This is a genomic window from Gayadomonas joobiniege G7, from assembly GCF_000300815.1.
Classification (GTDB): domain Bacteria; phylum Pseudomonadota; class Gammaproteobacteria; order Enterobacterales; family Alteromonadaceae; genus Catenovulum; species Catenovulum joobiniege.
Genome location: NZ_AMRX01000006.1, coordinates 922,742 through 1,038,084, shown reverse-complemented (window position 1 = coordinate 1,038,084; position 115,343 = coordinate 922,742). Strand labels below are relative to the sequence as shown.

Below are 115,343 nucleotides of genomic sequence, written 5' to 3'. Positions count from 1 at the left end.
ATTAGACGATTATTAATCGGGCAAACTTTCAAAAGTTAGATTATTAAACCACTGAGGCGTGACAATTACAGCAAAAACTAATTATTAAAGCCGAAACGTTTGCTGACCTTAAATTTATTTGTCCAAATATAGTTATAAAAATTATTGTAGATTTATCCTATGATAATTTAGTGACTAATGTATCAGTAAATAATGACAGGCTTTGTGGGTAATTGTACCGAATAAATAAGGTTAGGTTGCGCGAAGCCGCAACTTAACCCTATTGTTGGACAAGCTAGGAGCTTGAGTTGCGTATTAACATCATACCGATCACTCAATAACGCTATATAAACGCTTTGGGCGTTTGCTCTCAAACGGAGGATTTATGCAAGGCACAATTGCTCAATTACTTTCGATAGCTGCTCACGGAAATGAATACCTAAAAGGGCGTTTAAATTACGATTATTTTCCGAGCAGCTCGACTTTTAAATTCTGCAAATTCGTCAAGTTCGTCGATCTTCAAAGCTCAGGCACGAAGTGGCATGAAAGAGACTTTGCCAAAGACCCCAATGATTGGTTCAAAAAGCTTAAAGACACCGGGGTGGTTCAGTTTAGAGTACGATATATTTCTACTAATAATGAAGAAATTTCAGATCGAATGTCAGTTGGATTTGTAGGTGGCGGTGGTCGTTGGCTTATTGAGACAGTAAAGTCTGGAAAATCTGACTTTTGGGAAGCAGGCTGGGAAGTGGGGGACAGAGATGATCCAGAGCAGAATATTTGGCATGTAAAGTACGGGAGAATCTTAAAAAATAGAAATCAGCCGGAACAGGCTCTACCACCAGCTTCTGAGATTAAAGAACAATTGAAAGACATTCTTAAAAAAATTAGCGAGTTCGCATATAAAAACAACTGTGGTAACTTCGGACAATGTTTTGAGAGGGGGTTAAAAGCGCTCGAAGAGCCTCCTGCGTCAAGCGACAAGGAATACACAATATTTCCAAAAGGTTATGCTACACCAGAACATCACCAGCTCTTGAACGCAAGTCAGCGTGCATGGGTCTTTGGCGGAATGGGGTCATGGAATGACATGGGATTTAATGATTCGGCAATTCATAAAGAGTATGAAGAGCTATCAGACAAGCTATTTAATCTCATTAATTTGGCATTAATCGTCGCTTCTAATCCTTTTCCACGCCCCAAAGAACCGGTAGCGAACGAACACGTGGGTCGCAATAAAAAATGGTGGAAATTTTGGGCGAGGGGCTAACAATTAAATTCATGTAATTGGCATAACTTCGAACAAACTTTAGCAATAGAATCTTATCGCGATTTATTTGTTACTGACTTTAAAATACTAGAAACATCATTCGAAAATTGGGCTTAACTGTTTAAGTGCAACGTATGCGGCCAAACTGATGCTGAGCACGCTTTACCAATGGATAAAGCAAAACCGCTCGAAACGGCTCAATATATTAATGCCGAAGCTCAAACGAAAACTGGTTGGTATTCAAAATTATTTTGGCCTACCAGATAACAGTAAAAGCATCAGCAGGATATATAACTTTGTGCTGCACAGCTTATACAAATGGCTAAAAAGGCGCAGTCAAAGAGATAGTTTTAACTGGCGTGGGTTTAAAGATATGCTAGGATATTTTCAAATAAAACCACTACGGGTCAGCAAACGTTTGATAGCAGTAGACTGGTATTAGGGGCTTGTGATTTACACGGGCAATGATATTAACGAAGAGCCGGATGCGGTAATTCCGCACGTCCGGATCTGTATGGGGGCGGCTCAGCAATGGGGCGTTCTACCATGACTGCTTATTTGATCCAACTCTATCGAATTAATAGGGATTTTTATGAAAAAATTATCTGTGCTTTTAAGTTGTATTATGCTCATCTCAGGATGTACCACTTCTATGAAAAAAACTGATGTGATGCAAAGTAAAATTGAGGATGTAGATTATAAAAACTACTCAATTGGTGAAGTGCAAAAGGCATACGTTGGAGCACCAATAATTTCAAGAAAATCTTACAAAGCTATAATTAAGAAAAATATGTATCAAGCTCAAAATGACTTTTCATTGAAGGGAGGTATTGCAACTACGAGCATAAGTCTTAATGGAGCAACTGGCGATACTTTTAGAGTTGCTGGCATAAATGAAAATGATAACCCCGTTGTTAATATACCAGGGAGCATATTTATGTTCGGTATAGATAAAAGTGGTCAGTGGGATAGAACTGTAATGTCTCCTAGTTTTTGGACCTCGCCAATAGGTAGTGGAGAGCAGTACGAACTATTACCATCAGATACAAGTTTTGTAGCAGTGGAGTCAAAAATTCCTTTTTCTGAAGCTGGATATATCAATCATGAAATAATTTATACTGGCATTGGAGCTAATGGAATCAGTTTATTATATCGTGAGTACACTTTTGAGAATATGGCTCGTTCAGATTTTAAGCAAGAACTTGTATATCCAATCTCTTCTAAAGAGATTAGATTTAGAAACTATTTAATTAGCATTAATTCTGTTTCAGCATCGGAGATTGAATATACAGTTAAAGCCGAATAAACATAACAAGCAATTCAACAGGACAAATTAGAGTTGTCTATTTTCGTTCCTCAAATATTTTAGCCAACTCTAATTTGCGCGTTAATATGGGCGCATCTTACAGGGTGAAAGTCTTTGTCTGGTAAGGTCTAACCAACCACTAGTATCGAGTCTTGCGTGCCATGTTGATAAGATATGCTGATGACTTTGTCACGGCATTTCAATACCAACAGATGCTAAGCTGTTTGATTGGGTCTGAGTTCAGTTCTAATTTACTCGATAATTTGAGGTTTAGCCACCAATAAATCCTCCAATCAATATTGCTGTTTATTTATACAGTTGTAATAGAGGTATGCCAAAAACTCAAATTAGTTCTCGCTTTGTTTTTTAACAAGGTATCGGTTTTATGCAAATTAAATGTTTTAATAATATGATTTTTTTGTTTTTTTTATTACAATGAGTTTGAATAACGACCCTATATTTGGCTCGTTATGCAAGTTGGCTCGGTTTCTTTCCTAAAAGTTCTATACGATCTTCTAATGATTAAGATGTTGTGCTTTTGTAAGTTAATCTAGCTTTATTTATCAATAAAAAGGAAATAAAAAGAATGAAAAAGAAGTTTATACTGCTAGCGATAGTAAGTATGTTTATGACTGGTTGTGCTACGGTAAAGTATCAATCACCACCACCGATTGCCACAAACCATGTAACACATGAAGTAGCTAAATCTGATTTACTAGCACAAACTAATCATACACTAATGCACTTAAATCAAAGTGGAGATATTTTATACCAACAAAACTTTGGTGGCGGCGGAGCTGGAGTTGGAATTTTATTAGGTCCAATTGGTGTAATGGCAAATACTGCTGCGATAAAATCGAATACTGAAGATGATGTTGAAGTTTTAAAAGAAAAGTTGGTGTTTAATCCTAGTGAATTACTCAAACGATCAACTGATAAGCACCAATTTGAGCTTACAAGTGGCAATGCTGATTCAATAAAGTTAAGTCCTTATATATATGTATCTAAAACAGAAAATGAACAGCTGCTTTTTGCTTCTGCTCTTATTGTAGAAACCGAACCGGGTAAAAAAAGTAACTGGCTTGGAAAGTACATGTATCAAACCTCGTTAAAAATGGCGAAATCAGATATTGCCGACGGGGTAAGTCAGGAAGAATATGCTCTGTTGAAATCTGCATTAGAAAACGGCTTTGATGAGTTAATTCGCTTATATTCTGAAGATAGAAAAGGAAGTCTAAAAACAGAACAAGCATTAACGTTTATTAGTGATTTTGTTAGCCCAAGGTTCAACATTGAAATGGTAGGGGATCTAATACCTAGCGATGCAAACCGAGTTAATATCAGAACTGTTGGTGGTATTTATTCCCTTCCGAGAGATTCTGTTGAAGTAAAGTTTAAAAAATAAAAAACATAAAAAGGCGCTGTTGTCGCCGCTATCGCGGCTGGGGCGGCTTACGCTGCGCTTCAGCTGCCCCAAAGCTTTGCGTTAAACTTGTATTTCCGTATTAAAATTAAGTCGGCTATCTGGCTTTAGCCGACATTACATATCCTAGAGCCAAACTTCCGCTTTTGGCACATTCTTAACAGTCGATTTTTATAATATGTCCGTACATTTGTGATCCCACTAAAATGTAATAAACTTACGTAATTGCCATTCACAAAGTAGGCGTTGTCAAGGTATGGTTGTAATTTGTCAGGGTATGCTTGGGGCAACAATAATTGTTGATACAACCAAAAGCTGACAAATTGTAGATATAATATATCCATTATTTTCAATGAATTAAAAAATTACAATCATAAACTGACAAACGGAAATGCAAGCATAAGCTGACAATTTTTATGTAATAAAAAACCTTTTGTAATTTAATTACAAAAGGTTTAAAAGTGAAGCTACCTATGCGGCAGAATGTTTCTAGTTGTGGCTGATTACTTCCAGGCCTTTTATTAACTGTCTATTCGACAGGTTTGGTGATTATAGTCCTCTTTTTGTTCTGGGGCAATTGCCTTAGCTGATTGAGCAAGATAATATAAAACTAACTTGGCTGCTTTGAGCGAAAAGCAGATCTTAGTTAGCTTTTGGTTGAGCGTCGGCTCTCAGACTCAAAGTAGACACTTGGTTTTCTATCAGAATTTTGAAGACTTCAGTATGCCAGATCTAGCGGGCTGCGAGCATAGCCAAATTTAGAACCAATAACATGTGTGTAAATCTCAGTTGTTTTTACATCATTGTGACCAAGTAATTCTTGAACCGTTCTAATGTCAGTGCCAGAGCGCAGTAGCTAGTTGCAAAGGTATATCTAAAAGTATGAGCCGTCACTCGTTTATGTATGGCTGATTTTTTAACTGCTTGTCTGTGTTGCTTTCGAAATGCAGTTTCGTGAATATGATGGCGACAAATATAACCGTCTTGCGGATGTGCACAGCGAACACTGGATGGGAAAAGGTATTGCCAAGCAATATCTTTGGCCGCAGACTTGTATTTTTTGATCAAACTGATAGGCATTGAAGTAAGGCCAAAACCATCTTTTATGTCTTGTTGATGTAACTGTTTGGCTTTTTCAATTTGAGTCTGTAAAAAGACAATTAAATTTTCGGGCTACAATGTATAGCGATCTTTATTGCCTTTACCACGGAAGACAAAAATACTTTTATTATGAAAATCAATGTCTTTAATTCGCAATCTGAGTGCCTCATTTATTCTTAAGCCAGCACCAAACAATAGACTCGCTATGATTTGATATTTACCCGACAGATTAGAAATAATTAACATGGCTTCTTGAGTGCTTAAAACCGTTAAAGCGAATAAAGGCACGAACCCAATGCAAATAAGATTTTTCGGTTGCATAGCTATAATGCTTGGTTCTGAGTTCAGTTCTAATTGACTCGATAAATTGAGATTTAGCCACCAATAAATCCTCCAATCAATATTACTGTTTATTTATACAGTTATAATAGAGGTATGCCAAAAACTCAAATTAGTTCTCGCTTTGTTTTTTAACAAGGTATCGGTTTCATGCAAATGAAATGTTTTAACAATGTGATTTTTTTTGTTTTTTTATTACAATGAGTTTGCATAACGACCCTATATTTGGCTCGTTATGCAAGTTGGCTCGGTTTCTTTCCTGAAAGTTCTTATTGCTTTTTGACGAGTTAATGCTTAAGTTTATGAAATGATTAATTTAAACTGCATTAGAATGGCATTTATAGACTCAATGTTAAAAAGTTCTATACGCTCTTCTAATGATTAAGCTGTTGAACTAAGCCGCTGCGCGGAGTCGCAACCCCCCACCATTTGAGCCACACTTACCTATGGATTAATAACCAATCTGGAGGTAAGTGATCATGAATAATTTAATCCAACAAGTTAAAACGGAGATTGAATACAGAGGCTACTCTGAGCGTACCCGACTCAGTTATTGTGGACTACTAGAGCGAATAACACTTGCCATTGGTAAGCCCTTAAACGAAGCAAGTGATGAGGATTTGAATGCGTATTTTAGGCAGCCTTTTATCCGAAAGCTCTCAAAATCCAGTCTATTATTGCAAGTAAACAGTAACCGTCGGGTAAACCACACCTAGCTTTTGATATTCCAAGGTAGTAAATCATGGATTTGGCAATCCGGTTTGCAGATTTGGGTTAAACAGTAGCTAATATAATCGTAAGGTATTAATCCGTTGGCCTTTGCTGTTTCAATCATACTGTAGAGAATGGCGCTAGCGTTGGCACCACTTTTTGTTTGGCTAAACAGCCAATTTTTGCGACCAACCACAAAGGGTTTAATTGCCCGTTCAGCTCGATTATTATCAATGGATAAATGCCCATCATCAATATACCGAATTAATTTCTCCCATTGATTTAAACTGTAGTTTAGTGCTTCACCTAATTTGGATTTTGGTAAAGTATTGAGTAATGACTTTTCCAGCCAAGCTTTATATTGCTCGAGTAGTGGCACCGACTCTTTTTGCCTGATAGCCTGTTTTTCGTCTGCTGTTTTATCTTTGATTTTGGTTTCAACCCGATACAGCTTTTGGATATGGTTCAGTGCCCAATTCGCTTTACCGGTTTTGCCTTTGGGCTGAGCTTTTTCTGCTTCAATGAACTTACGTCTGGCATGCGCCCAGCAACCCGCTAATGTCGCTTTCGTTTGTTCGTAACCTTGATAGCCATCCACTTGTAAGTAACCAGTATAATCTTGCAAGAAATTAACCGGACAACTGCCACCGCGACTGGCTTGATATTCATATAAAACAATATTTCTCAATGGGTTATTTACAATAGGCGTATCTGTGCCTGTGCAATAAAGCCACATATAGGATTTTAGTTTGTCATCACTCACCACATTAACTGTGGTTTCGTCGGCCTGAATCACGCTTTGCTCAAGTAAGATTTGATGCAATTTGTCATACAGCGGTTTAAATAAACTGGCACATTTTATTATCCAATCAGACATGGTTTGCCGACTGATTTCTATACCATGTTGTTTAAACATGGTTTCTTGCCGGTAAAGTGGTAGTGCATATTGATATTTACTGGTAATGACTTGGCTTAATAGACTCGGTGTGGCAATGCCCTTAGGAATTGGGCTCGCTGGCATCGGGGCTTGTTTAATTTTGACTTGCGCAGCGTGATTTTCACAAGCTCGGCAGCTGTATTTTGGCCGAACATGTTCAATGACTTTGATTTGCGCTGGAATAAACTCGAGCTTTTCCGATTTATCTTCGCCCATTTTATGTAGTTTGCCACCGCAACAGTCACAGCTTTTATCTTCAATGTCGTGAACAATCACTTCGCGTGGTAAATCAGCAGGTAGTTGAGTTCGTTTGGCTTTTTTACGGGTATAAGTGACGGTTTGAGTTTCTGATTCTAAAGCGTTTTCTAACTCTGCAACCTCTTCTGCTTCGTTAAATAAGTCGCCTTGCGCAGGGTGGCCTTCAGCCGATTGGCCGAATTGTTTTTGTTGCGCTAATTTGAATTGTTCTTCTAAATACGTATTTCGAGCTTTTGCTTTTTCAAGCGCTTCTTGCTGCTCAAGTAACTTGCTTTCAAGCGCTTGGATACGTTTTTGTTGTTGAATTTCTAGCTCAGTCATAAGGTTATTTTACCTAGTAACTGTCTGTTTATCTGCATAATATTCAGATTAAAAGCTGATCAGGTATGATCTAAAGTTATAAGCTCAAGCTTGCTAAATTCAGAGTTTTATGACCGACAATATCAAAGCCATCGAGCAGCCAGTTTAGTTGCTGCTCAGATAAAACGAGTTGATTTTCATGCTCAGCATTGGGCCATTTGAACTTGTCTTTTTCTAATTTTTTGTACCAAAGTGCAAAGCCGGTGTTATCCCAGTAAAGGATTTTAAGTTTATCTTTACCTTTGTTGCAGAAGATAAATAAAGCACCACTCATAACATTCAGTGCCATTTCAGCAACGACTATATTGGCAAGGCCATTAATGGATTTTCGAAAATCAACGACTGGACGGTGCAGGTAAATTGCACCGGGTTCAACAAACATCTTCATGTGTTAACAGCCTGCATCAACTGACCGAGCCATTGTGCGTTAATATTTTCAGGCAGGTGCAATTGAGCTTCACCCATGGTTAGAATCAGCATATCTCCGGAAGGTCGCTGAACCTCTGTTGCCAGCGTGGTGACTTGAACAAAAGCAGATTCATGCTGATGATTTAATAAACCATCCCGCTTAAAATCACTGCGTCTGGCATAAAAGTTTTGAACATTAATCCGGTGCTGACGGGCAAATTCAGCAACGGATAAGTCACTATTTTGTTGTGCCTGAATCAGTTCAAACCATTGTTCACGAGTACGTCGTGGCATATCTAATCTCCAAAATAAATTGAGCGATTAGATTAGTTGGATTGTAAACTGATTAAAATGTGTAGTTTGCCGGACGCTTACAGTAAACAGTTTAAATTTTTTGTTTAAACACATACCGCACCGACCATTGAATTTAGAATTAGTCCTACCTAAACCCCGACAGGTTATCCCACAATACCTATCTCGCGCCGAAATTGCTTTACTTATAAAAAACTGTCATGAACTGCGTTTAAAAACCATGACAATGCTGTGCTATGGATGTGGATTGAGACTAAGAGAGCTGACACATGTCAAAGTCAGTAATATAGATGGCCAAAGAAAAACCATTTTTATTGAAAATGGTAAAGGCAATAAACAACGTTATGTGGTTGTACCCGAGACAGTGTTACATCAACTCAGAGTATACTGGCAAGCTTTTCATCCAACATACTGGATGTTTTATCCCCGCTGGCTTAACACGCAACCGATATCGCCTTCAGGTTACACCAAAGCCTTGCGAAAAGTGGCGAAGCGTATTGGACTAGAAGATAAGTGTAATATACATAAACTGCGTCATGCCTATGCAACCCACCAACTTGAAGCGGGTATGCCATTACATCAACTACAGCAACAACTTGGACACAGCAGTATAAAAACCACGCAATGCTATTTACACTGGTTACCCGAGTTAGGCCATGGCGGGATTGATTTGCTGGCGAACATGAGGTGAATTATGAAAACCATTCATCTAGCCGACATACTCAACCAAAGCTTAGAACACTATCAGCAAAACCACAAAATGAGTGTGCAACAAAAACGGGTATGTGGGCATATTCAATCGTGCCGAACAGGCGAACTTGGTTATCAAAACTGGCAATGTGAGCAATGCGGCCACCAAACACAAATTGGTTGTAGTTGTTGAGACAGACATTGCCCGAGGTGCCAAGGTCAAACCACGGAAATGTGGGTTGAAAAACAAAGTGACAATTTATTACCTTGCACCTACTTCCACTTGGTATTTACCTTGCCACATGAATTAAACCTGATAGCACAATATAACCCCAAAACCCTATATCAAAGTTTATTTAAAGCGGTGTGGCAAACCTTAACTAAATTTGCCAACAACCGACAACACGATCAATTGGGCATGACCTGTGTGTTACACACATGGGGACAAAACTTAAGCCAGCATATTCATTTGCATTGCTTAATCCCCGCAGGTCATTTAAATTCGAAGCAACAATGGCAAACGCTCAACAAAAACTACCTTTATCCGGTGAAAGCTTTATCTACTGTTTTTAAAGGTAAAATGTTAGCTGAGTTAAAGACCCAAGCCGTGAATTTAGAAGGTCTGAGTATTCCAAAAACATGGTGTGTGTACGCCAAACCTTGCTTAAGCCATAGCCAGAAATTATTGAATTATCTGGCGAGGTACACCCGAAAAGGCGTGATATCGGAGTCAAGATTAATTAATCACACACAAAGCTCGGTCAGCTTTAAATATAAAGATTACCGAGATAGCCACCAACAGAAGGTAATGACACTTAAAACAGACGAGTTTATCCGGCGGTATTTGCAACACATACTGCCTAAAGGCTTAATGCGAATACGCCACTATGGTTTTTTAGCCAATGCGTGTCGCAGGCGCAAAGTCAAGTGGATAAAAGCGCAGTGTAAAAGCCACAAGCTGAGTACAGAAAAGCCCAATGAAGAGAAAGCATCTCGTTGGTTATGCACTGAATGCAAATTAGGCGAACTTAAACTGATTAGTATTTTATTGCCAAGGCGAAAGTTAATAGAGCCAGCATTAACGGGCTGAAACTTTTAAGGCAATAACATTACTATATTTAATTAGCTCGTTGATTCGAGATAAGCCTTGCTGCGGCAAACAAAAATAAAGTTGCAATAGATAGACAAATTGGCTTAAATTAACGCTTATTAAGCGAACAAACACGCTAAAAATGGATTGATAAAATGCAAACAACAAGGAAATCACCAGCCATGCGAGCTCTGCTTGAAAAAGCAAATTCCTATAGCATAAATCAAACCAAACAAGAGTGGAGTTTGCCCGTTCAACAAGTGATTCATTCACACAAACTACGTGTGCATGAATACTAAAGCGTTACTGGTAAATACTCGTGAAAACAATATATGTGGTCTCTCATACAGAATCCGAACATCATTTAAGTGATCTTGTAGGCGGCTGGTATGACTCAGAGTTAACTATTCAAGGCATCTCAGATGCAAAAGTTATTGCTCAAGCACTAAGCTCTGAAGCGCAAATTGATTTGATTTATTCATCTGATTTAAAGAGGGCTAAATCCACTTCAGAATGTATTGCCGAAATGACTGGAGCGCCCATCACGACATCTTCCGCCTTAAGAGAAATGAGTTTCGGGGATGCTGAAGGAAAGGAGCAGTCTTGGCTCGACGAGAGAATAAGGCCTGAAGACGGTGCTAATCGTATGGACCACAGCATTGTTAATGGTGCAGAGACTAAAAGAGAATTTGTTGGGCGTATTTATCAATATCTGAATGGTATTGAATTAGCAGAAAACACAGTGATTTCAACTCACTCATTTGCAGCTACGTACGTTATTGCATGGTGGATCGGTATGCCACTTGAATCAGTGGGATACGTAAACTTCGGCATTAGACCAGGCAAAATTACAAAATTGGTAGAAGATGATTTTTTTAAGAATCGAGCAGTCGCCTACCTCAACCAGTAACAAAAACAGGCAATGGACGCGAAAAAGACCGCGCCAATGCTGTAAACGTTAGCTGTAAAACAGAATGAACGAATACTTCCTTGAGTTTAGTTTTGAAGACGGAATTATTATTCTAGAGAATGATGGTTACTCTGCTTGGGGGTATTTATTGAACCCTAATAGTAGAGAGTTGCAAAAAGATGTTTTCTTATACAGTCCGAGACCACCGGAACCTTTGATTGATAGGGAGTATATTAAAAACGGAAACCCTCCAAAGTTATGTGAGGAATACGCCGCGGAAGGATCATTTAAGAGTGATATCAAGGAGTCATCGCTCTCCGTAGTTTCTTCTGGGTTAGGCGATTATTGTATCCTCATTGATAACGAACCAATTGCAGCTATTTATAGTAATAAGAATCGGGGGTACTCCAAGTCACTTATTAAGAGTGGTGGCTATGGCATACCTTGGTGTAATAAAAAATATACGGCAGTGTTCACGTGACACAGCTAACAAAACAATCAACCGGACTCCGCTCGGTTATTGTGGCGTTAGGCTTTTTGTGAGTCATATTTAAAAAAACTACCATTTAGTAAAAGGAAAATGTTATGGGTATAAAAGAAAAAATTCTTGATTATCAAGTAACTCACGGGGTTTTCGATAATTCAACATTCGCAGGTACGGAAGGTATTGCTAAACGAGCCATAGCTGAAGGTTTTGATGCGTTGTCAGAAAAGCAAAAAGCAGTATTAGAACCATATTTATCTATTACGTGTTCAGGCATTACTGATCCGGGAGGGCATCACAATGATTGCGCTGCGGTATTAGAAGGTGAATCATTATTAGATGCGTATCATCGATGCGAAGATCCAGAGTATTTAATTTGTGATAGTTGCGATGATGAAGAGGGTTATTATGCGCATCAATGGGACAGAATATCTCAGGAATAAAGCCTAACAAACGCCTAACAGGCGCAAAAAGCTTGGCTTGCGTCACTTCGTTCCTAATTTTAGCCAAGCCTTTTGCGCCCATTAGTAAGGCGTTGAGACTGTAGAAAAACCTCAAAATATTGCTTTAACCACAGATCGGTTTGTGATCTAATAGGTGTATCAAATCTTCACAGGAGATTGATTTTGCCTAAGTTTATCCCCACCAACTACAACCAAACTAGCATGGTTGTTATTAATTACGAAGACCAACTGCAAGCCGGTACATTTGAACGTAACCGTCGGCTAAACCACACCTAGCTTTTGATATTCCAAGGTAGTAAATCATGGATTTGGCAATCCGGTTTGCAGATTTGGGTTAAACAGTAGCTAATATAATCGTAAGGTATTAATCCGTTGGCCTTTGCTGTTTCAATCATACTGTAGAGAATGGCGCTAGCGTTGGCACCACTTTTTGTTTGGCTAAACAGCCAATTTTTGCGACCAACCACAAAGGGTTTAATTGCCCGTTCAGCTCGATTATTATCAATGGATAAATGCCCATCATCAATATACCGAATTAATTTCTCCCATTGATTTAAACTGTAGTTTAGTGCTTCACCTAATTTGGATTTTGGTAAAGTATTGAGTAATGACTTTTCCAGCCAAGCTTTATATTGCTCGAGTAGTGGCACCGACTCTTTTTGCCTGATAGCCTGTTTTTCGTCTGCTGTTTTATCTTTGATTTTGGTTTCAACCCGATACAGCTTTTGGATATGGTTCAGTGCCCAATTCGCTTTACCGGTTTTGCCTTTGGGCTGAGCTTTTTCTGCTTCAATGAACTTACGTCTGGCATGCGCCCAGCAACCCGCTAATGTCGCTTTCGTTTGTTCGTAACCTTGATAGCCATCCACTTGTAAGTAACCAGTATAATCTTGCAAGAAATTAACCGGACAACTGCCACCGCGACTGGCTTGATATTCATATAAAACAATATTTCTCAATGGGTTATTTACAATAGGCGTATCTGTGCCTGTGCAATAAAGCCACATATAGGATTTTAGTTTGTCATCACTCACCACATTAACTGTGGTTTCGTCGGCCTGAATCACGCTTTGCTCAAGTAAGATTTGATGCAATTTGTCATACAGCGGTTTAAATAAACTGGCACATTTTATTATCCAATCAGACATGGTTTGCCGACTGATTTCTATACCATGTTGTTTAAACATGGTTTCTTGCCGGTAAAGTGGTAGTGCATATTGATATTTACTGGTAATGACTTGGCTTAATAGACTCGGTGTGGCAATGCCCTTAGGAATTGGGCTCGCTGGCATCGGGGCTTGTTTAATTTTGACTTGCGCAGCGTGATTTTCACAAGCTCGGCAGCTGTATTTTGGCCGAACATGTTCAATGACTTTGATTTGCGCTGGAATAAACTCGAGCTTTTCCGATTTATCTTCGCCCATTTTATGTAGTTTGCCACCGCAACAGTCACAGCTTTTATCTTCAATGTCGTGAACAATCACTTCGCGTGGTAAATCAGCAGGTAGTTGAGTTCGTTTGGCTTTTTTACGGGTATAAGTGACGGTTTGAGTTTCTGATTCTAAAGCGTTTTCTAACTCTGCAACCTCTTCTGCTTCGTTAAATAAGTCGCCTTGCGCAGGGTGGCCTTCAGCCGATTGGCCGAATTGTTTTTGTTGCGCTAATTTGAATTGTTCTTCTAAATACGTATTTCGAGCTTTTGCTTTTTCAAGCGCTTCTTGCTGCTCAAGTAACTTGCTTTCAAGCGCTTGGATACGTTTTTGTTGTTGAATTTCTAGCTCAGTCATAAGGTTATTTTACCTAGTAACTGTCTGTTTATCTGCATAATATTCAGATTAAAAGCTGATCAGGTATGATCTAAAGTTATAAGCTCAAGCTTGCTAAATTCAGAGTTTTATGACCGACAATATCAAAGCCATCGAGCAGCCAGTTTAGTTGCTGCTCAGATAAAACGAGTTGATTTTCATGCTCAGCATTGGGCCATTTGAACTTGTCTTTTTCTAATTTTTTGTACCAAAGTGCAAAGCCGGTGTTATCCCAGTAAAGGATTTTAAGTTTATCTTTACCTTTGTTGCAGAAGATAAATAAAGCACCACTCATAACATTCAGTGCCATTTCAGCAACGACTATATTGGCAAGGCCATTAATGGATTTTCGAAAATCAACGACTGGACGGTGCAGGTAAATTGCACCGGGTTCAACAAACATCTTCATGTGTTAACAGCCTGCATCAACTGACCGAGCCATTGTGCGTTAATATTTTCAGGCAGGTGCAATTGAGCTTCACCCATGGTTAGAATCAGCATATCTCCGGAAGGTCGCTGAACCTCTGTTGCCAGCGTGGTGACTTGAACAAAAGCAGATTCATGCTGATGATTTAATAAACCATCCCGCTTAAAATCACTGCGTCTGGCATAAAAGTTTTGAACATTAATCCGGTGCTGACGGGCAAATTCAGCAACGGATAAGTCACTATTTTGTTGTGCCTGAATCAGTTCAAACCATTGTTCACGAGTACGTCGTGGCATATCTAATCTCCAAAATAAATTGAGCGATTAGATTAGTTGGATTGTAAACTGATTAAAATGTGTAGTTTGCCGGACGCTTACATTTGAACATGCCATCCACTATTTAATTGAGCACAAACTCGATTTAAGCGTGTTTTATCCTAAATATAAAAATGATGAAAATGGCCGACCTGCCTACGACCCAGCTGTGTTGCTAAAAATCATTCTATTCGCTTATTCTAAAGGTATTACCTCAAGTCGCCAGATCCAATGGTGCTGCGAAACCAACATTATTTTTAAAGCGCTAAGCTGTGATAGCGTGCCGCATTATACAACGATAGCCGCATTTGTATCTGGGCGTTCGCAAGAAATAGAAAACCTGTTTGAACAGATTTTATTGATATGCCATCAACAAGGGTTACTAGGCAACGAACTGTTTGCCATTGATGGCTGCAAAATGTCATCAAACGCGGCCAAAGAATGGTCTGGTACGTTTAAAGAGCTTGAACAAAAACTCGATAAAATAAAACGGCAGCTCCGTCACTATTTAAACAAACACCAGGCAGAAGATAATAACGAACAAACAACAGAGGATGCTCAGCAAAAACGCCACGCGCAAATGATAGCCACGCTCAATCAAGCACACGATAAAATAGATAAATTTTTAAACACAAATAAGCCAAGACAAGGGCGAAGAAACAAAGAAGTAAAAAGCAATATAACAGATAATCAGTCGGCGAAAATGACCACAAGCAAAGGTACGATCCAAGGCTATAACGGACTGGCAACTGTGGATAAAAAACACCAAATTATAGTGGATGCACAAGCCTTTGGTGAAGGGCAAGAGCACTACAGTTTGCAACCTATCTTAAATGCAGTAAAAGCAAGATATAAACGCTTAAATATCAGCGACAATATTTATCAAACAGGCACAATCGTGACAGCAGATACCGGTTTTGCGAACGAAGCCAATATGAAATATTTACACGAAAACCAAATTAACGGTTATATACCGGATAACCAGTTCAGAAGCCGCGATCCCAAGTTTAGCGAGCAAAAAACAAAATATGGCAAACGCCATCAAGATGGTAAAAATAAAAAGCGTAAACAGACCATACCTGCGAGTGAATTTGACTTTGATCCAACCGCGCTTAGCTGTACTTGTCCGTCAGGCGAACGTTTAAGTTTTCGTGGTATTAAAGACAATGGCTCAGGTCTGACAACCATTTATTTTGAAGGTCGATTGTTGCAATGCAGGCATTGCCCAATTAAAAGCCACTGTATGCATAATCCAGACTCGGCTAATCATAGAAAAGGCAACGGTAGACAAGTATCATTTAGCTTTAAAAACGATAAAAAGCCGAATTATACAGACTGGATGAAACATAGGGTAGACAGCGAAAAAGGCAAACATATCTACAGCCACAGAATGTCGACGGTAGAGCCCGTGTTTGCCAATATAGGCACACAAAAACGGTTACACCAGTTTAGCTTGCGGGGGCAAACTAAAGTACAAGGCCAATGGCAGTTGTATTGTTTAGTGCATAATATAGAAAAACTGACGAATTATGGAACATTAAGCCATTAATGGGGGGATATGCCTAAAACTGCGCTTAACAAAGCTGAATACAAGGTTTAAACGCTGTTCAGTTTATTTATCGATTGGATATTATTTATCAAATGGTTGATCAATTAAAAAAAATAGGTAAAAGTGAGTTATAAATTAACAATTAAATAGATTGTGGTTGAACTCTAGTTTAAAAAAAGGGTTTTTCTACAGTCTCGTTAGTACTAAAAAGGAAAAGTCTTAATGAAAGGTATTTATCGAATTGTTATCGCTCTGGTTCTTCTAGTGGCAGCCATTGCGTCATACAGTATGGGAATTCAATCAGGTGTATTTTTATTCGTCATCTTGGGCTTTGTTTTAGAGGGCTTATTTTGGCTTGGTTTGTTTCCAATCAAAAGACGAAAAGAGACTTAGTTTCTTTGAATACGCAAAAGCTAGCCACTTTTTTAGACGTTCTGTGTTTATACTATTTTGGCTTTCTAAAGTTTATGGCCCGCAGCTTACGATTAAAACACAAACTTTCGTATCAATATTAAAAAGCGGGATGTAACTCCACCCAATTGAGGTAATTCCAATAATGCAAACCTTCGAGCTAATGGCGCAGTACAATCAATGGATGAATGAGCGAATTTTCGCGACTGCTGAAAAGCTCAGTGAGTTTGAATTGACGGAAGATAGAGGTGCATTTTTTGGCTCGGTTCTGGGCACTCTTAACCATATTCTTGTTGGTGATATTATTTGGTTGAAGCGATTCTCTGGTCACCCTAAAGATTTTTCATCACTGGTATACCTAAAAAACCGAGATGCACCTAAGTCCCTCACAGAAAAGATTCATGATGATTTATCAGATCTGCGTAGTGAAAGAAAAATCATTGATGAAATAATCGTCAATCTGTCAAAAGAAATAGAAGAAGCAGATGCTGACTTATCATTGGTATATTGCAATACAAAAGGTGAGAGTTTTAGTAAGAAATTCGGGTACCTTGTTCAGCATCTATTTAATCATCAAACGCATCACAGAGGTCAGGTTAGTACGATATTTACTCAGCTTGGGTATGATATAGGAGCCACCGATCTACTCTTGTGCATTCCGAGTGACCCTCGGTTATAACAATCAGCGGTAGCGCACTTTTCTTCGGACAGGTCTGGGGTTTATTTATACACAAAAAAAATGTCAACTCATGATTGTATTCTTCTTGGTCAGCCTATGTGTGAATTTTTAAGTATTTGCATTAAAACAAGAAAGGAGAGATAGATAAGTTGTCAGCTTATGCTTAAAACAGTAAAAAATTTGATTTGAGGTGGCGACCTCGCCAGCCACACCCCGGCACATGAGTCGCTCGCTGTGGCTGCTCCCTTCCGGGCCTGACCAGATTCACGAGGTATCATTGCGGGGGAACCAACAAGGTCACCATAATGCAACGCAGCGAATTATCCATATATCCTAGCCGATAGCAAGTTTATGCGCTTAAAAACTCTTTTTTATCGTCTGTTTGCTGGTTTTATCGCCAGTTAGTTGCTTTATTGGCGGCAAGATCGCAATAAAATATAAAGCACAGTATAATATGCTCAAAATTGAGCAATTAAAAAAACTTAACAAAGAGCACCCATTTTTATGCAAAGTATTACGGTAGCGCCAATTACTTCAGTGGCCGGTGAAGTAACTATTCCAGGTTCCAAAAGTCTTTCAAACCGAATTTTATTATTAGCGGCTTTGGCCAAAGGTAAAACCCACATTACTAACCTGTTAGATAGTGACGACATCCGTCATATGTTAACCGCGTTAGAAAAATTAGGCGTTCACTACGAACTTGCTAATAACAAAGCCGAATGTATTGTTACCGGTAACGAAGGGCCACTTAATTTTGATGGTGCGCTTGAACTATTTTTAGGTAATGCCGGCACCGCGATGCGTCCGTTGGCGGCGGCTTTATGTTTAGGCCAAGGTGAATTTGTGTTAACCGGTGAGCCGCGCATGTTTGAGCGTCCAATTGGTCATTTAGTGGATGCTTTGCAGCCGTTGGGAGCGCAAATTGAATATTTAAAAGACCCAGGTTTTCCACCATTAAAAATTAACGCAACTGGTTTAACGGGCGGAAAAGTACAGATAGATGGCAGCATCTCAAGTCAATTTTTAACTGCGTTATTAATGGCAGCACCATTAGCAAAAGATGATTTACATATAGAAGTAATCAATGAGCTTGTATCTAAGCCATATATCGAGATCACTTTGCACTTAATGCGTCAATTTGGTGTTGAAGTCAGCCACGACAATTATCAAAGTTTTTATGTAAAAGGCGGTCAAACCTATCAAGCACCAGGACGTATTTTAGTGGAGGGCGATGCCTCTTCTGCTTCGTACTTTTTAGCTGCGGCGGCGATTAAAGGCGGCACAGTCAAAGTGAATGGCGTAGGTCTTAAAAGCGTTCAAGGCGATGCCAAATTTGCAGAGGTCTTAGAGCTGATGGGCGCGAAAGTTGAATGGGCTGATGAGTATATTCAAGTTACAGGCCAAGGCCAGCTTACCGGCGTTGATGTGGATTTAAACCATATCCCAGATGCGGCAATGACCATTGCGACGACCGCTTTATTTGCAAAAGGGCCAACCGCTATCCGTAATATTTATAACTGGCGGGTAAAAGAAACCGATCGTTTGTATGCTATGGCAACTGAGTTACGCAAAGTTGGGGCCGAGGTTGAAGAAGGCGAAGACTACATTATTGTTAACCCACCTCAAGAGATCACAACGGCAGCAATAGATACCTATAACGACCACCGCATTGCAATGTGTTTTTCTTTAGCGGCAATGGGCGATAACCCTATTATTATCAATGATCCTAAATGTACCGCTAAAACTTTCCCTAATTATTTTGAGTTATTTGAGTCTGTTGTGCAGCATTAATTTGCTGCAATCCTCGTTAAATAAATCTAAATGGAATGTGGCGCGTATATTGTTAATGGACACAGTAGGGGAGACATTATGAACACGTATAAAAAACGCATTTTAGGCATTGCCATTTCGACATTTGTTTCAGCTCCGGTCATGGCGGACAGTGAATTAAGTGCAGGGGTTTGGTGGGTTTATCAAAATGGATCAGAAGGTGATGGGGCTGGCGAATTTGCCGATCCTGCATTTATCCTGTACGCAGATGACGATGGTTCACACGGACCATGGCACTTTAGCAGTGAATTGCGAGTGGGTAAGGGTTCTTTCACTAACCCTCAGTCAAATAATAGTGGCGACAACTTTGCGATTCATAAAGCTTGGCTAGCTTACGATTTTAATAAAAATACTCGATTAACCGTGGGTAAGTCGCAAGTTCCTTTTGGTTGGAAAACCAGTAATTTTTGGCCGGGCGATATGCTGATGGGTGGTTACGGTGACCAAATGGATATAGGTGCTAAATTATCGTCTAGCTGGCAAGATATTAGTTATCAGATTGCTTATTATCATCAGGACGACTGGGGCAAAACTAGTACCGACAGCACAGATGATAACGGTCACTGGGGTTCTAATGTTGAAGGAGCCGAAACCTACCGCAAGGGCAAAACCCTCGTTGCAAATGCTGACTGGCAACTTGCTGATGCTCATACGTTAGGGGTCTCTATACAATCGGGCCAATTAATGGATCTTGCGCGTTATGCAGCCACTGGAGAAGTTTCGCAGCAAGGTGAGCACAGCGCAATAGATTTACACTATATGTATAGCCAAGCCCCTTATACAGTTAAATACCGCAGCTTTTATACCGAGCGCGATTTTAGTGACTTTGATGTTTGTGGCAGTTGTCCAACCGACACGGTAGAAACCTTGCGTCATGCGGCGCACTTAGGTTTTAGCCAAGATGATTTTTATTACTTTTTTGAGCTAACTGCAGCGCAAAATGAACACAAGGACGCGGCAACCGATGATACTGTTTTTGCATTTGCACCCGGCTTGATTTATGACTATGGTCCAGGCTGGTTGTATTTTGAATATCTTTGGCAAGACGGATACATAGATCAGTTTGGTGGTGTAGGCGAGGGCGACTTTAAGTCTTTATATATATCATTTGACTACTACTTTAATTAATTTAAATGGGGCTTGTTTAAGCCCCTTTTTTAATTAATGGTTTGCACTATGGTAATGACATTTTTTGCGACGTCTTCAATGCGTTGAGACCTATCCATCGCCATTTTTCTAAGTACATTGTAGGCTTGCGACTCGCTCATTTTTTTCTCGTCCATTAATAAACCTTTTGCTCTTTCAACCCACTTTCGACCTTCGAGTTTTTCTTTTGCAGTTTGTAATTCAGACTCTAACTTTTGAATTTCGTTAAATCTTGAAATAGCCACTTCAAGTGTGGGGCCGACATGATGGGGTAACTTATCGCCAACGATATAGGCATTCAGTTTGGCATTTAGCAGGCGTTTGAGCATGCTTTCGTCCGAAAACTCAGTAAATACAACAATTGGTAACGGATTAATATCGCTTAAGATACGTAGTGACTGGATATTTTCCGACGTTAGGTGATCAACCTCTAAAACTAATAACGATGGTTCAATTTTTTGCATCGACTTTAAAAAGGGATCTGTAATCAGCATTACTGTCACTTGATAACCACAAGTGTTCAAAGCGTTTTTCAAGCCGCGGTCAAAATCTTCAGATTCAACCAGCAGTAACACGGATAAACCGTTAGTTTGAGTTGGAGGATACGTTCTTTGCATATTTTTAACAGCTCCTGTGCAGTTAAAAAATTCATCTGCAAAAAACAGACCGAACCATCATGTATTTATAAATAAAAATAAACACATGATTTTTATAGATTTATTTTATGACTCAGCGGGTGGGTAAAAAATCAGTAAACAAATGGCGGTGTAAACCTGCACACTTTGGGCGCAAACTGCGCCAAAGCGTTGCGCGTTATTAAAAATCGTATACCAGAGTTATCGTATTGCGCTTATTTTTATTGCTTGAGGTTTCGTTGGTATTGCGTTTATCTCTAATCGAGGCTTTTAATGAAAGCGAGCCGTTAATTTGCATGGTTAATGAGGTTTCAAATGTCGATTTGGTATTATAATCGCCGTCTTCAATTGAATAAGCTGCTCTAAAGTTAACCCCTTTCATCAGTTTGCGTTGATAAGTTGCTGCGCCCCTTAAAATAAATTGCGACCTAGGTTCTGCATCCCCCATGACCGGCATACCGTTTTCGTCATAAACCACATTATTACCGTTTAAGCGTTCGTTGTTTTCATTAACATTGTGGCGAATACTGTCAAAGGCATAACCAGGACCAATCGAAAAATCTAAAAAACCAGTCGCCGAGTCTAGCAGTCGAGTATTATAACCAGTCGCGAGAGACGCTTGATAATGAAACCCTGAAAATCTGTCGGTTTCGTAAGAACCAAAAGCTAATACAGCATCCCCTTTTTCGTTTAACTTATAGTTTGTTTGGGCTGATGCAAAGTACTTTTCTTTAGAGGTAACGTCTTTAGTGCGTTCATTGCCTTCGTCGTCAGTAAAAGAGATTTCGTCTTGTTTGAATAAAGAGTCAAATTCAAACTGATTCCGAAATGACTCGGTTTCAAAACCAACGTCTGTTTTAACAATAAAAGAGGTGGTTGACGTATTACCCGATGTCATTATGTACCCAAACTCGACCGATGCGGTAAACTCACCCAGTTTTTCTCTGTTTTCTGAAGCAAATAATGGAGCTGTTGCTAATAAACTGGTTATTACAACGCAGGATTTTAATTTTAGTACTGACATACAAATTAATTTTGCTAAATGTTTTAAGATTTAATCGCTATTGTAATGCTTTATTCATAATACTCAATAACGCTAAGAGGATCGGAGCTTAATTATACGGGGCTAATTGTAATTATATTAGTGTAAATGGGCAAGTTATCTAATCATACTTTATGGTATATAAACTCATTTTTTTGTATATAAAACATTATTTTTTATTTACAGCGTTTGTCAGCGGTTGCTAATTTCAAACATAGAACAAAAAAGGGCCGTAAAAGCCCTTTTCCACAAAAAACGCTTAGCCTTTGTACCCGTTAGGGTTGTTGCTCTGCCAACGCCAGCTGTCTTCACACATGCGCTCTAAACCAAACTCTGCTTGCCAATTTAGCTCGTTTTTAGCGGCAGAAGCATCAGCGTAACAAGCAGCTACGTCACCTGGGCGACGATCAACCAGCTTATAATTAATGGTTTTACCGGAGGCTTTTTCAAACGCTTTTACCATATCTAACACAGAATAACCTGTCCCTGTACCTAGGTTATAGGTAAATACGCCTTTGTCTTCTTTAATGCGATCAAGGGCTTTTAAATGACCAATTGCTAAATCAACCACATGAATATAATCTCGCACGCCTGTGCCGTCATGGGTATCATAATCATTACCAAATACACTAAGCTCGTCACGGCGACCTACTGCGACCTGAGTAATAAATGGCATCAGGTTGTTTGGTATACCGTTTGGATCTTCGCCAATACGGCCCGATTCGTGGGCACCAATTGGGTTAAAATATCGCAAGATGACAATTTTCCAATCCGGATCTGATTCTGACAAATCACGCAAAATTTCTTCAATCATTAATTTTGAGTGACCGTAAGCATTCGTTGGAATGCCTGTTGGCATGCTCTCAACTAATGGTAATGCCTGAGGGTCGCCATAAACTGTCGCAGATGAGCTAAAAACAATCGACTTTACATTATGTTTTGCCATCACCTGACACAGGTTAATAGTGCCGGTTACATTGTTATGGTAATAAGTTAGCGGAATTTGGGTGCTCTCACCAACGGCTTTTAAACCGGCAAAATGAATAACCGAATCAACTTTGTGCTGACTAAATATTTTATCCATGGCATCCGTATCTAAAATATCCGCCTGATAAAACGTTAGTTCTTTTCCAGTAATTTCTTTAACTCTGTTTAATGAAGTTTCTGAAGCATTGTGTAGGTTATCTACCACAATCACTTCGTCACCCTGATTAAGTAGTTCTAAAACCGTGTGGCTGCCGATATAACCAGCGCCACCAGTGACTAAAATGGTTGAACTCATTGATGCACCCTTTGCGTTTGTGAATTAGTTCTAAGTCTATCGAATATGCTTATATTAGCCAACATTTGATAATAAGTAAAACGTTTAACCCAATTAAAGGGTTTCGTACCCTATTATCAGAATTTAATGTTTATTCCGCATTTTGTTTACAAAGATTTTATATTATCACACATAATAATGTGTAATTTTTAATTTTTACGTATTTTACCTTAGCGTATAAGCGTTACAAATCAATGACTAACCCTCGGTTTGTTTTATTTTTTAACAATATTATTTTTTTTGTAAAATTTAATGTGTTTTTTGTTGACATTTTTATGCTGGGTGAGTCATAAATATAAGAGGTTTTGTTTATATATAAAATAAATAGAGGAAACAGGATGACGTTAAACAAAATAGCGCTAGCCATTATGCTAACGACTGGCCTAATCGGCTGTAATGATTCAGACGATGAGGCCGATTTAACACTTTCGGAAATCACAGCGAGTACTGACGAAGATACTCAATTGGTGATTAACCTAGGTGATAGCGAAGATGCTGATGGTGATATCTTAACCTACACAGTCGCAGGGCAAGCGCTGGCTGAAGGCGTGAACCAGTATACTTATGTGCCGGAGGCCAACGCCCACGGTCAATTTACCTTGGAATACTCGGTCACAGACGGTAAAACCAGCTCTAATACCAGTCAAATTATAGTGACAGTGAACCCAGTTGATGATCCCGCTATTGGAGATTTAACAATTACCGGTGTTAATAAAGTAGGCGAAACCCTAAGCATTCAAAATAGCTTAACTGATCCCGATGGCGAAATAAGCAACCTAAGTTATCAGTGGATGGCTGATGGCGAAGCAATTGCAGGTGCGACTGCAGAAACCTTTACCGTAACAGAGGCGCAAAAAGGTAAAAAAATCAGCGTACAAGTCAGTTATTCAACAGGTGCTTCAGTCACCGATGTGCCAGTGACCTCGAATGATGCCAACCCAGACACAGCAGCAACGGGAGATATCAGTATTGATGGCACTTTAAGCCAAAGCGAAACTATTACGGCCAATACCTCTGCATTGGCCGATGTTGACGGAGATATCGAATTATTGACTTATACTTGGTATGCAGGTGAAACAAAAATTGATGGCGCAACCAGTGATAGCCTTACATTAACTCAAGCGCATGTTGGTAAAAAAATTAAACTAGTTGCAGAATTTCAAGATTCAGTTTTTAAAACACCTTATACCACAGAAGTGGTTTCAGAAGCCGTTGCTGATAAAAATGATGCGCCAACTGGCAGTGTTTCTGTCAGCGGTGATCCCGAGGTGGGTTCCACACTAACCGCCAGCAATAACTTGGCAGATGCAGATGGTTTAGGAACGGTCAGTTATCAATGGTATACACAAGCTGAAGGAGAAGATGCTATTTCGGTTGGTAGCGGCGAAACTTATCAATTGCAAGAAGCAGATGCAGGATCAGACATTTATGTAGTTGCCAGTTACACTGATCAGGCGGGTACTGACGAGTCAGTCATGTCTGCTAAAATGATGGTTAAGGTTAAAGTGATCATGCCAACCAGTGTGGAATTGCGGTTTAACGGTTGGGATGCAGGGGATACGTTAACCATGGCAAGTTGTCAGAGTATTCCGTTAACTGCGTTTTCGCCTGATGGCAATGGTGCCCATACGGTTAAATGGACAAGCCAAGATGAGCAAACTTTAATGGTAACGGATGGGAAACTAACAGCAGCTAAAAATATTGCCAGTTATCCTGCGACCGTTACTGTTACAGCAGCGGTTGAAGGTGCCTCTCCAGTGCTTGAAGATTCGATTGATGTAACGATCCGCAAAAACCTGATTTGTGATGATGCTGCATTAAATGGTGGCACCGCAGATATAGACGATTCGGTGCCGTTAGCTGCAGGGCCACTTGTGGCACTAGAAAACAAAGCCGATGTTAGTTTGGCAGCAGGCAAGGGCAGGTTTGGTACCAACGCATGGAAAGTAGATACTAGTATATTAAACTCAGATATCAGCTTTACATTGCCAGATGAGATAAAAAATAACCCAGATAAAACCTATGTTGTGTCATTTTATCTTCAGGTGTTTGATACAACAGCGCCAGAAACAGACGGGCGCATTGATGCAACTTATCCAGCATCCGCTGATGGTTTTAAAGCCGGTCAACGACGGTTTTACATGAGAACATATGCGGATGGTGTGGTCCAATGGACGTCGCCGGATGCTAATTCACATATATATGGAGAAAACCCTGATAATAAATGGACGTTTAATGCAAGATTTGCCGCGCTGCCTTTGGCACAGCAATGGCACAAATATGATGTAGAAATTCAGGGCGGCGTAGATATATTTGCGGTATTACCGTACAACGCTGTATTTATTCCTAAATATTATATTGATGATATTTCAGTATACGAAAAACCTTAATATATTAATCGCTTAATTATAAAGCCCCTATAGAGCTTAGGGGCTTTTGCGCGTATACTATAAAAAATATCCCGACTTAAACAAAAACTTATGAGTTCAAACCCTATTCCCGAATGTCCGCAGTGCGGCTCTAAATATGCATACCCTGATCAAAATTTGTTAGTTTGCCCTGAATGTGGTCACGAGTGGGATCCCAAACAGGTCGAGCAAGACGATCAAATGACTGCTAGAGACTTTAACGGAACGCTTCTAGTGGATGGTGATAAAGTCACTGTGGCAAAAGACTTAAAAATTAAATCAAGTTCACAAGTAATAAAAATTGGCACGAAAGCAACCATAAGGCGTGTGCTGGATAAAAAAGATCATGAGCTGGATTGTAAAGTGGATGGAGTAGGTGAGATGATGATCACTGCTAAATTTGTGAAAAAGGCATAACAAGTTTTGCGTGCTGCTTTTTAAACGTTAGTGTAGCCGCGCGACTAAAAATTAAGGGCGCGGCAAAGTATAGCGCCCTGACATTTAGTATAGCGGGTAGATGAGTTTAGTGACTGTGGCAAGCGTCTTCGTTGCAATCGGTTTTTCTACACAATAAAAAATTACGCCAATGCGCACAGGCTAAAAATACACTGGCCAGAACAGTGGCTGTTTTTTCTCCACTTTCACCAAACAGATCATGTCCAAAAATGGCAGCGACCACTAAGATCATTAAACCCGCTATTATACCGCCAGCCACCCATTTATCTTTGTGTTTGCGACAGCCAGAAAATCCAGCTAACAAACTCATCGGCACTATCATAAAGACTAAGGCCTGATGAAAAAGGTGATCGTTTGAAGGTAAAAACGACAAGGACGGAAAGACGGCTAATAATATTGGAAGTACCGCACAATGGATCGCACATATAGTCGATGCACCAATAGATACTTTATCTAAAAATTGAAAATTCGAAATTCTCATAACACAGCCTCACTCTTTGCAATGTTATAATATATCATCCCCACTGGGTTGTTCGCAATTTGTTTGCTCGATATTTTAATTGTCATTAATGTCATTCTTGGTGCGTTAAATGGTGTTTTCAGTGCAATTAATTGGCTTGTATCGCACCGTATTGGTGTTTATTTTAATGACTAAATAGACTCTGTTTTTATTAACTTACTGATTTCTAAGGTTTATAAATTATTGGTATAAAGCTTGTATAACTAAAAGCGTCTTTACTTGTTTGTTGAAATTGCACTGGCAACGTTGCCCGCACAGTCTTCGGATTGTTGCGGGCTTTTTTGTTTTTGGGAGAAATAAATGAAATACCGCACTAAAACATCACACACAGGTGTCTTTAAAAAAATCCTTACAGCGGCCGCTATTTTGGGCGCTAGTTTAACTACTTCTGTGCAAGCAGAAGAATTTTATTGGCCAGAAAAAGAAGAGCTAAAATTTGGTTTTATTAAACTAACCGATATGGCGCCGTTGGCCATCGCCTACGAAAAGGGGTATTTTGAAGACGAAGGTTTGTACGTTACTTTAGAGGCGCAAGCAAACTGGAAAGTCTTGCTTGACCGAGTTATAGATGGGCAACTGGATGGCGCTCATATGTTAGCTGGCCAGCCGTTAGGCGCTACCATAGGTTTTGGGACTAAAGCCGATATCATTACCGCTTTTAGTATGGATCTCAATGGTAATGGTATTACTGTTTCTAATGCAGTCTGGGAAGAGATGAAAAAAGCCATTCCACATAAAAATGGCAAGCCAGTTCACCCAATCAAAGCCGACTACCTAAAACCTGTGGTTGATAAATACCGCCAGCAAGGCAAGCCTTTTAACATGGGCATGGTTTTTCCAGTATCCACACATAACTACGAGCTCAGATATTGGTTGGCTGCCGGTGGTATCCACCCTGGTTATTATGCCCCACATAAAGGTGATATTACTGGGCAATTGCAAGCGGATGCTTTGTTGTCGGTCACGCCACCACCACAAATGCCTGCGACTTTAGAAGCTGGAACTATTTACGGTTATTGTGTCGGTGAACCTTGGAATCAGCAAGCTGTATTTAAAGGCATTGGGGTGCCGGTTATTACCGATTACGAAATCTGGAAAAACAACCCAGAAAAAGTATTCGGCGTGTCAAAAGACTGGGCAGAAACGTATCCAAATACTCATATGCGTGTGGTTAAAGCTATGATACGCGCAGCTATGTGGTTAGACGAAAATAACAATGCTAATCGTCCTGAAGCCGTTAAGATTCTCTCAAAAAGCCAGTATGTAGGTGCCGATTATGATGTGATTGCAAACAGCATGACTGGGACTTTTGAATATGAAAAAGGTGATAAAAGAGATGTGCCAGATTTTAACGTGTTTTTTAGATATAACGCGACCTATCCGTATTATTCAGATGCCATTTGGTATTTAACCCAAATGCGTCGTTGGGGGCAAATTTCAGAAGCTAAACCCGATAGCTGGTATATGGATATCGCGAAAAAAGTCTACCGCCCTGATATTTATGCAAAAGCAGCCAAAGCTTTAATTAAAGAAGGCAAAGCCAAAGCCTCTGATTTTCCAAATTTTGCGAGCGAAACCGGCTTTAAACCACCACAAAAAGAGTTTATTGACGGCGTTGAATACGATGGTCGTGCACCCAATGCATATCTGAATAAATTTGCCATTGGCCTTAAACAAGAAAAGTTATAAGGAACTTATCTAATGTCTAAAGCAGCCACATTGGGAAAAGTGATTCCCGTAGAATTTAAAAAAAGCATGCAATCTGAATGGATGAAAACCTTCATTAATGCTGCCTTATTGCCTTTTATTGGGATCCTTGTTTTCCTGATTTTATGGAGTGCGGCGGCTAAAAACATAGAAACGTCACTCGGCCAGTTTCCTGGCCCCAGTGCCGTGTATCAGCAAACCAGCGTATTAATTGATGAACATTTTGCCGAGCGTAAAAAAGCTGAAGCTTTTTACGAGCGGCAAGAGGCGCGCAATCAAGCTCGTTTAAAAGTGGACCCAAATTATCAGGCTAAGGTGCGTGATTACACCGGAAAACCGACCTTTTTTGATCAAATTTGGACCAGCTTATACACAGTGATGATCGGCTTTTTAATCGCCTCTGTTATCGCTGTGCCTTTAGGTATTGCTTGTGGCTTGAGTGAGCAAACTTATGCTGCAATTAACCCTTTAATTCAGATATTTAAGCCGGTTTCGCCGCTCGCTTGGCTACCTTTGGTGACCATGGTCGTGAGCGCTGTTTATGTGACCGACGATCCGGCGTTTTCAAAATCCTTTTTAACTTCTGCTTTTACCGTGGCGTTATGCTGTTTATGGCCAACTTTAATTAATACTGCTGTGGGTGTGTCTAACATCAGCCAGGATCTAGTCAATGTTAGCCGTGTTTTAAGGTTAGGGCGATTAGCTCATGTAGTCAAAATTGTATTGCCTTCGTCGATCCCAATGATATTTACCGGTTTACGGTTATCGTTAGGCATTGGCTGGATGGTATTGATCGCTGCCGAAATGCTTGCGCAAAACCCAGGGTTAGGCAAGTTTGTTTGGGATGAATTTCAAAATGGTAGTTCAGAATCATTAGCGCGCATTATGGTGGCAGTACTTGTGATTGGTTTAATTGGTTTTATTTTAGATCGCCTCATGTTGCTGATTCAAAAATCAGTGAGCTGGGACAAAAATGCGATTTTACGTTAAGGAGTTGTCTGATGATAAACGAACAAAAACATTTAGAGTTAAGCCAAGTCGGTATTGAATTTCCAACGCCTAAAGGTCCATTTTGTGCACTAACTGATGTTAATCTTAAAATTGCTAAAGGTGAGTTTATTTCTTTAATAGGGCACTCAGGGTGCGGTAAATCAACCGTTTTAAACATTGTTGCCGGTTTATATCAGGCCACCGAAGGTGGTGTTTTATTAGACAACAAAGAAGTTAACGAACCAGGTCCTGAGCGAGCGGTTGTTTTTCAAAACCACTCGTTATTGCCTTGGCTCACTGCGTATCAAAACGTAGAGTTGGCAGTAAAACAGGTTTTTAAAAAACGTATGAGTAAAAGTGAGATGCATGATTGGGTTAACCATAATTTAGAGTTAGTCCATATGACCCATGCTGCGCATAAACGACCGGATGAGATTTCAGGCGGTATGAAACAAAGGGTTGGTATAGCCAGAGCACTCGCAATGCAGCCTAAAGTGTTACTCATGGATGAACCTTTTGGTGCGCTAGATGCGCTAACGCGTGCTCACCTGCAAGATTCGTTAATGGAAATTCATGCCGATTTAGGCAATACGGTAATTATGATCACTCATGATGTTGACGAAGCCGTTTTGTTATCAGATCGTATTGTAATGATGACAAATGGACCCAGCGCCACCGTTGGTGAAGTTCTGTCTGTCAACTTAGAGCGGCCAAGGGCACGATTAGCGCTGGCTGACAATCCTCAATATAATCATTACCGGCATCAGGTATTAACCTTTTTATACGAAAAACAAAAAAAGGTTGAAACTGTGGCGAGTAAAAAGCCGACATCTAACACACGAAAAAGCGCATAAGATTTTGTCTCGGATAAACGTTCAGGTTGGTTTTGCCAACCTGAACGCCCATTCATTCGTCATTAGAGCCAATCAATCCCTCTTTTCAGCAAATTAGTTTTTGTATTTACTGGGCAAACCAGTTAAGCAAAAGTATTACTAATTAAAATTCAATTTTCTGCACCAAAATATTCCGTAATTGCACCATCATTCATTATAAATAGACTTTAAAAATACCATTTTAAGATTCATTTTGGTGCTTTTGATGTTAAGTGTCTGATTTTTATATCTTTAAAATAGTTGGAACGGTGTTTGCTTTATTTGTATGTGTCCGAAGCCGGGCTGTTGTGAAGAACGCGGGGCCACGCCCCAGACTTGAGCGTTTATGTTGTTGCTTCCAACGGCGGAAAAACAACCAAATTTAGGTAAGAATTTGATGAACAAAGATGCAGTAAAATTAAAACAAACCACTTGTCCTTATTGTGGTGTTGGGTGTGGCATTGATGTAAAAATCAATGCACAGACGCTAACTCAAGTGACAGGTTCTTCAGAACATCCGGCTAATTTTGGGCGATTATGTGTAAAGGGCTCATCCGTTTTGCAAACCAATGATGTGTCAGGGCGACTACTGCAGCCTATGATAGGGGATTCACGGGTTTCTTGGGATGAAGCATTTACTAAAGTGGCAACTAAATTCAAACAAGTAATAGACGAACATGGGCCAGATTCAGTCGCTTTTTATGTCTCTGGCCAGTTGTTGACCGAAGATTATTATGTTGCCAATAAGCTTATGAAAGGTTTTATTGGCAGCGCCAACATAGATACCAACTCAAGGCTTTGCATGTCTTCTGCGGTATCTGGATATAAACGTGCATTTGGTGCAGATGCTGTACCTTGCAATTATCAAGATTTAGAAGATACCGAATTATTAGTTTTAATCGGCTCGAACGCTGCATGGACTCATCCTGTTTTATATCAGCGAATTGAACGAGCCAAACAGTTAAACCCAAATAAAAAGATCATTGTGATTGATCCCAGGCGTACAGCCAGCTGCGAATTGGCCGACTTGCACCTAGCGCTAAAACCAGGCACAGACGTTATCTTACTGAATGGTTTATTAAACTATTTATCAGCCAATAATGAATTAGACCAAGCTTACATAGAGCAAGCGACGCTTGGGTTTGAGCAAGCGCTAAATGAGGCGAGTGCGTATACACCTGAGCATGTTGCAATGTTATGCGAATTACCCTTGGCTGATGTACTGGCGTATTATCAATGGTTTGCTAAAGCGGCATCTGCAGTGACTTTTTATTGCATGGGCGTTAACCAAAGTATTCAAGGCACAGATAAATGTAACGCTATTATTAACTGCCATTTAGCCAGTGGAAAAATTGGCAAACCTGGCAGCGGTCCGTTTTCGATTACTGGCCAGCCAAATGCAATGGGTGGACGTGAAGTAGGCGGTTTAGCAACTATGCTCGCAGCTCATATGGAGCTTGATAATCCGACGCAGCGAGAATTATTACAAACCTTTTGGCGCTCACCACGAATGGCAGACAAAGCAGGTTATAAAGCGACAGATATTTTTAAAAATATTTCCGATGGCAAAATAAAAGCTGTCTGGATCATGGCAACTAATCCGGCCGTGAGTTTGCCGGATGGTCATTCAATCAGCCAAGCGTTAAAAAATTGCGAAATGGTGGTGGTTTCAGACTGTAATTTAAATACAGATACTAGCCATTGGGCAGATGTTCGTTTACCGGCAACCGGGTGGTCAGAAAAAAATGGCACAGTAACAAATTCTGAACGTCGTATCTCGCGCCAACGCGGACTTTTGCCACCGGCTGGTGAAAGCAAACATGACTGGCAGATTATTTGTGAAGTCGCTAAAGCAATGGGGTTTAACTCGGGTTTTAACTATGCCCATCCGTGTGAGATTTTTGATGAATTTGCTCGCCTATCCGGAATAGAGAATAAAGGTAGCCGTGCTTTTGATATTAGCGGTTTAGCGGGTTTAAGCGAGCAGGAATATGATGCATTGCGACCCATTCAATGGCCGGTCAATCACGCCACGCCGGAAGGCACAGCGCGCTTATTTACCGATCGAAAGTTTTACACACTCAGCGGTAAAGCGCATTTTGTCGCAACCCAAGCTAAACGACCCGCACAAATTAAAAGTGAGGAATATCCCTTTATTTGCAATACAGGACGGATCCGCGATCAATGGCATACAATGACAAGAACCGGTAAAGCTGCGAGTTTGAGCCAACACATCAGCGAACCTTATTTGGCGATTCACCCGCGAGACGCCGAACAGCTAATGTTAGAAGCGCATCAAGTTGCCCGTGTTAAATCGGCGCAAGGTGAATGCTTAGTTCGGGTTAAATTAGATGAAGGTCAGCGCCGCGGTGATCTATTTATGCCTATGCATTGGAATAAAATGTTTGCCTCGTCTGCCAATGTAAACCAGTTGCTAAATACGAATATAGATCCTGTATCTGGACAGCCCGAATTTAAACACACAGCCGTTCACGCCGAAAAATTTGCAGCTGATTATTATGGTGTCATTTATAGCCGTGAAGCCGTTACTGCCGATAGTGAGTACTGGGCCAAAGCACCGACCAGCGCCGGGCATCAATTAGTTTTTGCAGGCACTAAACCGGTTGAAGACTGGTTGAGCTGGTGTCAGCAGCACAGTTTAGTGCAAGGAGAATGGTTTAAATTTGAGAACAAAACAGAGCAGGCCAGTAAAATATTTTGTTACCGTGACAACCGTTTAGAATATGTTTGTTATGTTCAGCGCCAACCGATATCTCAGGACAATAGTTGGCTTAATGAAATGTTTTTATTAGATCAATTTAGCGGTGATGAGATTAATGCTGTGCTCTGTGGAGCCCCATCAGAAGGCATGGCAAAAGGGCGGCAGATTTGTAGCTGTTTTAAAGTTGGCGAAAAACAAATTATAGAAGCCATTCAGACCGAAGGCGACGAGACAGTTGAAGCCCTTGGCCAGCGGTTAAAATGTGGTACCAATTGTGGTTCCTGCAAACCTGACTTAGCGGCTTTAATTCGCGAGCACGGAGAAAATTCGGTTATAATGCAAACTCGGGTTTAACAGATTGCAGAGCATTTATGAGCAGCGAATTTAAAGAGTACATCAAACTTATCGGCAAAGGTCAAAATGCCGGTAAAACCCTGGATCAAGCACAAGCCGAAGACGCTATGCTGCAAGTATTTAATGATCAGGTGACCGCCGAGCAGCTGGGTGCATTTTTAATGCTGTTAAGGGTGCGTGAAGAAACCCCTGAAGAATTGGCTGGTTTTATCAAGGCGGCAAGAGCCTGCATTAGTGACGAATATAAAGATCTGCCTGTTGATTTAGATTTGGGCTGTTATGCAGGTAAAAGACGTCATTTACCTTGGTTATTGTTGGCCGTTAAAGCTTACGCTGATAGTGGTAAAAAAGTGTTTATTCATGGCACCGCTGAGCCTGAATCTAAGCGTTTATATATGCGTGAAGTTTTTGCGCATTTTGGTATACAACCAGCAACTAATAGAGTGCAAGCGCAAGGCCAATTAGATAAACATGGTGTTTGTTATGCTGAACTATCCAGTGTGCATCCCGCGTTGGATAAGCTGATTCAATTAAGGTCAGTGTTTGCACTAAGATCTTGTGCAAACACGCTCGCACGAATGCTTAATCCAAGCCGTGCTCGCTTGAGTTTACACGGGGTTCATCATAGACATTTTGATGAGCGACATGCTGAAGTTGCAAAGATTTGTGACGAAAATAACGTGATGTGTTTTCGCGGTGAAGGCGGTGAAATCGAAGTTAACCCAGAGCGAGCGGTGAAGCTGCATTTTTACGCAGCCGGAGTCCGTAAGAGTGTGCAATTGCCAGCTTTTTTAGACAACTGGCAAATTAAACCAAGAGCGTTAGAGTTAGATGAGTTGAAAGCACTTTGGTGTAAACAAATTGACAATGCGTATGGTGAAGCTGCCGTACAAGCAACACTGACTGTTTTTTTGATAATGGAGCAACTAGAAACCCTAGCAAAAGCGAAAACAGAGCAGCAAGAAGAAAAAATTATTCAGCAATGCCGTGAGCAGGCTAGCCAACTTTGGCAAAACAGAAATAGCCAATACTGGTTTTAATTAGCCTTTTTAACCTCCCGGGAAGCGTCTGCCTCCCGGTTTTAACTATTTGTTTTTTCGATAATTTTATTGATTATTTTTTATTAAAAAAAGCTTGCGATCACAGGTTTGGCGCAGTATGCTTTTATTGCGTCCACATTCAACATCACGACCAATTTAATAAACGATTTTATATTTAAATGGGAGTGATCATGAAAACTACACATCAAAATAAATTAACCTTATTGGCAACTTTAGTTGCAGCATCGGTTTATACACCAAATGCATTGGCAGCAGAAACCCTTGCCGAAGCGATTAAAGAAGGCTCAACCTCAGTTGCCGTGCGAACCCGATACGAAAACGTTGATCAAGATGGTTTTGGCAGCAGTGCAAATGCGCTCACTGTTAAAACGAGTCTGACGTATAAAACCGCAAGCTTATCTGGTTTTAGTGGTTTGCTGCAAATGGATGATGTGACTGCAATAACCGATAATTATAGTGTGCCAACGGATGCGGTTAAAATGCAACCAGTGGTGGCAGATCCTGAAGGGACTGAGGTTAATCAGGCCTTTATTCAATACACTGACGCGGATTTTACTGCAACTTATGGCCGGCAGATAATCACCCACTTAAATCACAGATTTTTAGGCCATGTGGGTTGGCGACAAAACATGCAAACCTATGACGGAATTCGCTTACAAGGAAAACTCGGTGCCATCTCAGTAGATTATTCGTACCTCAATAATGTAAATGGCATTTTAGGCACTAACTTAGATTTATCGGCGCATAATTTGTTGGCCAGTATGCAACTAGCCGACGGTCATACCTTAAGTGGGTTTGTTTATTTATACGAACCGGAAGCTGCAGCCGATAGTACAGATACCTATGGTTTTGACTACAGCGGCAGTTTAGCATCGATAAAACTGCATGCGTCTTATGCTGTTCAGTCGGTTGGAGACTTTGATGCAAGTTATTTAGCACTCGATGCAAGTTATAAAGTACAAGGGGTAACAGCGCAAATCGGTTATGAATTGCTTGGCAGCGATGACGGAGCTTATGGTTTTAATACCCCGCTAGCAACCAAACATGCATTTAATGGTTGGGCAGATTTATTTTTAGCGACGGGTGATAATGGCTTAGAAGATACTTATGGTAAGTTGGCTTATCAACATGGAGCTTACAGTTTTGTTGCTGTTTATCACAGTTATAGTGAAGACGAAGGCGGGGCCGATTTGGGCTCTGAAATTAATTTATCAGCGGCTTATAGTTTTAATAAAACTTATAGTCTGTTATTAAAGTTTGCCGACTTTTCATCTGATTCAGCTAAACCGGATGTGACTAAAACTTGGATACAATTAGCGGCTAAATTTTAACATCACTCGCTGTTAGTGGTGATCAATCAAAGATTAGTGAGTGGTAGCTTAATGGATGCCACTCATTTTTTTGTGCCACGCTGGTAATAGAGCGACAGTTAAATTGTTTTGATACCCAGGAACTCTTGCTTTGTTAATGCCCGTCAATACTCAGTGCCTTACTTAATCAACCGTCTCTATTTTTGTGCAATAAGTGGTAAAAAAAATACCCGTTATGTGTTTTTGTGGTGCATCTATTGTGTGCATCGATTTAATTTAGCTTTTTTGTTTTTATAAAAAATATTTTTTTAATATTTTAAATCAATAGCTTGTAGTGTTTTTAAACGGGTTTTTACATTCTGGCATTAGGCTTGCAAAGTTAAAACTATCTAAGTGAATAAAGGCTTATGCAAAGATGTTTAAGTTAGTCCAACCCGCTCCAAAACATGGCACAGTGACAATTGTTGGTGCTGGCCCTGGTGATGCTGATTTGCTCACTATTAAAGCGCTACGTTGTATTCAAAGTGCCGATATTATTCTGTATGACCGTTTAGTCAGTCAGGATATTCGTGATCTCTTTCCAACGGAAACGCCAGCGTTTTATGTAGGCAAAGCCGCTGGCAACCACTGTATCCCGCAAGCCCAGTTGAACCAATTGCTGATTGAAAAAGCGCAAAAAGGCTATTCAATTTGCCGTTTAAAAGGCGGAGATCCTTTTGTGTTTGGTCGTGGCGGTGAAGAAATGTTAGCGCTACATCAAGCTGGCATTCAGGTGGAAGTCGTGCCTGGTGTAACCGCCGGAGTGGGTGCAGCAGCGTATTCAGGGATCCCGGTCACGCACAGAGGGCTGGCGCAAGCCTGTACCTTTATTACCGGACATGGAGAAAAATCATTGGATGTTGATTGGTCAAGTTTGGCGAAAATGCAACACACTTTGGTTTTTTACATGGGGCTTGGCAACTTAGCAGACATCACAAAACAATTAACACACCACGGAATGTGCGCAGATATGCCTGCCGCGTTAATCGAAAATGGCTGCCGCAAAGATCAACGAACCTTTACCGGACAGCTTTCTAATCTGGAGCAGATTGCAAAACAGCATCAATTACGCTCGCCCACACTGATAGTGATCGGGCGTGTCGTTGAGCTGGCTGAATCTTTGCACTGGTTTGCATCATTAACCAGCACTAATGCTCAAATCGCGCAAATGACAGCTTAACAGGGGGAAAAACCAATGAGCAAACAAAAATTAATTGTTGTCGGTAACGGCATGGTCGGTCACAAATTTATCGAAAACATGATTGAAAACCCGGCCTATTCAGATTATCAAATCATTACCTTTTCTGAAGAGCCAAGATTGGCTTACGATAGGGTACAATTATCAGCTTATTTCGCTGGTAAAAGTGCTGACGATCTCATGTTAACCTCGCCGGATTATTATGATGAAAATCAGGTGCAATACATAGTTAACGACAAAGTTGTATCTATCGATAAAGCCGCTAAAACCATCACAACTGCGTCAGGTCGTCAAGAATCATACGACAAACTCATTTTAGCCACAGGGTCTTTCCCGTTTGTACCACCGATTCCGGGTAAAGATCAGCCGCATTGTTTAGTATATAGAACCATTGAAGATCTAGAAGCCATTACAGCCTCAGCTAATCAAAGTAAAGTGGGTGTAGTTGTTGGGGGTGGTTTATTGGGTTTAGAAGCGGCCAACGCTATCCAAAATTTGGGTTTAGAAGCCCACGTTGTTGAGTTTGCACCGCGGTTAATGGCGGTTCAGTTAGACGAAGGTGGTGGTCAATTATTACGTAGTAAAATCGAAAGCCTAGGGGTCGGTGTACATACTGAAAAAAATACTAAAGAAATTGTTGCGGGTGAAAAGTGCCGCTATCGCATGAATTTTGCTGATGGCAGCTACTTAGAAACTGACATGATAGTGTTTTCGGCCGGTATTCGTCCACAAGACGAACTCGCCAGACAATTTGAATTAGAAATTGGGCCTCGTGGTGGCATTGTTATTAACAATCAGTGTCAAACCTCAGACGAAAACATTTATGCGATTGGTGAGTGCGCTTTGTGGCAAAACCGAATCTTTGGTTTAGTTGCGCCTGGTTACCAAATGGCTAAAGTTGCCGCGGAACATATCACTGGGGGTGACTTAGCATTTATCGGTGCCGATATGAGTACCAAATTAAAATTGCTTGGAGTTGATGTTGCGAGTATTGGTGATGCGCAAGCTCGAACTGAAGGCTGCTTAAGTTACACCTATCTTGATGGTCATGCTGGCGTATATAAGCGTTTGGTAGTGTCGGCTGACAATAAAAAAGTAATAGGTGCAGTATTAGTTGGTGACGTTGAAGCGTATGGCAATTTGTTGCAAATGATGTTGTCAGATATCGAAATTCCCGGTGCGCCAGAGCAGTTAATTTTACCAGCAGGCGCGGGTGATGCTCCCGCACTTGGGGTTGATGCGCTGCCTGAAACTGCCCAAATTTGTTCATGTCATGATGTGAGTAAAGGCGACATTTACGAAGCGGTCAAAGGTGGCTGCACGGATATGGGTGGCATAAAAGCCTGCACTAAAGCAGCAACAGGCTGCGGCGGTTGTGCGGCCATGACAACACAAGTCATGAATGCCGCACTGACCGAGATGGGGGTTGAAGTTGATACCAGTTTATGTGAGCACTTTGCGTATACTCGTCAAGAACTGTTCGATATTGTTCGCACCAAAGGCATTAAGAGCTTTGCTGAGCTTATCGAAAGTCATGGGACAGGCCATGGCTGTGAAATTTGTAAACCCGCTGTTGGCTCTATGCTGGCCACCGCATGGAATGAATATGTTTTAGACGATAAACACATAGGTTTACAGGATACTAATGATGTGTTTTTGGCAAACATGCAAAAAGACGGGACCTACTCAGTGGTGCCGCGTGTAGCAGCAGGAGAGATCACGCCTGCACAGTTAATTGTTTTAGGTGAAGTGGGCCGCGACTTTAACTTATATACCAAAATCACCGGCGGCCAACGAATTGACTTTTTTGGCGCTCAGTTACACGAACTGCCTGCTATCTGGTCAAGGTTAGTCGATGCGGGATTTGAAACCGGCCATGCCTATGGCAAATCGTTACGAACCGTTAAGTCTTGTGTTGGCTCAACTTGGTGTCGGTATGGCATGTTAGATTCGGTTTCTATGGCGGTTAATTTAGAAATGCGTTACAAGGGCTTGCGCTCACCGCATAAATTAAAAATGGGCGTGTCTGGTTGTACCCGTGAATGTGCCGAAGCACAAGGTAAAGACGTTGGTGTTATCGCGACAGACAAAGGTTGGAATCTGTATTTATGTGGTAACGGCGGCATGAAACCCCGCCACGCAGATTTATTTGCCAGCGATTTAGATGACGAAACCCTCATTAAATATATTGACCGCTTTTTAATGTTTTATTGCCGAACAGCAGATAAATTGCAGCGTACCTCGGTCTGGATGGATAATTTAGAAGGCGGTTTAGATTATCTTCATGAAATCATTGTTGAAGACAAGTTAGGCCTATGTGAAACCCTTGAAGCAGATATGGCGAGAGTTATCGACAGTTATGAATGTGAATGGAAAAAAACGCTGCAAAGCCCAGAGCGCCTGAAACGTTTTGCCCACTTTATTAACTCGGATGCGACAGATGACAACTTAGCTTATGTAGAAATGCGCGGCCAACAAAAAGGACGCATAGCAACTGATGTTGAGCGCAAAAAACTGGCTAAAGGTGAAGAAATTGAAACAGTTGAACTGGTTTAAGGGGATTTAAGATGACTACTCAATGGGAAGAAATTTGTAAATTAAATGATTTGGTACCTGGCACTGGCGTTTGTGCGCTCCATAACGGTGAGCAGGTGGCTTTGTTTAGGCCAGCGAACGACAGTCAGGTTTATGCGATATCAAATTATGATCCAATAGGGAAAGCTAATGTGCTCTCAAGAGGTATTACCGGCGACATTAAAGGGAAATTAGTGGTCGCATCACCTCTTTATAAACAACACTTTGAGCTGACATCGGGCGAATGTTTAGAAGAGCCCGAGATAAAACTAGCGACTTATCAAGTCAAAGTTGAAGGTGATAAGGTACTGCTGGCCGTTTAGGCCGCAGCCGAAACTAAAAGGTTGTGATTGTGGAAAATAGTACAAAATTTAATTTATTTTCGTTTACCGGAAAAATGAAAATACTACATATGTCATGGATGGCTTTTTTTATCACCTTTTTTGTTTGGTATAACCATGCGCCGTTAATGGGCGCAATTGCCAACAGCTTAGGCTTAGATAAAGAACAGATTAAAACTTTACTTATTTTGAACGTGGCGCTGACCATACCTGCTCGTATAATTATTGGCATGTTAACGGATAAATTTGGTCCTAGACGGGTGTACTCAGCACTACTGTTTATTAGTGCTTTCCCTTGTTTTATGTTTGCGTTTGCACAAACTTTCGAAATCGCCGCATTGGCGCGATTTTTATTAGGTTTTATCGGTGCAGGTTTTGTTATTGGTATAAGAATCGTCAGTGAATGGTTTCCACATAACGAATTAGGCACAGCCGAAGGGATATATGGCGGCTGGGGTAACTTTGGCTCTGCTGCTGCTTCATTCACTTTACCTGTGTTGGCACTTTGGTTAGGCGGTGATGATGGTTGGCGCTATGCAGTGGCGATCACTGGGGTAATTTGTTTGTTATGGAGTTTTGTCTATTTTAAAAATGTGAGTGATACCCCGAAGGGATCGACCTATTTTAGACCAAAAAATGTTGGCGGTATGGAAGTTACCAGTAAAGGCGATTTTGTATTTTTAATTATTATGAAATTACCTATGTATTTTGCTTTGGCATTGTTAACGTGGAAGTTGTCACCAGAAGGCGTTAGTCTAATTTCACAAACTTTTGCCACCACTGCTTATGCGGGATTAATCGCTCTGTTTATTTTGGATGTTTATAAAGCATGGCAAATTAACCGGGAAATTTTTGTTAAACCTGTGCCTGAAATTCAGCAATATAAATTTAAACAGGTAGCCGTGTTAAATATTTTATACTTTGCAACTTTTGGTTCTGAACTGGCGGTTATTTCAATGTTGCCGTTGTTTTTTGCCGAAACTTTCGGTCTGTCACCTGTCATTGCGGGTATGGTTGCTTCAGCTTATGCCTTTATGAATTTAATGTCACGGCCCGCTGGAGGTTTGATTTCTGACAAGTTTGGTCGTAAAAAGACCTTATTAATTTTAACCGCGGGCTTGGCCGCTGGCTATTTTACTATGAGTTTAATTGATGCGACTTGGCCGGTTTGGTTGGCGATGGTTGCGGCAATGGCTTGTTCGTTTTTTGTTCAGTCAGGTGAAGGTGCAGTGTTTGCGGTAGTGCCACTGATCAAACGTCGTTTAACTGGACAGATAGCTGGGATGACAGGGGCTTATGGTAACGTTGGGGCCGTGACTTATTTAACCATATATGCCATGGTAGATGCGTCGACCTTTTTTATGGTCATTGGCGCGACGGCTGTTTTAGGTTTTGTTACTCTGTTGTTCATGCAAGAGCCTGCGGGTCATATGGCAGAAGTTCGTGAAGATGGTTCGCTCGAATTAATTAAAGTGTCCTAATGAGTAAAACTCAACTTCAGGTGAGAATAGGTGCGGCCAGTTCGGCCGGACCAAAATCCGTAAATCAAGATGCGGTGGCTGCCCAAGTTGGGCAGCACGCAGAATTAAAAAATAAAGGTATCGCGGCTGCCATTGCTGATGGGGTGAGTAGCAGCTTACGCTCGCAAGAAGCGGCTCAGCTTTGCACAACTCAGTTTATAAACGACTATTTTGCAACGCCAGAAACTTGGTCGGTTAATCAAGCCAGTGCTCGAGTGTTAACGGCGTTAAATGCTTGGCTGTATAATCAAAACCAGCAAGATCAACAAGATCCTTTGGTCACCACATTTTCAGCACTTGTGATTAAATCTTGCACAGCACACTTATTTCACTTAGGTGACAGTCGCATTTATCAGTATCGTGATGGACAATTAAGCTGTTTAACACGCGATCATTTACATATCAGCGCAAAAAATAGCTATTTAACTAGAGCTATGGGGATCGACAGTCATATCGAGGTTGACTATCAAACCATAGATCTGAATCAGAATGATATATTTTTATTAAGCACTGATGGCTTGCACGAGTTTGTTTCTGACAGCCAATTTTGTCAGCATCTTGCCGCAATGAAAGATCCCGATGACTGTGCACAACAATTATTAGAGCTGGCATTAGCGCAGGGATCAAATGATAACCTGTCTTGTTTGATTTTATCTGTTGATCAGTTACCGCACGAAAACCTTCAAGAAGCCCACCGCCGGGTCACCAGTTTAGTGATCCCGCCGGTTTTAAAAGTGGGTCAAAAAATAGATGACTTTATTGTTCGTCGAGTGTTATTTAGTGGTACTCGCAGTCATGTGTTTTTAGTGGAAGATACCCATCAGCGCCAATACGCGTTAAAAATGCCGTCGGCAAATTTTGCCGATTCACCCGAATACTTAGATGGTTTTTTACGTGAAGAGTGGATTGGTGGACGTATTGAACATGAAAACGTCATGCGTATTTTTCCACGCCCTAAAAATAGCCCTTTTATGTATCATCTGTGCGAATATCTTAAAGGCCTAAGTTTACGCAAATGGATGCAAGAAAATCCCAAACCTCAATTACATCAAGTGCGCGAGATCATGGCTCAAGTTATCCATGCATTGAGATATTTCCAACGCAATGGCATGGTACATCGAGATTTAAAACCTGAAAATATCATCATTGATCCCTATGGCGCTGTTAAAATTATCGACTTTGGAACTGTGTCGGTTGAAGGCTTGCAGGATATTCAAAATCCTTTGCAAGAGACCTGTCCGGTCGGCTCTGTGGATTATATTGCCCCTGAATTTGCGGTTAATCAGCAAAGTAATTTTCAAGCGGATTTGTACTCAGCCGGTGTGATATTTTACGAAGCATACACGGGTCACTTACCGTTTCAGTTAGATGGTTTGCAGCATAAAATACCCTCTAATTACAATTTTTGGCAGTACCAATCGGCACTAACGGTTAGGCCTGATACCCCAGTGTGGCTTGATTTAGCCCTACAAAAAGCTTGTGCGCCGCATCCAAAACACAGGTATCAGGCGTTTTCTGAGTTTCTACAGGATGTAACAACAGCCAATAGCCGTTTATTAAAACGGTATCAGCAAGCACCTTTATTAGAAAAACATCCACTAATTTTTTGGCAAACGGCGACTGCTTTAATGCTTTTATTAAATATCATATTGGCGTACTTTTTGCTTGTATAACATTTATTCTGATTGGCTGTCGTTTTATTGGCGGCTGAGGTATATGTTAGCGATCTTGCAAGAGACAACCGATATGAAACATCTGATAAAAATATTTAGGCGAGGGATTGTATTAGCGCTTTTATCTGTGCTGGCAGCTTGTGGTGGTGGCTCAGGTTCTGAGCCCGCAAAAAAATCGCTTACGGTCGATATTGGTAACGACTTTTCCGTCACTCAAGGCCTAGAATCGGTGACTGTGCGTAGTATCGCTTCAGGTGGTACGCCGCCGTATGCTTACCAGTGGTCAATTCAGCCAGCCGAGCAAGAAGCGAACGCGAATACACTGACCGAAGAAGATATTGAACTCACACTGCCAACAGATTTAACGCTGTCAGAAACATGGCTGCTGAGTTTGCAGGTAACTGACACTGTCGGTACTGCTGTTAAACAGCAAATACAGTTGACGATCTCAGTATTAAACACACCGCCTGTGGTTAGTTTTGAACTAGAAGATTCGGATGGGGTCAGTGCGTCGGGTGAAGCTTTTACATTAGTTTCGGATTGGCAAGATGCAGAAGATGGCCGTGCGGTTGCGTCCGCAGTCATCAAAGTTAAACAACTTTCGGGTACCGTTTTAAATGGCTTGCCAGACGACGGTATCTTATTTGATTTAACAGATTCAGCTGCCGTGCCAGTTACAAGCGAAGTGAGTGCTGGACAATTTGTAAACCTGGGTTCAACCATCGCCAGTATTCAGCTAAGTTTTGAAGTGGAAGATACCGGTGGGTTAACGACGAGCAAGACAAAAGTCCTGGAAATATTACCTGTCAGTCAAACAGCGCCTATTGTTAATGCAGGTAACAATCAGGTTTTATATGAAGGTGAGCGTATCTTTTTGTCTGCAAACGTGGATAACGCTGATAACCCAAGTTATGAATGGCGACAGTTAGCCGGACCAAAAACCTTAGAAATAAGTCGTTCGTCATCAACAGATGCATATACTCTTGCGCCAACAACCAATCAGATAGAAAATTATTCGTTTCAGTTTAAAGCCACTAACCGAAGCTCTCAGCTCAGTGATACCGACAGTGTAACTGTGACGGTTTTACCGATACCAGACTTTGACGGTATTAACGATACAGGCGTATCTGAATGCGCAGATAGTCGCAGTAATAGAGTGAGTTGTGGCTTAACTCAATTTCCGGGGCAAGACGGAGATTTTGGTCGGGATATTGCCGCAACTGACAGCGATTTCAAAAAACAAGGCGAAGGTGAAAATGCGTTTGATTTGTCACTCATAGACGCAAATGGTGAGCAACTGCCTTGGACCCAGCCGACCAGTGATGCGATTGCCGCTGCCGTGTGTATTCGGGATAATGTGACAGGGCTGATTTGGGAAATTAAAACTACGACAGGGCTACGTGCTCATACTCACACTTATACTTGGTATAACGATGTAGAAATGGCTGGCGGCGATCCTGGGGTGCAAAACTCCAGCAGTGCGGCCTGTGATGCAGCTTTGGCTTCTTGCGATACTCAAACGTATCAAGCTGCAGTGAACCAATTGCAATTATGCGGTGGAAGTGATTGGAGACTGCCGACTGTTCGTGAATTAGTTTCTATTTTAAACTACTCACGTACCAGCGATAAACTTGCACGCGCAGCAAACGCTGACATTATATGGCCTGAGCATGCAAAAACAAATACTGCGTATTGGACATCAACACCTGCTTTATTTGGTGTGCAGAATGAAGATAGTCCGTCCACCAACCGAGCTTGGGCGGTTAATTTAGCGTCAGGTGATGAAGCTTCATATGTTAAAGGCTCCCCGCTACATTTAATTTTAGTGAGATAAGTATGCGTAACTATCAAATATTTTTTGCATGTGTATTGATGATTAAGCCTTGGCATGCGTTTAGTTTTTGTTCAGCGGATATATCCCCAACGGTAATTGTTGAAGATTTTAATCTGGATAGCGAAAATGGTACTGTTACTGATAGTCGGACAGGGCTCATGTGGTCTGTCTGTAGTTATGGTGAAAGCTGGGATCAAGACAGTGCCAGTTGTTTAGAATCGCCGATGTTATTAAATTGGCAAAACTCACTCAAAGCCGCAGAGGGTTTAACGTTTGCTGGTTATGATGATTGGCGGCTGCCAAATATCAAAGAGTTGATGAGTATAATAGAGCGTAGTTGCGCGCAACCTGCTGTAAATATAAGCCTATTTCCATCAACCAAAAATGATGTATACTGGACTAGTACGCCAGTTTTTGGTGACTCAGGAAGTAGTGCAGACGACTTGGTATGGGCCGTGCAGTTTAAAGAAGGAAGTAATACCCAACACCTAAAAACTAGCAACGCACTGATTAGAGTTGTCAGAAAAATTCAATAACGGACTCATTCAGCTGTATCGAATGTAATTCACTTATTATATAAGGTGCAATTTATATGGTGCAGCTACCCGAGGACAAACGCGCAAAGCTTATCTCCAAATTCGTCATGATGTTGTCGGTTTCGGCTATCATGTTACCTATTTTGCTTGTGATTATTCTAAACACCTGTACCGATTTGTCCTTTCAGACTATTTTGTTAATTGTGGTTGTTTTATTGCTGGTGATCTTGTGTATCCAATTTATTTGGATACACAAATGGTTTCCGTATCGGCATTTTAGTTATCGCACGAAGCGAGACAAAAAATCGTCAAATGAATAACGCGAGTAAATCGTTTAAATATCTTTGACCACGTTCTGTGACTTGTAAATATTGGCTATTATTTTTTAAGCGCAGAGTTAATAAGTCGCGTGATAATGCGGTGTCTATCTGGCTTTCAACCTGTGTGAAAGGTAATCCTGTTAAGCGGGTAAACTCATCGACCGGGCAAGCCTCAAGTAAACGAAAGCGATTCATAAAATACTCAAAGGCTCTGTCTTCTATCGCCACAGAGTGGCTTTTATATACGAAGTTATCAGCTGCTAGATAGCCTTTAGGATGTTTGATTTTTTCGTAACGTAAAATGCGTTCTTGCTCGGGTTGAGTGATTTTGCCATGGGCACCACAACCAACCGCTAGATAATCACCAAAACGCCAATAATTTAGATTATGCTGGCTTTGATATCCTTTTTTACTGTACGCACTGACTTCGTACTGGTGGTAGCCGTTTGCAGCAAGCAGTGCCTGACCAGCTTGCTGGATATCAGCAAGCACCTCGTCTTGTGGTAATTTAGGCGGTTGTGAAGCAAATAGCGTGTTAGGCTCTATCGTTAATTGATACCAAGAAATATGCGGTGCCTGTAAATCGATCGCTTGTTGTAAATCTGCCAGCGCATCTTGCATGTTTTGCTCAGGTAAACCATGCATTAAATCTAAGTTAAAACTTTTAATTGTTAACTTAGCCGCAGTCTGCGCGGCTGCTATCGCTTGTTGAGGATTATGGATCCGGCCGAGTTTGTTTAATTTAGCCGCTTGAAAGCTCTGCACACCGATCGAAAAACGATTAATGCCAGCCTCTGCAAAAGCCGATAATTTTTGGTTGTCTAACGTCCCTGGGTTGGCTTCTAGCGTGATTTCGCAATCGTCAGTTAGGCTAAAATTATTTTTTACTTGTTTTAAAATGGCGGCAATGCTGGCCGCGCTAAATATACTGGGTGTACCACCACCAAAAAATATGCTTTGTAAGGGGCGTGAAGCCGCTAAATGCGCATCGGTTTGTAAATCGAGAGTCAAAGCTTGCACATATTCTTGTTCTGGGATCCCTTGTTTAACCGCGTGTGAATTAAAGTCACAATACGGACACTTTTGAGCACACCAGGGAATATGAATATATAAACTGAGCGGGGGGTGCTGCATTTAGCTGTGGCCCCCTAATGTGTTCAGAGCGGCTACCAACCTTTTCAATGCTTGGCCGCGATGGCTGACTTGGTTTTTAAACGACTTTTCTAGTTCGGCCGATGTGCATTGGTACTCTGGCAGATAAAATATTGGATCATACCCAAAGCCGTTTAAACCATTTTGCTGCTCGGCTATTAGCCCTGGCCAACTCGCATGGCAGACAATCGGAGTGGGATCTTCGGCATGGCGCAAATAGACTAAAACACATTGGAATCTTGCATGGCGTTGATCCGCCGGGGCTGAGCTTAACGCCGCCATTAGTTTGTCTATATTGTCCTGATCGCTGGCATTTTCACCAGCATAACGAGCAGAGTAGATGCCAGGCGCACCTTTTAAATAATCAACTTCTAAACCTGAATCATCAGCAATGGCTGGCAATCCCGTATGCAAGCACGCATTGCGGGCTTTTTTTATTGCGTTTTCGATAAAAGATAAACCATCTTCAATTGCATCCGGTACATTTAGACTTTTTTGCGAAACAATATCAAACGGGCTGTCACTTAACATCTGCTGTAGCTCAGCAACTTTGCCGGCGTTGCCGGTTGCTAATACAATTTGAGTTTTATCAGTCATTAGAGTGTTGAGTCATGAAGGTTTATTTGCCAGAAGTTTACCTGTTATTTGGGTGTGAGTCGAACTGATCTATTGATTATGAGTTTTCGTTAATATCTTATTTACGGAGTGCGAAATGAAACCTTGTATTGTTATTGCAGGTGCGAGCGGTGCAATCGCTAAAGCCATTGCTCAAATATGGTTCACGAAATTTCCAACGCATGAGTTTTTATTGATAAGTCGATCACCGTCACAGCAGATGTTTAAGCAGCGAATGCACTGGTATCAGGTATCCTTAAGTGATGAGTCAGCCGTTGAACCTTTGGTAAAGTACATAAACCAGCAAGCGTTGCAGGTGGATATCTGGTTAAACACCTGTGGGTTTTTATCTAATAACCAGGTTAAAGCCGAAAAATCGCTGCAAGAGGTCAGTTTAAAAGGCATACAAGCAAACCTAGAAGCAAATTTTATCGCTCATCTCAACTTACTTAAAGCGGCTGATAGTGTATCTACCCGCCGATATAAAACCATTTTTATCGCATTGTCGGCTATGGTGGGCAGTATTACTGATAATAAGTTAGGCGGTTGGTATAGTTATCGAGCCAGCAAAGCGGCTTTAAATATGTTAGTGAAAACAACCTCGATTGAATGGGCTAGAAACTACCCTAAAAATATCTTAGTGGCTTTACATCCAGGCACAACAGACAGCCAATTGTCTAAGCCATTTCAAAAAAACATCTCAGCACAGCGATTATACAGTCCAGAGCAGACAGCGAAACGAATCGATCAAATAGTTGATCAGTTAACGGTAGCTGACTCTGGACACTTATTACATTGGCGCGGAACACCGCTGCCTTACTAGCGAATTCACCTAGTCACAGCAATCGCTTTTGTCGTCACCACAACAGCTTGATGCTTTTTCGTGTACATGACCGTGCGCAAGTTCTTCTTCAGTTGCTTCGCGAACAGAAACAACATTCACATCAAACTCTAACGTTAAACCTGCCAGCGGATGATTGCCATCAACAGTGACAAAATCGTCTTCGATTTTAGTGATGATAACAGACTGTTGACCCTGATCTGTGTCCGCGCGCAATGTCATACCTTCATGAATTTCATCAATATGATCAAATACATCAATCGGTAAACGTTGTGATAAAGCTTCGTGATATTCACCGTATGCACTGCTTGGATCAATCACGGCAGAAAAACTGTCACCTGCTTCTTTATCTTGCATCGCTTGTTCTAAACCTGGAATTAAAAAACCTTTGCCATAGATAAAAGATAATGGCTCACCGCCTTTTGATGAATCTATCACTTCGTTTTCACCTTGTTTTTTTACTTCATAGTGCATGGCGACAACTGTATTAGCTGCTATTTTCATTTGCTTTCCTCGTAGTCTAGTGAGTAGGGCAGAGCGGACAGTTGAACCTTTTGGCTGTCATTATCCTTTACTCTGAATGTTGCGTTTGTGTCTGAGTCGATAGGCAAAACAGCCATACCCAAACTGGTGTCTGAAGCGGCATCATAATGACTCAATATGACTTCGCCAGCGCGTCGCCAACTGTCACCTAGGGCCACTTCTAAATTGGTTTCGGGCGCTATTTTTCCTGCGCCATTAAATGCATAAGTTGCTTTTTTAAGGCCACCGCGATAGCGCATTCGAGCCACGGTTTCTTGCCCCATATAACAGCCTTTTTTAAAGCTGATGCCTTTGATTGCATGGGCATTTAACATTTGTGGGACATACTTTTGTTGCAACTCAGTACTGCCTAAAAATGGTATTAAATCGTCGCTGAGCGCTTTAATAAAACCTTGCTGATCATCGCTGATTGGCTGCTCAGTAAATTCGCTTACTTTTTCAGCCGATTTAGCCGCAATTAAGTGGATCGATTCGCTCATGCGAACGATCACCAAGTCGTCTTTTTCTTGAGTTTCGTGCAAGAGTAGATTTAGTGGTGCATTTAGCCACGCGTAAAACTGGTAGGGCTGAACGGCTTCACTAAACTCGACTTTTGAAAAAACTGAAAACTTTTTGAAGTTTTGCAGCGATTTATCAATGCTGCTTTGATGTTGAAACAGCCAATACTGCTCGGGTAGGTTTAAAATAAATGACTGAGCCCATACTTTGCCTTTAGCGTCACAATGACTGGCAAAAGTGGCTTGATCTTTGGCCAAAGCAGTGAGATCACAGGTTAATTGACTATTTAAAAATTGGCAGGCGTCGTCACCAGTGGCTTTAATGGCCTGCCAGTTTTGTAAAGCTACAACTTGTTGCGACATAAATAAACCTTATATTGAAAACCATGCCTATTAGTGTGGGGGCATTGTAGCATAGCGCAAGGGGCGTATATACTTAGACGACAAATAGATAACAAATAGGATATATTTTATGCAAAGTCAGGCCAGAACTCGATGGGCGTGCCGCCGCGGTATGCTTGAGCTAGACGTTATTTTAATGCCTTTTGTAGAAAAACATTATGCTGACTTGCCAGATCAAGAAAAGTTGACTTTTCAGCGTTTGTTAGAAGGGGACGATCCGCAACTCTTTGCTTGGTTTATGGGACATGAAAAATGTGAAGATGCCGAATTCGCGGCGTTGATTAAAAAAATTCATACGTTAAATGGCGCAATATTATCTGATTAAAAGTCGTCCCGGACGCTTAAAATCTTATTATGTTGGTGGATTATTTGCCGTAATGGCTTGGTGTCTGTTAATCGAAGTGAATCACCTTGGTCTGCTCTGTGGGGCTATGTTGGGATTATTAATTTTAACAATTGGCTTTATGCGGCAAATACAGCAACAACAAATCAGTTGTGATTATTATCTCAAAGTAGAAACTTTTAGAGCTTATTTTATGGTTGGTGACGAGCGTTTTTTAATTAATAAAAATTCTTGTTATCTAAATAACTGGATTTGGTTAAGGATGGGGCAAAAAAGTCTTTTGTTTGCCCCAGATATGTTAGATAAACAAGCGCAGAGTCGGCTGCGCCGAACCATAAAAATATTAAGAGTCGGGCACTAAAATGCTGGGTTTGGCATCTTTTGCAGTGTTTGGGTAATCCAAATTGTAATGCAACCCGCGACTTTCTTTTCGTTGCATTGCACATTTTACAATGAGCTCGGCAACATCTAATAAGTTTCTTAACTCAAGCAGGTTATTGCTGACTTTAAAGTTGGCGTAATATTCGTCAACCTCTTGTTGCAGTAGCTCTATACGCCTCAATGCGCGCTCCAATCGTTTGTTGGTTCGCACTATGCCCACATAGTCCCACATTAATAATCTAAGCTCGTGCCAATTATGCTGAATCACCACTTCTTCATCACTATCAGAGACTTTACTTTCATCCCAAGCTGGGATCGTGGGGAATTTAGACACATCAAAACCAGACTGAAGAATGTTGGTTGCAGCTGCTTCGGCAAATACCAAACACTCTAATAAGGAATTGCTGGCCATTCGGTTGGCACCATGCAATCCCGTATAGGCAACTTCACCAATGGCATAAAGGTTTTCGATATCTGTTTGCCCGTTTAGATTCGTCATGACCCCACCGCAAGTATAATGTGCTGCGGGTACCACAGGGATTGGACTTTTACTCATGTTAATCCCAAACTGTTTGCAGCGTTTATAAATGGTTGGAAAATGATGTTTAATAAAATCTTTAGGTTTATGGGTGATGTCTAAATACATGCAGTCTGCCCCTAAACGCTTCATTTCGAAGTCGATCGCTCGAGCAACAATGTCGCGTGGCGCTAATTCGGCTCTGTCATCAAAATCTGGCATAAAGCGACTTCCGTCCGGGCGAGTTAAATAAGCGCCTTCACCGCGCAGGGCTTCGGTTAATAAAAAGTTGCGGGCATCCGGGTGAAACAAACAGGTTGGATGAAATTGGTTAAATTCCATATTGGCGATCCTACAACCGGCGCGCCATGCCATTGCAATCCCATCACCGCTGGCGATATCTGGGTTAGACGTATATTGATATACTTTACTCGCTCCGCCAGTTGCCAAAATGACTTTAGCGGCTTTAATCACTTCAACTTGTTCGCTATCACGGTTCCAAACATAAGCACCATAAACTTGTTTATGAGCTTGTTTTAATTTTTTTGCAGTGATTAAATCAACTGCATTATAACGCTCAAATATACGAATGCTTTGATGTGATTTGGCACTTCGGATTAAGGTTTTTTGCACTGCTTTGCCAGTGGCATCGGCGGCATGTAGGATCCGTCTGTGGCTGTGTCCGCCTTCGCGAGTTAGGTGGTATTTTTGTTTACCATCTTCGCCGGGAATGGTGTCAAACGGTACCCCGTAACTGATTAAAGTTTCGAGGCTTTGTTTGGCCTTTTCCGCGGTAAAACGTACGGTTTTTTCGTCACATAATCCGGCACCGGCTATCAGAGTATCTTGCACATGAGATTCTATGCTGTCGTCCTTGTCAAATACTGCCGCTATTCCGCCTTGGGCATAATAGGTTGAACCTTCTTTAAGTTTAGCTTTACTTAACACTATAATATTGGCTTTGCTGGCTAATCGCAGGGCTAGAGTTAAGCCTGCGGCACCGGCACCAATAACTAAAACGTCACACTTGTGCTCATGCGGAGCTTGTTTCATAATCAATTTTCTTGCTGTTGGTTAAAGTGGGTCAGTGAGTTCACTAACAAGGGCTTTAGATATCGATTTTACAGATAAATAAAAATTTTAGAACTTTTTAAATCACTGTCGGTCTATTAGAGCATAAAACAAAACAATAGAATTTATTTTAGTACAAGATTTAAGTAGATACAGGAGCGCAGGTCATAATGAAGCCTGAGATTAGTGACCAACAATTGGTTGAACGAGTTCAGCGCGGCGACAAACAAGCGTTTAATCTGCTTGTGCAAAAATATCAGCACAAAGTGTCTAATTTAGTGTCTCGCTATGTTAAACACCCTGGTGATGTTGCTGATGTAGTGCAAGAAGCTTTTATAAAAGCCTATCGGGCGATCCCCGGTTTTCGCGGTGATAGTGCATTTTATACTTGGTTGTACCGAATTGCGGTGAACAGTGCAAAAAATTATATCGCATCACAAGCTCGCAAAGTGGCCGTAAACGATATTGATATTGGTGATGCTGAGTTTATCGATAGCGCAGATGCGCTAAGAGTGAATGGTTCACCGGAAGGACTCCTGATGTCGGACGACATTAAAAAAGTCATTTATAACACCATAGATACTTTGCCGGACGACTTAAAAACGGCAATTACTCTGCGTGAAGTGGATGGCATGAGCTATGAAGAAATTGCTCAGGTAATGGATTGTCCGGTCGGCACAGTGCGTTCAAGAATTTTTCGGGCGCGGGAAGCAATTGATAATAATCTGCAGCCTATGTTGGCTCGCTAATAATCTAGCTGTGCTGGGATCTTTAAATTAAATTTGTTGTTGGATAAGTGAAGAGAGTATGAATTCAAAACTGAAAGAAAACATTTCTGCTTTTGTTGACAATCAGTGTGATGATAATCATGTGATTGATAAGCTTAAGCAGGATAATAAAATGGCCGGATGTTTTGGCCGCTACAATCTCATCGGTGATGCCATGAGAAATGATTTACCGGCGCAAATTGACCTTGATTTATCGGCCAAAATCGCTGAAGCAATTGATAAAGAGCCTGTTGTTTTAGCACCTAATGCGAAACACAATGCAACCTTTAATGATTCCGCTGCACCAGCCCGGCGTAAAAATAATAAGGTCATTTCGATTTTTCGACCTGCAATGCAATATGGGTTAGCTGCTTCATTTGCTGCCGCTTTAGTGGTTGGTTTGCAGGTTGATTCATCTGATAGTCCGGTTGAGGTACCTAAACCACTGATTCAAACTTTACCTGTTGGGGGTAATCTAGACCCAGTTAGTATGCAGCAAGTTGAAACCTACCCACAGGTATCTTCGTATGATGCCGAGCGTCAGCGTCAGCGAATTAACAGTTATATTATGGATCATGCTCAACAACTTAAGGTGCGAGAAGTTGCAACCCGTGATACGCTAGACCTATCTCAGGAACCAGTAACTCAGCATTAAGCGCAGCATGCTAAAATATTCATTATCCAATATAAGCCACCTCACCACTTTGGTCAGGTGGCTTGTTTTTTCCTTGTTGTTTTCTTTTTCATTACAGGCCGAACAGACAAACGGTGCTAAATGGATAAAAAAAATGCAACAAGCAGTAAAAAAACTCAATTACGAAATGTCTTTTGTCGTTGTCAGCGGCAATAAAGCGACCCCTTGGCGGTGGTTTCATGGCCTCGTTGATGATAAAGAAATAGAAATATTAACGGCATTAAATGGTCCGGGTCAGCAAATGATCCGTGTTGGTGATGTTGTTACTTACCTACAGCCAGAAGAAGCCGCTTTTAGCATTAAAGGTGCTATTGCCGATAGTCCGTTGCCCGAAGTATTGTCCGCTGATCCCAAAGTGATTCAAGCATCATACGATTTACATGTCGTTGGAAAAAGTCGAGTTGCTGGATTACCCGCACGATTAATTAGAATTTTGTCACGCCAAGATGATAGATATCATTATTGGATTTGGGTGCATGAAGAGACCGGATTGATGTTAAAATCAGCTGTGGTTTCCAATGAAGGTGAGGTGTTAGAGCAAATTCAAGTGTCTAACTTGCAGGTGACTGAAGAGAGTAATGTACTAATTAATGAAGTTGCTGAAGCTGATTTGCCCGAACCTTACTCTGTCAAAAAACGTAAAACGATGGCAGACTTAGATTGGCAGATACATTGGGTGCCAAAAGGCTTTAGTCCGGTAAAACTCGATCGTCACTATTTATTAGGAGGACGAGAAATTGTTGATTATATGATGCTGTCGGATGGTATCGTATGGTGTTCCATCTATATGCGGCCGTTAAATCAACAAGAAAGTATTCAGCCAATGATGTTAAACTCTGGCGCAATTACCTATTTATCGCTACCCATGCGGCAACACGAAGTGACGTTAGTGGGTAAAATTCCGCCGCAAACGGCTGAGCGGTTATTAAATTCGATTCGCTGGAAATAAACCATGTTGTATGAAAAAGCCCGTGTGTTAGAACGGTATGACAGCCAATTAATTTGGGTTGAAACGCAAATTAAAACCACTTGTTCAAGTTGTCAGCATAACTCTGAATGTGGCACGGGTTTATTGGCAAGGGCGATGACGCGACGAAAAAACCAGGTATTAGTGGTTTGTGAAAAGGAGGTTGTTGCCGGTGAAGAAGTGACTATCGCTGTGAGCGAAGACAATCTGGTTTCTGGAGCCGGTTATCTGTATGGCGTACCGTTATTTTTATTGATGGCGAGCTTGATTTCAGGTGGTCAGTTATTTGCAAATGAATTGCTTTTGCTTGCTTTCAGCGCACTTGTAACCGGCAGTGGGTTACTTTTAGTTAAAGCATTTTTAAATCGAACCAGCGCCAAACGAGCACTACCGTCGGTAGTTGACAAATTACCTTCTGTGCAAATAGAGTGCCCGAATTAAGTCGTTTTATCTGTTGTGGTTTGGTTAGGTGAATCAATGTATATGTTGTCTGGATGATCAGCAATCGTGTAAGCAACGCCCATTAAACGCGCTTCGTGGTATTTAGCTTTAGCCGTGTCTGGATATTTTAGAATTTGTTCGCGTGAAACTTCTAATTCACCGTAGCAGTGCTCAATCTCATAACCCAAAGATCGCACTTGAAGCTGGCCATTAATGCGTGCGCCTTGAAGGGTAATATCACGCAGCCAAACATCCATATAGCAGCTTTTGTTCTGATTACGAGCAGTCACCCGATAGAAAATAACAAATACATCCATTTTAAGTGCCTCAAATTAAACGTTAATCCTAAGTGGCAATGTATAATCTACGCTTTCAGTATGGCAGAAAAAGGTTAAATTAACAGGCTAATCTGTCAGTTATTTTTTTGTTTATTTAATATTACCGCTAAGATGGCTTGAGCTAACTTTGGCTGTTGAATCGGTTTGCTCAAAAATATATCCATGCCCGCATTCCGGCACTCTAATTTATCCGCTTCGGATGTATTGGCGGATAAAGCGACTATTTTTGCGTGGGGCGGCAACAAAGCATCAGTACGTATGGCTTTGGCGGCTTCAGGTCCCGTCATTTCTGGCATGACGCTATCCATAAACACCAGATCATAAATGTTTTGTTTGCATTTATTGTAGGCATCTAATCCATCCACAGCAAAGTCACATTGAATGTTAAATTTTTGCAGAGATGCCTCTAATACCAAACGATTTATCTCGTTATCATCAACCACTAAAGTTGATAACTTTGCGGCGCCAACCAATAGTTCATCATCGACTTTTTGCTTAATGGATAGCGTTTTTTCTCCGTGTCCTTGCGGTAGCTTCAATTTAACACTGAAATTAGACCCATGACCATAAGTGGTGGTGACTTGAATGTCGCCATCCATCATATCTAAAAGCTCTTTAACGATAGACAAACCTAAACCAGTACCACCAAAGCGCGCTGTAATATTATCATTACCCTGACTGAATGGTTTAAATAACGAATTTAACGTATCAGTTTGCATACCTATGCCTGAATCTTGAACACTAAAGGTCAATTGATGAAAATCATTTTTTTTACTGACGTTGGCTGTTAAAACAACTGTGCCTGACTCTGTGAATTTTATAGCGTTGCTAAGCAAGTTAGAGATAATTTGGCTTAACCGTGTGGGATCAGAATACACATAACATTCATTATCTATCTTGAGTTCAGTTTTGAAATTTAGGTTTTTATTGATAGCCAGTGGCATAAATAACGAAGTTACATCTGCAAATACCCGTTTCAGCGGAAAATGCGCATACTCTAGTTTTAATTCACCGTGATGTATTTTAGAAAAATCTAAAACATCATTCACAATAGAGAGTAATACGTCTGAGCTACGTAGGGCGACCTTTAACTTTTTTGCTAGTTGCTGGGGATCTTGCTGTTTATCGAGTGCGGCGACCAGCATGCCAATAATGCCATTGAGTGGGGTGCGTATCTCGTGGCTGATTTTAGCGATAAGCTGAGTTCTTTCTAATAACAAAAATTCAGCATCATTTTTTTGCTGCTCAATTTTAGCACGAAGCGCAACTGACTCAGAGACATCTTGAAAGGTACCAAATAAACGAACGCACTCACCATTCACAAACTCAGCTTGACCACGGGCGCAAACCCACATGTGTTTTCCTTTTGCGCCAATAAATTTGACCTCTAAATTCCAAGGTGTGCCATTATTAATACCTTCTTCAACCGCAGCTGTGATGCGCTCTCGGCTGCCGTCTTCTGGAAAAAAGTTAACTGCTTGTTCTAAATTTGGCTGGTAGTCGGGCGCTACTTGATGAAGTGCTTTTGTTTTCGGACTCCAATAAATTGTATTTGATAATAAATTAACTTCCCAAGTGCCAATATTAGCAACAGATTCTAACTTATTAAGACTTTGTGATTGTTTGCGTAATTGCTGAATATAGGACAGACGAGCCAACTCCGAGCCTAACCAAAGCGCAAACAACTCGATATAATCGATAGACTCTTCACTGAATGTTTGGCTTGGTTCGACAGCGCTGAAATTCACAGTACCATAAATGTTATTGTCTACGATTATCGGGGCGCCTATGTATGATTCAAGTTTAAATTCTTGGTAACAAGGGTGACGGGCAATTTCACTCGTGCTCGCTTGGTTAAAATACAAAGCGTGTCCCGCATTTAAGGTATGCACACAATAGGTGTTTTCAACGTCAAACTGGGTGCCAACCTCTACCTCGTTATTATGGCAAGCAACATACTCGACGAAATACACAGAGTTTTCGATTTTGCTAATAATACCAATGTCTAGATCAAATATTTGCAAACCTAAAACTAATAATTGATCTGCTTTTTCTTTGAATGTAAGTGATTGATTCGTTGAGATATTATGAAACTGCCTTAAAACACGCATACACTCCGCCAACAAAGTTAAAAAGATACCTCAAGTAAAGCAGAGTTAATAATCAAACGCTAGTCTTGGCACTCTTAAAAGACTAAAAGAAGACTGTAAATTAAAAAGTTGTTTAATAGTTTGTACATGTAATTTTATTTGATTATATTCAATTTAAAGTATTTACGCGTTTGTAACAATAAGGAAAAACACAGTAGCAATGAAGCGATTGACTAAATACCTAAATGACACAATTAGTTGGATTTTTTTGGGCCGGCCGCGGCAGCAATGTTCCTCAGCTTCAATTCAAAAACAACTGCTGGATCATGCTTGTTTATTAGAGTCGTTATTAAGCCAAATAGAAATTGCTAGCTTGCATTCTAAAAGCAAAACTGACATTTCGCCTTTGACGTTAAATTTAGAACACTTGTTACCTCAACTTAAAATCTTTTGCAGCGACTCTAAAAACATTAACAAAGAAAATTTGGGGCAATTAAATACTTTGTTAGCGCGAATAAATTTTGAGTACCAGTTTCATTTTAAACACCTAAGGTCCGAATCGGGCGAAGCCAATATAGACATTATGAATTTTGTATTAATTGATCGAATATCATCACACAAAAATACGGTAGAAAGGTTAATTAGACTGATAGAGAGTTTATAACATCAATTTGTGACAGACTGCTAAGGTTTACAGATAAGTGCGACCATTTACCAAAACAAACTTATATAATTGTCAGTAAAATATGGCAATTATATGGTCAGATAAAAAAGTGTTAAAATTCTGTTGAACTTGGCCGATAAAGGATGAATAACAAAAATAAGGAATTTTTACCTATGAAAGTTACTAAGTTTATTCAACTTGATAATCTGCTCAAAGCTTGCGGTTATTATTTGTTGATGCCAGCTATTATACTTTTGTTAGCTGCTGTGATTGAAATTTTGGTTCATAGCGAGTTTCTGGCGTGGGATAGAGCGCTAAAACTTGAAAACAGCTTAATATTTTTTATTTCACTTATCGGCTCTGGGATAATCGTATTGGCTTCGGTTTCTTTTGTCTCTTATTTCAGAAATCGCAATGCTTCGATACAAATTTATAAAACTCAGTTGTTTCTTGATGTAATAAAAAATATTGATGAGTTAGAAAAGTCTTTTGAGTCGTCAATTGCCCAAAGTTTAAATAATACAGATGCCGCCGCAGCGATAGCAAAAAATAAAACACTCAAATTAAAAGTTCAGCTTGAGTTAGAAAACATTGTTTTGTTTTTCCCCAACTCCGCCACCCTTATTGATGCCAATAAACAGCTTGATCGGCTGTTTTTTCATTACGAATATCTTATTTTTGTTGCCCAAAAAGCCTTGTCGGATAGCAAGCGTATGACAGATACGCAACAAACCGAAGCGTTTGAAAAGCAGCAACATGCGAGCAATTTAGTCAATAATTTTGATTTACATCCAGACAAATTAGAGTTACGCAAACATTTTGCCCAATTAAAAAAAAGCTTAATGAGCAGTTATCACAAGGGATAGCAGGATAGTTCGTTGGTTGACGCTTACGTTGACTGGGTGGTCTGGCTCTGTTTAACTTAAAAATTCTAAAATAAGTCAGAAATAAATTGTTTTATAAATTAAGGTGGAGTTGACTCTTCAATAAACGCCTTGCGAATTGTCGCTGCCAATATTGACAAGTCAAAAGACCTCGAGAAGCTAAACACTAAGATCAAACTCTGGTTTTCAAAGGTTTGGGGTCAGTAGAGAGTTGGAAGATAGTTATATATTTAATTTTTATTGATATATCAACCCCATTCATGAAACGAATAGTAAATGTCTCTTTATAGTATTGAGTATATAAGTATAATGCATGAATTATTTTATAACGTAGAATCGTGCTATTTAAAATAAAATCGCTGTTTTAAGTTTTGTGTAAATCAGTGTGTAGATCAGTACGGTTTTTTAAGAGTAAACGAGCTTTAAAATTGAAAAAATTCAACAAGATACGTAACTTCTCTATTATTGCGCACATAAATGATGTTAGCTAAATTATATTAAATTAAATCGCGTTATTTCGCGTCAAAACATTTGTAAGCTTTTGTTTTATTGATTATTTCTGATAGTTTCAAACTCTAGTTAGTTTTAAATCGTGTTAGATAGCACATTTCAAACTGTGTAGACCAGTGTGTAGATCACGAGTGATCTCACCTCGGTTAGCCGACCGATCTACACAAAATAACCAGAGGACCAATAAAAATGCCGCTTACAGACGCGTGGCTAAAGTCAGTCACAAATAAAAATCACCCCAAACGTATTATCAAATCAGACCGAGATTCAATGTCTGCACGTGTATCAAAAAATGGTGTGGTTACATTTCAACTAAGATTCCGTATAGCAAACCCAGCCAGGGCTAGAGGATATGAAGAAGTCTGGTACGATATAGGCAATTATCCAGAATTGACATTAAAACAAGCCAGAGGGATGGTTTCAGAGGTTAAGGCGTGGGTTAAAAAGGGCATCGATCCACGCAAAAAGCGTTTAGGAGACAAGCTGAGTAACCAGAATCAACTCACCGTATCAGAGGTTTGTATCTTGTGGTACGAAAAAAGCGCCAAACAAACCAAAAAACGCCACACCCAAGTCATCCGACGTTTCGAAAACTGGATATTCCCCAAATTGGGAAAGTTGTATTGGGATGATATTAATCTCAATACCTGGTTAGATTTATTGGAAGGTATAAAAAATAAACGCGAAGCTACGAGCGCAACTATTGCCACTGAATTGAGACAGTGTGCTACATGGTGTGAGAGACGTGAATTAATTAAAACAAACGTTCTAGTTAATGTCACACCGGCGTTTATCGGAGCAAAAAAAGTTAAACGCGATCGAACATTGAGTAAAACGGATATTTACTATGCGTTATTAGCTTCCGAGGAGTCGAATATGGCGACGAAAAATAAATTATTTTTTTACCTCTGTTTATTTTTTGGTTGTCGAGCGTCGGAGCTAAGATTGGCTGAGAGAAATCACTTTGATTTCGACTCGATGACCTGGACTGTACCACCTGAGTTGAACAAGATAAGCCGCTCGACAAATCCGCAGCCGATAATCAGGCCTTTGATTAAAGAGATCGTTCCGTACATTCAAGCCGCATTTAATATTTCTGATTCAAAACGCTGGATGTTCACAAAAGACCGAAATAAGGGCCCGAACCCAGAGCCTTGTGCAGAGAATTTCCAAATTTCATTGCCTTATGGAATTGTTCAGTATTGCTTGCGCCGATATAAATATACTCTCGAACATTTTACAATTCATGACTTGAGACGAACGGCCCGTTCTAATTGGTCTGAGTTTGTGCAATTGCCGGCAGCCGAAAAAATGTTGGGGCACAAATTTGGTGGTGTTATGGAGGTTTACGACAGATACAACTATATGAACGAAATGCGAGAGGCATACACCAAGTGGTTCTACAAGCTTGAAGAAATAAAATTAGGTGCAGACAATGTAACTTTTTTAGTACAGCAGAATGGCTAGCTGTTCACGATCTGATTGATCAAAATCCTCGGCACACTGTTGATAAAATACCGTTTAATTGTGTTGCTTCTAAAGCTGCGCACAATTATAGTGTCCTTAATATATTGAAATGGAATATCTTAGATACATTTCTTACGGGCAACGGATTTCTATTGAATGAAAAGATTAGCGCAACTTTTGAAAAAGCAATTTATACGACAAGTTGTACCTAAAGAAGAAAAGTTGGATATTGAGCGAATTTTATCGCGTGCGGAGAGTCATCAAGAGCAGGTGAAAGATTTACATCAGCAGCTCATCGTGGGACAGTTAGTTTTGGTTGAAGCGGGTGAGCTTGAAAATTTAAATAAGAGCTTGTTAATTTTAATTAGAGGCTTAGAAGAGTTTATATTTAAAAATGAGGAAATATTAAGTTCTTATTCTCTATATCCAGCAATGCTGAGCTTAAAAATTAAGCTCAATTTCGAATATAGCTTTCATTTTAAAGATTATGAAACAAAGAAAAGTCAAACCAGTCTGGATGTAATTGATTTTCTTCTACTTGACCGGATCGAAGCCCATCAAAAAACCGTTAGTTTGACTGTCGGTGAGTTAAAAAGAATCGGGTTGATTTTTTACAGCCCTTAGAATAGCTATACGCGCGTCTGTATCTAAGAGACATATGCTGTATAAAAACTGAGTAAAAAAGGGAGCATTAGGATTCTCGGCTAACCATGCATTCCCACCACTTAATTTGAATCGAATGTTGCGCTTGAATAATATACCCTCAGAAATGTGCACAACCATCATTTGACTCTCAAACTTCTCGTTATCAGTGAGTACTATTGATCTATATATTTCGGCAATGGCTTCAAGTTCATACTCGTTTACACCTAAAGATAATCGGTTATGATTTTTGCTCATTTATATCCCTATAGCTATAGTTAAATGTCGCACGACTAAGAATGATTCTGAGATTTTAGCTTTCTATTATTATAGACCGAGTTCACAAAAAGAATAAACCCTTAACATTAATGTTAGCCTGCCGATACAATATCTGACTTAAGGGAAACGGAATGATTTATGAAAAACGGTATTTTTAAACAGATCGACGGATGGTTGGAGCGCTACTGCAAAATATTTTTAGGTTTTTGGGTGCTTATTGCCCTGTTAGTGGGGGTAGAGTTTGCAATACGCAGGGATTTTGACGCAACTATATCTGTCCTGAGTTTTAGCTTCAGTTGTGTTTTAACGGTGAGTACGCTTTCATTTTTTGGCGTGATAGCTTTTTCGTTTTTTAAACTACGAAAAAAATCAATTAATCGTTTTGAGGTAAATCTGATGCCGGATCTAATTAAGGACGTTGATAGTCTAGAAGCTGCATATACAAGAAGCATAAAGAATATATTGATGGGGCAGCCTTGCGAGCAGTCCCTTGATAGCTTGGAAGTGTGTAAATCAAGAATTATTCTCAACTTGGAATTTATCAAAGATGCTTCTAAAGAAACTGAAATTATTGAAGCTTCACGTAAGCAGCTGGAAGTAATTGCGTGCCAATTTGATTATCTAATCTATACAGCTAAAAATGCTGTCGCATATAGTAAATCTAACGAGGATGATTCAGACGAGCTGGGCCCTGAGCGAGCACGGTATTATCAATCTTTAATTGATAATTTTGAGTGTCACCCTGACCACAAAGAGCTAAAGTCCCATTTTGAGCGATTAAAAGAGGGGCTTAAGCACGTACACCTTTCTAAATCTAACAGTCCGTAAATACCTAAAAGTTCCGTCAATCAGGTCTGCCAAAGTAATGAGCTTGAAAGCCTCAGAAGTCGTATGGTTTATGCGAAATCGTCGGCTGAGAATATTTTGTTAGGTCTAGTAGAATGTCGCCCAATATTAAAAAAACTATTGGACGAGCGTTAGGTTGATTTTAATTAGAGCAGGCTGTTGATACGAATGGGTTAGAATTGCCTTGGACCGCTTTGATTCTGGCATCACGAGCACATTCTTCAGCATCAACCGGATCTAATTTGTCCCATTCGCTAAAAAGCTTCACTTCGTCGTTGGTGATAGGAAATTTATACATTGCGTGCATATACTTGTAAATGCGTGCTACGTTTCCTTTAATGCTATCTGCAGGCTCAGCTAGATCTGTTGAAAAATCAACTTCGAAATCACATGCTCCGTAAGCTCTCGGTTCTTGCGAGACAATTCCATACTTCCGGTTTGAGCGATCTCCATTTAATTCGCCTACAGCTGGAACCAGGTTATGTAAGTCGTTGTGGGCATTTTTGAACCATGGGACCAACTTATACGCGCAATCTCTGCCTGACAAATACTTGCCATTAGATTTTTTACATTCGCTGTACGTATTTTTATCTTTCCATTCAGGTAAATGGCCAGCCATTAGAGATGCAGGCACAACGTGCTCCCATTCGACTCTGCTTGCACGTGCATTGGGCTTGCCTGAGCTAGTTGTTGCTTTTCTAGGTGTGTATCCACAAGATTGCGGCATAATCATTGATTCGGTCTTATTGCCATCGCCGTCATAATCTTGCGTGTCATCGAACACTATGTCACAGCTGCAGTAGAACGATTTTAATGAATCCTTATAAATCGTATATTCAGCAATATCTTGTGCTTTGTCGAAACTAGACGCATACGTGATTTTAGTCGTATCAAACTCGATGCTTTCATCTTGTGAAGGGGCAATCGCTTCTTCGCCATTGCAGCCCGCAAGTAAAACAAGTGCCGCAGTAAAAAGGGTTAATCTCATATCTTCATTAGCTCAATAAACTCTGTTAACTTATATTAATTCAGTAGGGAAAAACTGCAATTATTAGGAATGAAAATTGAGTAAACTCAGGCACATTTGGCAATCAATAAAAAGTTTTGTTGAAGATGATGTTTCGTATTTTGGTGTTCTTGTCTCGCTGATATTGGTAGGGTTTGTTTTAGCTTTTTGCTTTGCAGAGATAGTTTCAGAGGGCAAATACCACGTATCAGTAAGCATAGATTTTAACAGTCTCGCTGCTTTTTTCGGAGCAGTGTTTACTGGTGGATTGCTATTTGCTTCCTTTAAGGCATTGAATAGTTGGAAAAATCAGAATAAGCACAATCACAAAGCTGAGCTTACTTTTAAGACACTTGAGTTATTGAGAGACTTGGAATATTCGCATAGGACATATATAAAGGCTCTTTTCCAAGGTGAAGATTCCGCTTGTGAATATGGCGAGTATCAAATAACTGAGCGGAAATTTATATCTGCGGTAGGTGATCTTCTGTTAATTTGTGGTCCTGCAGTAGAAAATTTAATATTTAAAGAAGAAATAGAAAATATGTTTTCTAGACTGGACTGTTATAAGGGCGCAGCTCAAACCGTGTATTACAAAAGCGAGTATTGCTCCCACAAAGATTCTTCAGATTTAACTCCTTTGCAATTATTAGTATTGAAACAGAGGCTTTGGGACGACTATTCAAGAACTCAAATAAGACAGCTATCAAACGAAATTTTTCTAGATCTTCAGAGTAGGTTACGCAAAGTTTATATAGCTTAGTCTAAGAGCACTTGAATTCCCCCCGAATTTAATATACGATTTTTCTATCTTGGGACTAAAACCCATAAATAAATTTTATAGCCTCGCTTTCGCGGGGCTTTTTCGTTTCTAAAGGCCGCTGTTTGCGGCTTTTTTTATATCTAAAATTCGGCCGAGGTAAATGTCAGCACAAGAGATTGCAACAAAAACAACTTATGCAGCTAGCGCAGCAACGACTATTGTAGCCGGGCTAGATTTCAATGAGTTGATTATGTTGTTAGGGATGTTGATTGCACTTGCAGGATATCTCACCAACCTATTCTTTCAATGGCGAAAAGACAAACGCGAGTCTCGTGTTGCTGAATTTTCCATTGCTCAAGCTAAAGCGCGAATCCAGGACCAGAAAAATGAATATTAGCGACGTTAAGTATATTGTTATCCATTGCTCTGATACACCAAATGAACGTGAGCATACAGCGGCGGATATTCACCGCTGGCACAAGGAAATGGGTTGGGACGGTATTGGCTATCATTTTGTGATAGGTCGTGGTGGCGCTGTTGAATATGGCCGTCCTATATACTGGCCTGGTGCGCATGTTAGAGGGCACAACCATGAATCGATTGGAGTTTGCTTGGTTGGCCGAGACGAGTTCAAACAACCTCAGTTGTCATCTCTTAAATCGTTAGTTAAAGCATTGAGAAATAAATTCAATCGTGCACGCGTGGTAGGGCACCGCGAATTAGACAGTGCTAAAACTTGTCCGAACTTTAATGTTCAGGAATGGTTAACTGCCGTGGAGTCGCTAAATGAAGATTTTTGATGTAATCGCGGATGTTGGTAGTGCAGCCCTATCAAGCCATCCGTTGGGTGCTTTAGTTATGACCGCTATCAATGCATTCTTGCCGGACGGTGACAAATTGCAGTTGTCGGACAGCGGTGACATAGCCGTGAGTAAAATCGATCGGTTAGATTTACAAGCTCAAATTGAGCTATCTAAATTAGATTTGGAGCGAACTAAAGAGCAAGCTGATGCCGACAAATACAAAGCAATGTGTTCTGCCGATGCACAAGAAACTCGGGCAAAAATAGTGAATAAAGCAATGAATGCTTTGATTGGTCTATCGATCGTATTTGTATTATCCGTTGCTTATGTATATGGCACATCTGGGGCTGATTTAGCGTTCAGCTTCGAAATGGCTACTGTGTTTATTACCGTATCTGGCACGTTTGCTTATGTGGTCCGTGCATATTTTGGCGATCTAAGAAATGAAACGCAGTCCCGTCACGCATCAATTAATGGCTTGAAAGCACCTAGCAAAGGATTGGCTGGAATTATAGAGGCAATAAAGAGCAAGTAATGGCGTTAAGTCAGAAGGGTGCAGCTTTTGTCGAATATGTATTAGCCGACGAAAAGTTAAATGCGTATAAAGCAGCCATAAAAGCCGGCTATGCTGAAACGACTGCGAAAAAATGTTCGTATCAATGGATACAAGACGACAAAAACAAGTGCACGGAAAATTATTGGCCGATTTGGGAAGCATATCAGGCTGCAAAAAAGGCGCGTAACGAGCGAAATAATATAGACGCTGATTATGTGTTGAGGCGGCTCATTGAAATAGATGAAATGGATGTTCTGGATATCATGAATGATGATATGACTTTAAAACCCCTCAATGACTGGCCCAAAGCATGGCGTACAACAGTCACTGGCATTGATGTTATGGAGATTGCTCATTTAAGCGACGTTGATAAGACAGAAGCCATGCTTAAAAAAATTAAATGGCCAGATAAAGTTAAGAATTTGGAGCTTCTTGGCAAACACGTATCTGTTCAGGCATTCAAAGATAAGCATGAGATTGATGGCGATTTAACAATGAATCTTATCTCGGAAATATCAGCACGCAATGCTGAGCAGCAAAGAAGCCCACTGCCGCAGGATAATATAACCCCAAATGGTTGATATGGCTGTGCCTGAAATGAGTGAAGCTGAACTAAAAGCGAAGCTTACCGATTGGCTTTGGCGTATCAATAATTTGTACTACATCACCGACAAAAATGGCAACAAAGTGCTGTTTCAGATGAACCCCGCACAGTCTTTCTTTTTTCAATATATGTGGTTTAGAAACATTATACTGAAAGCTCGGCAGCTTGGCTTTACGACATTTATGATGATCTTCATGCTAGATGCAGCATTATTTGTCGATAACACCAAATGTGCCGTCATAGCTCATGCGAAGGACGATGCAAAACGCTTGTTTCGTGAAAAGATAAAATTCGCTTATGACAATCTGCCCGCGTCAATTAAAGCAATGATGCCGGCTAAAAATGACTCGGCAGGTGAACTTGTTTTTGCAAATGGCTCAAGTATCACAGTGGGGACATCGTTTAGGGGTGGCACATTAAAATATTTGCACATATCTGAGTTTGGTAAAATTTGTGCCAAATACCCTGAAAAAGCCCGTGAGATTGTGACCGGTGCTTTCGAAGCGGTCGGCCTTAACTGTGTTATCACTATCGAAAGTACGGCTGAAGGTAAAGGCGGGTATTTTTACGAGTACAGTACAGAAGCAGAAAACAATCAGAAATCTGGTCGAGAATTGACTCGGCTCGATTGGGAATTTTTCTTTTATCCCTGGTACCAAGACCCTAACTATTCGATCGAAAGCAATCTGCCTATTGTCGAGCGACTACAAACATACTTCGTTGAACTTGAATCTAAATTAGGCATCACGCTAACAAACGGTCAAAAGCAGTGGTATGCAGCAAAAGAGCGCGTTTTAGGCGCCGATATGAAGCGTGAGTATCCAAGCACCCCAGCAGAGGCGTTTGAACAAGCGATTAAAGGGGCATATTACGCCACGCAATTCGACAAAATATACCGGGAAAATCGAATTACAAGGGTACCGCATGAAACATCTGCTCAGGTCCATACTTTTTGGGATTTGGGCGTTAGTGACTATATGAGCATTTGGTTTGTTCAGCTAGTCGGGCGCGAATATAGAGTCATCAATTTTTACCAAAATCACAGCGAAGGCCTCAAACACTACATCGATCACTTATCTGAGTTAGCAATTAAGCATGGTTATTCGTATGGTATTCATGTGGCGCCACATGATATCGCGCAAAGAGAGTTAACAACCGGGTTATCTCGCCAAGAACAAGCTGCAAACATGGGCATTAACTTTGAAATTGCGCCGAGGTTGTCAGTCATGGATGGGATTGAGGCGGTTCGATCTGTCTTGGGTCTTTGCTGGTTTGATGAAACGAAGACAGAAACGGGCGTTGCTGGGCTTACGAATTACCGAAAAGCTTGGGATGACAAGCTAGGCACTTGGAAGGGTTATCCGCTGCACGATGAGCATTCTCACCCAGCAGACGCATTTCGAACATTCGCTGTATCGGTCAGATTACTACAAGATCTAATGTCACATAGCTACGCATCTGCAAGTTATGTGCAGGACGACAGCACAGATCAAGGTTGGGACTAATGGGTATATTGCTTAAAGCAAACGCGGCACAGTTGCAGCAACAAGATGAAGCACGCATGAGAAATGACGTGGAAATGTCACGGCCACCGACTATCAATATATCGAGTCTGGCAGCACATGTGCAGCAATGTTGGGAGTCAGCGAAAGCGAACAAAATTGAAATTACTACGCGATTAATTGATTGTTTGTATCGCAAAAAGGGGGAGTATCCACCAGAAAAGCTGAAACAAATACAAAAGGCAGGCGTGACGACAATTTATATGCAGGTTACTGGGAACAAATGCAGAGCTGCCAAAGCTTGGTTAAGCGATTTGTTCAGTCCAACAGGAGATCGGCCATTTACGCTTGAGCCAACACCCATTAGTGAGCTTCCTCCGGAAATTGAACAGGCTTTGGTAGAGCAAGCAATTGCCGGTGCGCAGCAATACGGTGTGCCAATGGAGCAAGTTGAAATGCTGTTAGAGCAGCACGAAGAGCGGCTGAAACAAGAACTCAAAGAAGAAGCTGAAGGACGGGCCGAAAAAGCTTCTGAATATATCGAAGACATGTTAGTTGAAGGTGGTTGGCGTAGTGAGTTTGCCGCTTTTATAGATGATGTCACAACATTTCCTGCAGCAATATTAAAAGGCCCAATCTTGCGTTTTAAGCGGCAGTTGAGCTGGGTTGAGGGGCCTGATGGTGAGTATATTCCACAAATTAGTCGCAAGATAGCGAGGGAATTCAAGCGTGTTAGCCCCTTTGACTTCTATCCGGCGCCAAGTTCGTCGCGTATCAATGACACCTGGTGTATCGAGCACGTTAGATTTACGGCATCCGAACTAACTGGGTTGAGAGGTGTTAAAGGTTATAGTTCGAAAAATATTGCAAATGTTTTAATTGAACACAGATATAACGGTTTACGCGAATGGGCATTTGGCGATAGTGAACGAGAACTACTAGAGCAACGCCGACAAGTATATGATGATCACGAAATTATTGATGGGTTAGAGTTTTGCGGCAATGTATCTGGACGCATGTTGCTTGAACATGGCATGTCGCCAGAAATAGTGACAGATCCATTAGATGAATATCCGGTGAGTATCGTTTTGATAGGTAATTTTGTGATAAGAGCAATGATTAACCCTCATCCAACCGGAAAATCTTATTATTACAAAGCTTGCTGGGAAACGGTTCCGGGTTCCTTTTGGGGCAAAGCACTGCCTGAAATCATGGCCGATACTCAGGATGCTGCAAACGCAGCAGCCAGGGCTTTGATTAACAATATGTCTATGGGCTCAGGACCCCAAGTAGCAGTGGATTCCTCAGCAAGACCAGCGGGCGAGATCTCAAGTAAAATTGTGCCATGGAAGGTGTGGTATTTTGATGGAAATAAATCTAAAAATGCCGGCGTCAGTTTCTTTCAACCTGAATTGAAAGCGAATGAGTTGCTACAAGTTTATGAACGTTTTGTCAGATACTCCGACGAGATAACTGGTCTGCCAAGCTATGCGTTCGGGAGCGATCAAGGAGCAGGGGCAGCTAAAACAGCCAGCGGTTTATCTATGTTGATGAACGCATCGAGCAAAACCATTAAAGAGGTCGTTCGAAACGTAGATATCGGGGTTATTGAGCCACTTGTTGATTTTGTTTATGTCACTCTGATGTTAGATCCAGAAATTCCAAAAGACGCGAAAGGGGATGTGAAGTGCAAAGCGCGTGGTTCAGATAGCTTAGTTCACAAAGAGTCTCAGCTTTTACGCCAGCAAGAATTATTACAAATGACAGCCAATCCGATTGATATGCAGATATTAGGGATGGAGGGCCGTAGAGAGCAATTACACGAGGTTTATAAAAATGGCTCTATCCCAGCAGATCGCATTGTACCAACCCGCGAAGAATTAGAGCAAAGATTGCAACAACAGATGCAACAGGGGCCAAGCGAGGTGCCAAATGCTAATCAATAAACTTACAGCAGATGAAATTAACGTTCTAATCAGATTTAAAAGCAGTCGTTCTCAACCGTATGAAGTTTTACTCAAGACGATTAACGCGCAGATTGAAGAAGCAAAGGAGGGTCTTGTATACGCAGAGGGCGGCGATATACAGATTGAACAGGGGAAAGTTAGAGCGCTCATACAGCTAAAAGACTGTTTAGATTCGCCTGAATCCTTTTCTACCACAGAGGATTGAGGGGATCACAAACTGAGTGAATTCAAAGGTCGCAAGAGCGGCCTTTTTTTATACTCAAATTTCAACCCACGTAAACACTGCGAGAACACTGCAAAGCAACTCACGCAACTTACAAGTAGGTAAAAAATATGAATAGTAGAATTGAACAAATGGAAGCTGAAGCGGATGCGATGATTCAGCAAATGGGTAACACTGAGCAATCAACTACCACTGACGCAGAGCCTTCGCAAAGTGAAACACCGGACAAACCGACTTCACTAGATCCTCAGCAAATGCCCAAGCCGAGCCAAGATAATACCTGGGAACATAGATATCGTATTTTGCAGGGCAAGTACAATAAAGAAATCGGCGAGCTGAACAATCGAGTCAAGCAGTTGGAGTCTGATAATCAAACGCTCAGGCAGAAAGCTGAAGTCCAAACTCAATCAAATGAGAGTTCTGAAGGTGATTTATCTTCTGAATTTGGTGATGATTTTGATCGAGCAGTTGAGTCTAAAGCAAGACGCATAGCAGATGAACGCGTGAAGGCGTTAGAGCAAAAGTTTGAAAAGCACTTTCAACAACAACCGGTTCAACAGCCGTCTGGCCAAGATGCCAAGATAGCTGAAATTGCAAACTTGCTCAGTCAAAAGGGTGTTAACTTCCAGCAAACTGATAGCGATCCATTGTTTCACGATTATTTGAGACAAACCGATCAACGCAGTGGTTTAACATTGCATCAGTTGCTATCGCATAATTTCAACTCGGGCAACATCCAACAAGCCGCTCAATTTTACTTAGATTATGCGCAGCAAGCGCAACCAAACACAAAGAGCAACCCACTTGAAGAAAGTATTGATGCCCACAGACAGTCTGAAATGCCAGACAGTATGACGAACAATACCTATACACCAGAGCAGATCGGTCAGCTAATCGCTGATAACGAAGATGCGTTAGTTCAAGGCAAGATCACCCAAGTCGAGTACGAAAAACGTGATCGTGAATTATTTGGGTTGCTCAATAGAAGATAATCTATTGGAGTAAATTATGCCGTTTCCTAAAGCACCAAGCATGCCAAACGTTAGTGCTGGCAGTGCATCTAGCTTCATTCCGCAGATTTGGAGTCAAAAATTAAACGCCAAGTTTTACATGCATACAATGTATCGTGAAATTTGTAACACGAACTGGGAAGGAGAAATAAAAGATCACGGTGATGAAGTGATCATCCGCAACCTTGCCGACATTACCATTAACGATTACGTAAAAGGTCAAGATCTGGATTACGAAGATCCAGAAAGTACCCATGTGACATTGAAGATCGATCAAGGCCACTATTTTGGTTTCAAACTAACTGATGTTGATAAAACGCAGTCCGATTTGAAGCTGATGAACCAGTGGGCTGACGATGGCGCTGAAAAAATGAAAATTCGTGTAGATGCCAATGTGCTGGGTTCGGTTTATGCCAATGCGGGTAGCATGAACGCTGGTGCTGCGGCTGGTGCGGATAGCCAATCTATCAATTTGGGTACGTCTGGCACACCGATGGAATTAACTAAGCTGAACATTGTAGATTTCTTAGTTGAAAATATCGGGGTTTGTTTAGATGAAACCGACACGCCTGACACTGATCGCTACATTGTGTTGCCACCATCGTTATGCGCTCGAATTAAAACGTCTGAGCTTAAAGATGCATCATTGACAGGTGACGGCAATTCAACCTTGCGTACCGGCAAAATCGGCATGATCGATCGTTTGCACATCTATAGCTCGCGCAACTTGAATAAGACAGCTGGTGGTGTCTACGACATTATGTTTGGCCATAAGTCTGCAATAACTTTTGCCCATCAAATCACCCACATGGAAACGCTACGCAACCAAAAAGACTTTGGTGATTTGGCGCGTTCATTGTTTGTATATGGCTTTGAAGTTGTAAAGCCTGAACAGCTCGGTCACGGCGTGGTATCGCTGGGGTAATTCGCGTAAAAATAAAGCGGCTTCGGTCGCTTTGTTATTTTTTGGAGTTCAATTATGTCTACAAATTATTTTAAAAACAAAGATGGCCGGGTCTTTCCCAAAACCCGTCACTTGATTAGAAATCAGGCCAAATTGGGATTAATTGAATGTGGCGTTGATGAAGCACGCGCATACGAAGCTTCCAATCAGCGAGAGTCCGATGACGTAAATGCATTGAAAGCGCGGATTGCCGAGTTGGAAGATCAACAAGCAGGCTCTGGTCATAGCGCTAAACTAGCGAAGCTACCAGACGGTGTTGATGAAGTTGATGCAGAGCGCTTGGTAGACAATGAAGATAAGCCAAGTCCCGATTTAACTCCGGCACAAAAGGCCGTCGAAACTCGACGAAAAAACCAAGCGGCTAAGGCCAATAAGTAAAGGGTGAAGCATGGCGACAATTAAAGTAGTTGATGTGATAGAGCGAGCTCGGGAAATATCACAGGACAAGACCAATATTTCTTGGTCCAATGACGAGTGGTTGATGTGGTTCAATGATGCTGTTTTAGCTGTCGTCAATGCTCGCCCTGACTCGCTAATCAATAATGGCGAGATATCCACTGTAGCAGGTAGTAAGCAATCGATACCCGATGACGGTATACGCTTCATTGATTTGGTTCAAAACATTGATAGTGGTACACCAATTCGTGCCATTTCGCGCAGACAATTAGACGATCAAGTTCCAGCATGGCATAAAAAGTCAGGGACAGAAGTACATCATTTCGTTTTCAATCCGGTTGATCCAAAGAATTTCTATATCTACCCCCAACCCCAAGTAGGGCACAAGCTTGAAATTATGTATTCTATCGCGCCAACGAGTGTTGAAATTTCTGATTATGAAGCTGATACAACCGTATTGCCAGTTGATGACGTTTACCTAAACCCAATTTTAGATTTGATGTTATATCGAGCGTACAGCAAAGATGCTGACTACGTTGAAAATCAGCAGCGGGCCATTGCACACCAGCAAGCAGCATACAACGCGCTTAATATTAAATCTCAAAGTGATGGTGGGGTAAATAATGCAAATAGCTGATATGCGTTATTTGGTAACGCCATATTGTCCTAATGTACCGGTCTATGTTTTCGAGCAAGCTTTTTTAGAGTGCGCCCGTGATTATTTTCATAACACTCATGCTTACGAGTCAACTCAAACGATGAACACTGTCATTGGTCAGTTCGAGTACTCGGTTCAATCTAGCGTGGATGAAACAAGCATTATTCAGGTAAATGACATTCGCAACGAAGGTGGGGATTCAGTTCAATTTGTATCAATTGGCCAGGCTAAATTTAAATTAATTGAGCAGCCTCTGGAAATAAAGCCCCTCACTTTAAGTGTTATATTGCGCCCGACGATCTCAGCTAGCGAGATGAACGATGGGGAATTTGAAGAAAATGAATATGCGCTACGCGTTGGAACCGTTGCGAAGTTAAAGCAGCAAATTGGATCTGATTGGTACGATCCAAAGGGCGCAGTAAATTTTGAGAGAAAGTACCAACTGGCCATTGGTGCTAAAAAGAATGAAATAGCAAATCGATACAACCATCAGATTTTTGAATTAGCGGGGCCTATTATCTAATGGTGACTAGGTGGTATAGAACCGGCACAGTAACACTATCCGAGCTTTCAGATATAGTTGTCGGTAATGACACGCACTGGAAATCAGCAATGGATCGCCCTAGTGCTGGTGATATATTCATAGCCTCGGGGCACTATGAGCTTTATGAAATATCAGAGGTTACAAGCGATACGGAAATTAAACTAGATCGTACTTTTACTGGGGATAACTCTAGCAACACCAATTATGCAATTATCCGACATGCTAGCGCATCAGACATTACTCATTTAAACCTTGCTCTATCTGCCCTGATCCAACGCAAAGACGAGTACATAAGCAAGTTTGACGATTTAATTTCAAGTGAAGATGACACATTCACATGGACGGATCGTTTTGGTGAAGAACACCAATTGGCAACCCTAAATAAATACAAAAATGATTTAGATGACTTGCTTAACGATATTCATAACATCGTGACAAGCAAGAGCGCTCAAGTATTAACCGATGCCGGTTTTGTGGACACTTTATATCATCTGCTAGTCACTGAAACCAACAGTATCCTTAGTAAAATCGGCTTAACCAACAAGATCACCGAAATACCAGAGCAAGGCAGCCCCATTTCCATTAAGCCTGACCAATCAAATTACTACGAGATAGTGCTAGGACTTTATACAGGCAACAACAACAGAACGCCAATATCGATAGACACGTCAACGCTTGAGCGAAATATTTTATATGAAGTCACACTGGTTTTAGAGCAAAGCCACACTGGGCTTGGGAAAGTAGACTTCTTAGATGATATAAAGTGGATCGCAGGCATGGCCCCAGTTTTGTCGTATGAAGCGGGCAGTCAAGACGTTGTAACGCTCATGGTGATAGTTAAATCCGACTCGTCAGGTTATGAAACAAGAATGATTCGAGGTTTTTACACTGGATGCTGGATTGAACCTGCATGATAAGACCACCTGTTTTTCCAGCAATAGCCAACGCTATATCTATGGTTAAAGGTCATTGCCGTTTTTTAGACAAAAACACCGGTGATACTGACAACCCAAAAACTGATTTTTATGTGATTAACAACCAAGGCGTGCTAGCCAATAACCGGCATTTTATTTCAGATACAAGAATGGAGTATCAGCCAAACGGAGACGCAACTACTGAAGGCCAATCAATTTTAATCCTTGGCTTTATTCACATGTACAAAGCTACGGGCCAAAAGTTCTATTTATATGAAGCTCAGAAGTATTGGCAAGCGTATGTAGATAAATTTTACACCGAGCCAGTGCCCAACACACCTAAACGATGGATTTGCAACTGGATTATAAATGGGAAAGAGCCCGTCTTAGCTAACTACCCTTTGAACCCAGGCGAGCCAACGCAAGGCGGCTTCAAAGGCATTGAATTTACTTTTTCCAATGGTCAAACAGTCATACCGCATGGTGCTCCCCACTATGGCGAATACTTAGATATTGCGACCTTTGCTTTTAAGGGGGCTTTGGCATGGGATGCTATAAACGCGAGCGTTAAGGAAGTCTTACCCGATGGCACGGTAAATTGGGACGGGGATGGGACTGAATACCCAGTTGATTGGATCATTGCATGGACTGGAAACAAGATTGATTCAGACGGAAACGTTGTTTCTACGGGCCACGCTGAAGCAGAAAAAGGCACAGTACAGTTAAAAGACACGTCTTTAAACGGTGTTTACAAACTAAATTATGCAACTCGAAATCCAGTTAGCGAGGGCGGGTATTTAATAGCGAGAAATGAACATCAACACAATCGCCCCTTACATGTGCCGTTATTAGGCGGCGCATCTCAGCGCGGTAATGCGGCCGATGCGGAATTGTGGTTTGCTGATTGTTGTTACATGTTACATCAGATCACAAACGATAGTATCTATCGAAAGGCCCTAGAGTCGGTGATGTTTACAATCAATGAATACACTCTGATTGACGCATTAGACCAATTTTTTAGGCGTAGTTTTATCGCTAACACACCTTGGACAGACGGCATTTCCTACGATTATAACTACCCTGATTTTGGCATTGAATTTAGTCGAGAGGACGGTTATATCAAAATTGAGTGTGACGGAGCTGGTGTTCATTATATGGAACAGCAGTCTATACGCTTTAGGATAAACACAGATAGCGTAATTAGAACAAACATTTACGGTAAAGACGTAAGCAACAACAGTCTGATTGTCTATGTTGAACTAATAATGAGCGACACCAAAGAGGGAACCGGAACCTATTATTATGCTGATATTCCAAACGTACCGACCGATGAAGTTGGCACATACGATATTCCGATCACGTCGTTCACACGCACCAAACGGGATGACGGAGAGCCATATTTAACAGCTGCAGCGCTTGGGTTTACTGAATATGGTAGCGTGACTTATCAAAAGCAATACGAAACCGATATTATTGAAATTGGTCGCAACGCCAATGCCATGGCCGCAACTTTGCCAGACGGTGACGCTGGTTTTATAGTTGGCTTTTGGAATACGACCACTGAACTAGCTCCACTCAATAGTATTGTGTATAAATCCGACGGTGAGTTCGACTTGCGGTTTGAAGATGCTGACGGATGGCGCTGGTACTGGATACTGCCGAATACAAACAATACTTGGTCACAGAGGACATTAAACTCAAGTAACCTAATATTTTCAGGCTACCAGCCAAATGCGGCAGGCAGACCAGATCCAGCAAGCCCAAATTACAGCGATCTTGATCAATTCACCATTTTGAATGAAGTCTATTCTGACACTAACCTGACTTTCACAATTTATTGCGTAAACGATATGCCGCCAAGATACAGCAAGGACGATGGCTACACACAGTATTACACGGTCGCTACGGAAGCCCAAGATGCGTTCACCTACTATTTAGGGGACTGCACAGTCATTGGCTTTAGAAATGATGGTTTGGCATATACCCCTGGGCTTATACCTTTTTCCAACGCATATATCGAAGGGTCCCATCAGTTTGGCGCTTGGCGTGGGCTACCTTATCCAGGGTATCAAGTTCCGCACTTATTTACGCTTGGATTAGTTGATGAAGAAGATCGGAAGCTGAACAACGTCATTGATTTTCTATATGACTCGCAGCAATGGTACTTCAATGAGTTTAATGTATTAGGCCCATCAGCACAGGCTTACATTTGGAACCGATGGGATAACGTGACATATGGCCCGCCAGATACTTTCGTCATGTACCACTTTGATAATCAAGAGGCATGGTCTGGATATGAACCGAGAGCCTTTAGCTGGGCTGCTCGATGTTGGCAAGAAATGGCTGCTCAAGGAAAGGTCATTCCGCAAAAGCTGATTGATTATTGCGAAAACTGGATGACGTTTTTAATTGATTTTTACGTCAATCATGAGGTTACACCTACCTATTTCCCTAAATCCGAAGCCCCTCAACCGGTGCAAGACGACTTCACCGGACACATGACGGGGCTATGGTTGTCCGGCGCTTGCTTATGCGCTTTGGCTGGATACAGGCACGATAAGTTAGATGCTTTTATCAATGGCTGCATGAAAGAGCTCACAGATAACTATGAACTTATAGATAAAGACAACCCAATGAACGGTAGCTGGTCGCCTTGGGCCGGCGGCGGCATGTTCTTTGGATTTTGGACCGGTGAAATATTAAAAGGGCTGGCTACTTTCATTCAATACAAAAGAGAGATAAAACGATAATGGCGACAAAAAGCGACGTAAAAATTGAGATTGGCGACTGGGTTAATATTAACACTCTATCGGGGATACCTGCAGGGACAAATTTTCGAATAACTAATAAAGGCGATCATCGAGTGGATATTTGCGAGGCCCCTGTGAAACCCAATCCCTTAGATAAAATAGGCGATCCAATAACCGACATTAACGGGCCTCTACCAATAATCTTCGTAGAAAATTACACAGACCCTATTTGGGTAAAAAACAAGGGCACCAAACCAGTCTATTTGTCAGTGCAAGAGTTATAAGCCGTGCCTATACATTACCCAGCATTAGACAGGAATATATACAAGACCCCGTTAGCAATAACGGTTGGCAAGTATTCTCTAAATCCGCCTTTCAATCCCCTTAGTTTGTTTGCAAACGGCGAGCAAGGTGCTTGGTATGACCCTAGTGATTTGAGTACTCTGTTCCAGGATACCGCAGGCACAATACCAGTTACGAGCAGTGGTGATCCAGTTGCGCTTATGCTAGATAAATCTGGCAACGGAAACAACGCATATCAGAATGTAAGCGCATCACGACCGACGTATAGAACGGATGGTACGTTGCATTGGTTAGATTTTGATGGTGTTGATGATTGCCTAGTAACAAATAGCATTAATTATGACTCAAGTGATCAAGCATTCATTTCTTCAGGGTTATTCAAACGGAGTGATTATAGTTCGGGCATTGTCTTTTACTCGGGTGACTATAATTCTGGAAGTGGCGTCAAGTTTTTTGGATTGTTAGCTCCATCATTTAGTGGGGGGAACTCATATAGATCCGTGTATGGCGGCGAAAGTGTTGCAGTGGCAGGGGAAGGTCGGTTCGCTGAGGCCCCAACCCACAATGTTCTGTCAATCACTGTCGACTCATCAGATCGGCACTTATCATTAAGATTAGATGGGCAACAGTCTTTCGCCAGCTTTACTCAAACCAATGTGGATTTTTTTGAAAACGGGCCAGGTTATATAGGGACAACACCTGAAGCTAATGTTTTTTTTGACGGCAGAATATACGGGTTAATTATTGCAAATAAGCGATATGCCAATACGCCTGATTTAATTGCAAAAACAGAGTCTCACTTAGCGCAGAAATCCGGAGTAACCTTATGACAACTCAATACACCCATCGTATCACATTAGCTGTGCCAGAAAGCCTGCTCGACGTTGCCAATCACTTAGCCTTACTCGCTGGTGAATCACCCTCAGATATTAACACGTTTACGAACCTAAGCTATCAAGATGAATCGGGTAATCTATATGCCGTTTGTTCGGCTGTTAGTAAACCGATCGTGCCTATGATGCTTGAGAATGGTTTGATGGTAGTTGAAAAAGAAGGTGTCGACATGACCAAAGCACAAGCCGCGCTAGATGAAATCCACGCTGGCAATATTAAACTAGCGGTAGACCTCCCACCGCTAGAGGCGTTTAAAACATGGGGGTTAGAAAAAATCCCCGACCTCGAAGAAACGATTTAGTTAAACAATAAACCCGCATTATCGCGGGTTTTTTTATGGGAGACAGGAAATTGAAAGACAACTTATTAGCGTTAGGTACTCTGCTTGGGTATCTACTGTGTGGTCTGGTTTTGGTTGGGGTTAATATTCCAATCCCACACCCTGAAATGATTATCAGTGCTTTGTTTTACGGTGATGTTCAACCTACCGTAATCACTCTGCCACCGTCTTTTTTGTTGCAATTGTATTTTGTCGGTTTGTTTATTGGGGCCTTTACTAGCGGAAATCTAGGTTCATATTGCCAGCAAGTCTTATATCAGTGGGATATAATGATCGCTTCTATTTGTCATGGCACCAAATTTAGAAGCATATCAGGGATAGTTGGCCAAAGGTCCGCTGAAAACCAACTCAGATACAAGGCTGTTGAAAAAGTGATAAATACTTTGTTTCACTGGGAGCATGATCATTGCCAAAGAACCTACCATTGGGAGCGCTCTAAGGGGCTGGTCTAATGCGTATAGCCATAGAAACATTTCGAGGGATGGTACCGAAGCCAGACCCCCGCCTTTTGCCTGTCGAAGTAGCTAATTTAGCTATAAATTGCCGTTTCGACCGAGGCCAACTAGAGCCTTACAAAGAACCGTTTATATCTCAACCAATGCCGATACCCAATGTAAAGACACTCTTTCGCTATCAAGGTAATTTCTGGTTTGTTTGGGATTCAGAAGTAGATATAGCGCCTAGTCCTATCGACCAAGACGTTTATGCGAGAGTTTATTTCACTGGCACAGACGCACCGAGGGTAACATACAACACTGTTGCTACAACGTTCATTTCAGAAATAAAGCAGTCTGATGCGTGCCCACCATTTGTCCCTAACAACTTTACACTTTCAGCTAGCGTTTTAGCTGAGCTTGGAGCATAACAATGGCATTAGATACGAGTAAATTTTTGGCAGGTAACGGGAGCGAGATAGCCCCTTTTATTATAGATTCGGTGGATGGGTTTATCGAAGTATTCAGGCATGACTCTGACTCGGAGAGCATTTTAGGTTACAAATATTTTGAGCTTGTGACTGATATTGACTTGTCAGTCATGGAGAGCTTTAGATTAAATGGCTCAGGGATGAAAGGCGCTCATTTTAATGGAAACGGGCATTCCGTTATTTTCCCTATGCTAACGGGAAGTAGCACATTGGGTTGGGATTTGCAAAGCATCAGAAATATCCACTTCCACCTTAATGGAAATTACGATAGAACAATATTCGGCTTAACAACATTACACGGAGCTACTGTTAGTGCAGTATATCTAACCGGTTATTTAAACCATTGGCGTAGCACTTCATCTAATTACAATTACTTTTTTAGTCGATATAAAAACCAAGTTGTCAATTCACTTGTAAATTTAAAAATTGATGAATACTGGCCTACACCGATGCTAGAGGGTGGCACAGGTCTTGATTATATAAACAGTTACTTTATTGAAGGCTCGACCGTAAAGGTCAATAACGGTGGCAATAATGCAATGATCTCGGAAGATGCAGCATTTTTGGCCTCAAGCTACCCAGCACTTGATCCAGACGATTGGGTGTTACAAGATGGTGCTTTACCCCAACTCAAGGTAAAGCCGTATAGCGGAAAGCCAATTACCCGCATAGCAGGCACGACAAAGCTAAACGGAACACCAGCCAGCAGGCGCGTAACCATCACCGATTCAAATGGTGGTCGTATTTCACGCTCTATGAGCGACCCTGAAACAGGCAGATTTGAAGTGCAAACTAGCCCATTTAAAAATGGTGTTACAGTGATAGTTGATGATGACATTGGGTATGAAATCCAACCTAATAAGACATACTCAGTCGGTGACAAAATCTATCATTCAGAATATTCCGGTATATTTTACGAATGCACTAATGCCGGCGATTCACCCGAAACACTACCGGTGCCTAGTGAGTATCCAGAAAGTGGTTTTTTAACTATCGGCACTGCAACTTTCAAAGCTAAAGCAGTCAATAAGCCCCAAATATTCAGCCCCGTTAGGCCTGAAATTATTTTGGAGTAAATATGAGCTATAACTACCTATATAATCCTGACGGGGGTGATATTGTGTCGGATTCAGATCCGATTGATAAAGTCATCACTGGGTGCATTGAGTTCAGCGGAGAATCCGCACTTAACTTACAAGTCTTTGCAGTGAATGACACAAGCTTCAAACTTGGGGTGCCAGCTCCAATTGGTAAGCCCGTGGTTAGCAACTTACCCACCGAGCAAGATGACGAGGGGTTTGCAAACGACCAGACTATATTTTATACGTACACATACGTTACCGAAGTTGGTGAAGAGGGGCAGCCTAGTCCGCTTAGTGACGAGGTGACTATTTACGATCCGGTTAATGACACTGTTGATATTACTTTCCCAAATATTATTCCTGAGGGATATAACATCACCCACATACGCCTATACCGGAGTGCCACAACTGCGATTGATGCTAATTACTTTCATGTGGCAGATATACCTATTGCAGCCAAGGATACACCTTACACAGATTCCGCTAGCGATGAAGAATTAGGCGGCACACTGGTATCAAGTACGTACGACATGCCACCTACCGATATGAAAGGGATTGTCTCAATTCCAAATGGTATATTAGCTGGGTTTTCAGGTAATTCAGTATGTTTTAGCGAGGCGTTCCAGCCTCACGCATGGCCTTTTGGCTATCGTCAGACAACTGAACATGACATTGTAGGCCTAGCGGTGTTTGGTAATTCGTTATTCGTAGCCACTGAGGGTAAGCCCTACGTATTTACTGGTACTTCCCCTGACTCAATGACCGGGCAAAAGTTGGAAATCAATCAAGCATGCGTATCAAAAGCGTCAATTGTTGATATGGGTGAGTACGTTATTTATGCAAGCTCTGAGGGCTTGGTATCTGTATCTAGTAACAGCGTACAGATTTTAACTAAAGATATAGCGCGCAAAGACCAGTGGAAAAAATACCAACCAGAAACCATTCGGGCCTATCAAGTTGAGGGTAAGTATATTGCTTTTTATGGTGGCACTGCCGGTTTTATTTTTGAGCCATCGGACGGTTCATTTGTTGAAGTAGATTTCTATGCGGATGCCGGTTTTAACGTTTTAAAAGATGACATGTTGTACTTAGTTGCAAATGATTCAGTTCATGTTTGGGATGCCGGAACTTCGGGCCAAACATTTATATGGAAAAAAAGGTTCGAGTTAAATAATAGAGTATCGCCGTCAGTTGTTCGAATGGAAACAGAAGGGCCGGGTGACATCACTTTTAGGTTGTATTCGGAAAATGGTTTAGTTTGCGAAATAACCAACCCAATGAACGAAGCGTTTAGACTCCCAAGAGTGCGTAGTCAATATTTCGAAATTGAGCTCACTGGTACCAAAGTCGTTCGCCGTTTAGTTTTAGCCAGCGCATTCTCAGAGGTTTAACGATGGCAAGAAACCCTAAAGCTTTTTCCGGTATACCTAGGGGGAATGACAAGCAAGCACTATCAGCTTTAGTTCAGAACGTTGAGACTTTTATGGGTTCGCGTGGGAGCGGATTAGACCGAGCAGTCACTCTGCGTGAACTTGTTGATTTGAATATCGCCTCAGTCCGAATTGGTAAAGGCAAAGTCGTCGGGATTTCAGAGCCAGAGAAAGGAGGGGAAAGTTCATCGGCTGTACCGACTAAACCGACTGGTTTTGCTGCGACGGGAGCGTGGTCCAATATTATTTTAACATGGGATGCGAACACCAATAAGCACTTTGCTTATACGGAAGTTTGGAGAAGTACTTCTGATAATTTTGGCTCAGCTACGCTAATCGACCGAAGTGCTTCAGCTATATACGCCGATGGTGTGGGTGTAAACCGTGAATATTATTATTGGATTCGGCACGTTAATTCCAATGGCAAGGTGAGCGCGTTAAATGATACTGCAGGCGCGTATGCAAAAACAGCAGTGGATGTTGATGCTGTGTTGAATGAGCTTGGTGGTCAGATAAATAATAGCCATTTGGCCATATCACTTCGGGATAGCATTCAACTGATTGCAGATATTGATAACCTAAACTTGCCGCCTGATTCGGTTCTATCCCAAAAAATAGAGGGGATTGTTAGCCGGTTTGAATTGGAGTCGTTAGGCAATACGCAGGCACTTGCCGCACTGGACGATCAAGGGGAAAGATTACTCTTTAATGAAGCGTCAATAAAAGAAACACAGAGGGCAATTGCCAATGGCGAGCAAGCACAAGCTATTATAAATCAGCAATTAAACGCCAAAACCCAAGAAGCAGAAAGCAGTATTACCAACTTGATTGAGGTTTTAGCGAGTGACAAGGATACAATTGGCTCGATAGCGCGTGCAATTAGTCAATATACTGTCAGCAATCCAGAAGGCGGCAGTGCAACTTTAGAGCAATTAGCACAAGTCGCATATAGCAAGGGCGAAAATGCTGAAGATTTATTCACCGCACAATGGGGTGTAAAAACACAAATAGCCGATCTTATTGGTGGCGTAGGTTTTTATAATGATGGAAACCAGACGCAATTTATTGTTTCAGCCGATACATTTTCGATAATTGATCCTCGCGATGATTCAGCAAAGCCGCTGCTTAGTGTCAAAAAAAACGATCCAGATTTTGAGGACGGTGTTTACCTATCCAACGTGTTTATTGATACGCTCGCAGTTGAAAAAATAATAGCCGAAACCGTCGTTGCTGACGAGTTTGTAAGTAGAACAAGTACAAATGTAGAAATCACTGGCGGATCCATCAATGTAAACGATAAATTTACTGTCGATTCGTTGGGTAATGTACTAGCTAAGTCATTGACGGTAAGAGACGCTAATGGCGATACGATATTTAGTTCTGGTCTTGGCATATCGGTTACTCATATTAAGGATTTATTAGCAGATGAATTGATCGCAGCTCGTATTTATGCCGAGCGTATCGAGGGGGATACAAACCAGGTTATTCCATTTTTTATAGATAACTCAGTTCAAACGGCTGTCAGTCTGTATAAGCTAATGGAATTTGATGTGGATGCGAGTATTGTCGACAGGGTATTGGTATTTCCCAAATTAAAAGTTGAGCACGTATCTGGCCCCGATGGCAAGCTTGTATTTGAAGTTTTTGTCTATGATAGAGTGTCTAATACCGTGATTGCAACGACTGGCGGCGGTGATGTTATATACCCGATGCAAGGTGAAATTTACTTAGACGAAGTATCAGTAGATGTACCTAAAAACACAGACGTTAAAGTTGAGTTGCACATTGATAACTTTGACCAAATGACGTTTAAAGTACCACAGCAAAAGCAGCATTTACTATTGACAAAAAAAGCCACCAGTTGGGTATCAAATTTAACCATTTTTGATTAACTAGCGCTACCCCCGAATTTGAGGTAGTATTTTCCTATATTGAGATAAAAGCCCCTCGCAGAAATGCAGGGGCTTTTTGCGTTTAGGGACCATGAAATTTAAAAACTTCTATACAGCTCTTGCAAAAGCATACCGTCATGACCTTAAAAGTATAAATCGCGTTATCGCGATGGTAAATCAACCCGGCGTAAACGTCATAGACGAGCCTGCATACTTCGCTATCTATCATCCAACATTCGATTACGACGGCCGACTGGGTTTGTTTATCGAATTCGCAGCGTCGAACGGCTGTGCATTCATAGATGGCATTAATTACTTCGAGCATCTTGCGCGGTCTGGGGATGGCCGGTTCGTAAAATTCAAAACTAGAAGAGCAGGGGTTTTAAGGGCTGCAAAACGCCTTGGCTTCGAGGTTCAATCGAGACATAAAAACGTGTTTGTTTTAACTAAAGAGGTAGATTAATGGGCGGCGGTGATACTGAAATCGACGAAACACCAGAGCAAAAGGCGATGGCTCAAGTGGCAATGAACAAATGGAATGACTATCAAAAAATTTATAAGCCTGCTGAAAACAGTTTTATGGAAAAGGTAGATCGAATCGGTAGCGATAAGCAATTCCAGCAAGCCACAGATCAGGCATCAGTTTCTATTAATAATAGTTTTTCTTCTGCCATTCAAAGTGCCAGCAAAAATATGATGGCGGGAGGTATTAACCCTAGCAGCGGGAAATATCAAGCGACTCAGAATGATATGAGTCAGGCACAAGCAGACGCGTATACCGATACAAAAGCCCGAGTTAATGCCACTCAAAATGAGCGTTATATTGGTGGGTTAAAAGCGATATCGGCGATGGGGACCGGAAAAGAGGCAGAAGTCATTGCTGGAATGGGAGATGTTGCAGCGAGTTCAGCACAATATGCTCAAAATAGTGCCATCAATCAGGCTCACAATAATCAAATGGTTGGGGAGGCAGCTGGTGCAGCATTAGGTGGCGCTTTGGCTTACGGTTTTTCTAATAAGCCGGAAAAAATTAAGGGAGCTAATGCCGCTGATTACAGTGATGAAATAATGTCCTCTTGGAGTGATAAGTAATGGGATATCCCACATCAAGCTATCGCGCCCAACCAAACCCCGAGGATTACTATGATCCGAATGGTAGCGGTATAAAAAATTTTATTGGTCAGCATCAGTACCAGCAATCTCTAGATAACTTCAGAGTTTCAAACGGCACCTATACACCTAAAACAATAGATTCGAACGATGATAAGTATGCATCAAAAACTCAAGCCGAATTGGTAAAAGCCGAGTATGCAGATTATGTTAATCGGTACCAACCGTACGAAAAACAATTACTCGGTTTAGCAAATGGAACTGAGTTATTAGACAAGCAGTTATCTCGCATATCAGCTAGTGCAAAAAAATCACAGTCCAGTCGCGCTATGTCACAGGCGCTTAGGAATAGCCGCTTGGGTGTATCGACTGGCGTTTTGCAATCCCAATCTCAGCAACGACAGAACCAATTAGCAAGCGGTTTAGCGCTTGCACAAGCGAAAAACAATACACGAGTGGCAACGAGCGATTTACAAGATTCTATCTTAACTGGCAGCTCAGGCCGATCAGTTTTGACAAGCAATTTCTCAGGAGTTTAAACACATGAGTTACGGTATTTTGAGCCGCGGTGTCCAAACGCGAAATCAAGCACTTGGCTTAATGTCGAATAGTGCCCGTCAGGAAACACAACGGAATATGCAAAACGATCAATTAAAGCGTGCCGAGAAAACAGAAAAGGTGAGTGGCACCATAGGGGGTGCTACAACAGGGGCAATGGTGGGGGGCCCTGTTGGGGCGGTCGTCGGTGCTGTAGCTGGATATGCATTAACGGAGTTGTTCTAATGGCTGGTGTTATTCAAGGTTTACAGACAGGGTATCAAATTGGCTTAAATATAATTGATCGTCAAAAGCGTGATGAAGAAATGGAATATCAGCGCAAACGGCAAGAGACAATCGACAATCAAAACAGTGCTTTGTATGGTGCACAAATGGACCGGCACAATGTATACATGGATAACGCCGATTACCAAAAACAAAAGAGGGCAGTTGCAGATGAAAGAGCAAGTGCTTTGTATGACCTTCAAACGAAAAATCAAAATTCAGCGTTGGCTTTAAAAGAATTTCAGCTTAGTGAAGCTCAAAAACAAGCAAAAAATAAAGAAGCAGCAGACAAGTGGAAATATATTTTTTCCGGTTTTATGGACCCATCATCGGGGCAGATTAACCAAAACTTGGATCCCCATGCAAAGAAAAAGTTAGGCGATGATTTTTCGTCTTTTTTAAAAAACTACGGTGATTTGCCTGCTTATAGTTTCTTACATAAACCAGAAGCAGTAGACATCGCAATACACGATTTATCATCGGGTGTTATGCCAAACGTTTCCGTTATAAATCAAGTTTATGGTGGACTGGCAAGAAAGTCTGTGGGCGAGCCAGCAAGAGATTATGGAACGATTGCGGGCAATGAAATAACAAAAGTCTCTTTAACTAAAGGCGGAGAAGCAATTAAGCTTCATATGCGCACATACCGTGAAGACGGATCCTACTACGATTCAATGGTGAACAACGGACGTAATTCAAAGCCTGGTACTGGGGTGATGGAAATACCGATAGATAAGGTTTATGAAGATTTATATGCAAAGAAGAACGCCGCCGAAGTTGCCAAAGCGGCCGAGCGAAGTGTTATGGCATACAATAAAGCTAACCCTAGTAGAACAAGGACTGAAAGCGCACTAGGTGCGAAAGACGTATATTCAGCAATCAATGATATTGATAGTCAAATAAATGAGCTTATAACGTACAGCGAAGCGATGCCAGATCCAGAGCGAAAAGCTCAGATAGAAAACCGAATTGCTGAACTGTCTTACAGAAAAGATACTTTGCTCAAACAAGCCGGTCAAACCCCATTCAACGAACACCAAGAACAACAAACATTAAACCTAGCCAAATCGTGGGCAAGTGATAATCCCGATAAAATTGGATTTTTAGAACTAGCAATGCAGCAAGGCCGCAACCTATCGCCCGAAGCGCTTGAGGCATCCTATCAAAACTATATCAATTCAATTACTCGAGAGCAGAAAAGCCAAAAAGCAGCCGAAAAGATACGGCAAGCCAGAAACCAAACAACTGGTTTGGGCACTTCTTACCCAATGACATATTAAGCCACTTACTAGCGAGATTAAAATGCCGATAAATAAAGACTTAGCTACTCAAGCATTTGATGAGACTGAGAGTCAAATCCAGCGCAGAAAAGAGCTGGAAGCAGATAAAAACACTAGCTATGGCGGTGATATGGTTGATGCGTTCCAGATGGGGGCGTTGCAAGCGGCAGGCGGCTTGGCTAACCTTGTTGATGACGATTGGGGGAAAAGCCTAAATGATTGGGCAAACGAACAGCGTTTAACGATGACTGACGAAAGTCAAAAAGCCCTACAAGGTGAAACTCTGAAAGATATGGGTTTACGTGGCGTTGGATTACATACAGCCAGTGCTATAGGCCAATTAGGCGCTACTTTACCGGCTGGTGGATTAGTCGGTAAGGTTGGTGTGAAAGCCCTATCTAAGCTTGGGGCAATAAAAAAGGGCACTGATGGAGTTGGTTATGCTAACAAAGCAAGCGAGATAACAGCAAAAGGAACTCAGGTCGGCTCAATGGGTTTGGTTGGTGGTGGTTCTGCTACTGGTATGTCTGGCAATGCCGGTAGAGAACGAGTTTTAAACACTGATATTGAAACACTCGCCAATTCAGAGGCATTTCAAGCCATATTCAATGAGGTTGATATAGATCCAGAATACAGATCCTTACCAGATCACACCAAGCTTGAGATAGCCAAGCGGGAGCTAGCAGACGTTGTTGATAAAGAGCTTGTAACAGATCCGACCTTATGGGCCGTAAATGTAGGTATGTCTGCCGTTGGTGATTCAATCATAGGTAACATACTAAAAGGCCAAACCCGAAACATAGGCAAAAACTTTGCGACCGGTTTTGCAGCTGAGGCTCCAACGGAGGCCATTCAGGGCGGTGTCGATCATTATGTAAGCCAAAGCACAATGCGAGATTATGTTGACAAGACCATTGACCCAACAGAGGGACTGGCTAACGCAATGATAACCGAGGGTGTGATCGGTGGGCTGGCGGGTGGTGGTATTAAATCCAGCACTGGATTATTCAATAAGCCAAATGCTGCAAATGGTGATTCTGTTGATATGTTGGATGAAGACAACAGTGAGTCAGCTACGGCTAGCGGGGAATTATCCCAAGAGCAAATAAATAACATTAACAATGATCTTTCAAATAAAGATTTTGATATACAAATCTACGCAAGAAACCAAGGCGTAAATAGTCGATATGCTTTATCTGGTTTAGGCGATGACCTGGCAAACAACAATATTAGACCGAACAATGTACCAGCCGTTATAGATGCTGTGGAATTAGCCGGTCAAGATGGCGGTGACTTTCCTCGCCGAGATATAAGCACGATTGATGGCGAGAGCGCAACTGGATTTGGAGTAGCACCATATGTTTATGACGGGGAATACATCGAGTCTGACACGCCAACTCAATACGCCAGCGAACGTTCAGGGCTGTTAGGTCGAGGCTTTGAAATAAATGATGCCGAATACTATGAACAACAAGGTTTACCAGACAAAACTACCGGTGTTATTTACGGTCAAGATGAACGACCAATGCAACAGGCCCAAGAAAACGCTGATCGCATTCGCCAAAAACCGTTAGCGATAGAAGATAAAAACATAGTATTTTCCGAAAATGGCCTAAAATGGGTAGGTAGATCTGATGGAACCCCACACAAGACACTCAAAGCATTAAAGATCACTAAGCCTTATCGTGACGCAGTCAAAGCGGGATTCAATCCGATTATAGAAAAGACTCGCGGCGGTTATTTATGGGCTATGAATGGGGGAGATTCAAGTGATACCAATTTACCAGATACCAATAGAAATTCAGGAATTAAACAAGGCTGGTTGGATAACAACCGAGGAAATGGAAACCATGTACCTACTGTACGAGAGCCTAAACAGCCAGCCAAGGGGCTTTCTATTCCCAAAAGAAACACAAGCGCTGGCACAGAAAATCTATCTTTGGGAAGTCGATCATCAGGAAATGATAAAGAATTAACAATCGATGATGCAGAATTAACCAGTAATGACAATATAACTGGAATAAAAACAAGTTTAGCGTCAGTTAATGAGCTATCTTTATCTGATGATATACCACAGTTTAAATCTGGCTCTGATTCTGAAGGAGTGGTTGAGCCATTAACTGGTGAGTTTGATCCTATTGGTATGTCACCTATCCAAGTGTGGGTAAGAAACGATGGGAGCAAGGAAATTATAACGGGCCGCCATCGCTTTGATTTAGCGAAGCGGAGCGGTGTAAAACACATACCAGCACAGTATCACTATGAGGATCGAGGCTTCACGGCCGAAGATGGGAAGCGCCTTGATGCTATATTAAACATTCGAGAAGATAAAGGTCAGGTAGAAGATTATGTCGAATTATTCAGACAAGACAACGTTACAGAATCAGAAGCCAAGCGATACGGCTTACTCGACCGATCAATCGGGCGAAGAGCCTACACAATCGCAAATAGTGCGACTACTGAGACAATTGAAGCGCAGAGGTCAGGAAGAATTAGCGCAGCAGCAGCGGAAACAATAGCGCAAGCCGCACCAAACGATGATCGACTTCAAACTCTTGGTGTAAAGGCTGTAGCGGACGATCAGCGTTCTATCACGTTTGCTAAAAATTTAATCCAAGCTGTTTCGACGTTAAAGCGTGAAACGGGATCTAATCCCGAAATGGATGATTTATTTGGCTTTGACGGTTCAGGCATACGTGAAGCTGAGGAAATGGCCAAAGTAGCTTCTGGTAAGCAAAGAGAAGCGAAAAAACGTCTAAACACCATTCGCGGCGCAGCTAAAAACCCTAAAGTTGCCAAAGAAGAGGGTATTGATATTAAAGATGCGGAGGCTTTAAAAGCTCGCATCAATGAATTATCAGACACAGCCAAAGCTTGGGACAAATGGCATACAAACCCCGATCTGGTTTCTCAAATAAAAACCGAGATGAACGGCAGTGAGCAAGCCAGAACCCAAGAAACTTCTGCCGTCACTGATGACGGCGCAACAACAGATAGTGAGCAAAACAATTCATTATTTCGGGAAGAAAGTTTACCGCCTAAGCAGGAAAAACCAAGTAAGTTAGATAAAGCTGAAGAAGCGTTAAATAAACAGCTCCAAGGTTTATTTGGTGAACTGAAAGAAGCGTTCAATGAACAGAAAGGCACCTTAAACTCGGGGATAGATCCCAAAATTGCGTTCATTGTTTCGAAAATTGGGGCCGTGCTAGCTGCAAAAGGTGTTGTTAAGTTTGCTCAATGGGCTAAACAACTTGCCAAGTTATCGAAACTAAATGGTATTCAGCACGAGCAAATAAAACCTTACCTCAAGTCATCTTATGGTGCGATCACAAGCGATCCTGAGCGGTATGGTCTAAGCTATGATGTCGCTGACAATATGGATCTACCTAGCCAGGTTAGATCTCAAGATATTGATAAAATTTTGGAGAATAATAATGTATCAACTGCCGGCAAAAACCTGGAACAAAATAGCCCAGGCCGACATCAAGGATCTGAGCATAAAAACAATGATGATGTTCAATCAAACGGAACTGAACCAAATTCTAGACGAACAGAGCCGACGCTTAAGAAAGTATTACGATCCGACAGTGAGCTTGGCGTATCAGCAGATGATGGTACCTTATCGAGAGCGCGAGGCTCTGACGACATTCTTAACGAAAGAGGGAATGTTACGGGAGCTCCAAATTCTGGCAGTGCCCGAAAATCTAGACGAGGCAATCGCGATAATGATACTGGAACACAGACTCAACGAGAGCCAACAGCAGCAGTTGAGGGAGTTACTAACAGCCTAATTTTAAACACTAAAAAGTCGGCCCAAAGAGCAACTAAACTAACCAAATGGGGGGATTCAAAAGATATAAAGTCGAGTGTGCCGATACTGATGCCGGCACAAGCTGACGATGTAGCGCTGATCGAGAGTCGATTCTTCGGCAAATCTAACCCAGGCGTTGGATTTCAAAATACCAATGGCACAGGAACAGGTAAAACATTTGTTGGCTTGGGACTTATCAAACGTTTTAGCCAAAATGATAAAAATAATTCATTAGTATTGGTCCCCAATGATGGCATTGCTCAGCAATGGGTTAAAGCGGCGAAAGAGTTTTTTGATTTAGATATATATTTGATTGGCCAAGCCGGCTTACCTAAAACAAAAGACCCAGGTAAAGGAATAACGATTGCGACATATGCAACACTTGGAAATAACAATGCTCTAATCAAAGATCGAGAAAAGTTTGAGTTAATCGTTGCCGACGAATCTCAAAACTTGATGGGGAACCAACAAGCGAAGGAAACCAATGCCTTAAAACAGCTTCGCGCTATTACTAATCATGAGCGGGGTACTTATACGAGAGCACGAGCGGTGCTCAGCGATAAAATTGACGCTTTAAATGCTCGGATAGATAAGAAGTATAGCGAATTGCTACCTATGCGGGACAATGCGCAGGCAGCGAAAGATGAAGCTAGGGAATATTATTCAAAAGAGTTAACGGCTTTAGAGTCTGAGATACGGGCACTTGGTGAGAAGTTTTCTAAGCAGGGGCAATTTGATACAAAGGTATTGTTCTTATCCGCTACGCCGTGGCCCTATGCTAAGAACCTAGATTATTCGGAAGGGTATTTGTTTAAGTATACCGATTTCGGAGATAAGCACGATGGCGGTTATGACAACGCATTTCATGGGCATAATGCATTTTATATTCAGAATTTTGGCTATCGCTGGCGATATCATAAGTTAAACAAGCCTGGACCGGACGTTGATGAGAGTTTAATGGAGCGAACTTTTAATCAAAATATGAAAGATAAAGGGGTCGTTGGCGGGCGTACTTTAGAGGTTGATGCTGACTACCGGCGTGATTTTATCAAAGTGGAAACGGCCGCAGGCGAGAAACTTGATGATTTGATTGAAAAGTGGCGTGACCATGAACAAACGAAAGATGGTAGTGAATACCCTGAGCGCCCTTATTCTGATTTGGCTGATGAACTTAACCGTGCTTTTGATTACACAAGCAAAATAAAATTAACTGAGGCAATTAAAGCAGAAGAAGCAGCAAGCCGGGCACTTGATCACATTGCAATGGGCCGCAAAGTCGTTTTATTCCATTCTTACAACGTAGGCGGTTCTTTTAACCCGATTGAAAAAGTACGTCAAGCCAAACCGGATTTGATGGCACGATTTGATGCTGAATTTCCAGGTATGAGTGAGATCGATTTTGGCTACCTGAAACGCCCACTTGACGTGTTTGCTGATGCATTTGGCGATCAAGTCAGATTTTATAATGGGACGGTTTCAGACAAAGAGCGTAAGTTAGCAAAAGATTTATTCAATGAGGATGATAGCGGCGTTAATGTTATTGTCGTCCAACAAGAAGCTGGTGAAGCTGGGATTAGTTTGCATGATGTGACCGGTAAACATCAACGGGTATTAATCAATATCGGGATGCCGGTTAAGCCGACACAGTTTATTCAGATCGAAGGACGAACATATCGTGTTGGTGTGAAAACCAATGCGCATTTTGAAAATTTGACGACCGGTACCGCTTTTGAACGCAGTGTCTTTGCAAATAAAATTGCTGGGCGAGCGAGTACCGCTGAAAACCTAGCAATGGGCGAATTTGCCCGAAGTTTAAAAGAGAATATCAGTGAAGGTTATCTTGATGCCTCATATAAACCAGCCCAAATAAAAATAGGCATTGGCGGCAAAGCCAAAGATAAACCATCGATTATTGATGAATGGGACAAAGCGATTTCCCTATATTACAGCAACCTTAAGCGCACCAGCAGTACCAAAAGTGCGGAGGGGACGGATTATTTTGCTACACCAGAGCCGTTAGGTAAAAAGATGGTTGAATGGTTACAAGCTATTCCAGGTCATCGGTTATTAGAGCCTAGCGTGGGCCATGCGGCGATTGGGCGGTGGTTTCCTGGCACAACGCGTAATAGAGCAACAGAAAAGAGTTTTAAATTAACATCGCTCGCTCAAATGAATTTCCCTGGTGAAGTAGATAATATCGCCTTTGAAGATTTAAACACGATAAACAAATTCGATGGCGTTGTTATGAATCCACCATTCGGTAGAGGTGGAAAACTAGCGTATGACCATATCACAAAAGCACTCAAGCATTTAGTGAATGGCGGTAGAGTTGTCTCGCTTGTACCAGATGGCCCTTCAGCAAATAAGCGATTAAATACACTATTGGAAGACGATAAATTTGAGAATATTTATCAAGCGGCTGAGATTGATCTACCGGCTGGAGTATTTGAGCGTGCGGGAACCGGCGTAAAAACTAAAATCATCGTTCTGGATAGGTTCGATAACCCTGATGATGCACCAACCACTCAATACGTGAATTTTAGCGGTGTCAAAGATGTTAAGCATTTGTTTGAGCGTATAAAAGACGTCGAAATTAAAGAGCGTAAACGACCGACCATAGACCAAGTCGACGCCAGTATATATATGGATACCGAAAGCCCTGTTAGTAAAAACAGAAAAGGGGAAGATCAATTTAAAATTGAGCTTTATGGTTACTTACCGGCCGAAGTTAAAAAAATTATTGATACTGAAGCAATCGAGGTCTTTGGAGCAAGACCTAGCCGTGATGAGAAAATCTATTATGTTGATCATCCCGAGGCGCGAGGCGACCTTGCGCAATTTATTGGTCGGACGATTGAAGAAGCAAAAGAGTCGGGGATTGAATTTAATTTTAAGCCGCCGATAAAGAAAACGAAAATTGAAGGTGAGCAGAGCAATAAGCACTTTTCTTTTTCAGGCGAGAAATACACCACCAAAAAGGGCAAAGAGTTTTTCGTCAGCGAGATGAGAAATCGACAAGACTACGATAGTTACAAAGCTTTGCAAGAGCTTGCCAAAGAATATCGTGGTTGGTCCCGAGGTCAAAAGTTTATGTTTGCGACCGAAGATGATTTAACTCAGTTCAATGCCTATGCAAAAAAATTCTTAGAAACTAAAACCAAATTTAATCTTGAAACTAATACACGGCCTAAGGGCGTTAATTTAAAAGCCGCCAAAATTGCTTTAAATAGGTTCATCACCAAATATGCAGGGCTATCAGATATCAACGTTGTTGTAACAGATGAAAGCCAAGACAAGTATTTTGAAGGCGTTCCCCAGCTGATTAAAGGCGCGTTTACAGCAGATACAAACACAATGTATCTGTTCGTGCAAAACCACGACAGCATGGACGATCTACGTGCGACTATCCAGGAAGAGCTTATCGTTCATAAAGGCTTGGATGGTTTAACCGGGGCAAAGCGTGACGAAATATTATTGGCCATTCACGATACCAGAAAGTCAAAATCAAAAAGTATCACAGAGCTATGGGCGGAAGTTGATCGACTTTACGATGGTTATCCACTGGATATACGTGCCGAAGAATTTTTAGCAAAAATCGCTCATAAAAAATTAAATGTTATAGATAAATATTTTAATAAGCTGCTTTCGTTGGTTCATAAAGCGCTTGTCAAAATGGGCTTAGCCACCAATCGTATGACAAGAGCTGATATGCGCCTTGTTGTATATCGCATAGGGAATGGGTTAAAAGCTAATCGCTCGGATAACAGTAGCGGTAAACCTATAAAGTTCAACCTATCAGATGGTTCGAAACCGTTAAACCTGAAAAACCAATCTGCAAGCTCCAACCCAATAAAAAAACATAACATTCTATTTAATCGTTCTGAAAAAGAAATTAAAGTAAAAGGCGTTACGGAAAGTGAAGCTAAAGCAGAGTTCACTAAATTTAATGCAGAATTTAAAGGGCTAGATGATGAAGGATTCGAACAGTTTATTACCAGTAAAAAACCAAGTGAACTCTTTGGACCAGAAATCGCAGCAGACGATAACTTCATTAAAGGGGCATTCGATAAAAACACCAATAGGTTATTCGTCTTCGCTTCGAATCACCAAAGCATCGAGGACCTTAGAAGAACCTTGCGAGAAGAACTCCTTATTCACAAAGGTCTTGGGGTATTTTCGGAAAAAGAAATAAGCGAATTACTTTATCGGATTAATTCAACACGCGACAGTAAAGATGAGAATATTCAGAAGATATGGGAGGACGTTAACAGAAACTATGCGGATAAAGGTCCTATAGTTCAAGCTGAAGAATTTCTTGGCAAAGTATCACAGAAAAAAATTCATATACCAGCAAAATATTGGGATCGCATCATCTCTGCATTCCAAAAACTGCTACGTAAGTTTGGTCTAGTAAAAGACCAAATCACTATGGCTGAAATGCGGGTCGTGGTTTCTCAGATAAGCGCAAAGCTACAAAGCGGTAAAAAAGCTACCAACTACAAATACGATGCTGAAAAAGCGGTTGATAGCGACGGAACCCGTTTCAATCGAGCAGACGTGTTAAGCGATGCTTTAGATAAGTTAGGGCTCGGTGAAGCTGAAGTAACAAGCTTACTCGATCGGGTTAAAGAAAAATGGTCATCCTTTAGTTTTAGCAACGCCAAAGAGCGTGCCAAGGAAGGTGTTTTCGACAGCTTGTACGGCATAAAAAAAGCCGAGGATGCTGTAGGAATTAAAACAGAAGACTCTGGTTATGTATCAGCCCGCCTTGCGACTGGTATTGGTGACACCATGAATGCTGTTATGTTTTATGGTGCTCCAGTTTGGAAAAATGGCGTTGTGGCCAGAAAAGAGGGAACGAAAGGCCTTTTAGAAGTTCTAGGGATGCTGGATCAAAAGCAACTGAATCATTGGTTAGCCTGGATGGCTGGCAATCGCGCTGACAAATTAATGGAAGAGGGGCGCGAAAACAACCTAACCCAAGCTGAAATAGACGAATTGAAAGCACTAAACAAAGGAAATGAGGCGTTATTTAACCAAGTTAAAGCTGAGTACAACAAAATTAATTCTGCTACGCTAGATTTAGCTGAGGAAGCCGGTCTAATCGCTCCGGATGTTAGAAAAAACTATGACGAAGAGTGGTATGTCCCATTTTTCCGTGAATCTGAAGAAGGTGATTTGGATGCCGTTTTATCTGGACCACTACCCCGCAGCGGAATCGCAAACCAGTCGGGCAACATTCAAGCACTTAGAGGTGGCGAGCAGGCGACCAAAGATATTTTGAGTAATATTTTACAGCGTCAAGCGACCCTGATTGAAGCATCAATGAAAAATAAAGCCATGCGGGAAGTTGCCGAGAATTTAAATGGCACTGAGTTTATGCAAGAGGTTGCTTTAGATAAGTTTCAAAAAGATGCCGAACGTAAAGCTCGTAGACAAGGTCGGTCTGAGTTTGTGGAAGTAAGAAACAATGGTAGCGATACTTGGTACAGAATATCCGATCCAGCTCTGATGCGAGCACTAATGCAACTTAATATCAAGCGCACAGACAATCCATTAATGAAGCTTAGTCGTGCTGCCAAGCGCTTTTTGACAACTGGTGTAACGCTATCACCAGATTTTATTGTCCGGAACTTTATTAGAGATTCGGTACATGGATGGATGATAAACAAAGATGAATTTAAGTTTGGTAAAGACTCATACATTGGCATGAAACAAACTTGGGCCAAAGATGAATCTACATTGGACTTGATGTTCGCAGGTGCTAGTTTTCAGGGTGGATATGTTCATGCAAACGATCCAGAGCAAGCTGCTCAGCAAATACGCAGAGCGCTACGCAAAAAAGGCTTATCCAAGAGCGAGATTGATAATTACCTGGGCACAATACCTAAAAACATGGGTGAGTTCTTTGAGAAGTATCGCAGTTTTTCGGATGCAATGGAAAATGCGAATCGAGCATCAACTTATCGCCGTGCTAAAGAAGCCGGCAAAAGCGATAAAGTTGCAGCATTTGAAGCGAAAGATTTCATGGATTTCAGCTTGCAGGGTAACTTCAAAGCAATGCAGTTTTTTGTAGACGTATTGCCGTTTTTTAATGCTCGAATGCAGGGTCTTTATAAACTATATCGGGCTGGTAAGGCACAAGGTGACGATAAATTACTGAAAGTTTTTAGTAAAGAATTGGCGATGAAAGGGAGTAAGGTGGCCGCATTTAGCCTAGGTTTAATGCTCTTGAACATGGATGACGAACGGTATGAAGAACTGCCTGATTGGGACAAAGACGCTAATTGGCATTTCTTTTTGGGCGATACCCATATTCGACTACCTAAGCCTTTTGAACTTGGGATTGTATTCGGCACTGTACCTGAACGAATGTTTAACTTTGCAGTTGGCAAGCAAAACGGTGAAGATGTGAAGCGTTCAGCTGTTCACGCTTTGGTCACGACGATGGCGATAAACCCAATTCCGCAGTTAATTTTACCTGGCGTCGAAAGCTATATGAATTATCAAATATTCGGCGGGCGGCCTATTGAAGGGTTTGGTGATCAATTTAAAAGGCCTCAAGACAGATACAGTAACTACACAACGGAAACAGCTAAAGCAATGGGAGAATTGTTTGGCTACAGCCCCAAGAAAATTGAGCACTTAGTTCAAGGCTACGCCGGAACTTTGGGTATGTATGTGCTGGGTGCTTCGGACATGCTGGCTAACAGTGTCGCTGTTCTGACTGGTAATGGAGAGTTCAAAGTCAATGAGCTAGATGATATCCGTTTTGTCCGGAGCTTCATAAAGCATGGTGAGGTTGGCTCTAGCTATTATCGTGAACGCTTTTATGAGCTATTAAAGGACGTCAACGCTGCAAATAATCAGTATAAAACTGCCTTGCAAGAGCGTGACGTAGAAGCAGCAAAGGATATATTGGAAGATAATAAGCATAACTTTAAATTCAGAGCTCGGGTTAATAAAGCCCATGCTCAAATGAATAAACTCAGTCAGCAGATTAACCTACTGCATAAAGCAAAATGGATGCCCTTGAAGCAGCGAGAGAAAGAAATTGATAAATTAAGTAAAATGCGCAACGCTCTTGCCAAGAAAGTGATTATAGAGCATCGTTATTCGGACGAATGAAAGGGCAAGAGACCCTCTATTGTCGCCCGGTAATAAAGTTTCATCCATGTTTACTTTCTCTCAAATAAAACTGACAGATGATGACAGTTCTAGCAGCTACAAAAAATGCAAAAAAATTTGCATTTTTTTCTTAAGATCATAGCTGTGTTAAGCATCTTCCGGAGTTCTTACAACCGAAGACTCTATTGGATTTACCTGTGCCATAGCACGTAAAATCAGTGGAGCTGAAACACCGATGTTTATCGATAGCACTGGGCTCAGAGTGGCATCCGAAGACACATACGCGTACGCCAGTCCCCCACCCAATAGAGGTAGAATAAAAAATGGAACCCAGTAAAGAAAATCCTTAAAATCAGGCCTTTCAACAGCCGGTAATTTATGTAGCTCTGTTAGTTCCAAAAGTTTTATGGCAAAAGCACCACCCATTGCAAACCAGACTGAAGGGCTAACACCACTCAAAAGATCCATTAACTCATGCCCCTCTGTTTCTCAAAATTGATGAAAGGCGTATACTAAGGCTGGAGCGCTCTCTATATTTCTTCCTCGAAGTATATAAAGTTTCCCCCTTCGCATTTCTAGCTGATGATTTGACGACCTCATCTCCGTGGCTATTAATATAGTTCCGGACGTCATCTTCTTTCAGTCCCGTTTCTTTTGATACGCCCCCAATTGTGCGCCACTCATACTTATTATTTTCAAATGCCTTTCGAAGGCGGTCTGACATCTGCTTATTCATTATTTTCGTTTCCATGACCATTAAACCCTAACTCTGTTAGTCACTTTTACAGCTTCTAACGTTTGATTCTGTTGAAGTATCTTATTGTAAGTTTCCTTTTCACCTTCAGCTCTGATGGATAAAATTAATGAATAGTGTAAGGGGTCATTGAGCCCCTCCGGATCGCCACCTTTTTCTCTTGCATGATACTTTACATCGAACACGGGGGATGAAAGAGTGTCACGCTTGAATCTTCTTTTTCTCGAAATGCATGTTTCCCATTTATGAGCATCATCTCTTAACTCTTCCTCTGTTTCGTACAAACCACCCAACGAGAAAAAATCAGACGTATTTGCGTGCTCAGCCCCTTCCTTTACTTTACCCTTGTTTGCGCGAAATGTAACAACCAGTCCACTTCTCGTATAGTGCAGCGGATGCTCAGGATCTACCACGGCGCTGAAGCAAAATGTTGCTTTAAGATGCACCCATTTACAGTTAACCCCTTCAGGTACTGGAATTGGGATTCTTAAATGCTGAGAGCGCTCAAGTGTTCCTTGATAAACAATAATTGCTTCATCATCTTTACACTCAATCACTGCTTCGGGAGAATTAGGAAGCTTCCCCCAACCGACCTCATAAACGTCCCGATCACCTCTTTCTGCATGATGGACCATCAATGCTCGTATAGCAGCAGGACTTAAATCAAAGTCTGTGACTGCGTCGATACCTGCTGCAACACGCAAAGCATAAGGAGCTGCATAACTTGTACCTTGAGTACCAATTATTGAATGCGTCAGCGGTGAGTACACTTTGAATAGATTGCCGTCTGAACCACCGAACATTAACCCATCCGGCTTAACAATTCCCGGACTTCGGCCTGGTCCTCTACAGCTATAAGGAGCTCTTTCCCAATCAATATTATCCGTTGTTGAAGAACCAACAGAGAAGCAATTAACCATATCGCTAGGAGGCTGAATGCGACCATCCTCTCCCTCAAGTTCGCCATCGTTTCCAATTGCAACGGTTGCAAAACAATGTCCATCTTGAAGCAAAGAATCAATCACTGAAGTCCAGACATGCACATCATCATCATCAATTGGTAAACGAGGGCCTAGGCTGAGATTAATATACTTATATGTTTTTTCTTTTAGTACATTTTCAATACGAGTAAGTACATCAAATAAATCAGGGTCATGATCATCATTAGAAAGTACTCTAATAATATCTACATTGGTATAAGGAGCATTAAATGACTTTGTTTTTTCATCAAACGGGCCAAATAAATACGTTGAGCAAACCTCTGCTCCATGAGCTAACAAGCTAGGGTGAGAACTTTGTACGCTAACTGGGATATGCTCATGAACCCAATCCTCTATTACAGTTTCTGATCCTATTCCACCATCGAAAATGCAAACTTTGAACTTATTGTTTAAGGGTTCATATTCAGGCAAACTGAACGACTCTTTTAAAGTTGTCCTAATTGCATCTGGCTTGTTAAAACGTAGCTTAGGTACGCTTCGCAAAGCTCGAACATGAGAAAACTCAGCAAGATCAGTCTCTAACCCTTTTGGTATTTCAACAGGTAAAAATGTAAGTCCGCCAACATTCTTTGCACGCCGCCAGTCAACCACTCCATCCAAAGACTCTGCATACTTAATAAAAGACTGAAGAACTGGATTATCTGTAGCTTCAGCATGCAGTACAACCTCTAATCGCAGAGTTTCCAATGACTCGTCGATTGCTTTAACTTTTTCATGGGCATTAAATGAACTCACTTGTTCAATAGATCTTATAAGCGTCTGGGTCTTAACAGGCAAATGCTCATGAGCTACTGTGTTTAACATCGCTTCGAATTTTGAACGAGTACCTGAAACAAAAATGCATGATGCCAAACCTTCAACTGGATGCTTCCGTACTGCCCACTTTCTCGGCTTCACTTTTACCGCTCTAGAACCTAAATCTTTAATGTCAAATTTTTTAAAGAGCTGGCTAGGGTAGTAAGACTTAGCTAAGTATGATGGGTGTTGAATGAATTTTACGACTATTTCTCCATTCGAACATTGATTAGGCTGCTTCGCATCGACATCTTCAATTACATTTTTTAAATCAGAAACTAATTTAGCTCGAGCCTCAGCAAATGAATAGGGGTGAGCTTTAGGTCCTGAACCCGATGGTATCTTCACATCTTTGGTCAAAGACTCACCATAACCAATTATAAAGTTCTTCATATATCGCAATCCTTACAGCAGAAAGTTGTCTTCTAAAACCTTTTTAACAGTTGGCCGACTAAAGCCTACTTTGCCAGCTATAGCTCTTTGGGATTCTCCTTTTTTGAATAGCTTTATGATCCATTTGTTTTTCTCATCTCGACTTAAAGACTTAAGCTCTGTGTCAACTGGCAGCTGCATTTCATCAAGAGCATCACTATTAAATCTTCGATTAAAACTAGAAATAACTCTTTCTCTTTTTGCCTGCCGAAGCTCTCTATCAATATTGCTGAAAGACATTCCTGCAAAATGTTTGGCTGCCCTTCCATCAGAAGCTTCCTCAGGCCAATATTCTTCTAAATACTTTTCAATCGCTTCGAGTGATGGCATCGGGAACGATATTTCAATATCGAATCTTCGCCATATCGCAGGATCTAACAGTTCACCATGATTTGTGGCTGCAATTAAAAGAGAGCTAGAGGGCCACTCATCGATCGCTTGAAGTAACACTGTTACTAACCGTTTTAGCTCTCCAAGCTCCCTATCATCATCCCTTCTTTTTGCAATTGCATCGAACTCATCAAGTAGCAATACACAAGGGAAGGACATTGCATGTTCTAAAACTGCTCTGACATTGCTACCCGTTTTACCTAAGAAGCTACTCATGACAGTAGCTAAATCTAAAGTAAGTAAGGGCAAATTCAAGCTCTTAGCCAACCACCTTGCCGACATTGTTTTGCCCAAACCTGGGGCTCCCTGAAAAATGACGGATCTCGCTGGAAGTAAGCCTTCTTTCGTAAGCTCTTCAACATGGTGTCGCTCTAGAAGTATTTGCTTGATAGCTTCACCTACATCAGTTGAATAAATTGGCTCATGATCAATTATTACTGGATCCTCGACTCTAACTAAAGATTGTCTCGTATCTGAATCAACAGGGAGAGGCTTATGGTTAGCGTCTATACCTCGGAGTGCAAATGCCTGAAGCCTATCTGTTAATTTTTGATAGAGACTTGTATTTACCGTTCTAATTTTTGACGCCAATTGCCTCACAGCCATATGGCCTAAATTTTTATCCCCTTTCAAAGCCGCATCAGCTAGCTTTAGAATGACCTTATCTTCCACGTAACACCTGACTTTGGTAAATAAACATAGTAAAATGGTAATCCATTCTGTGAAAAAATACCATATAAACCTTACCAAAACTTGCCATAAGAAGAAAAAATACACAAAATAAGTTGCCACTGGCTTTTTTTGGTAATTATATCGACATCCAACTGTCCATTCCGGCAGTTTTTTGACCATCCTAATTTGCTTGTCGATGCGATACATTTTATTGCTACACTCACCAGCCAGCTCATCAACGAATACCTTTGGCCAACTAAATCGGTTGCTGAACAGCCCTTGCTCTATCTCCGACATAAACTCTCGCAATTGGCCTTTCGGCTTTAATGCTTGATCTTAAATAACTGTAGCAATAAAGGATCGCAAATTATAGGTATCAACCTATAATAAAAAAAATGGCTTTTTGATTGAAGTAGTGTTTGGATATGGACCTGTCTCACCAAAGAGGTGGTTGGAGCTGGAACAGGCATTTGAGGGGTGTAAAGTGGGGTTAGTCTATGTTACCGCCTTTCTAGACCGAGCTGAATTTAGAAAAAATGCAGCCGATATAGCTTGGGAGACAGAAGTATGGATAGCGGAGTCGCCTGACCATATGATCCATTTCAATGGTGACAGGTTTTTAGGACCGCACGGACCTAAGCAAAGCTAGGAATATATGTATTTTAGTTGATTATCTCATGGCAGTTTAAGTGGCTATGTATTAGGCGACAATTAGCTTGGACGATCGAACAAGTTAGAAGATGTCTAATACCAATAGATATTTTCTTGTACATTAATAATAAAATTAAGGAGTAGAAATGAGTAAAGATGCAACTGAGCAAGCATTAGAGGCTTTTATAGCAGAAGCAAAAAAGGCTGGCTTGGATATTAAGAAAATTGCTAATAACGCTAAATTCGGAATAAAGAATAACGAGGTTTATACTTGGATTGCAACTACTGATAAACAAAACGCTCTTGATGCATTAGATCATGCTATTGAAGAGGTCTTGAAGTGAACTCGGACAGCTAAGGGTATCTAACCCTCGGACCCATAACACCCTGCGCGCGGGTCCGTACAGGGTGTTCCACCATACTATTACGTGACCGACTTCAAGCAGCCTGAAGTTTATTTGGTTTATAATTATTCTTCAAAGCATCTAAATCCTCTGCTTTTATTTTCCCTTGAGTCTGGACTTTAGTTAGCCATTGTTTTGCAAACTCAGCTGTGGCTTTTTTGGGTTTATGTCCGCCTCTTGGTTGCCGGGCCAATTCTGGCTCACCGTCGTCGCCAAGCGTAACAATTCCAGCACTACCGGTGGGCGATATGAAAATTAAACCTGGAATGCCTTCGGGCTTATCTTTCCGAGCAATAAGCTTATGGAAAAACATTAGGGTGTCGTCTTCGTTTCGCCAACAAACATTTTCCATTGTATCGGCAACTGAGTCGCCGATAACATCACCAAGGCCTTTTACCCGAAGATACTTATTTTCTTTAGCTAGCGTCCTATTTTCTTTAATTAGCCGCTCCATTTTCTTCGTGTTGAGCTCGTTTGCTTTTTGCAGCCTTTTTAGGCGTTCTCGGCCCTTTTTAACTGTGCCAAAGGCTTCTTTGAACGGTTTAAGTTCCGTTTCTTTGGCTGCAAGTTCGTACTCTTTATCATCTAACGCTTTTTTGCTAATCGAGACTAATTCATTGTGTCGTTTTTCTAAATTAGAGATTGCTTTATCGGTTTTATCCGCAATTTCTCGCAATTTTCGATTTTCTTCTTCTAGTACTGACAAGTCAGTTTTGAGCATTTGAATTTGCTTATCTTTGTCGTGAAGTAAGCTAACTTGCTCGTCGGAGTATTCAGCGTCTTTGTTAATCACCAATGCCAAAAGTTGAGCTGTATCGGCTAGATCAAGCTCATTGGCTAGTGCTTCAATATAATTAGAATTCATGTTTTTGGTCCTCATTTTCTTGGTTCAATTGATGTAAAACATCGGCTACTTGTTTGTTCCAATCACTTATCATGCTTTGCGCAAAAAAAAGTAATTTCTCGTGATTTTCGGTCCAGCTTTTAGAGCCAGACATATCGCAATACTTTGCTTTTTTATAGTCAGATACTTTTAGGTACCCCGTGCCGTCGCAAGCTTTGCATTCTTGCACCTCTGAATGGTTTTCACGGTGGTTAAATTGAGCGGTATTGCGGTTGAACTCTGTCAAAACGACAATTACTTTTTTAGTACCGTTGCACTTTGGGCACGTGTTAGACTGGGTTGACTGCTCAAGCGCTAAGCTAGCGATTTTTAAAGACGTTTGTTCGCTCATGCGCATCTTTGCTAGTCTCGATTTTATATAAACCCTTGAGCCGAGTAGCAGTTGAATGGCGGTCCTATTCTTGTCACCACTTAAATTGCAGTAGTAAGCTAGAGCATAATCGGCCGCGTTTGCCGATATTCTGCCGGATGCTTGTGCCATTCCAATTTGCATAATAATATCTTCAGGAACCAGCTTGGGCACGCCACCACGTCCTGTATCGAATTTGACTGTTTTAACGCCACAGCGGGCGAGCATTTGCATGATAGACATTGCGTACCTCTTAATAGCCTTAAATACTGGCATTGATGATCTCATCGAAGTTTTGTGGCTGTGATTTAGTAATGATTATTCGTCCGGAATTACCCCAAAATTTACTGGCTTGAAAGTTCCAGAGTTTGCTATCGTCATCGTAAACCGCATCAGCTAGCGCCTTGAAAAGATTGTCTACGTCTGGCTTCTGTGTGTGCGGTTGGCCGTTCATATCCGCTTTTTTCTTCTTTGACCAAGAAGTCGACATTGGCAGTATGAATACGACATGCGAACCTGAAAGCGGTAGCTGAACATTGTGAAGCCGGCATTCATCTTTAAATGCAAAATACCGCAAGACAGCAGGGCGCTTAGCCCAACGATCTCGTTGGGTCATTCGAGGTTTTCCGACGGGTGTGATTGGATAAATATTCAACTGGCCACCTCAATCAAACCCAGCCCTAACCAAATTCGCTGTGTTCTTTGTACGCCTTCCCATGCAAACAAAGTTATTTCGTTCATGGTGAATATTGATTGCTTAACTCTACCGTCTATCACGTCATGACAAGCAGAGCAGCAAAATGTCGCGTGGAGATCATCAGCTTTTTGGCCAATACCGGAATCTCTTCCGATGTGTGCCAAAACTACTGTTTCAGGATTGTGGTTGCAGATACTAGGTATACGGACCTGGCAAGATTGATATTTAGCCGAGGCCCTTAATTTTTTACTAATTAAACTCATTAAAACCTCAACAAAGTTTCTACAACACGATCAAGATCTGGTCGTGTGTAGTTGATCAGAACTTTTTGCAAAAGGACGTTTGCCGCAGCGTTGTAGAGTTTTTCAAACTCGTCTTGAGTCATCCTTGCAAAGCTGATTGATTTAGCTTCTGCACGTACTTCGCCGCGTATGTTGGCAACCGGTTCGTAATAACCTGCGCTGATCGTCACGTCTTTACGAAAGCGCTCGAAATTCTTTTGCACTGGTAAACCTTTATAGAGACTTTCAGGCGGTTCCCAGTGATCAAAGCCAATTTTTAACAGGGCAAAAAAACGCTTATGAAACTCGTAGTTGCGCGGTTGTTTAAATTCAACCTTGATCACATTGCCAACTTTTAGTTTTTTAATGGCTTCGGCTGTTTCATCGTTTTCGGGGACTAAGCCCTGCGGAACACGCAAAAAATAACCTTCCATCATTCAGCCCCTTGTTGGTTTTTTCTCAATTTATCAATTCGCGCTTGAAACGGATTCTGAGCGTTTGAATATTCAAACGCGGGTGTTTCCACGATCTTCAACTCCAAAGCAGCTCTGCGTTGCGGTAAACCATCTTTTTGAGCTTGTTTAACCCATTTCTTATGAGAGGTTCTAACTCTTCGCTCAAATTTATCGGAGGGTTCACGGGTCACGAAGTGTCCGCAATCTTGTGCAACCAACTCGATCAGTCGATGGCTGTACTCAAAATTTTCACCGCGGTAGCGTCCGTTGCGCTGAATGATTTCTGCAATGGTTTGTTCTAAACTTGGCAGATTCTGGTCTAGCTGGTTCAGCTGGCAAAGTGCGATCACTTTTGACACCTCTGGCCATTCGTAATTTGGGTCTTCTTCAACAAGGTTTGATTTCAGTTGCTCAAAACCTAGGTTTATTGATTCAGGTGTCAGTTTTGATATTTCCGAATACCATTCACGCCGAGCTTGCTGTAGTGCTCGTTCACCACCAAATTGGATCTCAAATTTTTTACCGTAAACGGTTTTAAGTTTGCTGAAGAACATGATCGTCAACGCCTTTCCAGTTTCGTCAAAAGTTTCTGAATGCGTATTCTGGATCTTCGAGTTGTCTTGAGATCCGATCACGTTCATCGCGTTTTTGGCTGTGACTGTTTTCATTTAGCCCCCGTTGATACTTTTTGGCCATCGCACACCACGCTCGCCAGTCCATAGCCCAATCGTTGATCGGTTGCGTTTTGTGGCGATTGTTTTTATGTGCCAGAAATATTTCTAATTCGGTTTTTAGTGATTCATGGTCGTGGTGATACCCAACCAAGTGAGCAATATTTACAAATTCTTGAGTGAGCAAAACCTCACGCGCGTTATAGATATATTTATTTAGATTATTTAGATGTGTGGCGCTCCCCTTGTGGCGCTCAACTGGCGTTGCTAATTTGTTAACGCCCGATTCTGACGGGGCTTTCAGAGGTTTTTTCTGTGGCGGTGTTCTCGTGGCGCTCAAGTGGCGCTCCTCACAGAGACGGTTTTTTTCAGCTTGTGCTAAATCCATTAAAAAAATCATTCTTGATTTTACTTTGTTAGTGTCGTGCAGAGGCGTGATCCAACCGCGACTAACAAGTGAAGCAAGTAGCCGTTTCACCTGGTCTTTGCTAAATCTACGTGCGCTGTCTTTGCTTCCGGGTAATGGCTTATATTCACTGTGCTCAATTAAATATTGATAATTGATGGCGTGCTTTTCACCGACGATGCAAGTTTTGTTGTCCATTCTCCTGCGTAACAACATATAGATAACCCTCTGCGAATCTTTCACAGAGAGATCGTCTACGTTAAACAGGGCATCGTATTCAGCGTGATACATTAAACGGCCTCTAACTTTTTACAGACGGCATCAAGTACCGCGGCAATATCATCTGACATTAGCCGAGATAGTGACTGTAAGGTATCAATTTGCAGTCGTGGGTCGCTGGGGTCGCTACGGCTTAACTCTATGGTACTGTTCGGATCTTTTAAGGACCTTTCGCGTAAATAATTACCGGTCAAACGCCAAAGCCCGCCGCTTTTAACGACGATCCCTTTGGTTTTTAATTGACCTAAAACACCAGAAGTACATGCGATAGTTTGAAAACCGCAGGCCACAGTGATCTCGTCACGCGTAAGCCTGCGTGTATTATCTCCCTCAAGCAGCAAGCCGATCACTTGCTGTTGATTATCTGTGAATTCTTCGATCATGCGGCTGGATCCGGAATACCCTGTCTGCGGTAATCAACCAGTCGATAAACATTGCTGCCGTTTTTATTTAACGAAGACTCCATTTCACGTGCTTTTTGAGAAATTAGGATACTAGCAGCTTCATCGGCTGATACCCCCTGCATGACTGCGTATCTCTTTAATTTATCGATTTCTTTCATACTTACCTCGATTATCATTAAAACCTCTACTTCTCGGTACTTAACTGTCGCTTCACTTGGTTAGCTCAAGCTTTATGCTTGAAACAGAATTAGGGTCGTCAGCTTCAATCGTATTTAACGCTAATTGGAGTAGTCGGTATGCAGTTGTTGCTTTGCGCTCACCAATTTGCCGACTAATGCGGTTGATGCGTTCTTCGTCGAAGTCATTCACGCTTAATTTGATCGCATTTTCACGTTTGAATGACATAAGTCGTTTGTTTGTTGACATGGTTTGGTCCTCTTGTTGTTTTTAAGCAGCGTCAGAGTCGGCTAACTCTTCAACCGCCTTTAATTTGCCATTAGTTAGGCGTTCTAATTCGTATGCACGAAGAGGGGGAACTTTTTCACCCCATTGAGAGATAGCCTGTCTGCTTACTTTTAATGCGTCGGCTAACCTTGTGGCATTACCATAAAAAGCTATTGCGGTGGACGTTTTCATAAAACCCTCTATGTAAAGATTGCTTTATATAAGGTAAATAATAATTAATGATAAATCAAGATAACTTTACAAAATATTGTGTTAAGCTAACTTTACTATGAATAAAAGTGAACGAATTAGACACCGCAGAAAGCAGCTCAAATTATCTATACATGAATTAGGTAAGAGAGTAGGTGTTTCACATTCGGCTATATCTCAATGGGAAAATAATCCGAACATTGAAATTAAGTCGGACAAATTTTTTAAACTAGCGAAAGCGCTAGGGGTTACCCCTGCCTATTTGTTAACAGGCAGCGAAAATGAACCAAGCCAACATAACGATAAAGGTGGGGTGTTAGGTGAATTTGAAACTTGGGACAGCAGAACACCTCTGAATGATGATGATGTAGAGCTCCCATTTTTTAAAGAGGTAGAGTTAAGCGCAGGTATTGGCAGCGAAGTGGTACGTGAAGACAACGGATTTAAATTACGATTTTCAAAATCAACATTAAAAAGACACAATATTGATCCGAGTAACGCAGCTTGTGTACAGATCAATGGCGATAGTATGGAGCCTATTCTCCCGAATGGTTCGACCGTAGGAATTGACACATCCAAAACTCAGGTCGTGGATGGAAAAATGTATGCCATCGATCATTCTGGTTTGTTGCGTGTTAAAGTTTTACATCGTGTCCCTGGTGGATTAAGGATCAAGAGTTTCAACAGTGACGAGCATCCAGATGAAACATATAAAGGTTCAGAGCTGGAAGACATAAAAGTTATTGGGAAAGTTTTCTGGTCGGCAGCTTTTTATTTTTAATATAGTAAAGGACGTTTTTTGAAAAAGGACTTCTAATCTGCTTGTCTTGGTTTCTTTTAAGATTGTATGATAAGTCTAAAGCCCACCAAGCAAGCAGTAAATGGGGCCTCAATAGGTTTGACTAAATTGACAATAAGATCTTAGGTTTACTCTTATCTTTCCTTATACGCATATATAATCTCGACTCGCCACTTAAAATTTACTAATTCGTATTACATTCCTTGTTTCAAAAAGCGATCTAAATCACTCCTAAAATAATTCTTTTCAATTAAATCCCAGAAAACAAATCCACCCAGTAAAGTTTTCTTTATATTTTAAGTAAATCTAACTTGACTATATTGTAAAGTTGGCTTACATTTTATGCATGGTTTACTTAACTCTTAGGAAAGTCGATGAACAACTACCCAGATGATATTCGGATGTTTGACAACGATCCTCGTAGTCCGTTTTACGTTTTCAAACCTCAATACGCTTCTTTTGATGAAGCAGCGCAAGAGACGGTTGAGAGTGGTGCGGATTTAATAGAAATCGTTGGGAATGAGGAAGTTAATGAGTTTATTGGTTTGGCTCTTTTGTACTCGGATAATCGAGATGAAATTGAAAAGCTGGTTAACGATTTTTTTGGGCAAGCGCGTAAAGCGTTGGAAATTAAATTAGATGGTACATACGAGTAGCCGCCCGTATGTACCGAAAGTAAACAGGACCAAATTCATGTTCACTTACAAAAATAGTACCGCAAAGTGCGACCTTGGGCAACCGGACGCATGGATCAATGAGGCAATCAATAATATTGCCAGAAAACGCCGCCTGATGGAGGCACCATATCGCATTGTACTGAGGCTGCGAGATGATCGGTTAAAAATCCTTTTTGTTAAGGATGTTGGGCCAACAACTTCAATCATGCTAGGCGCTTGGACAATAGAACTTTCAGCAAGAAGTGCATTGTATCAACTTGGCGTTGCTGAGGAATTGATAGACAAAGAGCTACGGGCCTTGGGAGTTAACCATGAAAGATAATTTAGCAAGCCTAGTTGAGAGAATGATTAGCGTAGTCGGTGCAAGCGAACCTTACTCAATGCCAGGGAAAAAGTTCCGCTATTTAATCTCGTTAACGCTTAGAAATGGTGAGGCTGAGATAAACATCACCGATAGGGAAACATATCGAAATGTGTTTAAAGCATCTTGCTTTGTCCACGCTTTTGATGATGAACACAACAAGCAACTACCTGAACAAATAAACCTTATGCTCGATACCGTTGAAAAGTATCGTGCCCTGAATATCGGAGGATCACATGCTTGATTTAAATAACCCCCAGCCTGGTATCTACTTTGACGTTAGTGATATCGATTACCACAAATCAAATGCTATTAGTAAGTCGACGTTAGATTTGGTAGATAAATCCGCTGCGCTAGCAAAATGGCAGCAGTCGGCACCAGTAGATGATGAAAACTCGGATTCACTGGATTTTGGTAAAGCTTTTCACTGTGCATTGCTAGAGCCTGAGCGGTATGCCAAGGAATACATTACAGAGCCTAAACTAGATCGACGTACTAAAGAGGGTAAAGCTAAAGCTGCCGAGTTTGCTGAGTCAGCAAAAGGCAAAGTAATTGTGACACATGATGAAGCTCGAAAGATTAAGCTGATGGTCGGCAGTGTTATGGCTCATCCAGACGCCGCGGCAATTTTAGGTTTAGATGGCGGTGTGACTGAAGCGTCGATATTTTGGAAAGACCCAGAGACAGGTCTAATGTGTCGTATTCGCCCCGATTGGATGAATGAACAACACAACATCATATTGGACGTTAAAACATGCGGTGATATTGAAGGCTCTTTTAAATCATTCATCGGTAGTGTGAGTGAGTACGGCTATCACAAGCAAGACTCATACTATACGGATGGCTACGAAGCTCACTTCGGTAAAAAGCCACTATTTGTATTTCTAGTGGTCAGTACGTCTATTGAATGCGGCCGTTATCCGGTGCGTGTTTTTATGCTTGATGAACAGGATAAACACGATGGCCGCTCCGAATATCGGTTAAGTCTTAACAAATATGCCCACCACCTAAAATCAGGCAACTGGCATGAAATAGAAACCATAGAGCGTCCTGCCTGGGCGCGCAAAAAAACCGAGCAAAAATTATCACTGGCTGAGGTGGCTTAATTATGGAACTAGCTAATCAAAATACACAAGATATAACAGTAGTGAACCAGGCTGAAATGCAAAGTTTGCTATTTAATCCAAATATGATGCAAGCACTTGATAATGTTGCGCGTCTAATGGCTTCGGGCAAAAGCACAGTGCCAGACCACTTAAAAAATAATCCAGCTGATTGTTTTGCTCTAGTTATGCAGGCTGCGCAATGGAAAATGAACCCGTTTGCTGTCGCTCAAAAAACTGCAACGATTGGCGGTAAACTGGTCTATGAGGGGCAATTAGTGAACGCTGTTATCGCTAGTAATGCGCCAGTGAAAGAGCGGCTACGTTTTGAGCACTTTGGAGACTGGAATAAGGTATTGAACAAGCATGTTTTAAAAAAGGGGCAGTCGGGTAAAGAGTACGCAGCTATTGGTTGGGACCCGCGAGACGAGCAGGGCCTTGGTGTGACAGTTAGCGCACATATTATTGGTGAGGATGAACCACGGGTTGAACATGTTTATCTCGCTCAATGTCACCCTCGTTTTAGCACATATTGGGCGACAAATCCTAAGGTCCAAATCACATATACCGCTGCGCGTATTTGGGCACGAATGCATTGTCCTGACGTGTTACTCGGTGTTTATACCCCTGATGAAATGGAAGAAACAGCTCGGCCTTACGAGCGTGATGTTACTCCGCAAAGTACAGGGAATAGTGCAAAAGACTTAACAGGCTTTTTGGCGGGCCAAGGAAAAGTAAATAATCAATCAGAAGCAGAGGCGGGTACAAATAACCATGAGTTTTCTGCACCAGAATCGACTGAGAGTGAGCAACCAGAAGACGATGATTTTGGACTAGATGATGATACCGCGATGCAGATATTGCAAGAAGCTGAAAAATTGGTCCTATCTGCAAAAACACGAGGGGAGTTAAACCAGGTATTTAAAAAATATTTGTCAGCGCTAAACGGGTACCCAGCTTACCAAAAGACTTTGCAATCACTTTGTAAAGATCACAACAACACTTTAGAGGCGGCATAATATGACTTTATCTATTGAAATTGAGGCGATCGATCATTCGAACGCCCCGCAAATTTTCAAAAAAGATGGTTTAGCGTCATTCCTAGATCATATTCGTGAACAAGTTTCTGGCGAGGTTCCAGATATCGAAACCGCGGCAGGACGTAAACGCATCAAATCTTTGGCAGCACAAGTGTCGCGAAGTAAAACAGCAGTAGAAAAGCCAGGTCGTGAATATCTCAAAGAAATTAAAGCTCTGCCAAAAGTTGTTGAGGCTGAATTACGTGAATTTGTTCGTGCATGTGATGCGCTTAAAGAAGAAGTGCGCAAGCCCTTAACAGATTGGGAAAACGCTGAGAAAGAACGGGTTACTGATATTGAAGCCAAAATATCTAATATTAAACATGCCAAGGCTATCTCTCACGATAATTCAGTGCAGGCGCGCAAAGCGCTTGAAGATTTATTGGCAATTGTAATTGATGATTCATTTGCAGAATTTAAAGCAGATGCAGCCTTAGCAAAAGATGAAGCGATCACCGTCTTGAATGGCCACATAGAATTTTTGACCAAACAAGAAGAGCAGGCAGCTGAACAACTTCGGTTGCAAAAAGAGGCTCAAGCCAAGGCTAAGGCTGAACGCGATGAGCGACTTAAACGAGAAGCTAAAGAGCAAGCCGAGCGTGAGCATAAAGAAGCAATCGAGCGAGCAAATCGTGAGAAAGAAGAAGCTGAAAAGCGAGCCATTGAAGCTGAAGCCAAAGCTAAACGTGATGCGGAAGAAAAATTAGCGCAACAACAACGTGAGGCTGAGCAGGCCAAACTTAAAGCTGAGCAAGCCGAAGCAGAAACCCGCGCCCGTATTGAGCGTGAAGCTAAGCAAAAAGCAGAGCAAGAAGCCGCAGAGCAAGTGCGGGTTGAGGCCGAAGAAAAGCAGAGAAAAGCAAACGTTGAGCATAGAAAACAGATTAATAATGCAATTGTTAATGCGTTGGTTGAGTCTGCCGGCTTAACTTTGCTTGATGCTAGAAATACGGTCAAAGTCCTAGCTCAAGGCAAGGTACCAAACGTCGAGGTTAAATACTAATGGGTGAGATTGTTGAACAAATTATGGAAGGTTTTTTATGTGAGGGTTGTGCTGGCTTTATCGATGGCGATGAACCTGGATTCCCGCGTAAATGCTCAAGCTGTAAACCATCAAAATCAAAACATAAAAGGAAGCGTAAAAAGTCAAAGCATAGGGGGCAAAATGCCAATATTAATCAATAGCTCAACCAAAAAAGCTGAAAAAAACTATTGGGCCACCACACCTGAATGTTTTGCCGATGCTCAAGCGCTATACGGACGTAAATTCAAGATTGACGTTGCTGCAACACAGTTAACTAAAAAATGTAGTGTGTTTTTCAGCGAGCATGAAAATGCGCTAATAACACCTTGGCTTGATGATTGGTGGTGTAATCCACCTTTTGACAGCAAGTTAGCATTTTTAACTTGGGCATATGTTCAAAAGTCATTCTTTAAAACAAGTGGGATGATGTTGATACCGTTTGAGCCATGCACAGGGTGGTGGGAACAATATGTCGAGGGGAAAGCCAGTGTTGTTTATGAACCCGATGGCCGGTACCCATTCCTTGAGTCTGACGGTAAAACCAAAAAATCAGGCGTGAACTTCGCATCTTGCTTTGTACTGTTCACACCAACTTACACCAATGAAACTCTTCGCGTTCGATTTAAGCGCGGTATTCGATCAACAAATAGCATTAATATAGGGGTAGCAGCATGAACATTACTGAATTAACTCAAAGCCGTATGGTAAACGCTAAGCAAATAACTCAATTGTTAGGTGTATCTATTAGCACTTTAGAACAACACATGAAAAAAAGAGGCTTTCCAAAACCGGTGACACCGGCCGGTTGTAAGCGCCTTTGGAGTTTAAAGGCCGTCGAAGGTTGGATAGAACAGAAACAAGAAGCGGCTTAGGCCGCTTTTTTGCTAAATAGCCCCGAAGTATGCGTTTCTTGATTTTACGGTGAATGTGGTCTATTAAAATATAGTTAAGTTAAACACAGGGGAACGGATTATGGCAGTATGTGATGACGATCATCGTTATAATGAAATATTTGAACGCTTACCTCATGACCAAGGGGGGCACGGAAGGCATCGATGTGCGGCGTGTGCATATGATAGGGGGTATGAAGCAGGATTAACCAGGGATGAAAATTTACGAATCGATCTAGATAGTTTACCGGAAAGCCAAGCTGGGGTCGTTCGCCATAAAAGCCCACATGCAGCATTTGCCCAAGGGTATTTGGATGGGGTGAGTAACTCCTACAGGTAGCATGATTGTAGTAGCTCATAACTGATCTTACAGTTTCGATGAATAGGTTTAGACGTCATCTGACAGACAGCTATGAGCGAAAAGCAGATCTCAGTTAGCTTTTGGTTGAGCGTCGGCTCTCAGACTCAAAGTAGACACTTGGTTTTCTATCAGAGTTTTGAAGACTTCAGTATGCCAGATCAAGGGGGCTGCGAGCATAGCCAAATTTAGAACCAATAACATGTGTGTAAATCTCAGTTGTTTTTACCAATTTGGCTCGTTAAGCAAGTTGGCTTGGTTTCTTTCCTGAAAGTTCTTGTTGCTTTTTGACGAGTTAATGCTTAAGTTTATGAAATGATTAATTTAAAGCTTATTGGAATGGCATTTATAGACTCTATGTTAAAAAGTTCTATACGCTCTTCTAATGATTAAGCTGTTAGGTATTTATGAAGAGTTCATTTGTAATTTTACTATCTCTATGGTTGTTGTCTGCTTGCACATCCACTAATGACCTAAATGACAAAACAGATCCCGTCGCATTAGCTCATAACGCTATTATGGAAATTTCAGCATTTTACTATTGTGAAAATAAGCGTTGGCCAAGCTCTTTTGAACAAATTCACGAATA

117 protein-coding genes, 1 other RNA gene and 2 pseudogenes (1 of these 120 cut by a window edge) are annotated in these 115,343 nt (G+C 41.3%); 83 read left to right on the top strand and 37 right to left on the bottom strand.

Annotated elements, in window-relative coordinates; translation table 11 throughout:
* The first annotated feature begins 364 nt into the window (after positions 1-364).
* The 4 genes from C727_RS0111945 (at position 365) to C727_RS0111930 (ending at position 3,960) form a co-directional block, all read left to right on the top strand.
* Positions 365-1,249, top strand: coding sequence for a hypothetical protein (locus C727_RS0111945; protein WP_017445881.1), 885 nt, complete (start codon positions 365-367; stop codon positions 1,247-1,249).
* A gap of 148 nt (positions 1,250-1,397) precedes the next feature.
* Positions 1,398-1,691 carry a group II intron maturase-specific domain-containing protein gene (locus tag C727_RS18475; RefSeq protein WP_017445880.1) on the top strand — a complete coding sequence of 98 codons (294 nt, stop codon included), beginning with the start codon at positions 1,398-1,400 and terminating at the stop codon, positions 1,689-1,691.
* 150 nt (positions 1,692-1,841) lie between these two features.
* Positions 1,842-2,555, top strand: a complete 714-nt coding sequence (locus tag C727_RS0111935; protein WP_155949233.1) for a hypothetical protein — start codon at positions 1,842-1,844, stop codon at positions 2,553-2,555.
* Between the two features lie 586 nt (positions 2,556-3,141).
* Entirely contained in the window at positions 3,142-3,960 is an 819-nt protein-coding gene (locus C727_RS0111930) for a hypothetical protein (protein ID WP_017445878.1), read from the top strand.
* Positions 3,961-4,696: 736 nt separating this feature from the next.
* Here C727_RS0111930 and C727_RS20025 read toward each other — a convergent pair.
* The 4 genes from C727_RS20025 to C727_RS20010 all read right to left on the bottom strand — a co-directional run bounded on the left by C727_RS20025 (position 4,697) and on the right by C727_RS20010 (position 5,461).
* Positions 4,697-4,813 carry a hypothetical protein gene (locus C727_RS20025; protein ID WP_237742343.1) on the bottom strand — a complete coding sequence of 39 codons (117 nt, stop codon included), beginning with the start codon at positions 4,811-4,813 and terminating at the stop codon, positions 4,697-4,699.
* Positions 4,774-5,058, bottom strand: a complete 285-nt coding sequence (locus C727_RS20020) for a site-specific integrase (protein ID WP_237742332.1) — start codon at positions 5,056-5,058, stop codon at positions 4,774-4,776. The genes C727_RS20025 and C727_RS20020 overlap by 40 nt, the downstream gene beginning before the upstream one ends.
* A 93-nt stretch (positions 5,059-5,151) precedes the next feature.
* Positions 5,152-5,325 (bottom strand): tyrosine-type recombinase/integrase, encoded by a 174-nt coding sequence (locus tag C727_RS20015; RefSeq protein ID WP_237742342.1) that lies wholly within the window; start codon positions 5,323-5,325, stop codon positions 5,152-5,154.
* Positions 5,309-5,461, bottom strand: coding sequence for a phage integrase N-terminal SAM-like domain-containing protein (locus C727_RS20010; protein ID WP_237742331.1), 153 nt, complete (start codon positions 5,459-5,461; stop codon positions 5,309-5,311). Before C727_RS20010 ends, C727_RS20015 begins: the two co-directional genes overlap by 17 nt.
* Positions 5,462-5,897: 436 nt before the next feature.
* Between C727_RS20010 and C727_RS0111915 the strand changes: the two genes are divergently transcribed.
* Entirely contained in the window at positions 5,898-6,134 is a 237-nt protein-coding gene (locus tag C727_RS0111915) for a phage integrase N-terminal SAM-like domain-containing protein (RefSeq protein WP_017445875.1), read from the top strand.
* On the opposite strand, the gene tnpC (C727_RS0111910) is transcribed toward C727_RS0111915, so the two are convergent.
* The 3 genes from tnpC (C727_RS0111910) to tnpA (C727_RS18465) form a co-directional block, all read right to left on the bottom strand.
* Positions 6,131-7,645, bottom strand: coding sequence for an IS66 family transposase (gene tnpC / locus C727_RS0111910; RefSeq protein ID WP_017445660.1), 1,515 nt, complete (start codon positions 7,643-7,645; stop codon positions 6,131-6,133). The genes C727_RS0111915 and tnpC (C727_RS0111910) overlap by 4 nt on opposite strands.
* Before the next feature lie 76 nt (positions 7,646-7,721).
* Entirely contained in the window at positions 7,722-8,072 is a 351-nt protein-coding gene (gene tnpB, locus C727_RS0111905) for an IS66 family insertion sequence element accessory protein TnpB (RefSeq protein WP_017445661.1), read from the bottom strand.
* Positions 8,069-8,386, bottom strand: coding sequence for an IS66 family insertion sequence element accessory protein TnpA (gene tnpA / locus C727_RS18465; RefSeq protein WP_017445662.1), 318 nt, complete (start codon positions 8,384-8,386; stop codon positions 8,069-8,071). Before tnpA (C727_RS18465) ends, tnpB (C727_RS0111905) begins: the two co-directional genes overlap by 4 nt.
* 100 nt (positions 8,387-8,486) lie before the next feature.
* Here tnpA (C727_RS18465) and C727_RS0111895 point away from each other — a divergent pair, with 100 nt between their 5' ends.
* From C727_RS0111895 to C727_RS0111870, 6 genes and pseudogenes are all read left to right on the top strand, one after another.
* Positions 8,487-9,095, top strand: coding sequence for a tyrosine-type recombinase/integrase (locus C727_RS0111895; protein WP_155949232.1), 609 nt, complete (start codon positions 8,487-8,489; stop codon positions 9,093-9,095).
* Positions 9,096-10,184, top strand: a pseudogene (locus C727_RS18460) (IS91 family transposase).
* Positions 10,185-10,339: 155 nt separating this feature from the next.
* Positions 10,340-10,483, top strand: coding sequence for a hypothetical protein (locus C727_RS19660; protein ID WP_162131390.1), 144 nt, complete (start codon positions 10,340-10,342; stop codon positions 10,481-10,483).
* A gap of 20 nt (positions 10,484-10,503) precedes the next feature.
* Positions 10,504-11,094: a histidine phosphatase family protein gene (locus C727_RS0111880; protein ID WP_017445870.1), complete on the top strand. Its 591-nt coding sequence runs from the start codon at positions 10,504-10,506 to the stop codon at positions 11,092-11,094.
* 64 nt (positions 11,095-11,158) lie between these two features.
* Positions 11,159-11,575, top strand: a complete 417-nt coding sequence (locus C727_RS0111875; RefSeq protein WP_017445869.1) for a hypothetical protein — start codon at positions 11,159-11,161, stop codon at positions 11,573-11,575.
* 104 nt (positions 11,576-11,679) lie between these two features.
* Positions 11,680-12,021 carry a hypothetical protein gene (locus C727_RS0111870; RefSeq protein ID WP_017445868.1) on the top strand — a complete coding sequence of 114 codons (342 nt, stop codon included), beginning with the start codon at positions 11,680-11,682 and terminating at the stop codon, positions 12,019-12,021.
* A 293-nt stretch (positions 12,022-12,314) separates the two neighbouring features.
* Here the strand turns inward: C727_RS0111870 and tnpC (C727_RS0111860) are convergent, their stop codons facing one another.
* From tnpC (C727_RS0111860) to tnpA (C727_RS18455), 3 genes are all read right to left on the bottom strand, one after another.
* Positions 12,315-13,829, bottom strand: a complete 1,515-nt coding sequence (gene tnpC, locus C727_RS0111860) for an IS66 family transposase (RefSeq protein ID WP_017445660.1) — start codon at positions 13,827-13,829, stop codon at positions 12,315-12,317.
* Positions 13,830-13,905: 76 nt separating this feature from the next.
* Positions 13,906-14,256, bottom strand: coding sequence for an IS66 family insertion sequence element accessory protein TnpB (gene tnpB, locus C727_RS0111855; RefSeq protein ID WP_017445661.1), 351 nt, complete (start codon positions 14,254-14,256; stop codon positions 13,906-13,908).
* Positions 14,253-14,570: an IS66 family insertion sequence element accessory protein TnpA gene (tnpA, locus tag C727_RS18455; RefSeq protein WP_017445662.1), complete on the bottom strand. Its 318-nt coding sequence runs from the start codon at positions 14,568-14,570 to the stop codon at positions 14,253-14,255. Before tnpA (C727_RS18455) ends, tnpB (C727_RS0111855) begins: the two co-directional genes overlap by 4 nt.
* Before the next feature lie 79 nt (positions 14,571-14,649).
* On the opposite strand from tnpA (C727_RS18455), the pseudogene C727_RS0111845 reads away from it, so the two are divergent.
* The 3 genes and pseudogenes from C727_RS0111845 to C727_RS0111835 all read left to right on the top strand — a co-directional run.
* Positions 14,650-16,137: pseudogene (locus tag C727_RS0111845) on the top strand (IS1182 family transposase); the annotation flags it as partial.
* A 222-nt stretch (positions 16,138-16,359) separates the two neighbouring features.
* Positions 16,360-16,530, top strand: coding sequence for a hypothetical protein (locus C727_RS19685; protein ID WP_017445865.1), 171 nt, complete (start codon positions 16,360-16,362; stop codon positions 16,528-16,530).
* A 163-nt stretch (positions 16,531-16,693) separates the two neighbouring features.
* Positions 16,694-17,227, top strand: coding sequence for a DinB family protein (locus C727_RS0111835; RefSeq protein ID WP_017445864.1), 534 nt, complete (start codon positions 16,694-16,696; stop codon positions 17,225-17,227).
* Between the two features lie 197 nt (positions 17,228-17,424).
* Here the strand turns inward: C727_RS0111835 and ffs are convergent.
* Positions 17,425-17,521, bottom strand: an RNA gene (gene ffs, locus C727_RS19375) — signal recognition particle sRNA small type.
* A gap of 210 nt (positions 17,522-17,731) precedes the next feature.
* Between ffs and aroA the strand changes: the two genes are divergently transcribed.
* Together aroA and C727_RS0111825 are read left to right on the top strand one after the other, a co-directional pair.
* Positions 17,732-19,018 (top strand): 3-phosphoshikimate 1-carboxyvinyltransferase, encoded by a 1,287-nt coding sequence (aroA, locus tag C727_RS0111830; RefSeq protein ID WP_017445862.1) that lies wholly within the window; start codon positions 17,732-17,734, stop codon positions 19,016-19,018.
* 78 nt (positions 19,019-19,096) lie between these two features.
* Entirely contained in the window at positions 19,097-20,185 is a 1,089-nt protein-coding gene (locus C727_RS0111825; RefSeq protein WP_017445861.1) for a porin, read from the top strand.
* Positions 20,186-20,214: 29 nt separating this feature from the next.
* On the opposite strand, the gene C727_RS0111820 is transcribed toward C727_RS0111825, so the two are convergent.
* From C727_RS0111820 to galE, 3 genes are all read right to left on the bottom strand, one after another.
* Positions 20,215-20,820, bottom strand: coding sequence for an ANTAR domain-containing response regulator (locus C727_RS0111820; protein WP_017445860.1), 606 nt, complete (start codon positions 20,818-20,820; stop codon positions 20,215-20,217).
* A 199-nt stretch (positions 20,821-21,019) separates the two neighbouring features.
* The gene (locus tag C727_RS0111815) at positions 21,020-21,862 is read right to left on the bottom strand and encodes a DUF481 domain-containing protein (RefSeq protein WP_017445859.1); all 843 of its coding nucleotides are present in this window, start codon (positions 21,860-21,862) and stop codon (positions 21,020-21,022) included.
* Positions 21,863-22,139: 277 nt separating this feature from the next.
* Positions 22,140-23,162 carry a UDP-glucose 4-epimerase GalE gene (gene galE / locus C727_RS0111810; protein ID WP_017445858.1) on the bottom strand — a complete coding sequence of 341 codons (1,023 nt, stop codon included), beginning with the start codon at positions 23,160-23,162 and terminating at the stop codon, positions 22,140-22,142.
* A 377-nt stretch (positions 23,163-23,539) separates the two neighbouring features.
* On the opposite strand from galE, the gene C727_RS18450 reads away from it, so the two are divergent.
* Positions 23,540-25,591: a cadherin-like domain-containing protein gene (locus C727_RS18450; protein WP_017445856.1), complete on the top strand. Its 2,052-nt coding sequence runs from the start codon at positions 23,540-23,542 to the stop codon at positions 25,589-25,591.
* Between the two features lie 90 nt (positions 25,592-25,681).
* Positions 25,682-26,026: a zinc ribbon domain-containing protein YjdM gene (locus C727_RS0111795; protein WP_017445855.1), complete on the top strand. Its 345-nt coding sequence runs from the start codon at positions 25,682-25,684 to the stop codon at positions 26,024-26,026.
* Positions 26,027-26,132: 106 nt separating this feature from the next.
* On the opposite strand, the gene C727_RS19370 is transcribed toward C727_RS0111795, so the two are convergent.
* Positions 26,133-26,546, bottom strand: a complete 414-nt coding sequence (locus C727_RS19370) for a MerC domain-containing protein (protein ID WP_017445854.1) — start codon at positions 26,544-26,546, stop codon at positions 26,133-26,135.
* A 339-nt stretch (positions 26,547-26,885) separates the two neighbouring features.
* On the opposite strand from C727_RS19370, the gene C727_RS0111785 reads away from it, so the two are divergent.
* From C727_RS0111785 to C727_RS18445, 13 genes are all read left to right on the top strand, one after another.
* Positions 26,886-28,274, top strand: coding sequence for a CmpA/NrtA family ABC transporter substrate-binding protein (locus tag C727_RS0111785; protein ID WP_017445853.1), 1,389 nt, complete (start codon positions 26,886-26,888; stop codon positions 28,272-28,274).
* A gap of 12 nt (positions 28,275-28,286) precedes the next feature.
* A complete protein-coding gene (locus tag C727_RS0111780) occupies positions 28,287-29,282 on the top strand; it encodes an ABC transporter permease (RefSeq protein ID WP_017445852.1) in 996 nt (331 codons plus the stop codon).
* Between the two features lie 11 nt (positions 29,283-29,293).
* Positions 29,294-30,136, top strand: coding sequence for an ABC transporter ATP-binding protein (locus C727_RS0111775; protein ID WP_017445851.1), 843 nt, complete (start codon positions 29,294-29,296; stop codon positions 30,134-30,136).
* 415 nt (positions 30,137-30,551) lie between these two features.
* A complete protein-coding gene (locus tag C727_RS0111770) occupies positions 30,552-33,230 on the top strand; it encodes a nitrate reductase (protein WP_026052693.1) in 2,679 nt (892 codons plus the stop codon).
* A 17-nt stretch (positions 33,231-33,247) separates the two neighbouring features.
* Complete coding sequence (locus C727_RS0111765; RefSeq protein WP_017445849.1) at positions 33,248-34,270, top strand: glycosyl transferase family protein; 1,023 nt, start codon at positions 33,248-33,250, stop codon at positions 34,268-34,270.
* A gap of 191 nt (positions 34,271-34,461) precedes the next feature.
* Entirely contained in the window at positions 34,462-35,622 is a 1,161-nt protein-coding gene (locus C727_RS0111760) for an alginate export family protein (RefSeq protein ID WP_017445848.1), read from the top strand.
* Between the two features lie 394 nt (positions 35,623-36,016).
* On the top strand, positions 36,017-36,820 hold the full coding sequence (gene cobA, locus C727_RS0111755) for a uroporphyrinogen-III C-methyltransferase (RefSeq protein WP_017445847.1): 804 nt from the start codon (positions 36,017-36,019) through the stop codon (positions 36,818-36,820).
* 15 nt (positions 36,821-36,835) lie between these two features.
* Complete coding sequence (gene nirB / locus C727_RS0111750; protein WP_017445846.1) at positions 36,836-39,394, top strand: nitrite reductase large subunit NirB; 2,559 nt, start codon at positions 36,836-36,838, stop codon at positions 39,392-39,394.
* A gap of 11 nt (positions 39,395-39,405) precedes the next feature.
* Entirely contained in the window at positions 39,406-39,735 is a 330-nt protein-coding gene (gene nirD, locus C727_RS0111745) for a nitrite reductase small subunit NirD (protein WP_017445845.1), read from the top strand.
* A gap of 29 nt (positions 39,736-39,764) precedes the next feature.
* Positions 39,765-41,234: a NarK family nitrate/nitrite MFS transporter gene (locus C727_RS0111740; protein WP_017445844.1), complete on the top strand. Its 1,470-nt coding sequence runs from the start codon at positions 39,765-39,767 to the stop codon at positions 41,232-41,234.
* A complete protein-coding gene (locus tag C727_RS0111735; RefSeq protein WP_017445843.1) occupies positions 41,234-42,946 on the top strand; it encodes a bifunctional protein-serine/threonine kinase/phosphatase in 1,713 nt (570 codons plus the stop codon). Before C727_RS0111740 ends, C727_RS0111735 begins: the two co-directional genes overlap by 1 nt.
* A gap of 73 nt (positions 42,947-43,019) precedes the next feature.
* Positions 43,020-44,780, top strand: a complete 1,761-nt coding sequence (locus C727_RS0111730; protein ID WP_162131399.1) for an Lcl C-terminal domain-containing protein — start codon at positions 43,020-43,022, stop codon at positions 44,778-44,780.
* Positions 44,781-44,782: 2 nt separating this feature from the next.
* A complete protein-coding gene (locus C727_RS18445) occupies positions 44,783-45,316 on the top strand; it encodes an Lcl C-terminal domain-containing protein (RefSeq protein ID WP_017445841.1) in 534 nt (177 codons plus the stop codon).
* 308 nt (positions 45,317-45,624) lie between these two features.
* Here C727_RS18445 and hemW read toward each other — a convergent pair whose 3' ends face one another.
* Together hemW and rdgB are read right to left on the bottom strand one after the other, a co-directional pair.
* Complete coding sequence (hemW, locus tag C727_RS0111715; RefSeq protein ID WP_017445839.1) at positions 45,625-46,770, bottom strand: radical SAM family heme chaperone HemW; 1,146 nt, start codon at positions 46,768-46,770, stop codon at positions 45,625-45,627.
* The gene (rdgB, locus tag C727_RS0111710; RefSeq protein WP_017445838.1) at positions 46,771-47,385 is read right to left on the bottom strand and encodes an RdgB/HAM1 family non-canonical purine NTP pyrophosphatase; all 615 of its coding nucleotides are present in this window, start codon (positions 47,383-47,385) and stop codon (positions 46,771-46,773) included. It lies immediately after the preceding gene.
* Positions 47,386-47,500: 115 nt separating this feature from the next.
* On the opposite strand from rdgB, the gene C727_RS0111705 reads away from it, so the two are divergent.
* The gene (locus C727_RS0111705) at positions 47,501-48,226 is read left to right on the top strand and encodes an SDR family NAD(P)-dependent oxidoreductase (RefSeq protein ID WP_017445837.1); all 726 of its coding nucleotides are present in this window, start codon (positions 47,501-47,503) and stop codon (positions 48,224-48,226) included.
* A gap of 9 nt (positions 48,227-48,235) precedes the next feature.
* On the opposite strand, the gene C727_RS0111700 is transcribed toward C727_RS0111705, so the two are convergent.
* Entirely contained in the window at positions 48,236-48,748 is a 513-nt protein-coding gene (locus tag C727_RS0111700) for an FKBP-type peptidyl-prolyl cis-trans isomerase (protein WP_017445836.1), read from the bottom strand.
* Positions 48,745-49,647 carry a CAF17-like 4Fe-4S cluster assembly/insertion protein YgfZ gene (ygfZ, locus tag C727_RS0111695; protein WP_017445835.1) on the bottom strand — a complete coding sequence of 301 codons (903 nt, stop codon included), beginning with the start codon at positions 49,645-49,647 and terminating at the stop codon, positions 48,745-48,747. The genes C727_RS0111700 and ygfZ overlap by 4 nt, the downstream gene beginning before the upstream one ends.
* Positions 49,648-49,756: 109 nt before the next feature.
* On the opposite strand from ygfZ, the gene C727_RS0111690 reads away from it, so the two are divergent.
* Together C727_RS0111690 and C727_RS0111685 are read left to right on the top strand one after the other, a co-directional pair.
* Complete coding sequence (locus C727_RS0111690; protein WP_017445834.1) at positions 49,757-50,011, top strand: FAD assembly factor SdhE; 255 nt, start codon at positions 49,757-49,759, stop codon at positions 50,009-50,011.
* The gene (locus C727_RS0111685) at positions 49,989-50,390 is read left to right on the top strand and encodes a hypothetical protein (protein ID WP_017445833.1); all 402 of its coding nucleotides are present in this window, start codon (positions 49,989-49,991) and stop codon (positions 50,388-50,390) included. The genes C727_RS0111690 and C727_RS0111685 overlap by 23 nt, the downstream gene beginning before the upstream one ends.
* Here the strand turns inward: C727_RS0111685 and nadB are convergent.
* Positions 50,373-51,980 carry an L-aspartate oxidase gene (nadB, locus tag C727_RS0111680; RefSeq protein ID WP_017445832.1) on the bottom strand — a complete coding sequence of 536 codons (1,608 nt, stop codon included), beginning with the start codon at positions 51,978-51,980 and terminating at the stop codon, positions 50,373-50,375. The genes C727_RS0111685 and nadB overlap by 18 nt on opposite strands.
* A gap of 188 nt (positions 51,981-52,168) precedes the next feature.
* On the opposite strand from nadB, the gene rpoE reads away from it, so the two are divergent.
* The 4 genes from rpoE to C727_RS0111660 are packed head-to-tail and all read left to right on the top strand — an operon-like array spanning position 52,169 to position 54,867.
* Positions 52,169-52,747 (top strand): RNA polymerase sigma factor RpoE, encoded by a 579-nt coding sequence (gene rpoE / locus C727_RS0111675; RefSeq protein ID WP_017445831.1) that lies wholly within the window; start codon positions 52,169-52,171, stop codon positions 52,745-52,747.
* Positions 52,748-52,805: 58 nt separating this feature from the next.
* Positions 52,806-53,420 (top strand): sigma-E factor negative regulatory protein, encoded by a 615-nt coding sequence (locus C727_RS0111670; protein WP_017445830.1) that lies wholly within the window; start codon positions 52,806-52,808, stop codon positions 53,418-53,420.
* Between the two features lie 49 nt (positions 53,421-53,469).
* Complete coding sequence (locus C727_RS0111665; protein ID WP_420196322.1) at positions 53,470-54,408, top strand: MucB/RseB C-terminal domain-containing protein; 939 nt, start codon at positions 53,470-53,472, stop codon at positions 54,406-54,408.
* Between the two features lie 3 nt (positions 54,409-54,411).
* A complete protein-coding gene (locus C727_RS0111660; protein ID WP_017445828.1) occupies positions 54,412-54,867 on the top strand; it encodes a SoxR reducing system RseC family protein in 456 nt (151 codons plus the stop codon).
* On the opposite strand, the gene C727_RS0111655 is transcribed toward C727_RS0111660, so the two are convergent.
* A complete protein-coding gene (locus C727_RS0111655) occupies positions 54,864-55,184 on the bottom strand; it encodes a hypothetical protein (RefSeq protein ID WP_017445827.1) in 321 nt (106 codons plus the stop codon). The two genes, C727_RS0111660 and C727_RS0111655, sit on opposite strands and share 4 nt — an antisense overlap.
* A gap of 95 nt (positions 55,185-55,279) precedes the next feature.
* Positions 55,280-57,316: an ATP-binding protein gene (locus C727_RS0111650; protein ID WP_017445826.1), complete on the bottom strand. Its 2,037-nt coding sequence runs from the start codon at positions 57,314-57,316 to the stop codon at positions 55,280-55,282.
* Between the two features lie 199 nt (positions 57,317-57,515).
* Between C727_RS0111650 and C727_RS0111645 the strand changes: the two genes are divergently transcribed.
* The 5 genes from C727_RS0111645 (at position 57,516) to C727_RS0111620 (ending at position 62,569) form a co-directional block, all read left to right on the top strand.
* A complete protein-coding gene (locus C727_RS0111645) occupies positions 57,516-57,959 on the top strand; it encodes a hypothetical protein (protein WP_017445825.1) in 444 nt (147 codons plus the stop codon).
* A gap of 173 nt (positions 57,960-58,132) precedes the next feature.
* A complete protein-coding gene (locus tag C727_RS0111640; protein WP_017445824.1) occupies positions 58,133-58,825 on the top strand; it encodes a hypothetical protein in 693 nt (230 codons plus the stop codon).
* Positions 58,826-59,542: 717 nt separating this feature from the next.
* A complete protein-coding gene (locus C727_RS18440) occupies positions 59,543-60,820 on the top strand; it encodes a tyrosine-type recombinase/integrase (protein WP_017445823.1) in 1,278 nt (425 codons plus the stop codon).
* A 156-nt stretch (positions 60,821-60,976) separates the two neighbouring features.
* Entirely contained in the window at positions 60,977-61,444 is a 468-nt protein-coding gene (locus tag C727_RS0111630) for a hypothetical protein (protein ID WP_017445822.1), read from the top strand.
* 435 nt (positions 61,445-61,879) lie between these two features.
* Entirely contained in the window at positions 61,880-62,569 is a 690-nt protein-coding gene (locus C727_RS0111620; RefSeq protein ID WP_017445820.1) for a hypothetical protein, read from the top strand.
* Between the two features lie 160 nt (positions 62,570-62,729).
* Here C727_RS0111620 and C727_RS0111615 read toward each other — a convergent pair whose 3' ends face one another.
* A complete protein-coding gene (locus C727_RS0111615; RefSeq protein ID WP_017445819.1) occupies positions 62,730-63,575 on the bottom strand; it encodes an endonuclease I family protein in 846 nt (281 codons plus the stop codon).
* 76 nt (positions 63,576-63,651) lie between these two features.
* On the opposite strand from C727_RS0111615, the gene C727_RS0111610 reads away from it, so the two are divergent.
* From C727_RS0111610 to C727_RS0111470, 27 genes are all read left to right on the top strand, one after another.
* Positions 63,652-64,356, top strand: coding sequence for a hypothetical protein (locus tag C727_RS0111610; RefSeq protein ID WP_017445818.1), 705 nt, complete (start codon positions 63,652-63,654; stop codon positions 64,354-64,356).
* Between the two features lie 160 nt (positions 64,357-64,516).
* The gene (locus C727_RS0111605; RefSeq protein WP_017445817.1) at positions 64,517-64,753 is read left to right on the top strand and encodes a holin; all 237 of its coding nucleotides are present in this window, start codon (positions 64,517-64,519) and stop codon (positions 64,751-64,753) included.
* Positions 64,743-65,156 carry an N-acetylmuramoyl-L-alanine amidase gene (locus C727_RS0111600; protein WP_017445816.1) on the top strand — a complete coding sequence of 138 codons (414 nt, stop codon included), beginning with the start codon at positions 64,743-64,745 and terminating at the stop codon, positions 65,154-65,156. The genes C727_RS0111605 and C727_RS0111600 overlap by 11 nt, the downstream gene beginning before the upstream one ends.
* Positions 65,143-65,694: a hypothetical protein gene (locus C727_RS0111595; RefSeq protein WP_017445815.1), complete on the top strand. Its 552-nt coding sequence runs from the start codon at positions 65,143-65,145 to the stop codon at positions 65,692-65,694. The genes C727_RS0111600 and C727_RS0111595 overlap by 14 nt, the downstream gene beginning before the upstream one ends.
* Positions 65,694-66,296 carry a terminase small subunit gene (locus tag C727_RS0111590; protein WP_017445814.1) on the top strand — a complete coding sequence of 201 codons (603 nt, stop codon included), beginning with the start codon at positions 65,694-65,696 and terminating at the stop codon, positions 66,294-66,296. The genes C727_RS0111595 and C727_RS0111590 overlap by 1 nt, the downstream gene beginning before the upstream one ends.
* A complete protein-coding gene (locus tag C727_RS0111585) occupies positions 66,289-67,824 on the top strand; it encodes a terminase large subunit (RefSeq protein WP_017445813.1) in 1,536 nt (511 codons plus the stop codon). The genes C727_RS0111590 and C727_RS0111585 overlap by 8 nt, the downstream gene beginning before the upstream one ends.
* Entirely contained in the window at positions 67,824-69,767 is a 1,944-nt protein-coding gene (locus C727_RS0111580; protein ID WP_017445812.1) for a portal protein, read from the top strand. Before C727_RS0111585 ends, C727_RS0111580 begins: the two co-directional genes overlap by 1 nt.
* Before the next feature lie 354 nt (positions 69,768-70,121).
* Positions 70,122-71,003 (top strand): hypothetical protein, encoded by an 882-nt coding sequence (locus C727_RS0111570; protein WP_017445810.1) that lies wholly within the window; start codon positions 70,122-70,124, stop codon positions 71,001-71,003.
* A 16-nt stretch (positions 71,004-71,019) separates the two neighbouring features.
* A complete protein-coding gene (locus C727_RS0111565; RefSeq protein WP_017445809.1) occupies positions 71,020-71,946 on the top strand; it encodes a phage major capsid protein in 927 nt (308 codons plus the stop codon).
* Between the two features lie 54 nt (positions 71,947-72,000).
* Positions 72,001-72,363 carry a hypothetical protein gene (locus C727_RS0111560; protein WP_017445808.1) on the top strand — a complete coding sequence of 121 codons (363 nt, stop codon included), beginning with the start codon at positions 72,001-72,003 and terminating at the stop codon, positions 72,361-72,363.
* A 10-nt stretch (positions 72,364-72,373) separates the two neighbouring features.
* Positions 72,374-73,018: a phage adaptor protein gene (locus C727_RS0111555; protein ID WP_017445807.1), complete on the top strand. Its 645-nt coding sequence runs from the start codon at positions 72,374-72,376 to the stop codon at positions 73,016-73,018.
* Positions 73,005-73,562: a hypothetical protein gene (locus C727_RS0111550; protein WP_017445806.1), complete on the top strand. Its 558-nt coding sequence runs from the start codon at positions 73,005-73,007 to the stop codon at positions 73,560-73,562. Before C727_RS0111555 ends, C727_RS0111550 begins: the two co-directional genes overlap by 14 nt.
* 89 nt (positions 73,563-73,651) lie before the next feature.
* Positions 73,652-74,497: a hypothetical protein gene (locus tag C727_RS0111545; RefSeq protein WP_017445805.1), complete on the top strand. Its 846-nt coding sequence runs from the start codon at positions 73,652-73,654 to the stop codon at positions 74,495-74,497.
* Positions 74,494-77,247 carry a hypothetical protein gene (locus C727_RS0111540; RefSeq protein WP_017445804.1) on the top strand — a complete coding sequence of 918 codons (2,754 nt, stop codon included), beginning with the start codon at positions 74,494-74,496 and terminating at the stop codon, positions 77,245-77,247. The genes C727_RS0111545 and C727_RS0111540 overlap by 4 nt, the downstream gene beginning before the upstream one ends.
* Positions 77,247-77,531: a hypothetical protein gene (locus C727_RS0111535; protein ID WP_017445803.1), complete on the top strand. Its 285-nt coding sequence runs from the start codon at positions 77,247-77,249 to the stop codon at positions 77,529-77,531. The genes C727_RS0111540 and C727_RS0111535 overlap by 1 nt, the downstream gene beginning before the upstream one ends.
* Positions 77,532-77,534: 3 nt before the next feature.
* Positions 77,535-78,380 carry a hypothetical protein gene (locus C727_RS0111530; RefSeq protein ID WP_155949226.1) on the top strand — a complete coding sequence of 282 codons (846 nt, stop codon included), beginning with the start codon at positions 77,535-77,537 and terminating at the stop codon, positions 78,378-78,380.
* Positions 78,377-78,745 carry a hypothetical protein gene (locus C727_RS0111525; RefSeq protein ID WP_017445801.1) on the top strand — a complete coding sequence of 123 codons (369 nt, stop codon included), beginning with the start codon at positions 78,377-78,379 and terminating at the stop codon, positions 78,743-78,745. Before C727_RS0111530 ends, C727_RS0111525 begins: the two co-directional genes overlap by 4 nt.
* Positions 78,746-78,795: 50 nt before the next feature.
* Positions 78,796-79,236 (top strand): hypothetical protein, encoded by a 441-nt coding sequence (locus C727_RS0111520; protein WP_155949225.1) that lies wholly within the window; start codon positions 78,796-78,798, stop codon positions 79,234-79,236.
* A 415-nt stretch (positions 79,237-79,651) separates the two neighbouring features.
* Positions 79,652-80,785: a hypothetical protein gene (locus C727_RS0111510; RefSeq protein ID WP_017445799.1), complete on the top strand. Its 1,134-nt coding sequence runs from the start codon at positions 79,652-79,654 to the stop codon at positions 80,783-80,785.
* Between the two features lie 2 nt (positions 80,786-80,787).
* Positions 80,788-82,182, top strand: a complete 1,395-nt coding sequence (locus tag C727_RS0111505; protein WP_026052690.1) for a hypothetical protein — start codon at positions 80,788-80,790, stop codon at positions 82,180-82,182.
* A 2-nt stretch (positions 82,183-82,184) separates the two neighbouring features.
* On the top strand, positions 82,185-84,113 hold the full coding sequence (locus C727_RS0111500) for a phage tail tip fiber protein (protein ID WP_017445798.1): 1,929 nt from the start codon (positions 82,185-82,187) through the stop codon (positions 84,111-84,113).
* Between the two features lie 91 nt (positions 84,114-84,204).
* On the top strand, positions 84,205-84,576 hold the full coding sequence (locus C727_RS0111495; protein WP_017445797.1) for a hypothetical protein: 372 nt from the start codon (positions 84,205-84,207) through the stop codon (positions 84,574-84,576).
* On the top strand, positions 84,576-85,205 hold the full coding sequence (locus tag C727_RS18435) for a hypothetical protein (protein ID WP_017445796.1): 630 nt from the start codon (positions 84,576-84,578) through the stop codon (positions 85,203-85,205). The genes C727_RS0111495 and C727_RS18435 overlap by 1 nt, the downstream gene beginning before the upstream one ends.
* On the top strand, positions 85,205-85,762 hold the full coding sequence (locus C727_RS0111485; RefSeq protein WP_017445795.1) for a hypothetical protein: 558 nt from the start codon (positions 85,205-85,207) through the stop codon (positions 85,760-85,762). Before C727_RS18435 ends, C727_RS0111485 begins: the two co-directional genes overlap by 1 nt.
* 4 nt (positions 85,763-85,766) lie before the next feature.
* Complete coding sequence (locus C727_RS0111480) at positions 85,767-86,006, top strand: hypothetical protein (protein ID WP_017445794.1); 240 nt, start codon at positions 85,767-85,769, stop codon at positions 86,004-86,006.
* A complete protein-coding gene (locus tag C727_RS0111475) occupies positions 86,006-87,325 on the top strand; it encodes a hypothetical protein (protein WP_017445793.1) in 1,320 nt (439 codons plus the stop codon). Before C727_RS0111480 ends, C727_RS0111475 begins: the two co-directional genes overlap by 1 nt.
* 22 nt (positions 87,326-87,347) lie before the next feature.
* Positions 87,348-98,264, top strand: coding sequence for an LPD38 domain-containing protein (locus C727_RS0111470; protein WP_017445792.1), 10,917 nt, complete (start codon positions 87,348-87,350; stop codon positions 98,262-98,264).
* Between the two features lie 147 nt (positions 98,265-98,411).
* Here the strand turns inward: C727_RS0111470 and C727_RS0111465 are convergent, their stop codons facing one another.
* The 3 genes from C727_RS0111465 to C727_RS0111450 form a co-directional block, all read right to left on the bottom strand.
* Positions 98,412-98,732: a hypothetical protein gene (locus C727_RS0111465; RefSeq protein WP_017445791.1), complete on the bottom strand. Its 321-nt coding sequence runs from the start codon at positions 98,730-98,732 to the stop codon at positions 98,412-98,414.
* Between the two features lie 288 nt (positions 98,733-99,020).
* Positions 99,021-101,207, bottom strand: coding sequence for a S8 family peptidase (locus C727_RS0111455; RefSeq protein ID WP_017445789.1), 2,187 nt, complete (start codon positions 101,205-101,207; stop codon positions 99,021-99,023).
* A 12-nt stretch (positions 101,208-101,219) separates the two neighbouring features.
* Positions 101,220-102,605, bottom strand: coding sequence for an AAA family ATPase (locus tag C727_RS0111450; RefSeq protein WP_017445788.1), 1,386 nt, complete (start codon positions 102,603-102,605; stop codon positions 101,220-101,222).
* 106 nt (positions 102,606-102,711) lie between these two features.
* Between C727_RS0111450 and C727_RS20005 the strand changes: the two genes are divergently transcribed.
* Positions 102,712-102,957: a BsuBI/PstI family type II restriction endonuclease gene (locus C727_RS20005; RefSeq protein WP_017445787.1), complete on the top strand. Its 246-nt coding sequence runs from the start codon at positions 102,712-102,714 to the stop codon at positions 102,955-102,957.
* A 148-nt stretch (positions 102,958-103,105) separates the two neighbouring features.
* Positions 103,106-103,303, top strand: coding sequence for a hypothetical protein (locus C727_RS0111440; RefSeq protein WP_017445786.1), 198 nt, complete (start codon positions 103,106-103,108; stop codon positions 103,301-103,303).
* Between the two features lie 94 nt (positions 103,304-103,397).
* Here the strand turns inward: C727_RS0111440 and C727_RS0111435 are convergent, their stop codons facing one another.
* Genes C727_RS0111435 through C727_RS0111385 form a run of 11 tightly spaced genes read right to left on the bottom strand, consistent with a single transcriptional unit; the run spans position 103,398 to position 108,445 of the window.
* A complete protein-coding gene (locus C727_RS0111435) occupies positions 103,398-104,228 on the bottom strand; it encodes a hypothetical protein (protein ID WP_017445785.1) in 831 nt (276 codons plus the stop codon).
* Positions 104,218-104,859 carry a hypothetical protein gene (locus C727_RS0111430; RefSeq protein WP_017445784.1) on the bottom strand — a complete coding sequence of 214 codons (642 nt, stop codon included), beginning with the start codon at positions 104,857-104,859 and terminating at the stop codon, positions 104,218-104,220. The genes C727_RS0111435 and C727_RS0111430 overlap by 11 nt, the downstream gene beginning before the upstream one ends.
* 19 nt (positions 104,860-104,878) lie before the next feature.
* Positions 104,879-105,232, bottom strand: a complete 354-nt coding sequence (locus tag C727_RS0111425; RefSeq protein ID WP_155949224.1) for a RusA family crossover junction endodeoxyribonuclease — start codon at positions 105,230-105,232, stop codon at positions 104,879-104,881.
* Between the two features lie 35 nt (positions 105,233-105,267).
* Positions 105,268-105,576 carry a DUF1364 domain-containing protein gene (locus tag C727_RS0111420; protein ID WP_017445782.1) on the bottom strand — a complete coding sequence of 103 codons (309 nt, stop codon included), beginning with the start codon at positions 105,574-105,576 and terminating at the stop codon, positions 105,268-105,270.
* Positions 105,576-106,031: a DUF1367 family protein gene (locus C727_RS0111415; RefSeq protein ID WP_202803563.1), complete on the bottom strand. Its 456-nt coding sequence runs from the start codon at positions 106,029-106,031 to the stop codon at positions 105,576-105,578. The genes C727_RS0111420 and C727_RS0111415 overlap by 1 nt, the downstream gene beginning before the upstream one ends.
* A complete protein-coding gene (locus C727_RS0111410; RefSeq protein WP_017445780.1) occupies positions 106,028-106,603 on the bottom strand; it encodes a hypothetical protein in 576 nt (191 codons plus the stop codon). The genes C727_RS0111415 and C727_RS0111410 overlap by 4 nt, the downstream gene beginning before the upstream one ends.
* Before the next feature lie 25 nt (positions 106,604-106,628).
* A complete protein-coding gene (locus C727_RS0111405) occupies positions 106,629-107,417 on the bottom strand; it encodes a hypothetical protein (protein WP_155949223.1) in 789 nt (262 codons plus the stop codon).
* Entirely contained in the window at positions 107,417-107,788 is a 372-nt protein-coding gene (locus C727_RS0111400; RefSeq protein WP_017445778.1) for a hypothetical protein, read from the bottom strand. The genes C727_RS0111405 and C727_RS0111400 overlap by 1 nt, the downstream gene beginning before the upstream one ends.
* Positions 107,785-107,967 (bottom strand): hypothetical protein, encoded by a 183-nt coding sequence (locus tag C727_RS0111395; protein ID WP_017445777.1) that lies wholly within the window; start codon positions 107,965-107,967, stop codon positions 107,785-107,787. The genes C727_RS0111400 and C727_RS0111395 overlap by 4 nt, the downstream gene beginning before the upstream one ends.
* A gap of 52 nt (positions 107,968-108,019) precedes the next feature.
* The gene (locus tag C727_RS0111390; protein WP_017445776.1) at positions 108,020-108,235 is read right to left on the bottom strand and encodes a hypothetical protein; all 216 of its coding nucleotides are present in this window, start codon (positions 108,233-108,235) and stop codon (positions 108,020-108,022) included.
* Between the two features lie 21 nt (positions 108,236-108,256).
* Positions 108,257-108,445 (bottom strand): Cro/CI family transcriptional regulator, encoded by a 189-nt coding sequence (locus tag C727_RS0111385; protein WP_017445775.1) that lies wholly within the window; start codon positions 108,443-108,445, stop codon positions 108,257-108,259.
* Positions 108,446-108,542: 97 nt separating this feature from the next.
* On the opposite strand from C727_RS0111385, the gene C727_RS0111380 reads away from it, so the two are divergent.
* From C727_RS0111380 to C727_RS0111325, 11 genes are all read left to right on the top strand, one after another.
* Entirely contained in the window at positions 108,543-109,244 is a 702-nt protein-coding gene (locus tag C727_RS0111380) for an XRE family transcriptional regulator (protein ID WP_017445774.1), read from the top strand.
* A gap of 392 nt (positions 109,245-109,636) precedes the next feature.
* On the top strand, positions 109,637-109,918 hold the full coding sequence (locus C727_RS0111375; protein ID WP_017445773.1) for a hypothetical protein: 282 nt from the start codon (positions 109,637-109,639) through the stop codon (positions 109,916-109,918).
* A gap of 37 nt (positions 109,919-109,955) precedes the next feature.
* On the top strand, positions 109,956-110,261 hold the full coding sequence (locus tag C727_RS0111370; protein WP_017445772.1) for a hypothetical protein: 306 nt from the start codon (positions 109,956-109,958) through the stop codon (positions 110,259-110,261).
* Positions 110,251-110,544, top strand: coding sequence for a hypothetical protein (locus tag C727_RS0111365; protein ID WP_017445771.1), 294 nt, complete (start codon positions 110,251-110,253; stop codon positions 110,542-110,544). Before C727_RS0111370 ends, C727_RS0111365 begins: the two co-directional genes overlap by 11 nt.
* Positions 110,537-111,406, top strand: coding sequence for a PD-(D/E)XK nuclease-like domain-containing protein (locus C727_RS0111360; protein WP_017445770.1), 870 nt, complete (start codon positions 110,537-110,539; stop codon positions 111,404-111,406). Before C727_RS0111365 ends, C727_RS0111360 begins: the two co-directional genes overlap by 8 nt.
* A gap of 2 nt (positions 111,407-111,408) precedes the next feature.
* On the top strand, positions 111,409-112,422 hold the full coding sequence (locus C727_RS18430; RefSeq protein ID WP_017445769.1) for a RecT family recombinase: 1,014 nt from the start codon (positions 111,409-111,411) through the stop codon (positions 112,420-112,422).
* A gap of 1 nt (position 112,423) precedes the next feature.
* Positions 112,424-113,485, top strand: coding sequence for a coiled-coil domain-containing protein (locus tag C727_RS0111350; RefSeq protein ID WP_017445768.1), 1,062 nt, complete (start codon positions 112,424-112,426; stop codon positions 113,483-113,485).
* A 12-nt stretch (positions 113,486-113,497) separates the two neighbouring features.
* Positions 113,498-114,181: a DNA N-6-adenine-methyltransferase gene (locus C727_RS0111340; RefSeq protein WP_202803562.1), complete on the top strand. Its 684-nt coding sequence runs from the start codon at positions 113,498-113,500 to the stop codon at positions 114,179-114,181.
* Entirely contained in the window at positions 114,178-114,378 is a 201-nt protein-coding gene (locus tag C727_RS0111335; protein WP_017445765.1) for a helix-turn-helix transcriptional regulator, read from the top strand. The genes C727_RS0111340 and C727_RS0111335 overlap by 4 nt, the downstream gene beginning before the upstream one ends.
* Positions 114,379-114,478: 100 nt before the next feature.
* A complete protein-coding gene (locus C727_RS0111330; protein ID WP_017445764.1) occupies positions 114,479-114,736 on the top strand; it encodes a hypothetical protein in 258 nt (85 codons plus the stop codon).
* A gap of 425 nt (positions 114,737-115,161) precedes the next feature.
* A protein-coding gene (locus C727_RS0111325) for a hypothetical protein (RefSeq protein WP_026052687.1) crosses the window boundary here: on the top strand, positions 115,162-115,343 show its start. It continues 229 nt past the right edge of the window; the window shows 182 of its 411 coding nt (coding positions 1-182); its start codon is at positions 115,162-115,164; the stop codon falls past the right edge of the window.

Excerpts from the sequence above, each read along its gene's own strand:
- C727_RS0111945 (WP_017445881.1), top strand. The coding sequence starts at position 365 with ATGCAAGGCACAATTGCTCAATTACTTTCGATAGCTGCTCACGGAAAT.
- C727_RS18475 (WP_017445880.1), top strand. The coding sequence starts at position 1,398 with ATGCTGAGCACGCTTTACCAATGGATAAAGCAAAACCGCTCGAAACGG.
- C727_RS0111935 (WP_155949233.1), top strand. The coding sequence starts at position 1,842 with ATGAAAAAATTATCTGTGCTTTTAAGTTGTATTATGCTCATCTCAGGA.
- C727_RS0111930 (WP_017445878.1), top strand. The coding sequence starts at position 3,142 with ATGAAAAAGAAGTTTATACTGCTAGCGATAGTAAGTATGTTTATGACT.
- C727_RS20020 (WP_237742332.1), bottom strand. The coding sequence starts at position 5,058 with ATGCCTATCAGTTTGATCAAAAAATACAAGTCTGCGGCCAAAGATATT.
- C727_RS20015 (WP_237742342.1), bottom strand. The coding sequence starts at position 5,325 with ATGTTAATTATTTCTAATCTGTCGGGTAAATATCAAATCATAGCGAGT.
- C727_RS0111915 (WP_017445875.1), top strand. The coding sequence starts at position 5,898 with ATGAATAATTTAATCCAACAAGTTAAAACGGAGATTGAATACAGAGGC.
- tnpC (WP_017445660.1), bottom strand. The coding sequence starts at position 7,645 with ATGACTGAGCTAGAAATTCAACAACAAAAACGTATCCAAGCGCTTGAA.
- tnpB (WP_017445661.1), bottom strand. The coding sequence starts at position 8,072 with ATGAAGATGTTTGTTGAACCCGGTGCAATTTACCTGCACCGTCCAGTC.
- tnpA (WP_017445662.1), bottom strand. The coding sequence starts at position 8,386 with ATGCCACGACGTACTCGTGAACAATGGTTTGAACTGATTCAGGCACAA.
- C727_RS19660 (WP_162131390.1), top strand. The coding sequence starts at position 10,340 with ATGCAAACAACAAGGAAATCACCAGCCATGCGAGCTCTGCTTGAAAAA.
- C727_RS0111875 (WP_017445869.1), top strand. The coding sequence starts at position 11,159 with ATGAACGAATACTTCCTTGAGTTTAGTTTTGAAGACGGAATTATTATT.
- C727_RS0111870 (WP_017445868.1), top strand. The coding sequence starts at position 11,680 with ATGGGTATAAAAGAAAAAATTCTTGATTATCAAGTAACTCACGGGGTT.
- tnpC (WP_017445660.1), bottom strand. The coding sequence starts at position 13,829 with ATGACTGAGCTAGAAATTCAACAACAAAAACGTATCCAAGCGCTTGAA.
- tnpB (WP_017445661.1), bottom strand. The coding sequence starts at position 14,256 with ATGAAGATGTTTGTTGAACCCGGTGCAATTTACCTGCACCGTCCAGTC.
- tnpA (WP_017445662.1), bottom strand. The coding sequence starts at position 14,570 with ATGCCACGACGTACTCGTGAACAATGGTTTGAACTGATTCAGGCACAA.
- C727_RS19685 (WP_017445865.1), top strand. The coding sequence starts at position 16,360 with ATGAAAGGTATTTATCGAATTGTTATCGCTCTGGTTCTTCTAGTGGCA.
- C727_RS0111835 (WP_017445864.1), top strand. The coding sequence starts at position 16,694 with ATGCAAACCTTCGAGCTAATGGCGCAGTACAATCAATGGATGAATGAG.
- aroA (WP_017445862.1), top strand. The coding sequence starts at position 17,732 with ATGCAAAGTATTACGGTAGCGCCAATTACTTCAGTGGCCGGTGAAGTA.
- C727_RS0111825 (WP_017445861.1), top strand. The coding sequence starts at position 19,097 with ATGAACACGTATAAAAAACGCATTTTAGGCATTGCCATTTCGACATTT.
- C727_RS0111820 (WP_017445860.1), bottom strand. The coding sequence starts at position 20,820 with ATGCAAAGAACGTATCCTCCAACTCAAACTAACGGTTTATCCGTGTTA.
- C727_RS0111815 (WP_017445859.1), bottom strand. The coding sequence starts at position 21,862 with ATGTCAGTACTAAAATTAAAATCCTGCGTTGTAATAACCAGTTTATTA.
- galE (WP_017445858.1), bottom strand. The coding sequence starts at position 23,162 with ATGAGTTCAACCATTTTAGTCACTGGTGGCGCTGGTTATATCGGCAGC.
- C727_RS18450 (WP_017445856.1), top strand. The coding sequence starts at position 23,540 with ATGACGTTAAACAAAATAGCGCTAGCCATTATGCTAACGACTGGCCTA.
- C727_RS0111795 (WP_017445855.1), top strand. The coding sequence starts at position 25,682 with ATGAGTTCAAACCCTATTCCCGAATGTCCGCAGTGCGGCTCTAAATAT.
- C727_RS19370 (WP_017445854.1), bottom strand. The coding sequence starts at position 26,546 with ATGAGAATTTCGAATTTTCAATTTTTAGATAAAGTATCTATTGGTGCA.
- C727_RS0111785 (WP_017445853.1), top strand. The coding sequence starts at position 26,886 with ATGAAATACCGCACTAAAACATCACACACAGGTGTCTTTAAAAAAATC.
- C727_RS0111780 (WP_017445852.1), top strand. The coding sequence starts at position 28,287 with ATGTCTAAAGCAGCCACATTGGGAAAAGTGATTCCCGTAGAATTTAAA.
- C727_RS0111775 (WP_017445851.1), top strand. The coding sequence starts at position 29,294 with ATGATAAACGAACAAAAACATTTAGAGTTAAGCCAAGTCGGTATTGAA.
- C727_RS0111770 (WP_026052693.1), top strand. The coding sequence starts at position 30,552 with ATGAACAAAGATGCAGTAAAATTAAAACAAACCACTTGTCCTTATTGT.
- C727_RS0111765 (WP_017445849.1), top strand. The coding sequence starts at position 33,248 with ATGAGCAGCGAATTTAAAGAGTACATCAAACTTATCGGCAAAGGTCAA.
- C727_RS0111760 (WP_017445848.1), top strand. The coding sequence starts at position 34,462 with ATGAAAACTACACATCAAAATAAATTAACCTTATTGGCAACTTTAGTT.
- cobA (WP_017445847.1), top strand. The coding sequence starts at position 36,017 with ATGTTTAAGTTAGTCCAACCCGCTCCAAAACATGGCACAGTGACAATT.
- nirB (WP_017445846.1), top strand. The coding sequence starts at position 36,836 with ATGAGCAAACAAAAATTAATTGTTGTCGGTAACGGCATGGTCGGTCAC.
- nirD (WP_017445845.1), top strand. The coding sequence starts at position 39,406 with ATGACTACTCAATGGGAAGAAATTTGTAAATTAAATGATTTGGTACCT.
- C727_RS0111735 (WP_017445843.1), top strand. The coding sequence starts at position 41,234 with ATGAGTAAAACTCAACTTCAGGTGAGAATAGGTGCGGCCAGTTCGGCC.
- C727_RS0111730 (WP_162131399.1), top strand. The coding sequence starts at position 43,020 with ATGAAACATCTGATAAAAATATTTAGGCGAGGGATTGTATTAGCGCTT.
- C727_RS18445 (WP_017445841.1), top strand. The coding sequence starts at position 44,783 with ATGCGTAACTATCAAATATTTTTTGCATGTGTATTGATGATTAAGCCT.
- hemW (WP_017445839.1), bottom strand. The coding sequence starts at position 46,770 with ATGCAGCACCCCCCGCTCAGTTTATATATTCATATTCCCTGGTGTGCT.
- rdgB (WP_017445838.1), bottom strand. The coding sequence starts at position 47,385 with ATGACTGATAAAACTCAAATTGTATTAGCAACCGGCAACGCCGGCAAA.
- C727_RS0111705 (WP_017445837.1), top strand. The coding sequence starts at position 47,501 with ATGAAACCTTGTATTGTTATTGCAGGTGCGAGCGGTGCAATCGCTAAA.
- C727_RS0111700 (WP_017445836.1), bottom strand. The coding sequence starts at position 48,748 with ATGAAAATAGCAGCTAATACAGTTGTCGCCATGCACTATGAAGTAAAA.
- ygfZ (WP_017445835.1), bottom strand. The coding sequence starts at position 49,647 with ATGTCGCAACAAGTTGTAGCTTTACAAAACTGGCAGGCCATTAAAGCC.
- C727_RS0111690 (WP_017445834.1), top strand. The coding sequence starts at position 49,757 with ATGCAAAGTCAGGCCAGAACTCGATGGGCGTGCCGCCGCGGTATGCTT.
- C727_RS0111685 (WP_017445833.1), top strand. The coding sequence starts at position 49,989 with ATGGCGCAATATTATCTGATTAAAAGTCGTCCCGGACGCTTAAAATCT.
- nadB (WP_017445832.1), bottom strand. The coding sequence starts at position 51,980 with ATGAAACAAGCTCCGCATGAGCACAAGTGTGACGTTTTAGTTATTGGT.
- rpoE (WP_017445831.1), top strand. The coding sequence starts at position 52,169 with ATGAAGCCTGAGATTAGTGACCAACAATTGGTTGAACGAGTTCAGCGC.
- C727_RS0111670 (WP_017445830.1), top strand. The coding sequence starts at position 52,806 with ATGAATTCAAAACTGAAAGAAAACATTTCTGCTTTTGTTGACAATCAG.
- C727_RS0111660 (WP_017445828.1), top strand. The coding sequence starts at position 54,412 with ATGTTGTATGAAAAAGCCCGTGTGTTAGAACGGTATGACAGCCAATTA.
- C727_RS0111655 (WP_017445827.1), bottom strand. The coding sequence starts at position 55,184 with ATGGATGTATTTGTTATTTTCTATCGGGTGACTGCTCGTAATCAGAAC.
- C727_RS0111650 (WP_017445826.1), bottom strand. The coding sequence starts at position 57,316 with ATGCGTGTTTTAAGGCAGTTTCATAATATCTCAACGAATCAATCACTT.
- C727_RS0111645 (WP_017445825.1), top strand. The coding sequence starts at position 57,516 with ATGAAGCGATTGACTAAATACCTAAATGACACAATTAGTTGGATTTTT.
- C727_RS0111640 (WP_017445824.1), top strand. The coding sequence starts at position 58,133 with ATGAAAGTTACTAAGTTTATTCAACTTGATAATCTGCTCAAAGCTTGC.
- C727_RS18440 (WP_017445823.1), top strand. The coding sequence starts at position 59,543 with ATGCCGCTTACAGACGCGTGGCTAAAGTCAGTCACAAATAAAAATCAC.
- C727_RS0111630 (WP_017445822.1), top strand. The coding sequence starts at position 60,977 with ATGAAAAGATTAGCGCAACTTTTGAAAAAGCAATTTATACGACAAGTT.
- C727_RS0111620 (WP_017445820.1), top strand. The coding sequence starts at position 61,880 with ATGAAAAACGGTATTTTTAAACAGATCGACGGATGGTTGGAGCGCTAC.
- C727_RS0111615 (WP_017445819.1), bottom strand. The coding sequence starts at position 63,575 with ATGAGATTAACCCTTTTTACTGCGGCACTTGTTTTACTTGCGGGCTGC.
- C727_RS0111605 (WP_017445817.1), top strand. The coding sequence starts at position 64,517 with ATGTCAGCACAAGAGATTGCAACAAAAACAACTTATGCAGCTAGCGCA.
- C727_RS0111600 (WP_017445816.1), top strand. The coding sequence starts at position 64,743 with ATGAATATTAGCGACGTTAAGTATATTGTTATCCATTGCTCTGATACA.
- C727_RS0111595 (WP_017445815.1), top strand. The coding sequence starts at position 65,143 with ATGAAGATTTTTGATGTAATCGCGGATGTTGGTAGTGCAGCCCTATCA.
- C727_RS0111590 (WP_017445814.1), top strand. The coding sequence starts at position 65,694 with ATGGCGTTAAGTCAGAAGGGTGCAGCTTTTGTCGAATATGTATTAGCC.
- C727_RS0111585 (WP_017445813.1), top strand. The coding sequence starts at position 66,289 with ATGGTTGATATGGCTGTGCCTGAAATGAGTGAAGCTGAACTAAAAGCG.
- C727_RS0111580 (WP_017445812.1), top strand. The coding sequence starts at position 67,824 with ATGGGTATATTGCTTAAAGCAAACGCGGCACAGTTGCAGCAACAAGAT.
- C727_RS0111570 (WP_017445810.1), top strand. The coding sequence starts at position 70,122 with ATGAATAGTAGAATTGAACAAATGGAAGCTGAAGCGGATGCGATGATT.
- C727_RS0111565 (WP_017445809.1), top strand. The coding sequence starts at position 71,020 with ATGCCGTTTCCTAAAGCACCAAGCATGCCAAACGTTAGTGCTGGCAGT.
- C727_RS0111560 (WP_017445808.1), top strand. The coding sequence starts at position 72,001 with ATGTCTACAAATTATTTTAAAAACAAAGATGGCCGGGTCTTTCCCAAA.
- C727_RS0111555 (WP_017445807.1), top strand. The coding sequence starts at position 72,374 with ATGGCGACAATTAAAGTAGTTGATGTGATAGAGCGAGCTCGGGAAATA.
- C727_RS0111550 (WP_017445806.1), top strand. The coding sequence starts at position 73,005 with ATGCAAATAGCTGATATGCGTTATTTGGTAACGCCATATTGTCCTAAT.
- C727_RS0111545 (WP_017445805.1), top strand. The coding sequence starts at position 73,652 with ATGGATCGCCCTAGTGCTGGTGATATATTCATAGCCTCGGGGCACTAT.
- C727_RS0111540 (WP_017445804.1), top strand. The coding sequence starts at position 74,494 with ATGATAAGACCACCTGTTTTTCCAGCAATAGCCAACGCTATATCTATG.
- C727_RS0111535 (WP_017445803.1), top strand. The coding sequence starts at position 77,247 with ATGGCGACAAAAAGCGACGTAAAAATTGAGATTGGCGACTGGGTTAAT.
- C727_RS0111525 (WP_017445801.1), top strand. The coding sequence starts at position 78,377 with ATGACAACTCAATACACCCATCGTATCACATTAGCTGTGCCAGAAAGC.
- C727_RS0111510 (WP_017445799.1), top strand. The coding sequence starts at position 79,652 with ATGGCATTAGATACGAGTAAATTTTTGGCAGGTAACGGGAGCGAGATA.
- C727_RS0111505 (WP_026052690.1), top strand. The coding sequence starts at position 80,788 with ATGAGCTATAACTACCTATATAATCCTGACGGGGGTGATATTGTGTCG.
- C727_RS0111500 (WP_017445798.1), top strand. The coding sequence starts at position 82,185 with ATGGCAAGAAACCCTAAAGCTTTTTCCGGTATACCTAGGGGGAATGAC.
- C727_RS0111495 (WP_017445797.1), top strand. The coding sequence starts at position 84,205 with ATGAAATTTAAAAACTTCTATACAGCTCTTGCAAAAGCATACCGTCAT.
- C727_RS18435 (WP_017445796.1), top strand. The coding sequence starts at position 84,576 with ATGGGCGGCGGTGATACTGAAATCGACGAAACACCAGAGCAAAAGGCG.
- C727_RS0111485 (WP_017445795.1), top strand. The coding sequence starts at position 85,205 with ATGGGATATCCCACATCAAGCTATCGCGCCCAACCAAACCCCGAGGAT.
- C727_RS0111480 (WP_017445794.1), top strand. The coding sequence starts at position 85,767 with ATGAGTTACGGTATTTTGAGCCGCGGTGTCCAAACGCGAAATCAAGCA.
- C727_RS0111475 (WP_017445793.1), top strand. The coding sequence starts at position 86,006 with ATGGCTGGTGTTATTCAAGGTTTACAGACAGGGTATCAAATTGGCTTA.
- C727_RS0111470 (WP_017445792.1), top strand. The coding sequence starts at position 87,348 with ATGCCGATAAATAAAGACTTAGCTACTCAAGCATTTGATGAGACTGAG.
- C727_RS0111465 (WP_017445791.1), bottom strand. The coding sequence starts at position 98,732 with ATGGATCTTTTGAGTGGTGTTAGCCCTTCAGTCTGGTTTGCAATGGGT.
- C727_RS0111455 (WP_017445789.1), bottom strand. The coding sequence starts at position 101,207 with ATGAAGAACTTTATAATTGGTTATGGTGAGTCTTTGACCAAAGATGTG.
- C727_RS0111450 (WP_017445788.1), bottom strand. The coding sequence starts at position 102,605 with ATGTCGGAGATAGAGCAAGGGCTGTTCAGCAACCGATTTAGTTGGCCA.
- C727_RS0111440 (WP_017445786.1), top strand. The coding sequence starts at position 103,106 with ATGAGTAAAGATGCAACTGAGCAAGCATTAGAGGCTTTTATAGCAGAA.
- C727_RS0111435 (WP_017445785.1), bottom strand. The coding sequence starts at position 104,228 with ATGAATTCTAATTATATTGAAGCACTAGCCAATGAGCTTGATCTAGCC.
- C727_RS0111430 (WP_017445784.1), bottom strand. The coding sequence starts at position 104,859 with ATGTCTATCATGCAAATGCTCGCCCGCTGTGGCGTTAAAACAGTCAAA.
- C727_RS0111425 (WP_155949224.1), bottom strand. The coding sequence starts at position 105,232 with ATGACCCAACGAGATCGTTGGGCTAAGCGCCCTGCTGTCTTGCGGTAT.
- C727_RS0111420 (WP_017445782.1), bottom strand. The coding sequence starts at position 105,576 with ATGAGTTTAATTAGTAAAAAATTAAGGGCCTCGGCTAAATATCAATCT.
- C727_RS0111415 (WP_202803563.1), bottom strand. The coding sequence starts at position 106,031 with ATGATGGAAGGTTATTTTTTGCGTGTTCCGCAGGGCTTAGTCCCCGAA.
- C727_RS0111410 (WP_017445780.1), bottom strand. The coding sequence starts at position 106,603 with ATGTTCTTCAGCAAACTTAAAACCGTTTACGGTAAAAAATTTGAGATC.
- C727_RS0111405 (WP_155949223.1), bottom strand. The coding sequence starts at position 107,417 with ATGTATCACGCTGAATACGATGCCCTGTTTAACGTAGACGATCTCTCT.
- C727_RS0111400 (WP_017445778.1), bottom strand. The coding sequence starts at position 107,788 with ATGATCGAAGAATTCACAGATAATCAACAGCAAGTGATCGGCTTGCTG.
- C727_RS0111395 (WP_017445777.1), bottom strand. The coding sequence starts at position 107,967 with ATGAAAGAAATCGATAAATTAAAGAGATACGCAGTCATGCAGGGGGTA.
- C727_RS0111390 (WP_017445776.1), bottom strand. The coding sequence starts at position 108,235 with ATGTCAACAAACAAACGACTTATGTCATTCAAACGTGAAAATGCGATC.
- C727_RS0111385 (WP_017445775.1), bottom strand. The coding sequence starts at position 108,445 with ATGAAAACGTCCACCGCAATAGCTTTTTATGGTAATGCCACAAGGTTA.
- C727_RS0111380 (WP_017445774.1), top strand. The coding sequence starts at position 108,543 with ATGAATAAAAGTGAACGAATTAGACACCGCAGAAAGCAGCTCAAATTA.
- C727_RS0111375 (WP_017445773.1), top strand. The coding sequence starts at position 109,637 with ATGAACAACTACCCAGATGATATTCGGATGTTTGACAACGATCCTCGT.
- C727_RS0111370 (WP_017445772.1), top strand. The coding sequence starts at position 109,956 with ATGTTCACTTACAAAAATAGTACCGCAAAGTGCGACCTTGGGCAACCG.
- C727_RS0111365 (WP_017445771.1), top strand. The coding sequence starts at position 110,251 with ATGAAAGATAATTTAGCAAGCCTAGTTGAGAGAATGATTAGCGTAGTC.
- C727_RS0111360 (WP_017445770.1), top strand. The coding sequence starts at position 110,537 with ATGCTTGATTTAAATAACCCCCAGCCTGGTATCTACTTTGACGTTAGT.
- C727_RS18430 (WP_017445769.1), top strand. The coding sequence starts at position 111,409 with ATGGAACTAGCTAATCAAAATACACAAGATATAACAGTAGTGAACCAG.
- C727_RS0111350 (WP_017445768.1), top strand. The coding sequence starts at position 112,424 with ATGACTTTATCTATTGAAATTGAGGCGATCGATCATTCGAACGCCCCG.
- C727_RS0111335 (WP_017445765.1), top strand. The coding sequence starts at position 114,178 with ATGAACATTACTGAATTAACTCAAAGCCGTATGGTAAACGCTAAGCAA.
- C727_RS0111330 (WP_017445764.1), top strand. The coding sequence starts at position 114,479 with ATGGCAGTATGTGATGACGATCATCGTTATAATGAAATATTTGAACGC.